Source organism: Novosphingobium pentaromativorans US6-1, from assembly GCF_000767465.1.
GTDB classification, from domain to species: Bacteria; Pseudomonadota; Alphaproteobacteria; order Sphingomonadales; family Sphingomonadaceae; genus Novosphingobium; species Novosphingobium pentaromativorans.
Window position 1 is genome coordinate 1 of sequence record NZ_CP009291.1, and the last position, 115,343, is coordinate 115,343.

Annotated in this window: 98 protein-coding genes, 3 tRNA genes and 2 pseudogenes (1 of these 103 running past the window's edge); 49 read left to right on the forward strand and 54 right to left on the reverse strand. The window is 61.7% G+C overall.

Annotated features, from left to right (window positions below; all coding sequences use genetic code 11):
* The 12 genes and pseudogenes from JI59_RS00005 to JI59_RS00060 all read left to right on the forward strand — a co-directional run bounded on the left by JI59_RS00005 (nt 1) and on the right by JI59_RS00060 (nt 13,990).
* A complete protein-coding gene (locus JI59_RS00005) occupies nt 1-909 on the forward strand; it encodes a DUF7146 domain-containing protein (protein WP_007011067.1) in 909 nt (302 codons plus the stop codon).
* A gap of 103 nt (nt 910-1,012) precedes the next feature.
* Nucleotides 1,013-3,226 (forward strand): strawberry notch-like NTP hydrolase domain-containing protein, encoded by a 2,214-nt coding sequence (locus JI59_RS00010; protein ID WP_038575207.1) that lies wholly within the window; start codon nt 1,013-1,015, stop codon nt 3,224-3,226.
* Between the two features lie 90 nt (nt 3,227-3,316).
* A complete protein-coding gene (locus JI59_RS00015) occupies nt 3,317-4,549 on the forward strand; it encodes a site-specific integrase (RefSeq protein WP_007015824.1) in 1,233 nt (410 codons plus the stop codon).
* Nucleotides 4,546-5,901 carry a tyrosine-type recombinase/integrase gene (locus JI59_RS00020; protein WP_038575211.1) on the forward strand — a complete coding sequence of 452 codons (1,356 nt, stop codon included), beginning with the start codon at nt 4,546-4,548 and terminating at the stop codon, nt 5,899-5,901. The genes JI59_RS00015 and JI59_RS00020 overlap by 4 nt, the downstream gene beginning before the upstream one ends.
* Nucleotides 5,898-6,902, forward strand: a complete 1,005-nt coding sequence (locus JI59_RS00025; RefSeq protein WP_009823939.1) for a site-specific integrase — start codon at nt 5,898-5,900, stop codon at nt 6,900-6,902. The genes JI59_RS00020 and JI59_RS00025 overlap by 4 nt, the downstream gene beginning before the upstream one ends.
* A gap of 84 nt (nt 6,903-6,986) precedes the next feature.
* Nucleotides 6,987-7,313 (forward strand): annotated as a pseudogene (locus tag JI59_RS00030) (strawberry notch-like NTP hydrolase domain-containing protein); the annotation flags it as partial.
* A gap of 535 nt (nt 7,314-7,848) precedes the next feature.
* Nucleotides 7,849-9,003, forward strand: a complete 1,155-nt coding sequence (locus JI59_RS00035) for a tyrosine-type recombinase/integrase (RefSeq protein WP_337999266.1) — start codon at nt 7,849-7,851, stop codon at nt 9,001-9,003.
* Nucleotides 9,000-9,914: a tyrosine-type recombinase/integrase gene (locus JI59_RS00040; protein ID WP_006832488.1), complete on the forward strand. Its 915-nt coding sequence runs from the start codon at nt 9,000-9,002 to the stop codon at nt 9,912-9,914. The genes JI59_RS00035 and JI59_RS00040 overlap by 4 nt, the downstream gene beginning before the upstream one ends.
* Nucleotides 9,911-10,915, forward strand: a complete 1,005-nt coding sequence (locus JI59_RS00045; RefSeq protein WP_007015829.1) for a tyrosine-type recombinase/integrase — start codon at nt 9,911-9,913, stop codon at nt 10,913-10,915. The genes JI59_RS00040 and JI59_RS00045 overlap by 4 nt, the downstream gene beginning before the upstream one ends.
* A gap of 199 nt (nt 10,916-11,114) precedes the next feature.
* A complete protein-coding gene (locus tag JI59_RS00050) occupies nt 11,115-12,800 on the forward strand; it encodes a strawberry notch C-terminal domain-containing protein (RefSeq protein WP_239000616.1) in 1,686 nt (561 codons plus the stop codon).
* A gap of 60 nt (nt 12,801-12,860) precedes the next feature.
* The gene (locus JI59_RS00055) at nt 12,861-13,274 is read left to right on the forward strand and encodes an MbcA/ParS/Xre antitoxin family protein (RefSeq protein WP_007011065.1); all 414 of its coding nucleotides are present in this window, start codon (nt 12,861-12,863) and stop codon (nt 13,272-13,274) included.
* Nucleotides 13,271-13,990 carry an RES family NAD+ phosphorylase gene (locus JI59_RS00060; RefSeq protein WP_007011064.1) on the forward strand — a complete coding sequence of 240 codons (720 nt, stop codon included), beginning with the start codon at nt 13,271-13,273 and terminating at the stop codon, nt 13,988-13,990. The genes JI59_RS00055 and JI59_RS00060 overlap by 4 nt, the downstream gene beginning before the upstream one ends.
* A 39-nt stretch (nt 13,991-14,029) precedes the next feature.
* Here the strand turns inward: JI59_RS00060 and JI59_RS00065 are convergent, their stop codons facing one another.
* Nucleotides 14,030-14,515 carry a hypothetical protein gene (locus JI59_RS00065; RefSeq protein WP_007011063.1) on the reverse strand — a complete coding sequence of 162 codons (486 nt, stop codon included), beginning with the start codon at nt 14,513-14,515 and terminating at the stop codon, nt 14,030-14,032.
* Between the two features lie 238 nt (nt 14,516-14,753).
* Here JI59_RS00065 and JI59_RS00075 point away from each other — a divergent pair.
* A protein-coding gene (locus tag JI59_RS00075; protein WP_085997490.1) for an IS3 family transposase occupies nt 14,754-15,886 on the forward strand; the annotation gives its coding sequence in 2 pieces (ribosomal slippage) (nt 14,754-15,015 and nt 15,015-15,886; 1,134 coding nt in all).
* A gap of 394 nt (nt 15,887-16,280) precedes the next feature.
* Here JI59_RS00075 and istB read toward each other — a convergent pair.
* The 3 genes from istB to JI59_RS00090 form a co-directional block, all read right to left on the reverse strand.
* Entirely contained in the window at nt 16,281-17,048 is a 768-nt protein-coding gene (istB, locus tag JI59_RS00080; protein ID WP_007011060.1) for an IS21-like element ISSsp5 family helper ATPase IstB, read from the reverse strand.
* Entirely contained in the window at nt 17,045-18,538 is a 1,494-nt protein-coding gene (gene istA / locus JI59_RS00085; protein ID WP_011608156.1) for an IS21-like element ISSsp5 family transposase, read from the reverse strand. Before istA ends, istB begins: the two co-directional genes overlap by 4 nt.
* Nucleotides 18,539-18,822: 284 nt before the next feature.
* Nucleotides 18,823-19,107: a DUF6437 family protein gene (locus JI59_RS00090; RefSeq protein ID WP_239000575.1), complete on the reverse strand. Its 285-nt coding sequence runs from the start codon at nt 19,105-19,107 to the stop codon at nt 18,823-18,825.
* Between the two features lie 272 nt (nt 19,108-19,379).
* Here JI59_RS00090 and JI59_RS00095 point away from each other — a divergent pair, with 272 nt between their 5' ends.
* The gene (locus tag JI59_RS00095) at nt 19,380-19,616 is read left to right on the forward strand and encodes a hypothetical protein (protein ID WP_007011056.1); all 237 of its coding nucleotides are present in this window, start codon (nt 19,380-19,382) and stop codon (nt 19,614-19,616) included.
* Nucleotides 19,617-19,718: 102 nt separating this feature from the next.
* Here JI59_RS00095 and JI59_RS00100 read toward each other — a convergent pair whose 3' ends face one another.
* Complete coding sequence (locus JI59_RS00100; RefSeq protein ID WP_038576635.1) at nt 19,719-19,913, reverse strand: hypothetical protein; 195 nt, start codon at nt 19,911-19,913, stop codon at nt 19,719-19,721.
* Nucleotides 19,914-20,354: 441 nt separating this feature from the next.
* On the opposite strand from JI59_RS00100, the gene JI59_RS00105 reads away from it, so the two are divergent.
* The 4 genes from JI59_RS00105 to JI59_RS00120 all read left to right on the forward strand — a co-directional run bounded on the left by JI59_RS00105 (nt 20,355) and on the right by JI59_RS00120 (nt 26,347).
* Nucleotides 20,355-20,687, forward strand: a complete 333-nt coding sequence (locus tag JI59_RS00105) for a ribbon-helix-helix protein, CopG family (protein WP_007011054.1) — start codon at nt 20,355-20,357, stop codon at nt 20,685-20,687.
* Nucleotides 20,677-23,061 (forward strand): type IV secretion system DNA-binding domain-containing protein, encoded by a 2,385-nt coding sequence (locus JI59_RS00110; protein ID WP_007011053.1) that lies wholly within the window; start codon nt 20,677-20,679, stop codon nt 23,059-23,061. Before JI59_RS00105 ends, JI59_RS00110 begins: the two co-directional genes overlap by 11 nt.
* 37 nt (nt 23,062-23,098) lie before the next feature.
* Complete coding sequence (gene mobF, locus JI59_RS00115; protein WP_007011052.1) at nt 23,099-26,035, forward strand: MobF family relaxase; 2,937 nt, start codon at nt 23,099-23,101, stop codon at nt 26,033-26,035.
* Nucleotides 26,036-26,107: 72 nt separating this feature from the next.
* Entirely contained in the window at nt 26,108-26,347 is a 240-nt protein-coding gene (locus tag JI59_RS00120; RefSeq protein WP_038576638.1) for a hypothetical protein, read from the forward strand.
* 33 nt (nt 26,348-26,380) lie between these two features.
* Here the strand turns inward: JI59_RS00120 and JI59_RS00125 are convergent, their stop codons facing one another.
* The 6 genes from JI59_RS00125 to JI59_RS00150 all read right to left on the reverse strand — a co-directional run bounded on the left by JI59_RS00125 (nt 26,381) and on the right by JI59_RS00150 (nt 29,943).
* Nucleotides 26,381-26,578, reverse strand: a complete 198-nt coding sequence (locus tag JI59_RS00125) for a DUF6961 family protein (RefSeq protein ID WP_007011050.1) — start codon at nt 26,576-26,578, stop codon at nt 26,381-26,383.
* Nucleotides 26,578-26,886 (reverse strand): DUF5818 domain-containing protein, encoded by a 309-nt coding sequence (locus JI59_RS00130; protein WP_038575234.1) that lies wholly within the window; start codon nt 26,884-26,886, stop codon nt 26,578-26,580. Before JI59_RS00130 ends, JI59_RS00125 begins: the two co-directional genes overlap by 1 nt.
* Entirely contained in the window at nt 26,877-27,302 is a 426-nt protein-coding gene (locus JI59_RS00135; protein WP_007011048.1) for a thermonuclease family protein, read from the reverse strand. The genes JI59_RS00130 and JI59_RS00135 overlap by 10 nt, the downstream gene beginning before the upstream one ends.
* An 11-nt stretch (nt 27,303-27,313) precedes the next feature.
* On the reverse strand, nt 27,314-27,958 hold the full coding sequence (locus tag JI59_RS00140; protein ID WP_007011047.1) for a S24 family peptidase: 645 nt from the start codon (nt 27,956-27,958) through the stop codon (nt 27,314-27,316).
* Nucleotides 27,959-28,383: 425 nt separating this feature from the next.
* Nucleotides 28,384-28,875, reverse strand: coding sequence for a PIN domain-containing protein (locus tag JI59_RS00145; protein ID WP_038575236.1), 492 nt, complete (start codon nt 28,873-28,875; stop codon nt 28,384-28,386).
* A 3-nt stretch (nt 28,876-28,878) separates the two neighbouring features.
* Nucleotides 28,879-29,943 (reverse strand): helix-turn-helix domain-containing protein, encoded by a 1,065-nt coding sequence (locus JI59_RS00150; RefSeq protein ID WP_007011045.1) that lies wholly within the window; start codon nt 29,941-29,943, stop codon nt 28,879-28,881.
* A gap of 215 nt (nt 29,944-30,158) precedes the next feature.
* Here JI59_RS00150 and JI59_RS00155 point away from each other — a divergent pair, with 215 nt between their 5' ends.
* The 14 genes from JI59_RS00155 to JI59_RS00220 all read left to right on the forward strand — a co-directional run bounded on the left by JI59_RS00155 (nt 30,159) and on the right by JI59_RS00220 (nt 43,898).
* A complete protein-coding gene (locus tag JI59_RS00155; RefSeq protein ID WP_007011044.1) occupies nt 30,159-31,103 on the forward strand; it encodes a CBASS oligonucleotide cyclase in 945 nt (314 codons plus the stop codon).
* A 3-nt stretch (nt 31,104-31,106) separates the two neighbouring features.
* On the forward strand, nt 31,107-31,601 hold the full coding sequence (locus JI59_RS00160) for an HORMA-1 domain-containing protein (protein ID WP_007011043.1): 495 nt from the start codon (nt 31,107-31,109) through the stop codon (nt 31,599-31,601).
* On the forward strand, nt 31,598-32,494 hold the full coding sequence (locus JI59_RS00165) for an AAA family ATPase (protein WP_007011042.1): 897 nt from the start codon (nt 31,598-31,600) through the stop codon (nt 32,492-32,494). Before JI59_RS00160 ends, JI59_RS00165 begins: the two co-directional genes overlap by 4 nt.
* On the forward strand, nt 32,494-33,657 hold the full coding sequence (locus JI59_RS00170) for a hypothetical protein (protein ID WP_038575238.1): 1,164 nt from the start codon (nt 32,494-32,496) through the stop codon (nt 33,655-33,657). Before JI59_RS00165 ends, JI59_RS00170 begins: the two co-directional genes overlap by 1 nt.
* Complete coding sequence (locus tag JI59_RS00175) at nt 33,657-34,199, forward strand: 3'-5' exonuclease (protein WP_038575240.1); 543 nt, start codon at nt 33,657-33,659, stop codon at nt 34,197-34,199. The genes JI59_RS00170 and JI59_RS00175 overlap by 1 nt, the downstream gene beginning before the upstream one ends.
* A gap of 106 nt (nt 34,200-34,305) precedes the next feature.
* Nucleotides 34,306-34,641 carry a hypothetical protein gene (locus JI59_RS00180; RefSeq protein ID WP_038575242.1) on the forward strand — a complete coding sequence of 112 codons (336 nt, stop codon included), beginning with the start codon at nt 34,306-34,308 and terminating at the stop codon, nt 34,639-34,641.
* A 47-nt stretch (nt 34,642-34,688) separates the two neighbouring features.
* Nucleotides 34,689-35,054, forward strand: coding sequence for an IS66-like element accessory protein TnpA (gene tnpA, locus JI59_RS00185; protein ID WP_007011039.1), 366 nt, complete (start codon nt 34,689-34,691; stop codon nt 35,052-35,054).
* The gene (gene tnpB / locus JI59_RS00190) at nt 35,051-35,392 is read left to right on the forward strand and encodes an IS66 family insertion sequence element accessory protein TnpB (protein WP_038575245.1); all 342 of its coding nucleotides are present in this window, start codon (nt 35,051-35,053) and stop codon (nt 35,390-35,392) included. The genes tnpA and tnpB overlap by 4 nt, the downstream gene beginning before the upstream one ends.
* A 73-nt stretch (nt 35,393-35,465) precedes the next feature.
* Nucleotides 35,466-37,115: an IS66 family transposase gene (tnpC, locus tag JI59_RS00195; protein ID WP_007011037.1), complete on the forward strand. Its 1,650-nt coding sequence runs from the start codon at nt 35,466-35,468 to the stop codon at nt 37,113-37,115.
* On the forward strand, nt 37,112-37,741 hold the full coding sequence (locus JI59_RS00200) for a plasmid pRiA4b ORF-3 family protein (protein WP_238532442.1): 630 nt from the start codon (nt 37,112-37,114) through the stop codon (nt 37,739-37,741). Before tnpC ends, JI59_RS00200 begins: the two co-directional genes overlap by 4 nt.
* A 33-nt stretch (nt 37,742-37,774) precedes the next feature.
* Nucleotides 37,775-40,021 carry a tellurite resistance TerB family protein gene (locus tag JI59_RS00205; protein WP_007011035.1) on the forward strand — a complete coding sequence of 749 codons (2,247 nt, stop codon included), beginning with the start codon at nt 37,775-37,777 and terminating at the stop codon, nt 40,019-40,021.
* A gap of 3 nt (nt 40,022-40,024) precedes the next feature.
* Nucleotides 40,025-41,329 (forward strand): ATP-binding protein, encoded by a 1,305-nt coding sequence (locus JI59_RS00210; RefSeq protein WP_007011034.1) that lies wholly within the window; start codon nt 40,025-40,027, stop codon nt 41,327-41,329.
* Nucleotides 41,326-43,500 (forward strand): DEAD/DEAH box helicase, encoded by a 2,175-nt coding sequence (locus JI59_RS00215; protein WP_007011033.1) that lies wholly within the window; start codon nt 41,326-41,328, stop codon nt 43,498-43,500. The genes JI59_RS00210 and JI59_RS00215 overlap by 4 nt, the downstream gene beginning before the upstream one ends.
* Before the next feature lie 167 nt (nt 43,501-43,667).
* Complete coding sequence (locus JI59_RS00220; protein WP_007011032.1) at nt 43,668-43,898, forward strand: hypothetical protein; 231 nt, start codon at nt 43,668-43,670, stop codon at nt 43,896-43,898.
* Between the two features lie 9 nt (nt 43,899-43,907).
* Here the strand turns inward: JI59_RS00220 and JI59_RS00225 are convergent, their stop codons facing one another.
* The 20 genes from JI59_RS00225 to JI59_RS27250 form a co-directional block, all read right to left on the reverse strand.
* Nucleotides 43,908-46,610 (reverse strand): conjugal transfer protein TraG N-terminal domain-containing protein, encoded by a 2,703-nt coding sequence (locus tag JI59_RS00225; RefSeq protein ID WP_007011031.1) that lies wholly within the window; start codon nt 46,608-46,610, stop codon nt 43,908-43,910.
* Between the two features lie 39 nt (nt 46,611-46,649).
* Nucleotides 46,650-48,074 (reverse strand): conjugal transfer protein TraH, encoded by a 1,425-nt coding sequence (locus JI59_RS00230; RefSeq protein WP_007011030.1) that lies wholly within the window; start codon nt 48,072-48,074, stop codon nt 46,650-46,652.
* 1 nt (nt 48,075) lies between these two features.
* Complete coding sequence (locus JI59_RS00235) at nt 48,076-48,912, reverse strand: conjugal transfer protein TraF (RefSeq protein WP_007011029.1); 837 nt, start codon at nt 48,910-48,912, stop codon at nt 48,076-48,078.
* Nucleotides 48,893-50,614, reverse strand: coding sequence for a conjugal transfer protein TraN (locus tag JI59_RS00240; protein ID WP_038575249.1), 1,722 nt, complete (start codon nt 50,612-50,614; stop codon nt 48,893-48,895). The genes JI59_RS00235 and JI59_RS00240 overlap by 20 nt, the downstream gene beginning before the upstream one ends.
* A complete protein-coding gene (gene trbC, locus JI59_RS00245) occupies nt 50,611-51,321 on the reverse strand; it encodes a type-F conjugative transfer system pilin assembly protein TrbC (RefSeq protein WP_007011027.1) in 711 nt (236 codons plus the stop codon). The genes JI59_RS00240 and trbC overlap by 4 nt, the downstream gene beginning before the upstream one ends.
* 50 nt (nt 51,322-51,371) lie before the next feature.
* The gene (gene ltrA, locus JI59_RS00250) at nt 51,372-52,976 is read right to left on the reverse strand and encodes a group II intron reverse transcriptase/maturase (RefSeq protein ID WP_138921578.1); all 1,605 of its coding nucleotides are present in this window, start codon (nt 52,974-52,976) and stop codon (nt 51,372-51,374) included.
* A gap of 621 nt (nt 52,977-53,597) precedes the next feature.
* Nucleotides 53,598-54,623 (reverse strand): conjugal transfer pilus assembly protein TraU, encoded by a 1,026-nt coding sequence (traU, locus tag JI59_RS00255; RefSeq protein WP_038575254.1) that lies wholly within the window; start codon nt 54,621-54,623, stop codon nt 53,598-53,600.
* Nucleotides 54,620-55,264, reverse strand: a complete 645-nt coding sequence (gene traW, locus JI59_RS00260; protein WP_081473887.1) for a type-F conjugative transfer system protein TraW — start codon at nt 55,262-55,264, stop codon at nt 54,620-54,622. Before traW ends, traU begins: the two co-directional genes overlap by 4 nt.
* Nucleotides 55,261-55,785 (reverse strand): S26 family signal peptidase, encoded by a 525-nt coding sequence (locus JI59_RS00265; RefSeq protein WP_052117799.1) that lies wholly within the window; start codon nt 55,783-55,785, stop codon nt 55,261-55,263. The genes traW and JI59_RS00265 overlap by 4 nt, the downstream gene beginning before the upstream one ends.
* The gene (locus JI59_RS00270; protein ID WP_013832771.1) at nt 55,772-56,179 is read right to left on the reverse strand and encodes a type-F conjugative transfer system protein TrbI; all 408 of its coding nucleotides are present in this window, start codon (nt 56,177-56,179) and stop codon (nt 55,772-55,774) included. The genes JI59_RS00265 and JI59_RS00270 overlap by 14 nt, the downstream gene beginning before the upstream one ends.
* Nucleotides 56,176-56,571, reverse strand: a complete 396-nt coding sequence (locus tag JI59_RS00275; protein ID WP_038575259.1) for a hypothetical protein — start codon at nt 56,569-56,571, stop codon at nt 56,176-56,178. Before JI59_RS00275 ends, JI59_RS00270 begins: the two co-directional genes overlap by 4 nt.
* 32 nt (nt 56,572-56,603) lie before the next feature.
* Complete coding sequence (gene traC, locus JI59_RS00280) at nt 56,604-59,150, reverse strand: type IV secretion system protein TraC (RefSeq protein WP_038575262.1); 2,547 nt, start codon at nt 59,148-59,150, stop codon at nt 56,604-56,606.
* Nucleotides 59,150-59,893, reverse strand: a complete 744-nt coding sequence (locus JI59_RS00285) for a hypothetical protein (RefSeq protein WP_007011023.1) — start codon at nt 59,891-59,893, stop codon at nt 59,150-59,152. Before JI59_RS00285 ends, traC begins: the two co-directional genes overlap by 1 nt.
* A 5-nt stretch (nt 59,894-59,898) precedes the next feature.
* Complete coding sequence (locus JI59_RS00290; RefSeq protein WP_007011022.1) at nt 59,899-60,789, reverse strand: DsbC family protein; 891 nt, start codon at nt 60,787-60,789, stop codon at nt 59,899-59,901.
* A complete protein-coding gene (locus JI59_RS00295; RefSeq protein WP_007011021.1) occupies nt 60,786-62,120 on the reverse strand; it encodes a TraB/TrbI/VirB10 family type IV secretion system protein in 1,335 nt (444 codons plus the stop codon). The genes JI59_RS00290 and JI59_RS00295 overlap by 4 nt, the downstream gene beginning before the upstream one ends.
* A complete protein-coding gene (locus tag JI59_RS00300; protein WP_038575266.1) occupies nt 62,113-62,871 on the reverse strand; it encodes a type-F conjugative transfer system secretin TraK in 759 nt (252 codons plus the stop codon). The genes JI59_RS00295 and JI59_RS00300 overlap by 8 nt, the downstream gene beginning before the upstream one ends.
* Nucleotides 62,871-63,443 (reverse strand): type IV conjugative transfer system protein TraE, encoded by a 573-nt coding sequence (locus JI59_RS00305; RefSeq protein WP_007011019.1) that lies wholly within the window; start codon nt 63,441-63,443, stop codon nt 62,871-62,873. The genes JI59_RS00300 and JI59_RS00305 overlap by 1 nt, the downstream gene beginning before the upstream one ends.
* A 12-nt stretch (nt 63,444-63,455) precedes the next feature.
* Nucleotides 63,456-63,743, reverse strand: coding sequence for a type IV conjugative transfer system protein TraL (traL, locus tag JI59_RS00310; protein ID WP_007011018.1), 288 nt, complete (start codon nt 63,741-63,743; stop codon nt 63,456-63,458).
* 26 nt (nt 63,744-63,769) lie between these two features.
* Nucleotides 63,770-64,114: a TrbC/VirB2 family protein gene (locus tag JI59_RS00315; protein WP_038576652.1), complete on the reverse strand. Its 345-nt coding sequence runs from the start codon at nt 64,112-64,114 to the stop codon at nt 63,770-63,772.
* 327 nt (nt 64,115-64,441) lie between these two features.
* Nucleotides 64,442-64,876, reverse strand: a complete 435-nt coding sequence (locus JI59_RS27250; RefSeq protein ID WP_203226072.1) for a hypothetical protein — start codon at nt 64,874-64,876, stop codon at nt 64,442-64,444.
* Nucleotides 64,877-64,973: 97 nt separating this feature from the next.
* Between JI59_RS27250 and JI59_RS00325 the strand changes: the two genes are divergently transcribed.
* Entirely contained in the window at nt 64,974-65,216 is a 243-nt protein-coding gene (locus JI59_RS00325) for an AlpA family transcriptional regulator (protein ID WP_052117800.1), read from the forward strand.
* A gap of 229 nt (nt 65,217-65,445) precedes the next feature.
* On the opposite strand, the gene JI59_RS00330 is transcribed toward JI59_RS00325, so the two are convergent.
* A complete protein-coding gene (locus JI59_RS00330; RefSeq protein WP_007011014.1) occupies nt 65,446-67,740 on the reverse strand; it encodes a cation:proton antiporter family protein in 2,295 nt (764 codons plus the stop codon).
* Between the two features lie 219 nt (nt 67,741-67,959).
* On the opposite strand from JI59_RS00330, the gene JI59_RS00335 reads away from it, so the two are divergent.
* Nucleotides 67,960-68,832: a universal stress protein gene (locus JI59_RS00335; protein ID WP_052117926.1), complete on the forward strand. Its 873-nt coding sequence runs from the start codon at nt 67,960-67,962 to the stop codon at nt 68,830-68,832.
* Between the two features lie 256 nt (nt 68,833-69,088).
* On the opposite strand, the gene JI59_RS00340 is transcribed toward JI59_RS00335, so the two are convergent.
* Nucleotides 69,089-70,684, reverse strand: coding sequence for an MBL fold metallo-hydrolase (locus tag JI59_RS00340; RefSeq protein WP_038575273.1), 1,596 nt, complete (start codon nt 70,682-70,684; stop codon nt 69,089-69,091).
* Nucleotides 70,685-70,778: 94 nt separating this feature from the next.
* On the opposite strand from JI59_RS00340, the gene JI59_RS00345 reads away from it, so the two are divergent.
* From JI59_RS00345 to JI59_RS00355, 3 genes and pseudogenes are all read left to right on the forward strand, one after another.
* Entirely contained in the window at nt 70,779-71,735 is a 957-nt protein-coding gene (locus JI59_RS00345; protein WP_007011011.1) for a 1-phosphofructokinase family hexose kinase, read from the forward strand.
* Nucleotides 71,732-72,741, forward strand: a pseudogene (locus tag JI59_RS00350) (2-hydroxyacid dehydrogenase). The gene JI59_RS00345 and the pseudogene JI59_RS00350 overlap by 4 nt, the downstream one beginning before the upstream one ends.
* 3 nt (nt 72,742-72,744) lie before the next feature.
* Nucleotides 72,745-74,229, forward strand: a complete 1,485-nt coding sequence (locus JI59_RS00355; protein ID WP_007011009.1) for an L-lactate permease — start codon at nt 72,745-72,747, stop codon at nt 74,227-74,229.
* A 4-nt stretch (nt 74,230-74,233) separates the two neighbouring features.
* On the opposite strand, the gene ppsA is transcribed toward JI59_RS00355, so the two are convergent.
* The 4 genes from ppsA to JI59_RS00375 form a co-directional block, all read right to left on the reverse strand.
* Nucleotides 74,234-76,627 (reverse strand): phosphoenolpyruvate synthase, encoded by a 2,394-nt coding sequence (gene ppsA / locus JI59_RS00360; RefSeq protein WP_007011008.1) that lies wholly within the window; start codon nt 76,625-76,627, stop codon nt 74,234-74,236.
* Entirely contained in the window at nt 76,608-77,189 is a 582-nt protein-coding gene (locus tag JI59_RS00365; RefSeq protein ID WP_007011007.1) for a hypothetical protein, read from the reverse strand. Before JI59_RS00365 ends, ppsA begins: the two co-directional genes overlap by 20 nt.
* 64 nt (nt 77,190-77,253) lie before the next feature.
* A complete protein-coding gene (locus JI59_RS00370; protein ID WP_007011006.1) occupies nt 77,254-78,021 on the reverse strand; it encodes a slipin family protein in 768 nt (255 codons plus the stop codon).
* Between the two features lie 23 nt (nt 78,022-78,044).
* Nucleotides 78,045-79,427: an NfeD family protein gene (locus tag JI59_RS00375; RefSeq protein WP_052117801.1), complete on the reverse strand. Its 1,383-nt coding sequence runs from the start codon at nt 79,425-79,427 to the stop codon at nt 78,045-78,047.
* 482 nt (nt 79,428-79,909) lie between these two features.
* Between JI59_RS00375 and JI59_RS00380 the strand changes: the two genes are divergently transcribed.
* Nucleotides 79,910-80,755: a universal stress protein gene (locus JI59_RS00380; protein WP_007011004.1), complete on the forward strand. Its 846-nt coding sequence runs from the start codon at nt 79,910-79,912 to the stop codon at nt 80,753-80,755.
* A 72-nt stretch (nt 80,756-80,827) separates the two neighbouring features.
* A complete protein-coding gene (locus JI59_RS00385; RefSeq protein WP_007011002.1) occupies nt 80,828-83,566 on the forward strand; it encodes a cation-transporting P-type ATPase in 2,739 nt (912 codons plus the stop codon).
* Here the strand turns inward: JI59_RS00385 and JI59_RS00390 are convergent.
* From JI59_RS00390 to JI59_RS00410, 5 genes are all read right to left on the reverse strand, one after another.
* The gene (locus tag JI59_RS00390) at nt 83,546-84,850 is read right to left on the reverse strand and encodes an acetyl-CoA hydrolase/transferase family protein (RefSeq protein WP_007011001.1); all 1,305 of its coding nucleotides are present in this window, start codon (nt 84,848-84,850) and stop codon (nt 83,546-83,548) included. The two genes, JI59_RS00385 and JI59_RS00390, sit on opposite strands and share 21 nt — an antisense overlap.
* A gap of 82 nt (nt 84,851-84,932) precedes the next feature.
* Nucleotides 84,933-85,760, reverse strand: coding sequence for a universal stress protein (locus JI59_RS00395; protein WP_007011000.1), 828 nt, complete (start codon nt 85,758-85,760; stop codon nt 84,933-84,935).
* A 28-nt stretch (nt 85,761-85,788) separates the two neighbouring features.
* Nucleotides 85,789-86,625 carry a universal stress protein gene (locus JI59_RS00400; protein WP_007010999.1) on the reverse strand — a complete coding sequence of 279 codons (837 nt, stop codon included), beginning with the start codon at nt 86,623-86,625 and terminating at the stop codon, nt 85,789-85,791.
* Between the two features lie 129 nt (nt 86,626-86,754).
* On the reverse strand, nt 86,755-87,831 hold the full coding sequence (locus JI59_RS00405; protein WP_007010998.1) for an NAD(P)-dependent alcohol dehydrogenase: 1,077 nt from the start codon (nt 87,829-87,831) through the stop codon (nt 86,755-86,757).
* Between the two features lie 9 nt (nt 87,832-87,840).
* Nucleotides 87,841-88,053 (reverse strand): helix-turn-helix domain-containing protein, encoded by a 213-nt coding sequence (locus JI59_RS00410; RefSeq protein WP_007010997.1) that lies wholly within the window; start codon nt 88,051-88,053, stop codon nt 87,841-87,843.
* Between the two features lie 117 nt (nt 88,054-88,170).
* On the opposite strand from JI59_RS00410, the gene JI59_RS25470 reads away from it, so the two are divergent.
* From JI59_RS25470 to JI59_RS27255, 8 genes are all read left to right on the forward strand, one after another.
* Nucleotides 88,171-89,496 (forward strand): universal stress protein, encoded by a 1,326-nt coding sequence (locus JI59_RS25470; protein ID WP_081473886.1) that lies wholly within the window; start codon nt 88,171-88,173, stop codon nt 89,494-89,496.
* Nucleotides 89,497-89,516: 20 nt separating this feature from the next.
* On the forward strand, nt 89,517-91,949 hold the full coding sequence (locus JI59_RS27510; RefSeq protein ID WP_239000576.1) for a glycosyltransferase family 2 protein: 2,433 nt from the start codon (nt 89,517-89,519) through the stop codon (nt 91,947-91,949).
* 248 nt (nt 91,950-92,197) lie between these two features.
* On the forward strand, nt 92,198-97,747 hold the full coding sequence (locus tag JI59_RS00420) for a glycoside hydrolase family 94 protein (protein WP_239000577.1): 5,550 nt from the start codon (nt 92,198-92,200) through the stop codon (nt 97,745-97,747).
* Nucleotides 97,744-99,540, forward strand: a complete 1,797-nt coding sequence (acsA, locus tag JI59_RS00425; RefSeq protein WP_052117803.1) for an acetate--CoA ligase — start codon at nt 97,744-97,746, stop codon at nt 99,538-99,540. Before JI59_RS00420 ends, acsA begins: the two co-directional genes overlap by 4 nt.
* Complete coding sequence (pdhA, locus tag JI59_RS00430; protein WP_007010991.1) at nt 99,537-100,523, forward strand: pyruvate dehydrogenase (acetyl-transferring) E1 component subunit alpha; 987 nt, start codon at nt 99,537-99,539, stop codon at nt 100,521-100,523. The genes acsA and pdhA overlap by 4 nt, the downstream gene beginning before the upstream one ends.
* The gene (locus JI59_RS00435) at nt 100,520-101,515 is read left to right on the forward strand and encodes an alpha-ketoacid dehydrogenase subunit beta (protein ID WP_007010990.1); all 996 of its coding nucleotides are present in this window, start codon (nt 100,520-100,522) and stop codon (nt 101,513-101,515) included. The genes pdhA and JI59_RS00435 overlap by 4 nt, the downstream gene beginning before the upstream one ends.
* Nucleotides 101,512-102,693 (forward strand): dihydrolipoamide acetyltransferase family protein, encoded by a 1,182-nt coding sequence (locus tag JI59_RS00440; protein ID WP_007010989.1) that lies wholly within the window; start codon nt 101,512-101,514, stop codon nt 102,691-102,693. The genes JI59_RS00435 and JI59_RS00440 overlap by 4 nt, the downstream gene beginning before the upstream one ends.
* Nucleotides 102,690-102,926 (forward strand): acyl carrier protein, encoded by a 237-nt coding sequence (locus JI59_RS27255; protein ID WP_007010988.1) that lies wholly within the window; start codon nt 102,690-102,692, stop codon nt 102,924-102,926. Before JI59_RS00440 ends, JI59_RS27255 begins: the two co-directional genes overlap by 4 nt.
* A gap of 242 nt (nt 102,927-103,168) precedes the next feature.
* Here JI59_RS27255 and JI59_RS00450 read toward each other — a convergent pair whose 3' ends face one another.
* From JI59_RS00450 to recJ, 5 genes are all read right to left on the reverse strand, one after another.
* On the reverse strand, nt 103,169-103,612 hold the full coding sequence (locus JI59_RS00450) for a universal stress protein (protein WP_038576675.1): 444 nt from the start codon (nt 103,610-103,612) through the stop codon (nt 103,169-103,171).
* A gap of 695 nt (nt 103,613-104,307) precedes the next feature.
* Nucleotides 104,308-104,443: transfer RNA gene (locus JI59_RS26995), tRNA-OTHER, on the reverse strand.
* Between the two features lie 75 nt (nt 104,444-104,518).
* Nucleotides 104,519-104,594: transfer RNA gene (locus tag JI59_RS00455), tRNA-Glu, on the reverse strand.
* Between the two features lie 38 nt (nt 104,595-104,632).
* A tRNA-Glu gene (locus tag JI59_RS00460) sits at nt 104,633-104,708 on the reverse strand.
* A 116-nt stretch (nt 104,709-104,824) separates the two neighbouring features.
* Nucleotides 104,825-106,612: a single-stranded-DNA-specific exonuclease RecJ gene (gene recJ, locus JI59_RS00465; RefSeq protein WP_038576678.1), complete on the reverse strand. Its 1,788-nt coding sequence runs from the start codon at nt 106,610-106,612 to the stop codon at nt 104,825-104,827.
* Nucleotides 106,613-106,779: 167 nt separating this feature from the next.
* Here recJ and JI59_RS00470 point away from each other — a divergent pair, with 167 nt between their 5' ends.
* The gene (locus JI59_RS00470) at nt 106,780-107,265 is read left to right on the forward strand and encodes a flavodoxin family protein (RefSeq protein WP_007010986.1); all 486 of its coding nucleotides are present in this window, start codon (nt 106,780-106,782) and stop codon (nt 107,263-107,265) included.
* 241 nt (nt 107,266-107,506) lie between these two features.
* Entirely contained in the window at nt 107,507-108,124 is a 618-nt protein-coding gene (locus tag JI59_RS00475) for a hypothetical protein (protein ID WP_239000578.1), read from the forward strand.
* A gap of 10 nt (nt 108,125-108,134) precedes the next feature.
* Here JI59_RS00475 and JI59_RS00480 read toward each other — a convergent pair whose 3' ends face one another.
* From JI59_RS00480 to ilvB, 7 genes are all read right to left on the reverse strand, one after another.
* Nucleotides 108,135-109,085, reverse strand: a complete 951-nt coding sequence (locus JI59_RS00480) for an NAD(P)H-dependent flavin oxidoreductase (RefSeq protein ID WP_007010984.1) — start codon at nt 109,083-109,085, stop codon at nt 108,135-108,137.
* Nucleotides 109,086-109,248: 163 nt separating this feature from the next.
* Entirely contained in the window at nt 109,249-110,928 is a 1,680-nt protein-coding gene (leuA, locus tag JI59_RS00485) for a 2-isopropylmalate synthase (RefSeq protein ID WP_007010983.1), read from the reverse strand.
* Between the two features lie 261 nt (nt 110,929-111,189).
* Entirely contained in the window at nt 111,190-111,510 is a 321-nt protein-coding gene (locus JI59_RS00490) for an I78 family peptidase inhibitor (protein ID WP_238532440.1), read from the reverse strand.
* A 95-nt stretch (nt 111,511-111,605) separates the two neighbouring features.
* On the reverse strand, nt 111,606-112,322 hold the full coding sequence (locus tag JI59_RS00495) for a YceI family protein (RefSeq protein WP_007010980.1): 717 nt from the start codon (nt 112,320-112,322) through the stop codon (nt 111,606-111,608).
* A gap of 105 nt (nt 112,323-112,427) precedes the next feature.
* Nucleotides 112,428-113,447: a ketol-acid reductoisomerase gene (gene ilvC, locus JI59_RS00500; protein WP_007010979.1), complete on the reverse strand. Its 1,020-nt coding sequence runs from the start codon at nt 113,445-113,447 to the stop codon at nt 112,428-112,430.
* Between the two features lie 141 nt (nt 113,448-113,588).
* A complete protein-coding gene (gene ilvN / locus JI59_RS00505; protein WP_038576682.1) occupies nt 113,589-114,107 on the reverse strand; it encodes an acetolactate synthase small subunit in 519 nt (172 codons plus the stop codon).
* Nucleotides 114,108-114,129: 22 nt separating this feature from the next.
* Nucleotides 114,130-115,343, reverse strand: partial view of a biosynthetic-type acetolactate synthase large subunit gene (ilvB, locus tag JI59_RS00510; protein ID WP_007010977.1) — the 3' portion only. The gene runs 529 nt beyond the window's last position; only the last 1,214 of its 1,743 coding nucleotides appear in the window; the start codon falls outside the window, past its right edge — the gene reads right to left on this strand; its stop codon occupies nt 114,130-114,132.

Here is a 115,343-nt window from a genome sequence, read left to right on the forward strand (position 1 = left end):
ATGCACCAATACCGATCAACCCAATTCCAAGGTCTGCAACTGGAAAACCGCGCGCGCAAGATAGTCGAGCAGTTGGGCGGTGCCTGGTCGCGTTCGCGCGGAATGTGCTGCTGCCCGGCCCACGACGATCGCACTCCTTCGCTAAGCATCACACTCGGAAAGCGCGCAATTCTTGTTCATTGCTTTGCCGGCTGCACGAACGAGGCGGTGATAGAAGCCATGGCCGGGCTCGGAATACGAATTGCGGACCTGTTCGATGGCACGAGTGGTCCGATCGTGGCCGAGCCGCGCGAGGAAGTCGCCAATCGCAATGCGCTGAGGCTCTGGCGTGAGGCGTCGACCATCGCGGGCAGCCCCGCCGAGAAGTACCTCGTGTCCAGAGGCATCACGATTTCTTCGCCGGAGCTGCGTTTCCACCCGCATATGCCGCTGGGGCCAAAGGGTGCTGTCCGGTTTCTACCCGCGATGGTGGCGGCCGTGCGCAATGATGCCGGAATTCTGGCGCTGCACCGCTCCTTCCTTGACCTCGACAAAACCAGCTTGGCTTCTTTCGATCAGCCCAGGCGTGCGTTAGGCAGCCCCGGTTCCGGGGCGGTGCGTTTCGCGTACCCGAATGGGGGACGCCTTGGCCTCGCAGAGGGAAACGAAACGGCCCTCTCAGCGATGCAAATGTTCAAGGTTCCCTGCTGGGCGACGCTAGGAAACGAACGCTTCGGCTTGGCCACTATCCCGGAATCGGTGCACCAGCTGTATCTCTTTGTCGACAATGATGCGGGCGGGCACCTTGCTGAAGAGCGTGCGCGAGAGGCCTACGCTTGCGAAGGGCGGCTGATTGTCACCAGGCGTCCGGAGCTAACCGGCGACGACTGGAATGATGTGCTCATGCGCTCAGTCCGAGCTACGGTCTGAATGCCGGTGAGAGGAAAGCGGGCTTGGGGCCTTGTGAGGCCCCAGGGCGGATCCATCCGAACGGACACCCGGACAAACCCAGGGCCTCTTCAGGAGGTCTCTCATGTCACACGCAAATAACGCTTTCGCATTCTCCGATCCCGCCGAGCCGCAAGTGCTGGCAGCGGCGAGGGCGCTGGCCGCACGGCTCGCTGCAGATCAAGCAATTTCACGGCTCACTGTGAATGCAACAATGGCCGATCACTTCGGCGGTAGCGACGCCGAAGGACGCTGGTCCGTACGCGATGCCCATGCCGCACTTGAATTGGCGCAGGTGCTGTTCCTGGCGCAGGCAACTGAATTCTCACCTGCAATGTCATCCAGCTTTGCCGATGAGGCTTTCACGCGCCTTGAAGGTCTGGTCCCGACCCAGTCCAACCGGAGCGACGAGCAGATCGAGTGGCAACAATTCGCGACGCCGCCCCGTCTGGCCTGGATGGCTGCAAAGGCATGCGCGATTTCTGCCGCTGAACTGGTTCTCGAACCGTCGGCCGGGACCGGGATGCTGGGCGTATGGGCAGCAAAGGCAACTGCGCGTCTTGCTCTCAACGAGATATCGCCGCTGCGCCGCGAATGCCTGGGCGTCGTGTTTCCGGAGGCGACAGTCACGGGATTTGACGGGGAACTGATCGACGAACTTCTGACGCCCGACGTGGGTCCGAGCGTGGTGCTGATGAACCCGCCATATTCACACGGTATCGAGAGGGGCCACGATAGCCGCACTGGCGACCGGCACTTACGTTCTGCCTGGAAGCGCCTTCTGCCCGGTGGCCGTCTGGTCGCAGTGATGCCCGAATGGTTCGAGCTTCCGAAATTCCTCGCCGGGATCGCAGGTCCCCTCTCGTTGCGCCTCAACGCGACGATCGAGCGCGGTTTCATCAAGCAGGGCACCTCAATCTCAACCCGGCTCCTGATTCTCGACAAGGCTGAGGATGGTACCAGCCCGATCATCGCCCAGCCGGCAAACTTTGCCGAGCTTCATCTGCTGATCGATATGCTCCCTGACCGGGTAAGCCTGCCCGCGGGACCCAGCATCGGCATCAAGCCAGCATTGCCGCTTCGGCTGGTTGCGAACAAGACGAAACCAGTTCCACTTAAGGTCCATCCAACCAATGCGGCGCCGTCGATCCTGCCGCTTGATTTTACTCCGCTCGAAGCACCTGCGCCGATCGAAAGCCAGGTTGGGCATTATTTGCCCTACCGGCCGAGCCGGATCTCAATTGCAGATGCTGTCCCGCATCCGACCCCCCTGGTCGAATCCGTTGCGATGGGTTCGATAACCGCACCCGTGCCCGAAGTGGTGCCTCAGCTTCCGTCGAGCCTCATTGCTGGAGGCGCCTTATCCGCAGCGCAGGCCGAGACCCTGATCTATGCCGCAAGCGCGCATGCCCGCGATCTGCCGGGACGGTTTGAGCCCGACGACAAGGGCTGCGCCTTGAAGGCGAGCGCCGAGGGGCACGCCTACCGCATGGGCTACTTTCTTGGTGACGGAACTGGCGCAGGTAAAGGCAGACAAGTCGCATCTGTCATCCTCGACCGGTGGGTGAGGGGTGAACGGCGCCACATCTGGATTTCCAAGAACGAAGCTTTGCTCGAAGATGCCCGCCGCGACTGGAGCGCGCTCGGCGGCCTTCCCATCGACGTCCAGCCCCTTGGCCAATGGAAGCTCGGTGTCCCGATCGGGATGCGCGAGGGCATACTCTTCGTGACTTATCCGACACTGCGTTCGGGTCGAAGCGACGCGACCCGGCTCGATCAGATTCTCGAATGGGCAGGGGAGGACTTCGACGGGCTCATCGTCTTTGACGAAGCCCATGCGATGGCCAACGCCGCTGGCGGGGAGGGCTCACGTGGGAAGGTCAAAGGATCGGAGCAGGGCATTGCCGGTGTTCGCATCCAGAATCTGCTGCCGCGCGCCCGCGTGCTCTACGCTTCGGCGACCGGGGCATCCGACGTCAATAATCTCGCCTATGCCACCCGTCTTGGCCTGTGGGGTCCCGAGACGGCTTTTGCCAATCGCGAAGCCTTCGTCGCAGATATCCGCGATGGCGGTATCGCTGCAATGGAACTGGTCGCGCGCGATCTGAAGTCACTGGGGCTGTATGCGGCGAGGGCCCTTTCATTCGCCGGAGTTGAGTACGAGATTCTGGAGCATTGCCTGACCCCCGACCAAGTAGCGGTTTATGACGCCTATGCAGACGCCTGGACGATCTTATGGCGAGCTGCGCATAAGATCGTTTATCGCGAGGAAGCGGTAATGCGGAGGAGCGCGGCGTAACCGGCGAATTCCCATGATAGTGTGCGCAGTTGCTGCGCATTATATTGGTTGCGAACCTCGGCGGTCCCTGGACCAGCTGAGGAGGCAATCATGTTGAAGTTGCATGACGAGTTGATCACCGAACTCTCGAATTCGCTCACCACACAGAATTACAATCCCGTGGTCGTGGCGAACCACCGTCTCTACGCCCGCGCGTTTCTCGATTATCTGGCCGAGTGCGATATACAGGTCGAGACTGTGACGCCGCAGCAGGTCGATCAGTATTTTGGCTATGCGGTTCAGGATTTTGAGATCCAGTACGGTCGGCCTCCCAGTGCGCGTTGGCACATGTTGCCCCGCACCGCGATCGCCAAGCTCCTCCGGCTTGCTCAAGGCAATTGGCCCCCGGACGCAGAAATGATCGGTCCCGATGACGAGCATCGACATGAAATTTGCCGCGAATACGAGGCATGGCTGCGCGAGGAGCGCGGTTTGGCAAGCGCGTCCATTGCGGCGCTGATGTGGGAGGCGCGAAACTTCCTGCGATGGCAGTTCGACCGGGCCGGTGCCGCCAGCCTCGAAACGTTGAGCATCGTGGACATCGATCTCTACATGGACATGCGCGCGCCTGGTTTACGGCGCAAATCATTGGCCGATGTCGCTGAGCGTCTCCGTTCGGTGGTTCGCCATCTGCATCGGACGGGTCGCATCCCGACCGATCTGACGCCACACATCATCGGCCCCATGCTCTATGCCTACGAAGATGTGCCGTCGACGCTGGAAAGGAGCCAAATCGCCGCGGTTCTGGCGACAACGCAGGAGGACAGATCGCCACGCGGACTACGCGATTATGCGATACTTCAGCTGCTTGCCACGTATGGGCTGCGCGAAGGTGAGATATGCCGCCTTCGGCTCGATGACGTGGACTGGCGCGCAGAATCCCTCCGGATCTGCCACACCAAGACCAACGCGTACTCGTACATGCCGCTAATGGTGACTGTTGGTGAAGCGCTGCTGGATTATCTGCGCCTTGGGCGGCCCCAGGTTGAAGTGCGGGAAATCTTCGTCCGATCCTGCGCACCCTATATCGCAATGACGAACCTGTACGGCATGATCCGCGGTCGGTTGGCCGCCGCAGGCGTAGTGCCAGCAGGAAAGCGGGGGCCGCATGTCTTCCGCCACGCACGTGCGGTCGAAATGCTGCGGGCATCGGTCCCGCAAAAGATCATCGGCGACGTGCTCGGGCATCGATCCACCGAATCCACCAATACTTATCTCAAACTGGCAACAGATGATCTCCGAGCCGTGGCACTCGAGGTGCCTGGAATGGAGGTGCTGTCATGAGCGCCTGGCACGATCCCGATCGCACCGTCGTCGACGCCTTCCTGGTAAAATCGCAGTTCCGGCCGGGAAGCGTACCGACATATCGCTGGTTCCTTTGCACCTTCGAAGATGTTGCCCGCCGGCATCCGGCGGTGGACCGGCAGATGCTCGACGCCTGGCTGAAGGAGATGCAAAAACGTTGGCGATTGTCGACTCTGCTCAATCAGGTCTGCATTGTCGACCGCTTCCTCGACCACCTCGTCGAAATCGGGCTGATCGCCGACAACCCTGTTGCTGCACTTCGCCGTCGGTACAACGTCAAGCAAAGCAAGCCGATCTGGCGGGCCTTGGCTTCCCCGAATTCCGACGAAGCCTTGGCCGCGTTACGACGGCCTGCGCCCTTCGGCAGCGTGCTGGGTGACTTCATGCAAGACCATGTCATGCTGATGCGCAGCCGGGGATATCAATATGAAGCGCAGGCTCACTGGCTGCTGCGGTTCGATCGGTTCCTTCAGGCCCGTCCCGACCTCGCGGAGCAACCACTTGAGGCAATGATTGCGAGCTGGGCGGCTGCCAAGCCGACCCGCAACCACGCGGCTGAATGCCAGAAGCTGGCGCGCATCCTGACCAAGGCGCGGTTCCGCCTCGATCCGACTATCCCGCCAAAGCGCTTCAATCCCCGGCCAGAGCGGGAAGTAGCGCGGGAGCATCGGCGACCGCATATCTTCAGCCCGGCTGACGTTCGGCGTATGCTCGATACCGCCCGGACTTATCCGTCGCCGGACGCTCCGCTGCGGCCGTTGACCCTCTACACCATGATCATGCTGGCCTATTGTGCCGGGCTACGGCGAAGCGAGCTGGCATGGCTCGATCTTGGTGACGTGGACCTGCAATCGGGCACGATCACGATCCGGGAAACGAAGTTCTACAAGACCAGGATCTTGCCGCTATCCGACAGTGTCGCGGTCGAACTGCGCGCGTACATCGATGCGAGGCGGCGCGCTGGCGGCCCACAGAACCCGAAATCAGGGCTGTTCTGGCATGCCCACTTAAATGACCGCTACAGGCCCGAGGCGGTTACGACAATGATTACCAACGTCATGCGCCGTGCTGGGCTCAAGCCCGCTTCGGGCCGGACCGGGCCGCGGGTCCATGACCTTCGTCACTCGATGGTGGTGAACCGCATCCTCCAGTGGTACCGGTCCGGCATTAACCCTCAGGAAAAACTGCACTTCCTCTCGACCTACATGGGGCACCGGGATCTCCACTCCACGCTGGTCTACATCACCGTCACGCAGGATCTGTTGCAGGAAGCCAGTGAACGGTTCCGCGCGCTCGGCGCCCCGTGCCTTGTCACGGAGGCGCGGCCATGAGGAAAGGCAATCCATTGCCCGCGTTGTTGCGGGCGTTCTTCCAGGAGTGGCTGGCCGAGCAGCGCAGCGCGTCAATCCACACGATCCGCTCTTATCGCGACACCTGGCGGCTGCTGCTTCGGTTCGTCGCGGAGCGAAAAGGCTGCGGGGTCGCGCGGCTGACGCTCACCGACGTCTCGGCCGGCGAGGTGCGCGCGTTCCTTCATCATACCGAGCATGGCCGCAAGACCACGATCGGCACGCGGAACTGCCGACTGGCCGCCATCCGCAGCTTCTTCAGCTTCGTGGCGGACAAGAATCCGGAATACATCGCGCAGTGCTCAGAGGTCCTGGCTGTTCCGTTGAAGCGGGAGCCCACCTCCGCGCCGTGCTACCTCGAGCCCGAGGAGGTCGAGGCCATCCTCGCCCAGCCCAACCGATCGACACTCGAAGGGCTGCGCGACCATGTACTGCTCTCGTTCCTCTATAACAGTGGCGCGCGAATCCAAGAGGCGCTTGACCTCTGTCCCGAAGCAATCCGGTTCGATGCACCGAACTTCGTGCGTCTTTACGGCAAGGGGCGCAAGGAACGCATCTGCCCGCTCTGGCCAGAAACCGTGGCATTGCTCAGGAAGCTACTGGAGCGACAGCCGCGTGCGCCCGATGAGCGGATCTTCGTCAATCGATACGGTGAACCGCTAGGGGCGTCAGGGGTGCGGTTCAAGCTCAACGCCTACGTGGAACAAGCCGCGAAATCGACGCTGACCCTCCAGTCAAAACACGTTACGCCTCACAGCTTCCGGCACGCGACAGCCGTCCACCTCGTTGCCGCCGGGGTCGATATCACCGTCATCCGCAGTTGGCTCGGGCACGTCAGTCTCGATACGACCAATCACTATGCTCAGGCCAATCTGGAGACCAAACGAAAGGCGCTGGAACAGGTTGGCGCCCCGGCGGCGAGCAACGTGCCACCTTCGTGGAAGCGAGATGCCAATCTGATGGGATGGCTCGACACCCTATAGAATAATGTGAAGGACGTGGCGAAATGTTCCGCAGCTTTGCAGGACTACGCCGCGTTCCTCCGCATTACCGCTTCCTCGCGATAAGCAATCATTCATGCCAACCTGCGTGAGGCACTTGAGGCAACCCGGATCGTCGACACTGACAGTGGCGATACCCTGAATTCAGGTGCCAAATCGGCTGCGCTTTCGGTGTTTGAAGGCACCAAGCAGCGCTTCTTCGCGCAGCTCCTTCTATCGATGAAGCTGCCGAGCTTGCTGCCTGCGATTGATACGGCACTTGCCGACGGCAACGCTGTTGTAGTGCAACTCGTCTCGACCGCCGAAGCCATGCTCAACCGCCGCCTCGCCGATCTCTCCGATGCGGAACGTGAAGCACTCGAAATCGATCTCTCCCCCCGCGAATACGTGTAATGCTGAGCTCAACATTACACGTATTCTTTGCAGTCGCAGTTTATGTCGAGCGTCGCAGCCGGAGGCGCGGGATTGCGTCGGTTCGTCATGATTTTACTCCAGATAATTACCGGTCCTTCGACCTCAACATGTCGAAGGAACCACCATGCCAACAAGATCATTTGTGTCGTTTCAGCCTGCACCAAGCAGGGTTGGAGAGCCGCCCAGTACTAACGCCCTATTCAGTGCATTCCTCTCCTCTCTGTCGGTTGAAGAGGGAACAGCCTGTGCGGTCCTGTACAGCGCAGCGATCCGCCATTTTCTGTGTTGGCTGGGACTACGCGGGATTGCGCTCGGGACGGTTGATGATCGCATCGTGCGCCGTTTTGAGCAGCATCGATGCCGGTGCCCAAGGTATTCAGCGCAAGCGACAGCCTACAAGGCCGATCTTGCGGCGCGTGTCAGGCGCTTTGTCCGGTTTCTCGAAGACCAGGGTTACATCGACGTAGCCGATGGGATTTACGATCTCGGGCGTCATCTTGCTGACTATTCGCATATGATCGATGGCCTCCAACTCGCGAAGGGGGTGGCGCAAGCCTACCGTTCAGAGGCGGAGCACTTCGCGGCCTGGCTGCGGGTATCGCGATGTCCATGGACCGATGTCGATGACACGGTCACCAAACAGTATGCCGATCACGATTGTCGGTGCCCGGTTTTCCGCAAGCGCGGCAAGCTGACCACTTCCGGCAGGAAGCGACGGCGGCGTTGCACACGGCACTTCGTTGAGTTTCTTCGTGATCGGCGCGCCATCGCTCCGGTCGCGGTGAAGGTGGTCGAAGATCCGCAGGTCGCGGCATATGTCGGTTGGCTCAGGCAGGATCGAGGCGTGACCGACGAGACGATCCGGCGATACCGGGCAGAGATTGAGCGGCTGATGCCCATGCTCGGCGCGCCGGCACAATGGGATGCTGCCACTCTGCGAGATGCGTTCGAGCGTCGCAGCAAGGAGATCCCGGGATCGGCTTCGCTGCTCGCCACGATCATGAGGAGCTATCTTCGGTTTCTTATTGGCCGAGGCCAATGCCGCCCAGCGCTGCTGCACGCAATGCCTTCCGTACGGAGATACCGGCTTTCGGCATTGCCGCGCTACATCGACCCGGCAACGATCGAGAGGATCATTGCAGCCTGCCCGACAGGTCGGCCGGTGGAAGTTCGGGATAAGGCGATCATTCTCCTGCTTGCCAGACTTGGCCTGCGAGCAGGAGATATTCGGGATATGCGTCTCGACGATATCGATTGGCGATCCGGCCATCTGAAGGTCAAGGGCAAGACGCGTCGACCGGATCGTTTGCCATTGCCACAGGGTGTTGGCGACGCGATCTTGGCATATCTTGCTGCGGCCCGCCCGACGGCCATCGAAGCGCACCTGTTCTTGCGTTCGCAAGCCCCGTTCCGGCCATTCAGTTCGTCAGCCGAGATCGCCGGCATCGTTGCACGCACACTCGAGCGCGGCGGGATCGAAGGTCTGCCGACCGGATCGCACATATTCCGGCATTCGCTTGCAACCAACATGCTGCGCTCTGGTGCAGGCCTGGAGTCCATCGGGACCATCCTGCGCCACAGCTCGCCCGAGACCACCGCCATTTACGCCAAGACCGATCTGCCGATGCTCTTGAAGATCGCACAACCCTGGCCCGGAGACCTGTCATGATAAACGCACAGATTTCGCGGTACGTCGCTTTGCATCGCAGCCTCGGTCGCAAATTTTTCGAGCAGGAGCGCCTGCTTCGCAAGTTCGGCACCTACGCGACTGGCTTCGGAGACAGCCACACCCGTATCGACCGCATCTACGACTGGTGCCGAGCGACGACTTCGCAGAACACCGCGCGGACCGGCTTCACTTTCGTGCGCAACTTCTGCTTGTTTGCCCATGCCGAGGATCCAGCCAACCAGGTTCCGCCCGCCGGTGTGTTTGGCCGGGGGAAGCGTCCGCGACCAACGCCGCACATCATCCAACCGGAACAGGTCCGGGCGATCATGAAGGCGGCGCTCGATCTTCCGCCCAAGGGCATGATCAGTCCCTTCACCTATCATTACCTGTTCGGTCTGCTGGCGGCGACCGGTCTGAGGATTTCCGAAGCTCTAGCACTACAGTGCGACGATCTGGTCGAAGACGGTCTGATCGTCCGCGACGGCAAGTTCGGCAAGCAGCGCCTAATCGCCTTGCAGCCATCAATCCGTCAGGCTCTCGAGGCCTATCTCGCAACCCGGGCAAGGCTCGGTGCCACGGGCAACGATCTGTTCGTGACGATCCGGGGAAGAGCACCCCATAAGGTCCGCGCCCACGTCGTGTTCGTCAGGCTGGCGCGACAGCTCGGATATCGTGGACCAACCGGGACTGCAGGTATGCGGCTTCACGATTTGCGGCATACCTTCGCCGTACGCTCGCTCGAGTCCTGCTCGCCGGACCGGGACGCCGTGACGCATCACATGGCCGCGCTCAGTGTCTATCTCGGTCACACCTCGGTCGCCAACACCTACTGGTATCTCGAAGCCACGCCAGTGCTGCTGCGCGACATCGCTGCCGCGAGCGAGGATCTGTATCTGGGAGAAGCGGCATGACGGCGCTTGCTCCCCATCTCACAGCCTTCCTGCGCGAACATCTGCCGCGGGAACGCGCCGTAAGCCCGCATACGGTGAAGACCTATGCCAACTGCTTCGTCCTGCTGGTCCGGTTCGCATCCGATCGGCTGAAGCGTCGACCGACCGATCTCGAGATCGAGGATTTCGGCACCGACATGATCATGGCCTTTCTCGGCCATGTCGAGGTCGAGCGCGGCAGCTGTGTGCGGACCCGCAATGGCAGGCTCGCTGCGATCAGATCCTTCTTCCGGTACATCGAGTATCGGGTTCCGGCGTGTCTTGACCAGGCGCTTCGGGTTCGATCGATCCCCAGCAAGAAGGCAGACAAGACGCTGATCGATTATCTCGACCGGGCCGAGATCAAGGCATTACTCGACGCGCCCGATCCTCGGACACGGCTCGGTACGCGCGATCGCGCTATGCTGCACTTGACCTATGCAGCGGGGCTTCGGGTATCGGAACTCGTGTCGCTGCAACTGCGCGATTTCCCGGATCGATCGCTCTCGACGGTCCACATCATGGGTAAAGGCCGTCGCGAGCGGGTCTTGCCGCTATGGAAAGAGACCCAGTCCGCACTCCGCGCATGGCTTGTCATCCGTCCTGAGACTGAGGTCGCCGAGGTATTTCTCAACGCGAACGGGCAGCCCATCACCCGCGATGGCTTCGCATTCCGTCTCGCCAAACATGTCAACGCGGCAGCAAAGAAGCAGCCGTCGTTGCTGCGCAAACGAGTCACGCCGCATGTATTGCGTCATTCCTGCGCGATGCACACGCTCGCAGCGACAGGCGATATTCGCAAGGTCGCACTATGGCTTGGACATGCCAGCATCCAGAGCACCGAAACATATCTGCGCGCCGATTCAGAGGAGAAGCTGCGGATTTTGGCTGCGCATGGCGGGCCGGAAATCAGCCCTGGACGCTTCAAGCCGCCGTCAGACACTCTGATCGCCATGCTCAACGACGTCCGCAAGCGGGCATAGCCTTCGGCCACGCTGCCCCAACCGCACAATTATCTGGAGTAAAATCATGACGAACCGACGCAATCCCGCGCCTCCGGCTGCGACGCTCGACATAAACTGCGACTGCAAAGAATACGTGGTCGATTACCTCACCAAAAGCTTTCCGGTGCGGTTGATGTCCGTGTTTACGGACGAGAACGGCAATGCCCGGTCCGAACCGATGAGCGATGAGAACGGTGCCCCTGTTCTCTGTCGTTCGGCGCTTGCCGCGCGCGATCGCATGATCGAGCAGCTCTGTGCCTTGCCGCCGATCGCGACGGCGCTCGATGCGATCATCGGACGGTTCGGTGTCGATCAGGTCGCCGAAGTCACCGGCCGTACCCGCCGCCTGATCGTCGGGCGCGATGGACGCCAGGTGCTCCAGTCGCGCTCTCCGCGGGCCAATGTCGCCGAGACGCGAGATTTTATGGACGGGACCAAGCGAATTCTGGTTTTCTCCGATGCCGGTGGCACCGGCCGCAGTTATCATGCCGACCTCGCGGCAAAGAACCAGATGCGCCGGGTCCACTTTCTGCTTGAGCCGGGCTGGCGGGCAGATGCCGCAATTCAAGGGCTTGGCCGTACCAACCGCACCAATCAGGCATCTGCCCCGCTGTTCCGCCCCGTGACCACCGATGTGCGTGGCGAACGTCGGTTTATATCGACCATCGCACGGCGGCTCGACAGCCTCGGGGCACTGACCCGAGGGCAGCGCCAGACAGGTGGGCAGAACCTCTTCGATCCTGCCGACAATCTCGAGAGCACCTACGCCAAGGAGGCGCTTCATCGCTGGTTCGGCCTGTTGTTCACAGGCAAGCTGGAAGCCGTTACGCTTTCTCGGTTTGAGGAATTGAGCGGGCTCAGGGTCGAAGGGCCCGACGGCGGGATGGTCGATGACCTGCCGACAATCCAGCGCTGGCTCAATCGCATTCTCGCGCTACCGATTGCTCTGCAAAACGGGATATTTGACGAGTTTCTCGGCCTCGTCGAAGCGCGGATCGATGCCGCACGCCAGGCCGGCAGGCTCGACATTGGGGTCGAGACCATTGCGGTGGAGCATTACGAGGTGCTGACCGACACTCTACTGCGCACCGATGCGCTGTCGGGCGCGACTACGCATCTCCTGGAACTCGAGATTGCCCGCGCGCTCAAGCCTTTGCGTCTCGAACGGCTCGAGGAGCTCTACGGCTTTTCAGGTTCGCGTCAGCAACTTCTGCGTAATGCGCGCTCAGGCCGGATCGGGCTGCTTGTCCCGGCGCGTAGTCTGCTCACTGACGAAGGTATGCGTGTGGCCCGCTTCGAGCTTGTCCGTCCCTTGAAGCATGGGCACATCACCGCCGATCAACTCGAGGAGAGCAACTGGGAAACGGTGGATCCAACCGAATTTCGCCGCCTGTGGCAGGCGGAGGTCGATGACGCCGCCTCAAATCTCAAGCGCGAGCGACTGCACATTGCAACCGGCCTGCTGCTTCCGGTGTGGGACAAACTCCCTTCCGACTATGTTCGCGTCAGCCGGATTTCGGCGCGAGACGGACGCTCGCTGTTAGGCCGAGAGGTTCCGCTCCATTGCGTGCCCGAACTATGCCAAGCGCTTGGGCTCGAAGACGAACATGCCTTTTCAGTAGAGCAAATCGTCGATGCGGTGCTCGGGACGGGGCGACCGATGCAAATCAAAAGCCGCGAAGCGCTTACGCTCAAGCGCAGCCTCGTCAATGGCGCGCAGCGGCTCGAACTGGCTGGTTGGTCGGCGTCGCGCCTCGACTGGTACAAGGCACATGGGTGCTTCACCGAGATCATACGCTATCAGACGCGACTTTTCGTCCCGACGACGAGCGCAGTAGCGGTCTTGGCGCGACTTGTGGGATGAGAATCGTTATCTTGCCAAATGGCATTCAATGTGCTATATACTGCCATATGGAGAATACTCATGTTGGCACTGCAACCCGTTGATACCGTCCCCCATGCCTTCCGGCCCGATCCTGTAACCCAGGAGGAAGCAGCGGCGATGTTCCGCGCCGTGCTGAACCTGTTTGGGAAATGGGAACTAACTGACGAACAGGCAGCGACTTTGCTCGACATGCCGGTTCGCTCCTATCGGCGGTGGAAGGCTGAGGGTGCGGGCCGTGTCTCGCGCGATGGCGCGGCGCGCCTTTCCAACCTGATGGGTATCCACAAGGCGCTGAGGATCATCTTTTCAGAAGCCCAGCGTGGCTACGCCTGGATCAAGGCAGGTAACGCCGCTTTTGCCGGAGCGAGTGCGCTCGACGTCATGCTTGGCGGTGAGCTGACTGATATCATGCGGGTGCGTCGCTATCTTGATGCCGAACGTGGTGCCTGGTGATTGATCCCAAGGCAATTCCGGTTGCCCAGGTCGAGTGGAAAGGTGCTGTGCGGATTATCCGCAGTGCCTTTCCACCGATCGACCTATTCGAAGATATCGCAGACCCCGCAGATTGGCCGCTGCTGATCTCTGCCGAGCAAAAAACCAATCCCCGCATCATGGCGACGATCGGCAATCTCGATCTGGTACCTGCTGACCGCCGGGTAGGGGGCAACGGCGCATCCTATCTGATGGCCCCGTTCACGCATGTCAGCACTGACCGACCAAGTCGCTTCACCGATGGGACTTACGGCGTCCTATACGCGGGGGATTCATTCGAAACTGCGCTGTTCGAGACAATCCATCATCATGCCCGCTTCATGGCTCGCACCGTAGAAGCGCCAGGCTGGACCTCACAGTTCCGTGAGATCATCCTTTCGGTAAGCGCCGATCTTCACGACCTCAGGAGCCTTGTCGCAGGCAATCCCGCGCTAGATCCCGACAACTATGCTGCATCGCAAGCCCTCGCTGTTGAACTCAAAGGGGGCGGGGGCGAAGGTCTTGTCTATCCGAGCATCCGGCATCCGGGTGGTGAATGTGTCGGCTTGTTCTACCCGGATTGTGCATCCGACCCCACTCAGGGACGTCACCTCGATTACCACTGGGACGGAATGGGTGTCGATCTTGTTCGAGACGCTGGTACAGGGGCGGTGTTTCGGGTGGTGGGTTCTGCTTGAGCGAAAGATCCACGGCGAGCAGGCCAAAAGGCAATCTAGTTATGAAACGACATCCGCCCAACTTAATTTCAACGAATTGCCCTTCACCTTAGGCAGGGTTTTGCGGTCGATCAGCTTGCCCTGCACCTCAAAGTCAGAATCAATCTTCACGATCAGGACCTTGCTAAAGTTGCGCTTGAGATTGAGCGTAATTGTATCGTTGCTCTTGAAAGGCGTAATTGTCTTCACTTCAACGAAGTGATTGCCAATTTTGCCGTCCGAGCCTTGTGCATAATTCCGGTGCAGTTTGAGCCCGTGAGTGATGGCCCCATAGAGTTCACCGAGATCGCCATACACCTGAAGGTGGCTGCCCGTGAGCTCGTAATAGTTCTGCGCAACAGCGAGCAAGTCTTGAAATATCGGAACCAGATCGACGTCGAGGTTCGGGAACCGGGCTTCGAACTCCAAACGCGCCAGATGTGAGTTGATCTCGGTCCAGGTAATCCATTCACCATCGTCGTAAATGGCGTTGTCTTCGTTCCACATGTCTGTTGGGCCGTGCATCATATTAGCGTGACATGCCATCTTACCAGTAAATGACTGGTTTCCCTATCAACGACTGCGCCCATAGAAGAGGAAAGGAAGCTTGCTTCTGACTGAGCCGAAGGAGCGTCGATGGTCGATGCTTGAGCTCGCAAAGAGGTGGCCTGGAGAATCTGCACACTGAGATAATTGGATTTTCTGCCTGAAGGCAGCCAGGAAGGCTGCGAGACAGGAGCAGAGAATGAGCAGACGACCCCGGCGCAACCACAGCCCGGCATTTAAGGCGAAGGTGGCGCTTGCCGCGATCAAGGGCGAGAAGACGTTGGCGGAACTGGCGCACGACTATGATCTACATCCTAACCAGATCACGACGTGGCGCACGCAGTTGCTTGAAGGGGCAGCCGGAGTGTTCGGCTCGGAGAAGTCTTCCGACGAACCGGCTGTCGACGTGAAGACGCTGCATGCCAAGATTGGCGAACTGACGTTGGCCAACGATTTTTTGGAAGGCGCGCTCGGCAAGGCAGGACTGTTGCCGAGCGCAAAGCGATGATCGATCGAACGCACACCTTGCCGGTGAAGCGGCAGGCGAAGGAACTGGGGATCAGCCGGGGCAGTGTCTATTATCTGCCCCGGCCGGTTTCGTCCGAAGATCTCGCGATCATGCGTCGCATCGACGCGCTGCATCTGGAGTTTCCGTTCGCAGGCAGCCGGATGATGCGCGACTTTCTTCGTCAGGAGGGCATCACGATCGGCCGCTGCCATGTCGCGAGCCTGATGAAGAAGATGGCCATCGAGGCGGTCTATCGCCGCCCCAGCACCTCCAAGCCGGCGCCAGGGCACAAGATCTACCCCTATCTCCTGCGCAAGCTTGCGATCGTGAAGCCTAATCAGGTCTGGGCGACAGACATCAGCTACATCCCCATGGCCAAGGGCTTCGTCTATCTCGTCGCCATCGTCGACTGGTTCAGCCGCAAGGTCCTCAGCCACCGGATCTCGATCACGCTGGAGGCCGACTTTTGCGTTGAAGCGCTCGAGGAAGCCCTGGCGCGCTATGGCAAACCGGAGATTTTCAATACGGATCAAGGCAGCCAATTCACCAGCCAGGCCTTCACCAGCGTGCTGATGCGAGAAAAGATTGCCATCAGCATGGACGGCCGCGGCGCCTGGCGCGACAATGTCGTGGTCGAGCGGCTGTGGCGCTCGGTGAAGTACGAGGAAGTCTACCTGCACGCCTACGCTTGCGTCAGCGAAGCGCGCAGTTCGATCGGCCGATATCTGGGCTTCTACAATGCCCGGAGACCGCATTCGAGCCTCGGCGGACGTACGCCCGATCAAACCTACTTTGACAATCTGCCTCAGGCCGTGGCAGCGTGAATTGGCCGCGACTTGCGGGGCGTCACTCCGGCCGGGCTACGTCCGACCTCCATGACCCCCCGCAGGCGCCAGCTTGAACAACCAAACCGCAGACGATCCACTTATCAAACATCAAAGGCTGTTCAGACAAACCGAGCCACCTCTCAATCAGGAGTAAGTCCCATGATCAAGTCGATCCCGCTGACCAAATTGGTCCAGTCCCCTCGCAATGTGCGCCGTCACGGTGACCCAGCCGCAGATTCCGAACTGAAGGCGAGCATTGCAGCCCACGTGTCAACGGCGGAGCAAAAGTCGGCCATGCGGCGGCGTAAAACCAGGCCACGGTGTTACATGCCGGGGGGAGTGGCGTGAGGGCGTAGCCCGAAGGCCACTCCCCCCGGCATTGGCTTGATTTTCAGGGTCTGGTTTTGGCCTTTCGGGCCCGGCTGTGAGCGAGGCGATAGCTTTCGCCGTTCATCTCGAGGATGCTGACGTGATGGGTCAGACGATCGAGGAGCGCGCCTGTGAGGCGCTCGGATCCGAAGGTTTCGGTCCATTCGTCGAAGGGCAGGTTGCTGGTGATCAAGGTGGAGCCGCGCTCATAGCGCTGGGAGATCAGCTCGAACAACAGTTCGGCACCGGTCTTGGAGAGCGGTACGAAGCCCAGTTCGTCAATGATGAGCAGCTTGTATCCGGCCATCTGCTTCTGGAAGCGCAGGAGACGCCGCTCGTCGCGCGCCTCCATCATCTCGCTGACCAGCGCCGCCGCAGTGGTGAAGCCCACCGACAGTCCTTTCTGGCATGCTGCCAGTCCGAGCCCCAAAGCTACGTGCGTCTTCCCGGTGCCCGATGGCCCCAGAGCGATGGCGTTCTCACGCCGCTCGATCCACTCGCAGCGCGCCATCTCGAGCACCTGCATCTTGTTGAGCCTGGGGATGACGGCGAAGTCGAAGCTATCGAGGCTTTTGACGGCGGGGAAGCGCGCGGCCTTGATGCGCCGCTCGACCATACGACGCTCCCTGTCGATCATCTCCATCTCGACGAGACGGGCGAGGAAGCGGATATGATCGACGCCTTCAGCGGCACATTGCCGGGCGAGCTTGTGATGCTCTCGCAGGCACGTAGGCAGCTTGAGGGCCTTGAGATGGTGAGCGAGAAGAATCTCCGGTGCCTGATCGCTCATGCGGCCTCCTGCCTGTCGCAGAGCAGGCTCAGATAGGCTCTGGCAACGGTCTTCTCGACCGTGGTGCGAGGCAGGAAGGGATAGATGTCCAGGTCCAGTCTGGGCGGTACGCGTTCGACCCGGCACAGGACGAGGTGCTTGACGGCATCGAAGCCGATGGCGCCAAGGGCGATGGCCTGTTCCACCGCCGCCTGGAGATCGGCGAGGGTGAACGTTTCCAGCAGGCGCAGCACCTGCACATATTCGCGCCTGCCATGTTTGTGCATGCGCCCTTCCATCAACCGCTGCAGCGTCCCGAACGCTTCGGGCAAATCCCAGCCCTGCAAAGGGGCGGCCTGGTCGAATGCGTTGATCTTCTGCTCGACCAGCGGGAGATAGTGGAGCGGGGCGAAGATAACCTCCTCGCGGGCATAGCAACGAGGATGACGGGCGATAACTTCGCTGCGGCATCCGATCACCACTTCATCGACATAGGCCCTGATCCAGACCTCCTGATGGCCCCAGACTACCGGAACCGAATAATCGTTGGTCTTGTAGCGCACCAGAGATTGCGAGGAGACCCGCCCGCTCGTCTGATCGCAGGCCTCGAAGGGTGTAGCGGGCAGAGGCTGCATGGCCGCCAGATCGCGCTGCAAGCGCTCACCGATCGTCTCGCTCTCCCCGCGCACCTTGTCCTGCTGGCGCTTGCGGCATTGCTCCTCCAGCCACAGGTTGAAGGCCTCCCAGGTCGGGAACTTCGGGATCGGCACCATGAAATTGCGGCGGCAGTAACCTACCAGCCCTTCCACATTGCCTTTCTCGTTCCCCTTGCCCGGGCGGGCATAGCGGTCGCGGATCACGTAATGCGACAGGAAAGCGCTGAACAGCGTGGCACGCTTGCGCGTGCCGTCTGGCAGGATTTTCGCCACAAGGCAGCGATCGTTGTCATAGACGATCGAGCGCGGCACCGCGCCGAAGAACGCGAAGGCATGGACATGTCCGTCCACCCAGGCCTCCGCCACCGCCGCCGGATAGGCTCGCACATAGCAGGCATCACTGTGCGGCAGATCGAGCGCGAAGAAGTAGGCTTTTTGCTCCACCCCGCCGATCTCCACCAGAGCTTCCCCGAAATCGGCCTGTGCATCTCCCGCCGGGTGCGCCAGCGGCACGAACATCTCCCGGCTGCGCTGCTCGCGCTCCCGGATGTAATCCTTGATGATCGTATAGCCGCCGGTGAAACCATGCTCGGTGCGCAAACGGTCGAATACCCGCTTCGCCGTATGGCGCTGCTTGCGCGGGACACCGCGATCCCCCTCAAGCCATCCATCGATGATCCCCACAAACCCGTCCAGCTTCGGGCGCTGCGGTGCAGACTGACGCCGGTAACCCGGCGGCGATGAAAACGACAGCATCTTGCGCACCGTATCGCGCGACACATTGAAACGCTTCGCCGCCGCCCGCTGGCTCATGCCATCCGCGCAAGCCAAACGGACCTGAAGATAAAGTTCCACGCTGTAGATCCCCACACCTCCCTGACTTGGCAGAAAGGCTTCAAGGTGGACGACTTTTACGCCGCCCGCAGCAGGACTATCCCGCCGCTAGCGTGGCCGAATATTGCTCCGCCGTTCTCAGCCGGGCGTCGAACAATGAGGGTGCGCCCGACATCGACGAGGACTGAGTTCCTTCCGCATATGACAAGGCTCCGATGGTTCGCGCCGTCGGGGCCTTTTTTTGTGCTCGCTGGCGTGAACGGCGGGGCGGGGCATCGAGCCCACACCCCGCCGCGGTTGAAGTGTCAGGCGGGGGAGAGCCGCTTGAGAGCATCGTCGATTCCGATGGTGACCGATGCGCGGATGAGCTGCTTCAGTTGCGCAGGTTCGATCGTCTCGGCTCCGCATTCGAGAAGAACCTTGCCCAGTTCGGCGGCAGCTTCATCACGGAGCTTGGCCTCCTGTGCATCGAGTTCTTCGCGCTGTTCACGCAGTTTCTTGAGCGCATTGCGCGCCCTCGGTTTGGACCTGGCCATGAGATTGTCCTTTCGCTGGCCGTTGGTCCCCTCCACGCGTGACAGTGCCAGCATGGGGCCATGTAGGAAAACGGTTTTTGCCGCGATGCCAGTGCTTTTCATGCTGACGTTGGAGAGGTCTCTCTCGCAGAAAGTCCAAGTGTGATGCGGGCTTTGGGGCCGCGTCAAGGACGACGGGGCCCCACCATTTTTACCGGGCAAGCCCGGCAAAAATCGTTTCCCCCATCGCCGCTTCGCGGCCGCGCTATGCGCGGTCCCTGACCCGGCCCGTCACCCACATCCTCGCAGCTCCTGATGCGACGCATCGAACATCAGGAGGAAAGATCATGTACGCTTCACTGAATATCGCGCAGGGTTCATTCCAGGCAGATCAGGCAGCTTTCGTTGCTGCACTCGACAAGGCTCATGCCCGGTCCCTTCACAGCTACTTCACCCAATATGTCCTGACCGATGGTGAGACAGGTTACATCGCGGTCGATGAGGGCGATTACGGCGCACTGCCCAAGTCCATGCTGGACCGGGTCATCGACACTGTGCCCGGAAAGCTGAGCGATGAATTCTGAGGCTACACACAAGGAGGAAGTCCGTCAGGGCTTCCTCCTTTCTTTTTGCTCGGGTCCCGTATTGTCGCTCCCGTAGGTTTCGCGCGAGCATTCCCTGCAGCATCAGCCCTCGGCGTCCGACGCATCGAATATCTCGAGCCGATCGGGCATGTCGAGTACCTTCATGGCCGCTGCTGAAATGGCTTCTGCCTTCGTCGGAAAGGCTTCTGCCGAACTGATCGACACGCCGCTCGAATAGGTCACGGTTGCCTGGAAACCATTGCCTTTGGGTGTCGCGCTCAGTGTTACGTCCGCCATATCCATGCTCCCGGTGGGATGCCCGCGACACCATTCTTCCTGCCGGCGGACTCGATCGATCTTTAACACAATCGGCAATCGAGCGGCATCGTCTTCATCCCTTGGTCTTGGGACTTCAAAACCGCCGATCCCGTGCTGGTCATAACACTGGAACCTACCCTCTAAGCTGGGGACGGAAGAGCACACCGTACGCGACAAATCGCAGGCGGTAGGCAGTAAAAAAGATAGTAAAGACAGTGTGTTGATGGATTTTTGCAAAAATGGCTGCTTCTCAACCAGAAATGAATGGTCGCCAATTCGCCAATCGGATTTGATTGAAGGCAGCCAGAAATGGCGTATTCCTGCGCATCTCGCATGTTCTTGACATGTTCTCGTTTCTGATTTAGACAATAACCGCCTTTCGCAGTGCGTTCCGGGCTCCTGACCACAAGGAGTCCGTGCATGACACGGCCAAAATCTCTCCAGGTACATGTCACCGTCGAGCTCGCTGAGCGGGTTCGTGCTGCAGCCAAGCGGCGCGATATCAGCGTCAGCGAATGGATCCGGTCGCTGCTTTCGCAGGCATGCGAAAACGACGATCTTGCATCGAAGCTCGAGACATCGGTCGACCGTGTCAGCCGCCAATCGGTGTTCACGATGGTCGGCGTCGATGCCCTTCTCGCAGGGCATGCCGATCACGGTCTGCGTGAGCGAGCCCATCAAGCCTACGCGCGCAAATGCAAGGAACTGGGGCTCACCGCAAATGCCGGCGAGGGAGGTTCCGATGAAGCGTAACCTCGTCAACTTCACGCGCGGAAGTCAGCTGCTCGGACACTTCAGCTTCATGTTTGCAGCAGGTCTCAAGGGGCCGCTGATCATCGCCGCCATCGGCATTTCCTGGACTAGCTGGTGGACCATTTCGGCAGGGCTGAGCGATCACGAAGCCTACCTCGTCTGGATGCGAATTTATGCTGCCATCTACGGCTTCATGGAGTTCGATCCGGCCAAACAGGTCGCACTCGAAACGGGGTTCGGAGGAACCGTCCAGATCCCCATCATTATGCTCGATGCCTATCCGCCGGTGATCCGTGCGTGGGATCATCTGCTCGACTTGCTGGGCGATGCTCTGGTGCGTTCGGCCTTGCTTCTCGTGCCGGCGTTCGTGCTGTTCTACTGGTTCGCAGCGCGCTTCGGCAGCCGTTCAAAAGAGCGCAAGCATGAGCGCGGGGCCATGCTCGTGACACTACCGGAACTGGTCGATGAGCTGCGCGGGCACAACCAGCGCGAGCGCGCCCGAGAGCTTTCGAGCGCCATGGGTTGGAAATGGCATCTGTGTTCGCCCAAGGAACTGTCTGCGGCATTTCCATACCGGCCCTCGCATCTTGCGACGGTTGTCTATCCCTGGCGGCTTGAACAGAGTCACGCCATGCTCATCGGGACCACCGGCATGGGCAAGACAGTCGCCATGTCGGACATGATTGCCGAAGCCCGCGCCAAGGGACAGCGCTGCGTCGTATTCGACCTAACCGGCGCTTTCATCGAACACTTCTACCAGGCCGACCGGGACATCATTCTGAACCCGCTCGACGCGCGCTGTCCGCAATGGTGCCTCTTCGACGAATGCCGCACCGAAGGTGAATTCTGGGCGGCAGCGGAAGCCCTCGTACCCCATGATGGGGGCGGGGAGGCGCAGTTCTGGGTTATCGCGGCGCGTGCCCTATTCGTCGAGTTCTGCCTCAAGCTGGTGGCCGAAGGGCGGGGCACCAATGCTGCGCTTGCCCGCGAACTGATGACCGCTGATCTCTCGCGGGTCCACGCAATGATGCGAGGCACGATCGCTGATCCCCTGACTGCTCCTGAAGCCGCGCGCATGGCGGAATCGATCCGGGCAGTGTTCAACGTGAACGCCAAGGCGCTGAAGCTCCTGCCCACTTCCGGGCGCCGCTTTTCGGTCCGCGACTGGATCGAGGAGGGCGCCCATGACGACGAAGGCACTAACGCCAAAAGAAGTGGCTCGATGGTCTTCATCTCCGCGCGCTACGTCGACATGAGCGTGTGCGCGCAGTTGCTCACGCTGTGGCTCGATACGGCGATGAACACGCTGATGACGATGCCGCGCACCAAGGACCTCAAATGCTGGTTCTTCATCGACGAGCTTGGCGCGCTTCACCGGCTCCCCGCTCTCGAGAAAGGCCTGCAGACAGCGCGCAATTTCGGCGGCGCAATCGTCACCGGCATCCATGCCTACGCCAAGCTCAAGGAGGTCTACGGTGAGAACATGGCGATGACGCTTGCATCGCTTGCCCGGACCAAATTGATCCTCGGTACGGCAGACCGCGAGACAGCTACCTGGTGTTCCGACTTCATCGGTCATCGCCAGGTTCGCGACATGGAAGAGGGCTACACCTATGGCTACAACAACGCTCGCGACGCCGTCAGCCTGACGCCGCGCAAGCATGTCGAGCCTTTGCTGCTGCCCGACCAGTTGATGAACCTGCCGCGCCTGTCAGGCTTCATCAAATTCCCGGACGGCTTTCCTGCAGCGCCGGTCCGTCTGAAGCCCATAGACCGGGAAAGAATCGCACATCTCTTCGTCGGCCGGGCCAAGGACCGACAGCCGATCCGACAAGTCGAAGGCAAGAGTGATGGCGGCGAGACAGCTGCCAATCCCCCAGCAAACCAGAGCGAACATCCTTCGTCGAACGATGACGGGGCAGGCAAGCCTGTCGTCCCAAAGCAAGGTAATCTTCCGCTAGAGCCGGTAGTCGAGGCGGATGCCGAGCAATTGCGCCAGCAGGCGGCGAAACAGGATGAGAAGGACATTCCCGACGGCCCCAGGAAGCCGTCAGGCAAGTCCGGTCAGCCACGAAAATCGTCGCCCAAAGCGCACGAGACAACGCCGCGTACTTCCCGTTCGCTGCTGCCGACGAATGCGGCGCTCCGCAAAGGCGATCATGCCGATGAGAAGCAGCCATCGAATAGCGTGAAGGAGGGACGCCGAAGCGACTTGCCGCGGGCCAATCCGCCCTCGGATAAGCCGCAAGCCGTCGATCGGACAGCCCAGCGCCAGCGAGAGGCAGAAGCCCGCAAGCTCATGCTCGAAGACGGCGTTCCCGAGCAGGATCAGCCTTCGCACGAGGGTCCCGATCTCGGCGATTTCGAACTGTGACGCACGAGGCAGACGCCGCCGGGCGGAGTGACGCCTGATGCTCTCTGTAGCCAATGTCCGCACTGCTGGCGGCGCTGCCAACTATTTTGCCGCTGACAATTACTATACCCGCGCCGATGCCGAGAGATCTGGTCAATGGCTTGGTAGAGGCGCGGAGACGCTTGGATTGCGAGGCGTTATCGAAGCCTCGCAGTTCGAGGCCGTGCTCAAGGGCATGCTGCCCGATGGCAGCCGTGTCGGGAGCGACAACAGGGCGCATCGCGCCGGCACCGACCTCACATTCTCGATGCCCAAGAGCTGGTCCATCCTTGCCCTTGTCGGCGGCGACAGGCGTATCCTCGATGCCTATGGCGCTGCCGTCCGCGAGACTCTGGCCTGGGCTGAGAAGAATCTCGCCGAAACCCGCATGGAGGTCCGAGGCAAGGAACGGGTGGTCGCGACGCGTAATCTCGTGATCGGGCTTTTCCAGCACGATACGAACCGCAATCAGGAGCCCAACGCGCACTTTCACGCCGTGGTTGCCAATGTAACCCAGGGGCCCGATGGCAAATGGCGAGCGCTGAGAAATGACAAGATTTGGGAGCACAACACGCTGCTCAATGCCATGACCATGGCGCGCTTCCGCTTGGCCGTAGAAAAGCTCGGCTACCAGGTTGGGGAATACGGCAAGCATGGCAATTTCGAAGCGGTGGGCGTTCCCAAACCCGTGCGTGATGCCTTCAGTTCGCGCCGCGCCGAGATCCTCGACAAGCTTTCGACGATGGAAGGCAAGGGCCTCGCGGCGCGCAATGCGGCCAATCTGATGACCCGGGCGGACAAAGGGCCGGTGGCAGACCGCCAGGCTCTCGTGGACCAATGGCGCGAGGCAGCAGCACAGTTGGGCGTTGATCCGAGGCTTGTCATTTCAAAGGCCAATGCACGGGCCACCACCGACATTGGCTCCGTCTCCGGAATTGGAAATTCGGTCCGATCGATCGGTCAGCGGGCGCGCCTTTTGGCTGCGACCTTCGCGGAGCATCTGGGGCTACGTCAGGGCGACCCGCTTGTGCCTCGCGACATGGAGCGCCGGACGCCCGAACAGATCGCCGCCGTTCATGCGGTCGCATCGGCAATCCGGCATTTGGGCGAGCGCGAGGCGGCGTTCTCGCGGACTGAGATATATCGCTCAGCGCTAGGCTTTGCCTTGCCCACCACGCTCCCCGACATCGAACACCGCGTCGACCAGTTGCTGCGCCAGGGCCACCTGCAAAAAGGCAAGGGTGCAGATCGCAATCTTGTCACGACCCGCGATGCGATCGGGCTCGAACAGCGCATCATCGCCGCCGTCGAAACCGGACGTGGCCATGGGTCTGCCGTGGTCGAAGCTGATGTGGCCGGAGAGCGGCTACAGGCGCTCTCTCAGCTCAAATATGGCCTGACCTTGAACCCTGGCCAGGAAGGGGCAGGGCGCCTGCTTCTCGCCTCGCACAACCGGATTGTCGCCATTCAGGGTGTGGCGGGCGCCGGCAAGAGTACCGTCCTCAAACCTGTGGCGGACATCTTGCGCGAGGAAGGCAGGTCCGTGCTCGGGCTCGCAGTCCAAAACACGCTCGTGCAGATGCTTGAACGTGACACCGGCATTCCCTCGATGACGGTCGCGCGCTTTCTACGCCAACATCAGGGCCTTCTGGAAGGAGCAGACCAGGCGAGGCTTGCCGAAGCTCGCGCGTCTCTCCGCGGTACCACGGTGCTACTCGACGAAGCCTCGATGGTCGGCAATGCCGACAAGGAAAAGCTGGTGCGCCTCGCCAACCTGCTTCAGCTCGACCGCTTCGCCAGCATAGGGGACAGGAAGCAATTGGGCGCTGTCGATGCGGGCAAACCCTTCGACGTCATGCAGAAGGCAGGCGTCGAAACCGCCACCATGAACACCAATCTCCGGGCCCGCGATAAGGCGTTGCGCGACGCTCAATATGCAGCGCAGGGCGGAAATATCGACGAGGCCTTGCGACATCTTGGCCCGCATGTTGTCGCGTCGGGCAATACAGCTGCCGTTGACGCCGCGGCGGCCTGGCTATCGCTTTCGCCTGCAGAGCGGGAGGTGACCGCGATTTATGCTTCGGGTCGCAACTTGCGCGGACAGGTGAATGAAGCAGTCCAAATCGGGCTCAAGGCCAATGGCGAATTGGGACCGGGTTCGTTGGGTCTCACTGTGCTGTCGCGCGTCAACCTTACGCGTGAGGAAATGCGCTATTCGCGCAGCTATGCAGCCGGCATGGTGCTCGAAGTCGACCGCCGGCAAAGGGGGCAGGGGCTACAGAAAGGCCGCTATGAAGTGGTCGAAACCGATCCAACCCGCGAACACGTGATGCTACAGAACGAGCGGGGCAAGCGCTTTGAATTCCGGCCGGGCCAGATGCGACCGCAAGGTGAGCAGGATCCGCTACGTCTGTTTGAGGTTCGCCCACTAGAAATCCACGATGGTGACCGCATTCGCTGGACGGCGACGGATCACAAGCGCGGACTGCTCAACGCCGATCAGGCGCGCATCGTGGCGGTTGATGCCAAGGGCGTCACGGTGAAGACCTCGCTTGGCGCCGAACACCGGCTGGGGCTGAGCGACCCCATGCTCGAGCGTCTTGATCTCGCTTACGCGCTCAACGCGCACATGGCGCAGGGCCTGACCTCCAACCGCGGGATTGCCGTCATGGACAGCCGCGAACGCAATCTTGCCAACCAGCAGACATTTCTCGTGACGATAACCCGCCTGCGCGATGGTCTGACCCTGTTTGTCGACAATGCGGGCAAGCTCGAAGCAGCTGTTGAGCGCAATCCGGGAATGAAACGCTCGGCTCTCGAGACAGTCAATCAGCTGCGCGATGCGGCAGCAATGGGCCAGGCGAAGGGCAAGGCGTCTGATCGTTCGCAAGAACCGGCTCGCGAGCCGCCCGAACTCGATCGCTCGATCACCAAGCCCTTCGAAATCGGGATCTGACACAGCGCCTATCCGCATGGGTGCATATGGCACCGGTTGACTGTTAGTTCTGTTTTTGTTCTCATGGTGACCATGTCCCGAATCGCCGATGAAATCCTGTTCACGCATATCGAAGTCGCGCTTGCGGTTGCGTCTGAAGCAACGCTTGTCGGGCTCGGCGCTGACGATCCGCGAACCCAGCGCAATGCTCGTCTCGATCTCGCGCGCCATCTGGTCGAACGCATGCAGGGCTTGGAGATTGAAGGTGGGACGAATGCAGGCAGGAGCTCTCAGCGCACTCTCTTTCCGGGCGATCTATCGCCGATAGGCTAACCGTTGTTGAAACTTGGCTGAGGCCGTTCTGGTTTATTGAAGCTGGTTCGGGCCATCCTTGCCCATCAGCTCCGCTACGCGTTGGGCGATGGCTTTCCAAGTGGCGATGCCCGCCTCGTCCCGTGCCAGTGCGAGCACGCCGATCTGCTCGGCAACATGAAGCGGTGCATTTTCACCGTGGGTCTTCAGGACCTGGTCGGCACAAGCCCAGAGTTCCCAATCGCTCAGCATCAGCCGAGACGTCCAACAAGGCCGAGGAAAAACGCGATCAAACCATAGCCCACGACACTACTGGCGAGGAGCAGTTCAATATTGAAATTGGAGCGAGGAGGGCGGAGTTGTCCTGCTGGCCAGATCTGATCGCAGATGAGCTCGTTGAACCCGGCGCGGCGTCCGCAGACTTCCACTTCGCATCCGAGCAACCGGCGTGCTCCACGCCCGGTGTCGAGCTCCCACACTCCGCCGCCCGAATGCAGTTCAAGTCCGAAGGGGCCTTCGGCAAGAAGGCCTGTCAGACAGAGTTCCGGGCCTAGCGGCATGCGGGCCCTTTCCAGTAGCGATCCCAACGCAGCACTGTGCGTGTCTGGATCATCGAGCAGGAGAGATCGGCTCCGTTCGGCAGTCGGCACCAGGCAGCCGTCCGGTTGCCTCCTGCCGAACCTTCCGACCGGCATGTCAATCTCGCTCCACGAACCACGACGTGCCCTGTCGAGATTGTCCCTCGAGGGCCGCCAAGAAGATCGACGAGCGCGTCGCGCGTTTCGATAGCCGACGCGTCGGGGCAGGGCTGGTTGGTCCGGCATGTTCCGTCCATTTCGCGCGCGGCGATCCCGGCGATGCGGACATGGGGGCCTTCGGCGCACCATATGGGCCCGTCGCCATCCCAGACATGCGTGGGTGTGCAGGTAAAGGTCTGGCCGGCAGCGACGATCGAGGCAGCGAGGATGGCAAGCATTGGCGAGCTACCTAGCGAAGCGCGCGGCCGAACCAAAGCACGCGGCCGACAATATTGATCGTCCGCTTCTCCAGTCCGCGCCAACTGGGATAGGCCGGATTGTCGCTGAGCACCGAGACCCGCTTGCCTTGCGGCTCGATTGCGACCCGCTTGACGCTGAGCATGTCATCCATGCGCAGCACATAGATCCCGTCGCGCAGCCGCGACTGTCCATCATTGAGATCGACCATGACTTCATCGCCGTCATGTAAGGTCGGCTCCATCGAATCCCCGTGCACGGCGATGATCGAAAGGCTCGTCGCCTTGCTTGCGGTCAGACGGCGCAGCCACTTCTCGTCGAACCCGAACTGGGCGCATTTGGATTCCATTTCGGCCAAAGCGCCGTGCCCCGCCGAGGCTTCGACATCGAGAACCGGTACATGGACCAGTTCGACGACCGGGCCGGATCGCCGCTCGGGCGCACCGAGGATCTTCTCGTCCACGCCGAAGAAACGGGCGAGCACGGAGCGGTCCTGCTCGTCCAGTTGGCGGGGACTGCCGCGGCGGATGTATTGCTGGATGTAGGCCGCGTTGCGCCCAAGAAGGCGGGAGATCGAGGAGTAATTACAGCCTCGTTGCTGGATCAGATCGTCCAGGGCTTTGCGTGCATCTTCCATCGCGGCAGGTCCTATCGCATCCGTCTAGGAAATTCGATCCTAGACTCTAGGAAGCCTTCCTAATAAGAACATACCAAGAACACAAGCGGAAAGCGAGTCGAAGGCGATGGAGCTCCTGGACCAGATCGAGGGTTATTTGGCGCGAACCGGTACGAAGGCCAGCATGTTTGGTAGGCTGGCCGTCGGGGACCCCCGGTTTGTTCAGGATCTTCGCGAAGGTCGCCGGCCGAGACGTAAGACGCAGGAGCGGGTGAGGCAATTTCTGGCGGAAAGGGGCTGAGCTCCTACTGTCTGCTCTCGCCAACAAAACGGTCGTTGATCTGCCCAGATTGCACTGTTCGGAACCGTCAATCATTCAGGAGTTACGGACAATGGCAACGGAGCCGATTGCCATCCGGCTGCCCTGGGGCGTCACGACAGCATCGTCAGACTGAGTAACGATTGAGGCGCACACGTACTTCGGCTGCCGGCAATCGGCAGCGCGGATGCGTCGAGATCGTCGTCAGCCCTGCATGCAACTGCGTATAGCCAAGCACTTCATGTTCCTCGAAGCGGTCGCATAGCCAGAGCAGGCCATGCGTTTCAACTCCGCTATCGGCCGCAAGGCGCCTCAGAGCACCATCGCCGGTCAGCAGCGCCCAACGCCGCTGCTCGGCAATCGCAAAGGCAAAGGTGTCGGGCGCGGATAGAACTGTGCGCTCCCGGCGTACGGCAATGGCACGCGTTAGTTCGGCAGGGTCAAGTTCTTGGATAATCAGACCGAGTGCAACCAATCGATCGCCTAGCTCCCCTCGCAGTTCTCGGTGAAACAGCAGATCGGGAACCGCGAATGCATAGGGCAGGCGAAAGAGGTCTTCGAGAAACCCGCCTCGTTCCAGATCGATAATCACAGAAGTATCCGAAACGAGGACGGGCAAAGGCTACACCATGTTCTGATCCAGTCGCGCATCGAGCTCGCGCACGGAAATGCCGAGCAGTTCCGCTGCCCGAGCCTCTCCAATTACTTGCTCTGCCAATGCTCTATAGCACAGCCGTTCGAACCGGCGAGGCTCCTCTTCTTCAGGTTCCATCCGCGCTGGTTCCTCATAAGGCGGCGAGCGCCAGCCCCGTTCGGCGAATATGCGGAACAGTTTTCCCAGTGACGCCTGGCTCAAGATGCCCACGTCCTTGCAGCGATAAGCCAGCGCCTGGATGCTCACGCCAAATCGTTCCTTGAGCGCAACCAATTCGCCAATGCTGATTGACGATCGATGAACGCCGACCTCTGAACGCAGCACATCGGCCGGCATCAGAAAGGCACCGGCAAAGCGATGCGCTGCCTTCTCTTCGTCGACACCGCCTTCGGGTGCCAGAACCATATGGCCAAGTTCATGTGCAAGATTGAATCTCTTGCGCTCGGACCACGAACTCTTTTTGATGACGATCACTCGTGAGGCAGCCCGGTCTTTGCGTCTAACCTTGGCGGCCAGCCCGTCGATCTCGTCGAGATCGAGCGACATCACCTTTATCCCGCGCTCTTCCAGCAGTTCCGACAGCTTGGGAATGGGATCATTGCCCAGCCCCCAGTCCTCGCGCACCGAGCGCGCCGCGTCTTCCGCATCCCGCAAATCTGCAACCGGATGCGGCGCGCTGCGCGGCTGCTCCCAATCGACGCTGCGCAGGTTGAGCATGTCCTCAACTGCCAGATAGCGTTCGAGCATATGGATCGTGCGCGCTTCGAGCTGGGCTTCCTCGCGCGCCGAAGCGATCGCCTTCTTGCGAAAGTCGACCCCTTCGAGCTCGAGTTCCTCTGCGCTCAGCAGATAATCGACCGACACGCCCAATGCATCGGCAAGCGCAATCAGCACACCCGAACCCGGCATGGCCTCGTCGCGCTCATATTTGCCGATGGCCTGGGCGGACACGCGGTTGTCGATCGCCTCAGCGAGCCCGCGCAGCGACAGGCCGGCGGCCGAGCGCGCCACCTTGAGCTTGCGTCCTATCATATCGACCTCCTGCGATGCAGTTTACAAAATGCCATATAGAAATATTTTTGTAAACCGAAACCCCTTGAAATGGGTTAATGCTATCCTACATGCGCAATTATGAGGCCCGAAAATATCGGGTTTGTAAACCGAAGCGCGATGAAACGCCCCGCAGCCGGGACCCGATACCGGCGCAACCGGCGAGCCAGCGCGCGAATGTTCAGGGAGTGCCCACAATGGCATTGAGCAATACCGCGCTGCGCTATTACGACAGCAATGTGCTTCGCCTGCCGGCGGACAAGCGCAAGGAATATCACGAGCAAGTCGACCGTCTGGTCACGGAATTGTGCAAGTCGCTGCGCAACCGGACCGAGGTCAAGATCACCAAGGTCGTCAAGGCCGGTTCCTTCGCCAAATACACCATCCTGCGCAAGACTTCGGTCGACCCGGTTGATGTCGATGTAGTGGTTTATATCGCCGACAGGGATGCGGACCACGAAACTCTGCAAAGCCTCAACGACACGATCTACGAACTGCTGATCAAGCAATATCCGACCAAGTCGGTTGAAGACTTCGAAATCCAGCGCAAGGCCGCAACCGTCACCTTCGCTGGCACCGGCCTCAGCGTCGACATCGTGCCGGTGATCGAAGATCCCGACCGGCCCGGCTATGGCTGGCAGTTCGACCTTCAAACCGGCGATCCGGTCGAGACCTGCGCACCTGGCCAGATCAAGTTCGTGCGCGACCGCAAGGATGTGGACGGCGACTTTCGCACGCTCGTGCGCATGGCCAAGAAATGGCGCAACCACCATAGCATTACCAAGCTCAAATCCTTCACCATCGAACTGATCATGGCCCATGTGCTCGATACGCAGGGCACTGGCGGCAGCATCGAACAGCGCTTCCGCAATTTCCTGCTCTATATCGCCCAGTCGGGTCTCCTGGACGAGATCAGCTTTCCTGAAAACACCCTCCCGCTCGGCGAGTTCAACGACGCGGTGGTGATCCTCGATCCAGTGTCCAGCCAGAACAATGTGGCCAGCCGCCTGTCCGAGCAGGAACGGCGCGACATCGTCGCGGCCGCGAACGAGGCTTGGGAAACTGCCAGCTTCGCCTCTGCGGAAAACGACAATGAGGTCTGGAAAGAGATTTTCGGCCCGCGCTTCAAGACGGAGGACTGAGCAATGAGCCAGACCGCAACCAGGACCAGCACTTACACCACGGCCGATATCGAGAAGGTCGTCACCCGTGTGCGTGCCGACCTGATGATGATCGGTGACAGTACGGGCGCATGGACCCCCGAAAAGGCGCGCCAATATGCGCACGACATCGAACTGCTCGCCAAGGAAGGCTATCTCAAATCCGTCGATGTCACCCTCTTCAGCGGCGACACCGAAATCTGCGCCACGCGCTTCGAGGTCAATACAGACGCATCAAGCTGGACGTCGAGCCGCCCCGGCGGGGTTTTGTGGCCCCGTATCGCCAATTCCTACCTTCGCATCATCCTCTCCTATACGAGTGACTACGACGACGAAGCGCGGGCCAGAATGAAATCCAAGCTCGACATCAACTGGGTTAAGTCGACAGACGATACCAGCCACTGGATGCTGACCAACAAGGGTGGGCGAGACTATGCCAGCAACAGCTATGGCGTGCAGCGCAAGGACTGGGCAGCATGAGCGAACCAAGCCCCTTCGAGAAAGAGACGGCGCTCCCCGACGAACTGCTGTTCGCGCGGGAGAAGACCCTGCTGGGCTTCAAGCCCCGCTTCGATAAAATTCATGACCAGCTGCGCCTGTTGCTCAATAGCGGCGAACTGCAGGCGTGGAACAATAAGCACCACAAGGGCAAGCTTGCGGTGACCGAGCTTGTCGCCGAACAATATCCGCTCGTGATATTTCATGGCGATATCGGGACCGGCAAGACCGCTATGGCTGAATGTATCGCCAATCGCCTTGTTGCCGAATCCCGCAGCGAGGATTCGATCCTCTTCAAGCTCAGCAACCGCGTTCGTGGCGGCGGCCTCGTCGGTGAAATGGGCACGCTCTTGGCCGATGCCTTCCATAAGGTAGCGCAATCGGCTGGCAAGCATCGCCGCGCCATTCTGATCATCGACGAGGGCGACAGTCTCGGTGCCTCCCGCGTGCAGGAGCACAGCCACCATGAAGACAAGGTAGCGGTTAATACGCTCATCCAAGGCGTTGATCGACTGCGTGACTATGGCGGCCGCGTCGTTGTTTTCCTCTGCACCAACCGCCTCTCGGTCCTCGACCCGGCCCTGCGGCGCCGCGCAGCGATCATCGAGGAATTCCGTCGACCGGACGCAGAGCAGCGCAAGGCGCTGTTCGAAATGGACCTCGGCGCGCTCGAACTCGACGCGATACAACTTGAGGCACTTGTCAAGGCGACGGGCGAGCAGAACGATAACCCCGCCTGGACCTATTCGGACATTCGCACCCGCCTCTATCCCCGCGCCTTGTCCATGGCCTTTCCGGCGCAGGCGTTGAACTACGATCACCTGATCGAGGCAGCGCAGACCCTCAAGGCCTCGCCGGTTATGGAGGATCGGTGATGGCTCGCTTGCCGCTCGCCGGACGTCGCATCCACATTGCAGGCAGCATCAGCCCCGATCCGAAGATCGCAACCAAGGTCGATGTCGAAGCCGCGCGGCAGCTGGTCGAAGGCCTTGTCAGGACGCTGATCAAGCGCGGTGCCAACTTTGTCATTCCAATAGACGTCGACAAGCGCCGCGATGCCGACGCCATGCCGATCTGTTTCGACTGGCTTGTCTGGCAGACGCTACATGCCAATCTCGTTCGGCGCCCCGGCGACATTGCCGGCCCGCTCGCCATCGCGGTCCAGCACTACAAGACCGAAGACCAGATCCCCGAGGATCAGGCGCAGCTATGGGATCGGTTGCGCGATAGCCCGCTGGTCGAGGTCGAAAACGCCGCGCAATGGAACATGAACAGCAAGCGGATGGAAATCCAGGCGCGATCAGGCGATATCTTGATCACGCTCGGTGGCGGTGAAGGAGTGCTCTATCTCGCCAATCTCTATCATGCCGCGGGCAAGCCAGTGATACCGCTCGATCTGCCTCTCACCACAGACCATGAAGGGGCACGCCAGCTCTATCGGTTCGGGCTGCAGCCCGCTCAAGCCGAACGTCTGTTCCGCACAAATGACGACCAAAATTCGCATGCCTGGCTCAATCGCATCCGCTTCCCGGCAAGGCAGAAAGTCGACGAGCGAGTTAATCAATTCATCGAACTGCTCGAAGCATTGGAGCCGCCGCGGGCCTTCGCTGTCCGGCTGCTCAATAACAAGCACCCGGACTATCGCCCGGTCGAAGACCATTTTGAGACCGTCGTTCGCCCGATCATCGAGGGCGAATTGGGCTATCGTCTTGTCGTGATCGATGGCGAACAGGCCTTCGACTATCCTCGCGTCGACCAGGAGATTTTCGAAAAGCTTCATCGTAGCAGAGTGGTACTGGCCGACATCACCGGCGGGCGCCCCAATTGCTTTCTTGAACTCGGCTATGCTTTCGGGCGCGCGCTACCGACGATGGTAATGGGACGTGCTGGCACGGACTTGCCTTTCGACATTACGACCTTTTCTGGCCTCCTTTGGGATGACAGTTTATCGCTGAAGGAGCGTCGGGATGCGTTTCGAACCCACTGGCAGGCGATCCGCAATCGTCCGCCCCTGGTCTCCCCGGAGCCTTTGATCTGATGACTGTGTCCGAGGAGATATTCATATCGGTCGATGTTGAGACATCGGGGCCGATCCCCGGTGAATTCAGTCTGCTCTCGATTGGCGCCTGCGCCGTCGATAGGCCCGAACAACGTTTCGAATGCCTACTGAAGCCGATCACAGACCAAGCCGATCCCAAGGCGCTTGAGGTCAGCGGCTTATCGCTCGAGATCCTGCAACACACCGGGCTAGAGCCCGTCCAAGCCATGGAGCGCTTCGAGAGCTGGGTTGGCCAGATGGCCGGAGAGACTGGCACCCCCGTATTTGTCGGCTTCAACGCGCCTTTCGACTGGTCCTTCGTGAACTACTATTTTCACCGTTTTCTTCGCCACAATCCGTTCGGCTTCACCGCCCTCGACATCAAGGCCTACTACATGGGATCTGCCGGAACGAGCTGGGAGGCGACCCGCTCAAGCAAGATGCGCGAGCAGTTGGGTGCAGCCCTGGAAGGCGATCACGATCCGCTCAACGATGCGCTCGCGCAGGCGGAACTCTTTCGTCTGGCACGCGCGAAGAGGTGACACAACGAGATGTCATTGCGGGTGATACCAACGTGCGTGGTCAGAAGTAGCTCTGAGAACAGAAAATCAGCGTGACCTCTCATTCGCAAAATGGCAGGCAGTGCATATGTCGATTGTCTGGAAAATCATCCGCATTATCGGGCTTTACGCCGTCTCTTTCTTTGTTTGCATAATAATCGCGGCAATCGCATTGGACAGTCTGCCCGATGCGATCGAAGCGCTGTTCGCTCTTCTCGCGCCGATTGCTTTTGTCTGGTGGTACGAAAAGCGTCGCGCGACCAAGATCTCAGAGCGGGAGAATCTCGCAAATAGCCCTGTCCCGCTGGGGAAAGAAGACAAACAACCGAGCGAACCTGGAGCATACCAACCACGACAGAATAATGCCGAGCTTATTCGAGCTGGTCGTACCCATCCGGTGAGCCCCGCCTTGTCCGGCGGGTGAACGACCGGTCTTAAGAGCGCTCGTATGAGCGAGCTTAGGAGCGGAGCATGGGTCAGATCACGGTGATGACGGGGCCGGAGCGTCGGCGGCGTTGGAGCGAGGAAGAGCGGCTTGAGATCCTCGCCGAGGCCTTTGCGCCGGGTGCCTGCGTTGCTGACGTATCCCGGCGGCGCGACGTTTCGACCAGCCTGATCTATACATGGCGTCGCAAATTGCGGGAACAGTCGGCAGCTGCGTCATTGCCGGTACCGGAGATGACCTTCGCCCAGGCCGTGCTCGCCGATGATGAGCAGCCTGCCGATCATGATCCGTGCGCCGCGATCACGGTCGAACTGGGCGAAGGTTGCTGCGTGCGTATTTCGTCGTCTGCATCGGCTACGCTGGTTTCGGCGACATTGAAGGCGCTGCGATGATCCCATCGGGCGCGAGAGTCTGGATCGCGATGGGCCACACGGACATGCGCAAGGGCATGCAGGGGCTGGCCTTGCAGGTTCAGCAGGGCCTGAAGCGCGATCCGCATGGCGGCGACCTGTTCGTGTTTCGCGGACGGACCGGATCGCTGATCAAGATCATCTGGCACGACGGCATCGGCATGTCGCTCTATGCCAAACGGCTCGAGAAGGGGCGCTTCGTCTGGCCCTCGGCTCGGGAAGGCATGGTCTCGCTGACCAATGCGCAATTGTCCTGCCTGCTGGAGGGGATCGACTGGCGTAATCCCCAGTATTCGTGGCGTCCGCAGAGCGCCGGATAGGTGCGGCATTTTCTTCGTTGGCTAGCGCATTTTTGGCTTTGACCGGAGGCCGATCTGTGATTCCATGCCCCTCATGGACAAGGCCGTATCGCCCCTTCCGGACGACGTCGAAGCGCTCAAGGCGCTACTGGCCGCCGCGGTCTTGCGCGCCGATGATGCCGAGGCCCGCCTTGCCAAGGCCAAGGCCCGCGAGAGTGCGATCGAGGCGCTGATCGCCCACCTCAAACTGCAGATCGCCAGGCTGCGACGCGAGCAATATGGCGCCAGCGCCGAACGCAGCCGCCATCTGCTCGATCAGCTGGAATTGCAGCTTGAAGATCTCGAGGCCGATGCCTGCGAGAATGATTGCGCTGCCGAAGCCGCTGCGGCGAAGACGAGCGAGGTCGCCGCCTTCGACCGCAAGCGCCCGAGCCGCAAGCCGTTCCCCGAACATCTGCCGCGCGAACGCGTCGTCATCCCCGCGCCCTGTTTGTGCCCGTCCTGCGGCGGCGCGCGCCTGTCGAAGCTGGGCGAGGATATCACCGAGACTCTGGAAGTGATCCCGCGCCAGTGGAAGGTGATCCAGACGGTGCGCGAGAAGTTCTCCTGCCGGGACTGCGAGATGATTATGCAGCCCCCGGCGCCGTTCCATGTCGTGCCACGCGGATGGGCGGGCCCCAGCTTTCTCGCCATGCTATTGTTCGAGAAGTACGGCCAGCACCAGCCCCTCAACCGGCAGGCCGAGCGCTTTGCCCGCGAAGGCGTTGCGCTCAGCACCTCGACATTGGCCGACCAGGTCGGTGCCGCCGCCTTCGCACTCATGCCGCTCTACCGGCGGATCGAGACCCATGTGCTGGATGCAACCCGGATCCACGGCGACGATACCACCGTGCCGGTCATGGCGAAGGGCAAGACCGATACGGCGCGCCTGTGGGTCTATGTGCGCGATGACCGACCCTTCGCCGGCTGCGATCCGCCAGCGGCCCTGTTCCACTATTCGCGCGACCGGCGCGGCGAGCATCCTCGGGCGCATCTGGCATCCTGGGCAGGGATTCTGCAGGCCGATGCCTATGGCGGCTACAACGAGCTTTACGCGCCCGGTCGTCAGCCAGCACCCGTGATCGAGGCGGGCTGCTTCGCGCATGCACGCCGCAAATTCTTCGAGCTGGCCGATGTCGAGGGAGCCGCGCGCAGGAGAAGCCGCGGCGAGCACACCGGCATGATCTACCCGATTGCGCTGGAGGCCGTGCAGCGCCTCGATGCCCTGTTCGAGATCGAGCGCGGCATCAATGGCAAGACGGCAGCCGAGCGCGTTGCACTCCGGCAGGAACGCAGCGCGCCGCTGATGGCGGATTTGCACGCCTGGCTCACCGCGCAGCTCGCGAAGCTGTCGCGCAGCCATGATCTGGCGAAGGCGATAGGCTACATGCTCCGGCGCTGGGATGCCTTTACCCGGTTCCTCGTCGATGGCCGTATCTGCATCACGAACAACGCCGCCGAACGGGCGCTGCGCTGTGTACCACTCGGACGCAAGGCATGGCTGTTCTGCGGTTCGGATCGCGGCGGCCAGCGCGCGGCTGTGCTCTACACGCTGATCCAGACGGCCCGGCTTAACGACGTGGATCCGCAGGCGTGGCTGGCCGATGTCCTCGCGCGCATCGCCGGACATCCCGCGCACCGGATCGATGAACTGCTGCCCTGGAACTGGCGTGCGAACGCAGGAGTGCTATCGCAGGCGGCATGACCGCTCGATCCATGCAGAGGCCCACGGCCATCGACAGCTTCACGCAAATCGCAACGCTGCGCATCGACCTCAAGGACAGCGATCCGCCGATCTGGCGGCAGGTCGAAGTGCCGACCTCGATCACCCTCAAGGTCCTGCATGACATCGTCCAGGCCGCGATGGGCTGGTTCGACTATCATCTCTGGGAGATGGTCATCGACGGCCAGGCATACGGCATCCCGATGGATGACGGCTGGGGCACTCCGCTGCCCAAAAATGCCTCGAGGGTTCGTCTGCGTGATATCCTGACCCCGGGCACCATCAGGATCGCCTATTCCTACGACTTTGGTGACAATTGGCAGCACACGCTGACCCTGAGTGATGTTCGCCAGGGCGACCCGGCCATAGCCTACCCGCGCTTCATCGCCGGCGAGCGTAATTGCCCGCCCGAAGATTGCGGAGGGATTAGCGGCTTCTACGAAATGCTCGATGCGAGGTCCGATCCCGCGCACGAGGAACATGCTGACATCTGCCGCTGGCTCGACGACTATGACCCAGAGGAACTGGATATCTTCCCCATCCAGGTCGCGCTCGGCCGTATCGCCGCCAAACGCAACGCCGCCGCAAAGCGCATCATCACAAAATAGGGCGTGTAGCTATCGCGCCGCGGTCCTCACCGGATGGATACAGCTGGTCGGCAAGCACGAGCCGAACTTGCAGCGGCGGCGGAACGAAGAGCTGCTGAAAAGCAGGTGCGGCGAAGCCCGCCAGACCAATTTCTGAATCAGCATTCGCAGCCAAAAAAGCCGAAGGAAAAGCCGTCGGCAAGGTCGCAAGGTTGGGTGCGCAAAGGGCAATCCGTCACCATTGCAGATCGCACGATCGATGGGATGGTCTACGTCGGCACCCCTCCGCGAATTGGCTCTTCCTACTATGGTGAGAGTTGTCGAGCGTATATCGACCCTTCGCTTTCCGTTGCCCGCTTTGGGTCGGACAAGAATGGCGATAGCATGTCATATTGGCCAGGGTATTCGAGCATTCCTGCCGTTTGCAGGGCCACCTATCTCGACTGGCTGGCCGATGGTCGCCAAGATGGGACGATCAACCCCGGCTACATGTTCCTGTTCTTCTATGGTCTGGAGCGCAGGTTTCTGGTCGACCAACCACCCGACGATGAGAAGCAAGAAATAGTTGCTGAGGTGGAACGCCTGAAGGTTCTTTTCGCAGATAACTACTCCGCCCAACGGTATCTCGGCGAGTTCCTCGACATCGCGCGTATCATGGCGATGGGCGGCATCTCCTTGGACGATGCGACACTTAAGCAGACGATCCTTGAGAACCGTAGCTGGGATTTGCCATTTTCGCTGAAGTTCGCACTCGGCGGCATGATCGCCGAAGGCAAAGCCTTTGATGCCGAGTGGCTGCATCTCTGGCTGCATTGCCACCCAGAGCGACGCCTTCGCACTCCAGCTGAGCGTTGCGGTGACGAATTCAAGGCACTTTTCAAATTGAAGTTCGACGCGCTGTACCCTGATGGCTTAAAGGTTCGAACACCTCGTAAACTGTTGAAAATGGACTATCGTGCGGCATCCAGCGAGTTCAATTGCTCCGTTAATCTCACGGCGGGAGATGGCGGAGATGTAGCAATCCCTGATGTGTCCGATTTGCGATCCCCAGTGCAGAAAGCACAAAAGATCGCAGATGAGGCAATGGATGAACTGGATAAATTCAGCCGATACCTTGGGCGAAATCCTAATGGCCGGGGGACTATCGAAGCGCAGGCGCTGCTACCTGCTGAGCTTTGGAGCCTTTTCCCTTCAGGTGAATTGGAAGAACTAAAAACCTGGGCTCACGAGCAAGTTACAGCGGGTGGGTTGATTCCGGCGGTTGATGTGATCTCGCGGCTGGAAGGAGTAACACCAGAGAAGCTCGGCAAACGGAACTTGACTGGCGCAGCGGACGCACTCGCACGGATCGGTTTCGGCATGGCTCCTGACCCGAGATTTTCGCTGCGTGGGCCGAAGATTGACGAACCGGTCGTGATCTTCGAGCTGGGCGTGACGGTCGAGCAACTGGAGGATGTCTCCCCGGCATATCGATCAGAGTTGTTCGAATTGGCACTAGCGACCTTCGTGGCACATGCCGATAGTAAGATCGTGGGAGCAGAGCGCCGAGCCCTCCGCAACAAGGTCGAGGCAACTAAAGGGCTGACAGAGCTAGAACGAAAGCGACTTCACGCCAACCTCGAATGGTATCTCGATGTTCCACCGGACATGTCATGGCTGCGCAGTAAGCTGAAAGATGCAGATGCAGAGCATCATCTCGCTTTGCGCGCGGCAGTTGTCGCGATTGCCCATGCTGATGGCGTTATTCAGTCCGATGAAGTCGCCAGTATTGAGAAAATTTACAAGGCATTAGGAATCGATGCTGGTCTCGTCTACGCTGACCTTCATGCCGGAGACGTTGCCGATGGCCCTGTCCGGGTCAAGGCCGCCGAAGCGGAGGTCCCCGGCGAACAAATCCCTGATGAACCAAAGGCAAAGGCGGCCTCCCTCGATGCGGCGCGTATTGCCGCCATCCGAAATGACACCGAGCGCGTTTCAAGCGTTCTGGGCGAGATTTTCTCGACCGATGAAGACGTGAGCGACGAGGCCACCGCAGCACATGCACTTCCATCGTCAATGACTGGCCTCGATGCAAAGCACGCATTGCTTGTGGGGCAGATAATCCAGCGCGAACATTGGACCGACGAAGAGTTTGACGAGCTTGCTGGAAAGCAGGGTCTGATGCCTTCTGGCGCGCTGGAAGCAATCAACGAATGGGCTTTCGAAAAATTCGATGAAGCATTGCTCGATGAATATGACGGATATGACGTATCGCCGGACATAGCCGATACGTTGAGGGCCGAGATGGCAAAGGGGGATTAATTCATGTCGAGACTGAAGCCGCGCGAACGCGACGCGATTGTGCAAGCGCTACGCGCAGGGGTTGTTCCCAAACTGGGGCTTCGGCACATCCAGGTCGGACGCGCGAGAGAGATCGAGGAACTCGTCAAGGACATGGACCGGATCGCCGAGGGCGGCTCTGCAATTCGCTTTATCATCGGCGAGTATGGCTCCGGCAAGACCTTCTTCATGAACCTCATCCGGCTTGTCGCGCTCGAAAAGGGATTGGTCGTCATGTTTGCCGACCTTGCCCCGGATCGACGCATCCACGCGACCGGCGGGCAAGCACGAGGCCTCTACGCGGAGATGGCGCGAAATCTTGCCACCCGTACCAAGCCAGATGGCGGTGCATTGTCGAATGTTGTTGAGCGATTTGTCAGCCAGGCCCACCACGACGCCGAAGCGCAAGAACAATCGACAGACGAGGTCATTCGCCAGCGCCTTACTCATTTCGAGGAGCTGACAGGTGGCTTCGACTTCGCGCAGGTGATCCGCCGGTATTGGGAGGGACACGAAACCGGCGATGAAGAGCTCAAATCGGCAGCGATCCGATGGCTACGCGGCGAATTTGCGACCAAAACCGATGCCCGTAAGGCCCTTGGTGTTCGCACCATCGTCAATGACGCCAGCGTCTACGACCACCTCAAACTGATGTCCGCATTCGTCTGTGTGGCGGGCTACAAGGGCTTGCTCGTTGGCCTCGACGAGATGGTAAACCTCTACAAGCTGACTTCATCGCAAGCCCGCAATGCCAACTATGAGCAAATCCTGCGCATCCTGAACGACGTTCTACAAGGGAGCGCGGAGAACCTTGGGTTCCTCATGGGAGGAACGCCGGAATTCCTCATGAATACGCGGCGCGGCCTCTACAGCTATGAGGCCCTCCAATCTCGCCTCGCAGAGAACACCTTTGTGCGCGACGGACTGGTCGACTTCTCCGGACCGGTCATTCGACTAGCCAGCCTTACGCCCGAAGACCTGTTCGTGCTCCTGGCCAACATTCGCGCCGTCATGCAGGGCGATGAAGCAATCCTGCCAGACAACGCCTTGGAAGCGTTCATGGCACACTGCTCGGACAGGATCGGGGAGGCCTATTTCAGAACCCCCCGGAACACAGTCACGGCTTTCGTGAATCTCTTGGCGGTGCTCGAACAAAACCCAGGCGTCGAATGGTCGGACCTCATCGAAGAGCTAGAAGTGGCGGAGGATTCCGGTGACGACATGAGCGACGTGGATGAGAGCGCTGGCGCTGTTCCCGAGAGTGACGAGCTAGCCAGCTTCCGACTGTGAGCACGGCGTTCGACAAGCTAGCTCGACCGATCCAGAAATGGATTCGTCAGCAAGGCTGGAAGGAACTGCGCGATATTCAGGCGCGCGCAACGCACGTGCTTGTGGACGGCAATCGCGACCTGATTGTCGCTGCCAGCACCGCCGGAGGCAAGACTGAAGCCGCATTTCTCCCGCTACTGTCCCAGGTGCTCGATGAACCCAGTGAGAACTCCGGATTTGATGTTCTGTATGTCGCACCGCTGAAGGCGCTTATCACCGACCAAGCGCGGCGACTTGAAGACATCTGTCGCGATACAGACTTGCCTATTACGCCGTGGCATGGCGACGTTTCGTCATCGGTGAAGGCTAAGGCAACCAAACGACCGAAGGGCGTGCTGCTAATCACCCCGGAGTCACTTGAAGCGCTATTCATTCGACGCGGATTGGAGATTCCGAGGCTATTTGGCGCGACGCGCGCAGTCATTCTCGATGAATTGCATTCGGTCCTCGACAGTGAGCGCGGTATCCAGATGCGTTCGCTTCTCACGCGTCTCGAAATTGCTCTCAAGAGACCTATTCGCCGGGTCGGTTTGTCGGCCACACTCGGAGATATGGAGCTGGCAAAGGCCTATCTTCGTCCTGACAGCCCTGGCGAAGTCGAGCAGGTCATTGCCGAAGGCGGATCAGCCGAATTGCAGCTTCAGCTCCGTGGATACGTTGCTGGCGACAAGTACGACGATGGCCCTTCAGCGACGGATGCCATTGCTCAGCATCTATTCGAACACCTGAGAGGCAGCGACAATCTTGTCTTTGGCGGAGCGCGTCAGGCAGTTGAAATCTACTCAGATCGATTACGCGCACTTTGCGAAAAGGAACACCTGCCGCAGGAGTTTTACCCTCACCACGCCAGTCTATCGCGCGAGCATCGAGACTTCGTCGAACGCCGTCTGAAAGATGGTACTGCGCCGACGACTGCCATCTGCACTTCCACGCTGGAATTAGGAATTGATATTGGCGATGTAACTTGTGTCGGCCAGATTGGCGCACCGTTCAGCGTCGCATCGCTCAGGCAAAGGCTTGGCCGATCAGGGCGGCGACCGGGCAGGCCAGCCATCCTTCGGCAATACGCAGTCGAGGCGAAGCTCACGCCAACCAGCAATTTTTCGGACCGTCTTCGCCTTGGGATGGTGCGGGCCATTGCGATGATCGAATTGCTTTTGGAAGGCTGGTGTGAACCGCCGCAACGCGAGGCCCTTCACCTTTCGACCCTCGTTCACCAAATCCTCTCGGTGATCGCCGAGCGAGGCGGAATACGTGCGCAGCAACTCTACGGGATTCTCTGCCAGATCGGGCCATTCCGTCAGGTCGATACACAGCTGTTCCTGGGTGTTTTGCGAGCACTCGGGCAAGCTGAGGTCGCGCTTATTGAGCAAACCAGTGATGGACTTTTGCTGCTCGGTGCCAATGGCGAAAAGCTGGTTGAGCACTATAGCTTCTATGCCGTGTTCCAGACACCTGAGGAATACCGGCTGATTTCCGGCGGTAAGGAGCTTGGAACGCTTCCCATCGACAACATGATTGCGCCCGGAATGCTTCTCATTTTTTCGGGCAGGCGCTGGCTGGTGCAGGAAGTGCTCGACCGGGATCGTGTCATCCTGGTTGCACCGGCGAAAGCCGGAGTGCCGCCCATCTTTGGGGGCGACCCTGGCAACATCCATGACCGGGTGATCCAGCGTATGTTCGATGTTCTGGAGGGACAAAAGCGCCCGATCTACCTTGATGCGACTGCGCTGGAGCTACTCGACGAGGCACGCAGCAATTACGGCCAACTGCTATTTGACCCCGGAACGATTGCCCAGCTCAGCGACAACGCTGCTGTCATAGCGACGAAAACGGGTTCCGTTCGGACAACGACCTTGGCACTCGCTCTTCGGGCGAGCGGCTTTACAGTGCAGACACACGATGGGTTTCTCGAAGTGTTCGGGAAGGATGAAAGCCCGCAGTTGATCGACGCACTTTCGACCCTGGCAGATGGCAAAGAGGTGGACCTATTTGCGCATTCGCCGAACCTGTTGTTTGAGAAATTCCATCCCTACTTGACCGAGGATTTGCTGCAAAAAGATGCGCTATCAGCACGCTTGGACGCGAATGGCTTAACCGACCTTTGTCGTTCGATCAAAGGGAACGGATAGCTACAGTATTGCCTTATACCTTTTCCCTTTTGTCTAAGCGGGATCCCGGACATCGTAGCAAATGACGTTGAAGGGAGTGGAGGCTGCGAAAATGGTCATCGCAAGACGGTACGACGATTTTTCTGTCTTTGATCACTTGTTTCCGATATGTTCTGAGGAGAAGTGAGATGAATGCGATCATGGCCAAATTCGATATCGACGCAACCAAGCAACAGCGCTCCCAAAGTTGGGAGGGCTTCTCGGAACTCGATCAGGCGATCCGCGATAATCGGCTGATGGAGTATCGGATCAAGAAGTCCTGGGCCGATCCTTGGGGCCGGAAGCTCACGATCACAGTCCTGCTCGTGATTGCCGCAGGTTTTGCGTACTTGGCTGGAGCATCAGCCGGGCTCTGGTGAGCCCATCCGTCACCATTCCTTCACCTCATCGGCCGACTCCGCGCTCGCACCCTGTGCGCCCTTGGTAACTGCATCGAGACGCCCTCTGGATCCGCGGATCCGTTGGCGACCGGCATCCTGAGCGCGCAGCACTTCGTCGTGAACAGTGCCTGGGTCCACCTTCGGCACGTTTCCTGCGCGCCCTCCGCCGATTTGGGCACGACCGCGGACAGATCCCGGTCCTGTGACCGAGGGGTGCGAGATTGGCTGTCCTGGCGTCAGTACGAGCCTGTCCTCGATTCCGTCGCGCAACTGTTCCGCGTAGCTTTCGATGAATTTGCCCTGCAGCGCCTGGCCTTCCGGGCTGAGCTGGAATGTCACGTCGTCAAAGCGGACATTGCCGTAGAAGTCGCGATTGCGCTCGATCTCGACCAATCCCCACTCGCGGTAGGCCTGTGACAGGTTTAGGCTGCCTGCGGCACTGTTGCCTTCGAAGAACGATGCTTGGCTTTCAAGGCGATTTGCCAGTTCCTCAGCCCGCCGCGCTTCGCGGCTGTAACTCTGTGCCTCGGTTAGGGAAGCATTCATGCCGCTCGCGGTCGACGAAATCGAGGAACTCGACGACGTGCTGACGCTACGAACAAATCCATCGCGTGTGGTCGACCAGTTCCGACTGTCCGACATCTGCGCGAGGCTGCCGAAGATTCGAGAGCGATCCTCAGATGCGATGCCGATGTCGCTATCGGTCCAAGTGCGGGTACCGCCTCCTTTCAATCCGACATTGGCAGACGCCACGCCGTTCGTGACACCAGCGTTGGCGCCGGCTTCGCCCCCAAGGAACCAAGCGGTCGAAATGTCGTCAGCAGCCCTTCGTGAGAGGCCGAACTGGCGCTGTAGGTTGGTGGATGCCTGGTCGACCTCGTTAAAGGCGGTCTGGACGCTATCGGAGTTGGATGTGCCGGTCGCGCTCTCGAAAGCCAATCCGCGGCTGAATTGGCTGCGCAGCTCGCGGAACTTCGTGACCGCGCTGGTGGTCGATTCCGTCGCAATGTTCGCATAGCTCTCGCTGTTCGAGCGGGCCTGCGATGCCATCGTCGACAGGCGTGAAGTGAACTCCTGTCCGAGACTGGGCGTGAAGGGATAGCTCGAGTTGGGAAGCTGATCGTAGCTGGCTTCAGGGAAACTCGTCGTCATCGAGCCCGTATCGCTGAACGTCCGCGTCTGCGCCGCGCCATAGGTGAAGCTTGGCGCGATCGTCCCTTGTGCGAACTGGCGCGTCAGAACGCTCGAATTCTCGAAGCTGGTATTGCCCAGCGAGACGTTGCCCGTACTCGCCTCGCGCGCCGCTTCCTCGGCCGCGTTCTGGCTTGGATTGAGATAGCTTGTCGCATGGTGCGAAATCGCCATGGCACCCTTGGCGACGCCGCCGGCCAGAAACGGCACCGACGCGATGAGATAGCCTGCAAGCAGCCCGATATCGCTGTTCACATCGGCCATGCCGGTGAAGCTTGCAAGACTGAGACCATTGCCACCGGCAACCGCGCTCATGTCCGCGGCGCCTTTGTACATCAGCATCATGTGCAGGATCACGAACAGCGGTCCCCATGCTGCCAGGTAGAAGAAGCCCGTCACATAGCCTTTGAGTGCCAGCGGTCCGGTCTTGGGCAGCAGGAACAGGGGGAAGAGGACAGGAAACAGGGCGTAGAAAAGCACGGTCAGCACGACATTGAGGAGCGGCACCCATTTCATCGCGTTGCTGGCTATCGAGCCATAGGTTCGCTCGGTCTGAATATCGGCGCGCGTCTGGGCGTAAACGTCGACATTGCCCGCGCCGCTCGTTGCCGCCATCGAATGCATGGCCTGGCTCATGGCGTTGATCGTCAGCGTCTGCTTGAAGATCTCGGTCGCATTGGCCGAGACCCCGGTGAGGTACTGGTAAGCCACCGGCAGGTCAGCAAAAAGCTTGGCCTTGGCGAGGGCGGCGGTCTGGTTGGGATAAAGCTGGCGTCCGAAGACCGTCCCCATGCCGTCGATCAGTCCGGCCCACTGCGCGTTCAGCGCATCATAGGCTTCGCGGCAGGTGATGATATTCGAAGTCACCTGACCGGTTCCGGTGTCGCGGGTGAGGAAGCGCTGGGCCCGCGCCTGACTGCCGGGCGCGATGGTCATCCAGATGTCGCTGGTCTCGGCGAGCTCCTTCATCGAATATCGGCCAAGCAGCACGTCGTAGAACACGCATTGCCGGAAATGCTCGTCGAGATTGGCGGCAAATTCCGGGTCGGAAATACGCAAGGAGCGCGTAGCATCGTAGAGCCGCGCGCCGTAGATCATGCCGTTCTTCGAGTAGTTGAGATCGCCCGGCAGCCCGAACACCACCTCGGCCGAGCCAGTCAGATAGTCGCCGACCTGGCTCGTAAAGCTCGCCATCAGTGCAAGCCCCAGCGGCACATTGCTGACATTGGCCGGAGCAAGACTAGGGTTGAGCCGGTCGGTCACATGGACGTCGAGCCGCGGCACCATCAGGCACGAATAGATCAGCGTCGCGCCGAGGAACCAGTTGATCCAGGCCCGCCAGTCCTGATTGAACGCCAGCGTGATGGCGGAGAGGCCAAGCCCCATGACCATGACGACTTGCAGGAGGCTCTTGTAGCCCCCATTGCCTGTCCAGGCGGCGACCGCCTGAAAGACATTGACCAGGTAGTCGCCGCCGCCAACCGTGAAAATCTCGACCATGATGCTGGGCTCCCGCCGCTTTCGGCGCGCTGAAAGGGATCAGTGGGTAAGGGCGCGCGACTGCACGCCGCGCGACCAGTCGAGCGAGGCGGCCATGCCGGGCGACATCGAGGCAGCGAGCACGTTCTCGATGAACGCCGTCTTATCGATGATCTGCATGATGGCGTTGACCTTCAGATGCGTGTTCGCCTGCCTGTCGGCGAGTGCCTGCCGGACGACATTCACCTGGCCCTGCCACATCGCGATCTTGGCTTCGTCCGCGCCGATGAAGCTCGACATCGAGCGGCCCGCTTCGCTGACGATCCGGTCGAGGACCGCGAAGAGCAGGTCGACGCTGGCGATCTCCGCCAGCGTTTCGCGATCATCGGTTGGCATCCCGCGGCCATAGGCCGCCTGGACAGTCAGGATCTTGTAGAGCGGGATCGAGGCAACCTGGAGCAGCTCCTTCTGCGCGTCGGTAATCGCGGTGTCGTCATGGATTGCCTGAATCATACCGGCAATCAGGGCCGCAACGCGCGGGCGCAGTGCCTTGGATGCGGGAAGGCTGAGCGACTTGAAACCGGGATCAAGGCACTTGTCCGGCTCGTCACAGTCGAAAATCAGGACGTTCCCGTTGCTCGTCCCATCGAGCAATGAGGTGACCAGCGTCGAGGACGCTTCCCCGACAATCGGCACGAACTTGCCCGGCTCATCATCCTTGGGCGGGACATAGATGATCGTGCCCAGGAGCGTCATTGCATATTCGGCGAGTTCTTCGTCGAAGGTACCATTCGGCGAGAAGAACGCGGACTTCTTGAGGATCGTCCAGGTGTAGTTCCTTGCCACGGCGGGATTGACGTCATCATATTTTCCCGAGCCCTGCGCCGTCGTGCTCGACCGCTGGCCCTTGGTGCCGCACCCGTGCTTGGCGGCTGCATAGTCGGTGAAGATGCCTTCCGAATTGCCGATCGCCTCGCAGATCGCCTTGTCGGCCAGATCGCCCTTGGGCCAGATGCCGCCCACCAGCCCCTGCGCCATTTCGCAGGAGTTGATGTTGAGGTTGTTCATGAGCTGAGCCTTCTGGCTGAACTCCTGCATGATCTTCGAGCATTCCGGGCAAACCGTGTCGATCGCCAGGCTGAAAGCGAAGCCGACCGCATTGTTGGCGACAGCCTTCAGCATTGCGACGATCTCGCTCGCATTGATGAAGCTGAAGGATCCGGCAAAGATGTCGATGCCGCCGCAGCCCGCACGGGCGCGCGGCAGTTGCAGATTGGCGATGTTGGTCGTCTTCTGAGGGAAGCGCGTCCAGACGTTGCCGAGGCTGTAATAGCCTGCCGACTGGCCCTCGAACGCGGTCGGCCCGTTAACGTTGGCGGCGCCGCCAACATCGTTGAGGAACGAGTCCATTGAACTGCCGACATCGGCCGATGCGCTGGTAAGGGGGAGGGCAGCCGCGAGGATCGCGGCGACGGCACGTTTCATCCTAGTAGTCACGTCCGGCTTCCTTCGATGTGAGGAGGTAAATGCGATCCTGAAGCTCGTCGGCACTCATCACGCCGTAACCGATCGGGATGGGCTGGCCCTTGGCGGCATCCCAGAGCACCACCGCCGGCGTGACCTTGGGCTCGAGCCCCATGCGGCTGCGCTGGTTCGTCTCGACGGTGTAGTTCGGGAATTGGCGCGAGGGACCGCCGTCGGTCGAAATCGCGCGCACCGTGATGTGCCAGGTCGAAGCAACGCTCTGGACGATCGGCGACATGACTTCGCAGGCGCCGCAGCTCTGGGCAAAGAAGTAGAACAGCCCGTAGCGTTCAGAGAGCTGCGCCATCACCGCATTGCGCTCGGCGTTGCGCGAGTCCTGCCACTGGCGCTTGCCAAGCGTCGAGACCGGACGCTGGAGCGTATAGTCGAGGTCAGGATCCTGCCAGATTGCCCGCTGCCATACATCGCTGAACAGCGATGCCCGGTCGAGCTGGGCGCGCTGGAAGCGGATATAGGCCGTCACATTGGCCGGCGTCGGCTCGAGAATCGCCTTGGCTTTCAGTTCGCGCAGATTTGCCGTGATGGCATCGAGCTGGCTCGTCGCACTCGGAGCGGGCTCAGATGCCTCCTCCCGCACTTCGGGCGGCTTGGGCCTGGCGCAATAGAACCAGTACCCAAGGCGGCGCTCCTCGCAGTAGAAGCTGTCCTGGCTGTCGCTGGTCGTGACCAGCGGCGGTTCCTGGCTGTGGGCCGGAGCACTGAGCGCAGGCGCAACGGCGGTGAGCGAGAGGCAGGCGGCAAGCAGCCGCCGGGCGGCCTTATTGGCTGGCGCGGGCATAATAGTCCTCGATTTTCTGCTGGATTTCGGTGGCGGCCTGGAGCTCGTCGGGCAGGCGCGCGGCGTCGGTGAATTCGGCGTAGACCTCGCTAAAATCCATCTTCGAGAGATCGAGCCGCGAAAACTCGTCGATGGTAAAGCCAAGGCACTGCTCGGTCTTGGGCTTGCCCCAGGGCTTGTTCAGCTGCTGGCGGCCCTGTTCCTGCAGGATCCGCGAAAGCTTGGATTCAAAGCAGCAATAAACCTTCTTCTTGGTGAGGCAGACGCCCAGGAAACTGTCCGAGCAATAGGTCCCGACATAGGCGCACAGGCCTTGCGCATCGCGCTGGTGAAGCAGCATTTCCTCGCGGCTGCAGCCAAGCGCGACAAGCAGCTGGATACCCGGAATGAGCGGGAAACCCTTGCCCTTGCAGCAATTGAGCACGCCGAAAACCTTGGACGAGCAGGTGTTGCGCGTGCCCTTGAACAGGGTGAGCGTGTCGGGATCGAACTCGCGCCGCGCCTGGTCCATCGCGTTGAGCGCGACAACCGCGTCCTTGAACTCGTCATTGGCCTCGCGCTCGATCGTTTCGCACGAGCCATCGATGCAATAGACGTCGCCGTCGCAGATGAACTGGCTGGTATCGGCAGGCTGGTCCGGGACCGGGCAGTCGTAAACCCGCTCCCAGGTCCGACAGGGCTCACCCGAAAGGCAGTCTTCGCGCACCAGCGAGCAGCCGGGCGTGCTTTCCAGCGTCTGGCAGTCCTGGGCTTGCGTAAATTGGGCGCAGGTATAGCTGCGTGACCATGCCCAGCAGGGCTGGGTGACCGCGATGCCATCGACGATCCGGGTGACAGGATCGCTGTCGGTGCAGGTCTCGGTGTCCTGCTGGCATGAATTGTCTGCGGCAAGGCCCGCGCACTGGCTTTCATCGCGGCTTGTCGTGACGACATTCTCGCCGGTCACGCTGTAGGGTGTCGCGCCATCGACCGGCGCGGTGCAGCTCACGAGATCGACGCGCAGGTCGCCCGAGTTGCAGCCCCAGTAGATACCGAGATAGGGATCGCACAGATTGATCGGATAGGACTGCGTAACCGTGCACTGCGGTGCCGGGTAGCGATTGCAATTATAGATCGATGCCGGATCGACGCCGCTCCCGCCGACGCAGTAGTAGCCATAGACCTGCCGCTGCTCGATCGTGGCATTCAGTGTCACCGGGCAGGTGCTGGTCTCCTGGGTCGCGGTATAGCCGACGTTGCAGGTCGCCATGTAGCGCGCTGCAGTGCCAGTTCCCGGAGGCAGGGGGACGCAGCGCCCCTGGCTCCCGCTGATGCTCATGCCGCTCGTGTAGGAGAGCGGATCGTCGTTGATGACATTGCTGCGCGCGACAACAGCGTCGAGGTCCTGGGGCGCGAACTGCGCACGGCGATCCATGGAATCGCGCATGGTCCGGTATCCGGTGTTTGCCGTTGCCTGGCTTGCGGCCTCACGCGCCATCCGGTCAGGATCATCGAAATAGCCCGACTGGTTCGGTACACCCCCGAAATTGGGAATGCGGTTTGCATCCGGGTCGGTTGTCGCCGCGCCCTGCGCTGCGGCCGCCTGGTCGCGCCCGAACGCCTTGCCATCCGCCTTGGCGGCATCGGTCGTGGTCTGGGCCGAGACGCTTGTCGGCAAACAGGCGCAGGCGAGGCAGAAAAGGGGGAGGAGAAGCCGCTTCATGGGTCACTCCGTTGCAGGCGGGCAAGATGCTGGGATGCAAGCAGGGCGCCGGGACCACCGCCTTGCGCGAAGGTTTCGAGCGCGTAGGACACGCTGACATTACCGCTCATCCGGTCGTGGGGCGGAACCTGGGTCCGGCAATTGAAGCCATCGCAGAGATCAAAGTCGCTGCTGGTCACCACATAGGTGGGGACCGCCTCGATCCCGAAGGCGCGAAACAGGCGCGGATCGATGCCGACCGCGTCGAGCTTGCCGCCGTCCGCTGCGACTTTCGCGAGCGCCGCAGTCAGGGTCTTGGCGCTGCCTCCTGGCAGCCCGCGAAGCACGACCACACCGCCTGCGCGGGCGACGTCGTCCGCCATGGCGCGCAAGGCTGCCGGCGGCATCGAGAGCGAAGCGAAGGCGATGAAGCGGGGTGCTTCACCCAAGCCCTCGCTGGCCATGGTGCCCGCGTCGGCCACCATCTTGTCGAAGTCGAAGACGTCCTCACTTTCTGGCCGCGCAGATATTGTCGCCTGCTCGGTGTAGCGCTTGCCGTGCGCCTGGGCTTCGGCGGCGCTGGCATTGGCTTGGCTAAGGACCGCTTCGGCGCGCGCGCGGGCACTGGCGGCAAGCGCATCGGCTTCGCTCGCCTCGACCTTGGCGCGGGCGCGTATCGCTTCGAGATCGAGCTCCGGCTCGCTCGTCTGCGCTGCGGCTCCCGCCATGGCGGCGGCGCCAGTGATCGACGCGATTACAAGGAGATGAGGGAGTATTTTCATAGTAGAGTAAGACGTGGGCGCTGCGGCGTGTCTCCACGCCCAGTTTCCCACGCCTTCTCTCCGAACCGGACGTGCACCTTTCGTTGTGCATCCGGCTCTCCAGAAGCCTTGGCGTACTCGGGTTTCTTCATCCATTTGAGATCGAACCTCCGAACTGGCACGTAGCTCATCAAGAATTGCTCCGTGCTGCCTTCAGCCCAGACCTTGCTGCCCGGATGGGCGATGCCCGGCCTGCGCCACGATGCGATTTTCCTCCCGGGGACACGTTTGTGCTTGGCCCGCAGCCACAGCCAGAGACGTTGCCGCACATGCCAGTCGAGACTGGCGAAGATCGACTTCGCCCCCACGCAGTAGCGGTAGTAGGCAGACCACCCGCGAAGGTATGGATTGAGTTCCTGAAGCATGGCCTTGAGCGAACGCCGAAGCGTCTGCCGTCGGGCCAGTTGATTTACCCGTATCCTGAATCCGTTGATCGGCTCGCGCGGGATTTCGATGCGGGCGTGCAGCCCGAACCGCTTGTCCCATTTGAGCCTCACGCGGCATCCAAGGAATCGACAGCCCTCGGTCAGCGCGGTGATGCGCGTCTTCTCGGGCGAGAGCGTCAGACCCATCGCTTCGTGCAGGTAGGTTGCCAGCGCCTGCTTTTCGGCAAGAGCGTCAGCTTCCGTTCCCGACACGAAGATCAGGAAGTCATCGGCATAGCGGACGGGATAGAAGACCGGTCGCCCGGCCTTGCGATCCTTGTCGCGCCTGATTGCCGCCAGCCTTATCCCATCGGATTTCAGCTGTGGGTCCTCGGGGCGTTTTACCCAGTCCCGATACCGTTCCTCGATCACGCCAAGCGCGATGTTGGCCAGCAGCGGTGAGAGCACTCCACCTTGCGGCGTGCCGGTGTCTGTCGGGCTGTACGAAACATCCTCGAGAACCCCGGCCTTGAGGAACTGCACGAGCAACCGGTTCACCTTGCGGTCCGCGACGCCGTGGCGCACGCGTTCCATCAGCGGGTGATGTCCGATATTGTCGAAGCAGCCCTCAATGTCGCCTTCGATTACCCATTGGTACGGCGCTTTGTGTCGGCGACCGTCAGCCGCAGGTCTGCCCCGCGACTGGATGGTCACACGGATATGTTCAAGGCAGGCCTGACTGCCCCGTCCGGGCCGGAACCCGTAAGAGACTGGCCAGAACCGGGCCTCGAAGATCGGCTCCAGTACTTGCTTGACCGCGCACTGCACCACGCGATCCTTGACTGTAGGGATACCGAGGGGTCGGAACTTCCCCGGTTTGCCCGGCTTGGCGATCCATTTCCTGCGTGCAGGGGACGGGCGGTAGCCGCCCGACCGAAGCTCCTCGCGAAGCTTCCGCAGAAATTCCATGGCACCAATACCGGATGCAATTCTCGCTACGGTCTCCCCGTCGACTCCCGGAGTGCGCTTGCCGCGATTACCGGCAATCGTTTTCCAGGCCATCTGCAGATTGCGGGGATCGGTTACCCAATTCCACAAGTCGCAGTATGGTTCTTCGGGGTGTTCCCGACTCCACTGGTAGAGCTTTCGCTGAACGCCGAGGAGCCAGACCTGTGCGGCCTGATTACCAGAGTCCACTGGTAGTTCCTCCGTCATGACAGCCCACCGGCTTCCTGCCTGCCTTCGCCATGTGGACGGCTTTCCCGCCCTCGGACTACTACGCAGGCTCCGCCCCACCAGCGCCCATCCCCGGTCTCCGCGGATAGCCTGCTCCGAAGCAGGCGGGCGATGATGGTTCCCGTGTTCCGACGATCAACCTTGGACCCGTAGGTGCGACGCTTAACCCCTTGCGGCTCGGGCGTGCGGACAAGAAAGGACGACCCGCACACGAGTGCTCTGCGAGCACCCACCAGAAGGCAGCGCAACACGCCAACCGGTTCACACCGCGATTTCCCCACCCCGTCAGGTGATCGGGAGTTCAACTGTAAATAAAGAGGCTTCAGACACGTCATTCGCTTGTATCTCACCATAGATCCTGTGGTAGCCCGGCCTGCGGCTGACGGGCCGCATCCGGTACAGTTCAGGTCTCCTGCTCTGAGGCCGACCGCCGGAACGCGGCAAACCTTGGAGACCCCCTTCCGCCCCGACTCCTTCCGCCGGGTGGGGTGGCATCGCAGCCACCGGTCATTCGTCAGCAAGACGATGAAAGGATATGTTGTTGTATTACATACATATTTCCTTTCTGCGCCGTCACGGCGCTCACGCGCAGCAGTTCCGTTTGCGCCAGACCAGATAGCCCATGTCCTCGCCGATGGCGGGATAGACCTGGCCTGCCGACATGAAGGTGGTGGATGCGCCAATGGGCGCGCAGGCGTAGCGGCCCTTGGTCTGCGGATTGGGATTGGTGGCCTGGAAGCGGTATTGCTGCTTCCTCATCACTGGCATCAGATACTTGCCGCAGAGCCCCTTGCTGCCCATCGTGCCCCAGGCGACGAGTTCGCGGTGGAGCTTATAGGAGAAGCGGGCGAGGGCGAGCCGCGATGCCTGGACGTGCCCAATCGTCGCCGAGACATTGCCATTCAAGGGATACATGCTGCCCTGGCATCCCGCACACCAGAAGAGCTCGTCGGTCGGGAGCTTGGCCGTCGCAGCAACGCAGTCAGCCGCACAGGCCGCAAGCGCGAGCGGATTGGCGAAGAGAACCGCCTCGGGATTGATGATCGCGGTGAGCTCGCTGTCCTGCCAGAGCGGATCGATCTCGGTGATGTAGAGAATGTCGACCGAGCCCTGTTCGAGGCACAGGAAATCGGCAACGATCTCCATCCAGTAGATCAGCGGATAGGCATACCAGTGGACATGCCACTGCGAATTGTATTGCGTCGCGCCGCCCACGGCCGAAGGACCCGCCATCGACTTGAACCCGATGTCGAAACCGGGATCGAGTTTCATCCCGCCGAGATTGACGAAACACCAGGGCTTCATGCTGACGTCGGCAAGCCGGACCGGCTCCCAGAAGCCCATGGCGATGCCCGGCCGCAAACCGCAGAGGCAAACGGGAAGCGCCGGGTTGCTCGTATCGGGACGGCTCGACGGCCAGATCTTCAGACCGCCAACCGAAATCGGAAACAGGCACGACCAGCAGATGTCGGTGATCGGATTGACGAACTTGCCCGTGCAGCGGCCCGGACCGGCAGATGCCTGCGCTGGCGAAGCCGCAGCAAGGCTGAGACTGAAGGCAAGGAGCGCGCAGCATACCCATGTGAGAAGACGATTTTTTCTGCTCATGACGATGCGCGCTCCTTGGGTCGAACCGGCTGCTCGGTGATGATGAGCACGCGGCCCTGCTGCTCGACGGTTGCGGGCACGGCTCGGATGCCGAAATGCTTCACGAGGCTGCCGCCCTGGTCGAAATAGAAACGGCGCTGGCGGGCCTTCATCAGTTCAAGCGGCGCGCCGCGTACGAGGATGAGTTTGGCCTTGGTGCTGGCATAGCGCCGGGTTGCCCAGGCAAGCTGCTCGGGATCATCGCCGTCGAGGAACACCAGCGGCACACGCAGCGGTACGGTGTCGAGCGGATTGACTTGTGTTCCGGCCGCCACGATCACCCGGCCCTTGTCGTCGGCAATGTCGCGCTCGACGCTGATCGTCGGATCGAAACGCCAGCTGCGCGCCGCCGCCGCGGCATTGATCCCCGCGACCGGCTCAGGGCGGTTGACGCGCGCTATCGTTCGCCGCTTCAGCTCCTCGTTGAGCTTGGCCGTCTCGCCGGTCTTCTCGAGATGGGTGAGACGCGCATGGATTTGCTCGAGCAGGTCAGGCTCGATCACGGACCAGACCGTGCCTTGCTGGCCGTAGTCGCGGGCGCTTGCCGGCGCGGCCATCAGAAGACCGGCTACGAGGAAAGGGGCGGCGCGAAGCGGTGTCACAGGATCGGCCTCCCGACCCCGAGAATGCGCCTGGCGCAGATCCACCCGATCGCCGCATAGCGGCTGTCGAAACCGTCCTTGTGCGCGGTGGTGACGAAATAGCAGCCTTGAGGCACCACGCCTGTCGGACCGAGCGCCAGCGGCTCGCCGAAACGGCTTGCCCGCTTGGCTACCGCAACCTTGCGGCCATTGACGAAGAAGCTGCGCTCCTTCTCGGTCACGATGTCGCCGGGCATTCCGCTCACCTTCTTGCCGAACGGCTTGGGCTTCTTGCCGAAGTGCCTTTCGAGCAGCGGCGAGGCGGGCGGATCGAACAGGATGATCTCGCCGCGCTGTGGCAGCGCGCCGCGATCGAGCCAGATCGCCCAGTAAGGCAGGCTCGGACTGGCGTTGATCATCAGCGCGTGGTCCTTCGAGAAGGCGGCGAGCGAGGTGAGCGCAAGCGCTGCCGCGCCAAGCCCTGCCCACAGCGCGAGGCGCCGCCCGGTTGGCGAGTGGAGGACAAGATCAGCGGCGCGCATCGGGAATGGCCCCCACGCGGCGCGCGACATCGGCGCGCACGGCTTCGGTGAGATCGGGCGTGCTGCCGGCCACCACCGCTTCGGCGACAAGGACCGTGCGGCCCTCGCGGCCCAGATGTTCGACCGAGGCTTCGACCGCCTGGAGATAGGCCTGGACGCGCATCTTGGTTTCTTCAGGCGGTCTTCCCGCGCGCGCCTCGGCTTCGATGAAGTCGCCCATGATGCGGCTCAGCTGCACCGTCACCACTTCGCGCTTGTCGAGCGCGAGCAGCTTGTCGGTAGCCCAGACGCCCCAGAGCGCTGAGCCGACCATGCTCAAACCGAGCGCGACGGCGGTCCAGTTCACCGCACCCATGCGGCCGCGCAGGGAATGTGTTGCCAATATGTTCTTCACAGCTTTTCTCCCGAAAGCTCGCGCTCGAGATCGTTGATGAAGCGCGGCAGGCGCCAGACCACGACGAGCGTTGCGACACCGATGAGGACGAACTTGAACTCGTCGAGGAAGCCGATCTGGCGGCCTTGCTCGGCGCCGAGAAAACGGTCCGAAATATTGGCGAGATGGGCGAAGAAGACCCCGGCATCTCCGCCGGAAATCAGAAGGAAGAAGAGAAGCGGAAGTCCGAGCGCCATGAGGTAGCTCGAGGCGAGGAAGGTGCTGCCGCGAAGCACGATGTAGCAAAGGTCGGCGGCATGGGAGCGCCAGCACTTGGCCGGCAGATCGAGGCTTTCGCCGTCGGCACGGGCATCCTGGGCCCGGTCGATCGGCGTGACGAGATGGAGTGGCATCGGTTTTGGGTGTCCTTGGATGGAGGGAGAAGTCAGGTTCGATTGGCAAAGGCGATCCGTTCGATCGCGTCGGCAAGCTGGTGGCCGCGCGCGATTTCGGCATCGATCGCGGCAAAGGTCTGGGGCGAGCTTGAGAACAGCGTCGCCGAATAGTCGTCGAGGACGAGCCGGCCGATGGCTTCGGTCTCCGGGCCCTTGATGAAGACTTCCGAATAATCGCTGCCCGAACGCTTAAGGCTGCGGATCAGGGTCTCGGTGCGGTCGTCCATGTCGAGGCGCTTCGACGCCTTGAAATCGGCGATCGTCTCGGGCTTCTGCTGGAGGATCAGCATCCAGTCGCTGTTTTCCAGCGCAGCGGTCGCCCCATCGGACTTGTAATAGTCGTTGAGTGACTGCGTCGCGGTTGCCAGCGCCCCGCCATATTTGCGGCAGGTGCGGGCATAGGTTTCGACGAACTCGCCCATCGAGCCGCCCTTGAGCATCGACCACGCCTCATCGATCAGCAGCAGCTTCCTCACCGAGCGCGGGCTGCGGGTCATGGCCTGGCTGGTCATGAACATGATCGCCGAGAGAACGACGCTGCGCAGTTCCTCGCGGGTGGCAAGGTCCGACATCTCGAAGACGGTGAAATCGGTGTCGAGATCGAGGCTCGCCTGGCCTTCGAAGAAGGCGCCATAGGTGCCGCCGGACATGTATGGCGCAAGCGCGGTGGCGAGATCGCTTGCGGCTTCATTGCCGAGCCCTGTCAGTGCTTCGCCGACGCCGGTGATCGAGGCATCGACGCCCCGTTCGCTCCAGACCATGTTGACCGCCCGATCGATCAGGCCGCGCTCGGTGTCGTTGAGCTTTGCGCTGTGCCGCGCCATCTGGCCGACAATGGCCTTAACCATGCCGAAGCAGTCGAGCCGGTAATCCTCGTCTTCGGCCGCGCGCTCGCCATCGATCATCGAGAACGGATTGAGGCAGAAGCCCGCCTTCATCGTGAACTCGACGAACCGGCCGCCTTGCAGCTTCACCGAATGCTCGAAGCTGCGCCCGTCGTCGATGACCACGACCTGAGCGCCAGCGCCGCGCAGCGCCGCGCACATTTCCTGCAGCAGCACAGACTTCCCCGAGCCGGATTTGCCGCAGATCGCGACATTGTGGTTGCCAGCATCGTTCTCGAATGGCGACCAGAAGAAGGGCTGGCCGCGCCGGCCCACGAACAGCAGGTGCGGATGGACGCTGCCGAGATACTCGCCCTGCATGGGAGCGATATTGGCCGCTGTCGTCGAGAGCACGGTCTTGAAGCGCTTGAGGCGCTCCATGTCCGCGCCAAGCCCATCGGCCAGCGTCATCGGCATGGCCGCGAGCAGCCCCTGGATCTGCAGGTATCGCTCATCGGCAAGATCCCAGCCCGCCGCCTTGTAGATCGACTTGATCGCGCGTTCGTCGCGGTCCCCGCGGCCGAGCGGGGAGTAGGTCGTCAGACCATAGAAGACCCGCACCAAACGTCGGCCTTCCTGCAGCTCGGATTGCACATGCTGCCACTCGGCCGCCTGCTCGCCGATGCGGGGCAGGAAGCGCGCACTGCGCGTTCCGGCAAGGCTCGTCGTGCGCATGAACTTGAAGCCGGCCTTGGCCGAAGCAGCTTCCTGGTCGGGATAGACGAGGCACAGCATCGTCGCGGCAGGGCAGGGGAAGCGCAGCTTGTCGGTGAACATGTCGCCGATAAGCCGCGCGCATTCCCACGGCGCCCAGCGCTGGGGCATGTTGCGCGAGGAAAAATGCCGCACGTCGAAGGCATCGGGGTAGACCGTGCCGATCTCGGGAACGCCGTCCTCGATCTTGCCCGTCGCACGAAACCGCTCGGTGACGAGCCGCATACGGTCTTCGTGGATGACGAGCTCGATATCGTGCCGGATCGCCTGGGCCGCGATCGCGTCGTTCGGATTATAGGGCACGGCATCGTCTTGCGGCGCGGTGGTCGGCGAGGTCAGGTCGTCGATGATCGCGATCAGTTGCTGGGGCTCGACTTCGGCAACGCCCAGATTGAGCGATTTCAGCATGGCAATAAGGCCGTCGCGGGTCTGCTTGAGATCTTCGTTGCTGACCGCCTTGGCCGCAGGCACGCCGACCGAAACGATGACCTGATGGTGCCGGGCGTGGAAGGGCGCATCCTGCGAGCCCGATTCCCAGACAAGGCTGTAGAGCCGCCGTGCGCGGTGACGGGCAATCGCCTCGTAGACGCCGCCCTGGACATAGCGCGGCGCAAACCAGGGTGCGACGATCCGGCTGATGCGCGGGGATGCGAGATGCAGGACCTGGAGACAGGCGCCTGCCGGAAGCCCTTCGGAGAAGAATGACCCGAGGATCTCGCCAGTGCGTTCGTCCGCCCCGATCAGAGGAGTGACCGAGAGCACGAAGCCTTTGGAGCGCGCGTTGAAATAGAGCCGGCTCGTCGGATCATAGACCCGGTAGGGGAGCCAGTCCGACAGCAGATCGAGCATCAGGGCAGGCCGGTCATGTTCAGCGTGCTCGGCATCGCCCAGAAGGCCGGTGAGGAGCCTGTCAACGATCGTCTTGAGTTTCTCGGCCATCACTTGGGCTCCTTTTGTGCCTTGGCGGCGTTCTTGGCGGCTTCGATCGCCTCGATGGTCGGGAAGATCAGCGGGGCCTTGTCGGCAGAGGGCCGAGGGGTTCGATCATGCGGGGGCTGCGTCATGTCGAACCCCTCGACCGCCGGTGCGCTCGCACCGGCAACCGCCTCGCGCGCCGTGGAGGGGAGGACCAGCGGCGAGGCAGAGGGGATGTCCTCGATCGAGGACGAAGGCTGAAAGGGCTGTCCGAGATCGAACGTCTCGGCTTCGGGCCGTTCGGCCGCGGGAAGGGTGGCGGTTTCCTTCAGGAGATCGCTCTTGGCCTGTGCGGCCTTCAACTGGCGCCTGAGCTGCCGCATCAGCAGCGGGGCGGTATCCTCGCCTGCCTTGCGGCGCAGTTCTGCGGCCCAGCGCGGATTTTCGACCACCGCCCAGGCGACCGCATCGTCGTGCAGAGTCCCGGTCTCATCGATATGGGCCGGAAAGACGATCCTGAGCGTACGCTCGGATGTACGGGCCTGATCGCCGGATGCGACGGAAACAGGGGGACGCAGACCGTCATGGACCGGTCCGCTCGCGGACAAATCCTTGGTGGCGCGGGCATCGATCACTTGGCTGGGTGCGCAGTCGCCCTTGGGGGCACGGCAGGTGAAATCGCCTTCGATATTGGTGCCGAAGGTGGCGCAGCCGCTGGTCAGCACGGCAAGGCAGGCAGAGGCGAGAATACGGTGGGAAAATCCCATGACGGTTATCCTTTCTTGGCCGGAGCGAGGGCGGCCGCTTTTGCGGGCTTGAGGAATTCACGGAGCACGGAAGCCGGGCGATACCCTTCAAGGATCGCGCCGTCGGACGGGCGTACGATCACCGGCGTTCCGTTGAAGCCATGGGCCTTGGCAAAGGCCTCGTTGGCATCGAGCCCGCTCGTGTCACACGGCTTCGGGTTGGCGAGGGCGAGACCCGAATAGGCCATATGCAGGGACACCTCAGGGCGCGGCGAGCACAGCACCCGTTCGGCATCGCGGCGGCTGTCGGCCCCGAAGATCGAAATAGGCCGCTCCTCGACGCGCGCGCCGATCGCCTTCAGTTCGGCTTCGAGCTTCTTGCAGTAGCCGCAGTGGAAATCGGAGAAGACGACGACCTTGGGGCCGTTCACTGGTCCCCAGGTGATCGCGCCGTTCGCGGGCAGGCCGGCGAGCGATACCTTCTGCGGGGTGGCGCGCGGGGCGGGCTGACTTTCTTCGTTGGCATTGCTCCGCCGTGCAGCACCAGCAGCCAGCAAGTCTGGGTTGAGTGCGAGGAGACGGGCTGCCGTCAGGTCTTGCCGCGCCTCCATGTCGTAGATGCGCCCGATCACCAGATATTTGGCCGCGCGATCGACGTAGAACAGCGTCGATTTCGAGGCGACTTCGCACAGGCCGCCAAGGCCATCGCAGGTGATGGCGTCTATCGGCGTCTTCGGGAGGCGCAGCTTGAGCGCGGCGCGCACCTTTGCCGTGTCGGGAGCCTGAGCCGGGGAGGCGAGGCTGGCCACGCCCCAACCCGTTGCGGCTGACAGGGCGACGACGGCAGCAACGGTCGCCACCGGTCGCAGCCAGCGCCGCGGCTTGGTGGGGGTTGGATCGTTTGCGGCAGGGGTCATTGAGAGTTCCTCACGTAGACGCCGTCGAGGAAGACGATCTCGACATCGATGCCGGTCGGCATCTCGACGACGGGTTGGTATTGTTCGGCGCGCTCGATCAGATATTTGCTGACCGTATCGGCGGCATCGGCAGCGCCCTGGCCGAGCCCACCGCCGAGGATGTCGCCGGCAGAGAGCTTCGAGCGGGTGCCATCGGCATTGGTCGTGACGCCGGAGAAGACGCTGTTGGCGTTCGCCGAAAAGCCGCGCCCGAACCCGCCGACAATTCCGGCGAGCAGGGCCTGACTGACAAGGCTGCCCTCGCGACTGACGACACGGCCACGCACGCCCGATTTTCCGGCAAAGCTGATGAAGCCCTTGACCTCGCTCACCGCGACGCGCCCGCCGGGCTGGTCGCAGGTCATCCGCGCCAGCTTCACGTAAACCTTCTCGGACGAGAGATCGCCGCGCGCTGCGCCATTGACGATGCAGCCCTGAAGCCGCGTGGTCAGAACCTTGCCGTTCTGCATGACCGATCGCGCCGGACCGGTAATGCGCAGCACCACGGGAAGCGGATCGGTCTGGCTCGCGACCCCCGCCGACGCATCGACGCCGACGATGACCTTGGCAGGAGCATAGGAATTGGGCGGGAGATAGTCCGGCGAGTCCTCGACCACCACCGGCGGCGCTTCCGGGCGAGCCGCCCGCAGTCCGCTGGTTCCTGCCTTGTCGGCGGTGAAGCTCATGAGTTTGACTTCACCGGGACCGGGAAGGCCTGTTTCGCTCGCGCCAAGCGCGGCACCCGCAGGGGCAGACTGAAGCGGTCGACCGCGCGCATCGTAGCCACCCGCCTGCGGGCCATAGGCCGGTGGCGGCAGGCTTGCGGCTGCCGGGGCGGCCTGGCTGGCGAGGCGCGACTTGAGATCCGCATTCTCAGCCGATATCGCATCGATCGCGGCTTGGCCGTCGACCCGCATGGCCTGGTTCTCGGCCTTGAGCGCGGCAAGCTGGGATTCGATTTCCTCGCGCGGGAGGCTCGCGTCCTTCATGGCCTTCTGCTCGCGGGTCACGGCATCGAGACGGTTGCCGTAAGTCGCGACGAACTCGCGCTGTGAAAGGTCGCGATTGATGAGCCCTGCGGTGTCGATAGTCTGCGCGGCGGTGGGATCATCGCTCTTCGCGCTGTCGCCGCCGCCCAGGATGAACCAGCTGCCGCCGACAAGCGCGAGTGCGCCCAGGGACCCAAGCAGAAGCTTCTGCCGCCGTGCGGTCTTCGCGTTGAGGCTGGTTACTGGCGACGGCGATGCCGGATCGGCCTGTACCGGGGATGAGATCGAGGGAGCATCAGTCATGGCCCAACCCTCCGTTCGAACCGACAATGAAGGCGACCGTGCTTTCTCCCGATTTGAGAGTGGGCTGGGCGATGGAGATTGCGAGTGTCTGGGAGGACGCGAGATCAGCTTCGGCAAGCGTCAGCGGCTTGCGGCCACGGTTCGCCAGGCGGATGACCTTTCCGGCAAGCGCGCTGCCGCGGTAATCGGCGATGAGCTGGATTTCGAGATCGCCGACCCGTGCCGGAAGGGCGGAGGACTGCCTGACTTCGAAGCCATCGACCGTCCGGTCATTGGCCATGGCCTGGATGAGCCGCACTGCGCTCGTCTCCAGCGGCGTTTCGCTTTCCCAGGCAGATGCCTTGTTTGTCGCGATCGCCGGGTTGGTGATGAAGACCTGCACTGCCGGGACAGGCTCGACCTGGCAGGAAACCTTGTAGACGAAGCCCTTCTTGGTCGTGGCGAAGAAGCTGATCGACCGCGCCGCATAGGTCTCGGGCACCGACACGTAGATGTCGCCGCGCAGCGGTTCGTTGGTGACCGCAAAATCGTTGTAGGGCGTGCCGGTCGAGATCTTCGAGACGCTGGCAAACTGGTCGTCGATAAGCGCGAAGCGCGTCAGCTCGCGGGCCGACACGGCGCATTCGATGCTTGCTCCATCTGCAGCCTGTTTGAACTGATCGGCGGCCTGAGCGCCGCTTCCTGAAAATGCGAGCATGATGCTGGCGCAAAGAGCCAGGCTCCACGCGCGCGTCTTGCGTCGGTAAGCCATCACTGGGCCTCCTTCGTTGGGTCTTTGGGTGGCAACTGGCTGAAGCCTGACAGCGCGAGACGCAGGCCCCGGTAGGTCCAGTTGAAGCGGAAACGGCGTTCGTCGCTCGCGATGACCTGGGCGCCGACAAATGTCTTGAGCGTGCCCGTCACATCGGAAGTCAGCCCCTTGGGGTCGACGGTCATCGACCGGATGACGAAGGCCTGGGTGACATCCGAACCCCGCTGCTCTTCGACAATCCGGACGAGATCGGCCTTGAGGCGCCCGTAGCTTGCCGGATCGGCGAGCTTCAGGATCTCGTCCATCCAGTAGTCGAGGCCTTCGGGGCTGCGATTGAGGAGAACAAGCGCGGCATCGCGGGTCACGAGTTCGAGATAGTCGGCCTCGACCCCCGCGCTGCTGACGGTGAGCTGCTTGGGGAGCGTTGGCAGGAGCACGACTTCGCGGTCGCGGGTGGCAGCAAGGCTGACGGCGACGACAAGCGCAATGCCGAGCCCGGCGCTGGTGAGCGCAAAGAGGTTGCGCTGGCGCAGCAGCGACTGCTGACGCTCGTGTGAAATGTCGGCAAACATGGATATCTCCCCTCAACCGGCAAGCAGGCGGCAGTGGGAAGGCGGCGTCGATTTCAGGCCCAACAATCCGGCCGGCAGATACCAATAGGCGGCATGGGCTACCCAGGAGCTGGCGCGTCCTGCTTTTGCCTTTCGCAGCGCGAACCAGGCGCCGAAGGCAACGATGATGCCGACAAAGATATGCTGGCTGAGGATTCCCCAGGTGAAGGGGATGAGCATCCCGGCGAACTCGTCGATGGTCCAGAAGCCGATGAGCTCCGGATCGTCGAGCCGACGCGGGATGATGTATGGGTCTGCCATGGCGACGCGCCTTCCCGTCCGACGCGTCAGATGACCGCGGTGACGACCGAGGTGACGATCGGAACACCCGTGCCGACGCCGATGCCGACACCGACCGGAACAGCGACCTGTCCGAGCGAGAACCGGCCCGAGGCGAGACCGATGAGGCCGCCTGCAAGGCTGAGGACCGTGATGATCTTGCCGCCCGAGCCTTCGAGGAAATCGGTGAATTTCGTGAGGGCAGGGGTGAAGGTCGTGTCGGCGCCCGCGTAGGCGGCGCTTGCGGCCAGTGCTGCGACCGCAAGCGGTACCGCAAAGGTCATGGCCCGCCCGAACTTCGAGGGGTTGTGATCAACGGCGCCGGAACGCCGGGAGAGGGTGAGAGACTGCATATGGAGCTCCATCTGGAGGGGTGAACCCAGCGTTCTTTCGTTCGCTGTGTGTTCCACATGCATCTAGGAAATCGATGTAGGAAAGTTGGATCGCCGCTGGGGCTGAAGTGGCGGACGGATATGGACGCATCAATTGGCCGGCGTCGGCGATAATACGCAGAAACAGCGGCTTATCTGGTAATGAACGTCGACGAATCCCGACAAGCGTCGCGGTGATTGTCGGCGACTCGGGCCTAGGGGATGATTCGCCTAGAAACGAGATGTTCCGTAAATGTTCTTTTCATTTTCCTACATCGATCGCGCGCGATATGGCTACGACTCAGTTCCTCATCGTTGGAGTTTTTGTCGATGCATCAGCCCGCGCCATTCCGAGGCGAAGCCAACACCAGCCTCGCGCACATTCTTGCCCATGCAATCGAGTCGTCTGACAAGCCCAAGCACCAGATCGCTCGAGAAGTCGGGATCCACCGCGAGACGTTGCTTCGTGTCATGCGCGGCGATCGGCCGATCGGCCTTGATGAAGCCGCGCGCGTTCTCGATGTCTGCGGCGCCTTTCCCCGCGCCAGCATGATCCTCGCCTTGGCAGGTCAGGAGGATCTCGCCTGCGAATGGATGCGCAGCGAAATGGGAGAGTTTCTCGAGGACTTCTTTACGGCCTTGCCAGGCCAGCTCGAACGAACGCTTGGGCGACGCGTCGAAGATTTGCGACCGCGGTGGGCGAATGGCACTTCGCAGCTCGTCGCCCGCATGCTTGCCAAGCACATCGATGATTTTGTGGGCCGCGACATTTCGATGGCGCTGCCGCGCTGATCCAATTCACCTCGGAGGGGACCGAGCTTCACCAAGACAGGAAAGACGAATGACTGCTGTCTCCTCCAACGATGCCGTCTCTCTGCACGCTGGCGAGCCGGCGCCTCTGCCCACCCGACTTCTGCGCTTGCCAGATGTCATGGCTCGAGTGGGAATGAAGCGTTCCGCGATCTATCAGCGGATGAGCGAAGGCAGGTTTCCGAAATCGCGATCGCTGGGCCCGAAATGCGCTGTGTGGGTCGAAGCGGAAATCGACGATTGGATCGCAGCTGTTGCCCGTTCTCCAGATTAAGAGCGGAGCGAAGCGCAGCCCACGACAGGTCAGCGGGCCGCACAGCCGCCGCGAGGGAGCAAAGCGCCACGTGCCGAATTGCTCACTTGCAGTAAAGCAACCTGCTGGGTAGTCGCAGCCGGGCAGCTGCGAGTTGTGGGCGGCAGATCAGAAAATTGCCAGGACAACGTGGTTGGGCCCTCAGATGCGGACGACAACTCGCAGGCGCTCATTGTTCCGAACGCTGTTGTCACTCGTGCCTGCGATCGGGACGAACTTCGTGTTCGGTTTGCGTGGAGGAGGTGCGGATCGCTCGGCGCGTGCGGCCATTCTTGTCAGGTCCCTGAAGAGCTTTGCGGAATTCGTCCCTTTTTCCGTGGATGGAGGCAATCACCCGCCCCATAGGAATGCCGATATTGACCAGGATAGCTTCTGACAGCTGGAGGCTTGCCTCGATCGCCTCAGGCACGGCATCAGTGACGTCCAGATCATAGAGCCGGACCGCGGGCTCGGCATCTCGGGCGCGTGCAACTATGACGAGATCGGGCTGTTCGGCGCGCGCGGCCGTGACCACCGACTCCACCACGGGTGGGCTGGCCATGGTCACGACCAGAGCTTTGGCCGAAGCGATACCGAGGCGCCCCAACACCTCCGGACTGGCAGCGTCACCGTAGAGGATTGGTGTGCCCTTCCGCCGCTCACGCGCGACCAGAGTCGAATCGTTATCCAAGGCGATGTAGGGCACCTCATGCCGGGTGAGCATGTCACTCACGAGGCTGCCGACACGGCCATATCCCGCGATGATCACCTGGGGCTGACTTTCAGAAGCAGCGGTGGCGAGTGCTCCCGGCTCCAACTTTGTCGCAGCCTCCTGCGTTATGCAATCTTCGTCGAGGTCGGTAATTTGTCTGGCTGCAGATGTTGCCGCATCGTCGAAGGGGTTGAGGACTAGGTCCACACCGCCGGCTTCCCGAAGGTGCCTGCCTTCCTGGTCGCTGCGCGCGGCCATGGCAACGCGTCCGCCAAACTTGTGGCTTCGGATGGCGGCGAGCAGGCCGCTGCGCGGATCCGTTTCCGTCAGCAGGATCGTGTCGTAAGGGACCGAGAGGACAACCCACCGTGCCTGCCTGAGCGGAAGTTCGGCCCAGAACTCCTGCTCGGTCACGTCGCCGAAGCGCACCTGATAGCCTTTGTCCGAGTAGCGCTTGACCGTTTGCGGGTCTAGGTCGACGCCAAGGACGCTGTAGCCGGCGTCCTCAAGGCGCCTCAGGAGCTCGCTGCCGAAGCGGCCAAGGCCGAACACGATGACATCAACGGTGGGACCGTCTTCATCGTTTTCGGCCGCTTTTTCCCTCCAGAACCCGAAGTCAAGCGGGCGCAGCAGGGGACGACACCTGACGTAGAGCTGCTGGGAGTAGGTGATCATGTAGACCGAGAGGGCTATCGTGACGAGCCCGACAAGCGTGACGAGTCCGACTGCGGACTGGTCGACATGTCCGAGGTTCAGTCCCATGGCCATGAAGACCAGCGAAAATTCCGAAATCTGCGCGACCGTGAGACCAGCCAGGAAGCCTGTGCGCGCGCGATATCCCATCCATGCCATGATGAGGATGACGATGAGCGGATTACCGATGAGCACGAACAGCGAAAAGACAAAAGCGCGCGGGATGTCCTGCCCCAGCGTCGACAGGTCCAGCGTCGCACCGATCGACAGGAAGAAAAACAGCAGGAGGAAGTCCCGCAGCGCGCTCAACCGCGCCGCGACCATGTCGCGATAGGCCGTCGAGCCGATCGAGATTCCCGCCGCAAGCCCGCCGAGCTCCTTGCCGAGCCCAACCATATCGCCGATGGCGGCCGCAGTCGCAGCCCAACCGATGGAGGCGATGACCAGCAGCTCAGGGGTACGGGCGAGCCGCGCCATCAGCGGATCGGCTAAATAGCGAACGAATAGCACTAGAGCCGCCACTACCCCGAGCAGCGATCCGCCGATAGTAAAGATTTCGACGGGACCGCTGCCGACCTGCGTGGATCCAACCCCAATCGTCGACAGCACGACCATGGCGATCACGACCACAATGTCCTGGACGATCAGGAAGCCAAGGGCGATGCGCCCGTGCAGCGTCTCCAGCTCACGCTTGTCGCTCAGCAGCTTTACAATGATAATTGTCGAGGAAAAAGTCAGCGCGACGGCGACATAGAGGCTGGTCAACCAGTCGAGCCCAAGCGCAAGCCCTATCGGGAAGCCGATACCCGCCGTGAAGGCTACCTGTCCGAGCCCAGTAGCAAGCGCCACAGGACCGAGAGTTTTGATCAGGCGCACATCGAGCTTCAGGCCGACCAAGAAAAGCAAGAGTGCGATCCCTAGTTCGGCGAGAAAGCGTATCTGGGTCGCAGTCTCTGGACTGCTGTCAATAAAGGCAGCAGCTCCAATCCCTACCGCGATAAAGCTCACGATCACAGGTTGACGCAGGACAGTGCCCAACAACCCGACGGCAGCAGCGCCGAGCAGCAGCCATGCGATCTCATGAAAGACGACGTCGGTCATGCACCTCCTATAAGCCCGCTGAGCCGAAGGCTGGGATGCCAAGGCTAACCCGAACCGTGCTTTTCAGCATCGACTTCGTTCTCCACTGTACAGAAAAATCGCGGGCATTTGTGCTATACTTGCAACCCTGCCACCCGCGGTTGCGTAGCGTCCAGCGCGAAGGCTATGTGTGTACAGGACAATCGAACCGCCGCGCACACTTGAATGAGGAGCGAGAGGGTGCAACGGATAGCTTTGGCCACCGACTTTTCGACCCGCTCAGATCGCGCTCTGCGCCGGTCGATCCTTTTGGCACGGCAATTCTCTGCGGAGATCGTTCTGGTCCACGCCGTGGATGACGATCAACCCCCGCGGCTTGTCGCGGCTGAGCAGGGGGCCGCGGACGTCCTGCTCAGCGAGCTCGCCGCTACCCTGCGCTCAGTTGACGGCGTGGATTGCGAGACGCGCGTGGTTCTTGGAGAGCCGTTTCAGGCGATTGCCGAAGCGGCGGAGCGCGTCAACTCGGATATTCTTGTCATGGGACCCCACCGGCGACAAGCTCTGCGGGATGTGTTCATCGGCACCACGGTCGAGCGGACAATAAGGGAAAGCCGGCGGCCCGTAATCATGGCCAATGCTCTTCCAGCAGGGCGCTACGATCGGGTGCTCATCGCGACCGACCTATCGGAATGCTCTGAACGCGCACTAATGGAGGCCGGCAGGTTGGGCCTTCTCGATTGCGTCGAGACTCTCGTTTTCCATGCCTACGATGCCCCGGCCCGGAGCATGATGGGCCGCGCGGCTATGACAGCCGATGAGTTGAACGACTACATCGCAGATGAAGAGGATCGCGCCGGCAACGAACTGTCCGAGTTCCTGCAGAGGGTCGACCTGCTGCCTAGCCAGAGGTTCATCGAACTCATCGAAGCACCTGTCTACGAGATGGTCCGCGAGTGCGTCCGAAAGCAGAAGGTGGATCTCATCGTGATGGGAACCCACGGCAGGACAGGGGCCAGCAAGTTCTTTCTGGGAAGCGTGGCAGAAGAAGTACTTCGCTACTCGGACGTCGATGTGTTGATTGTCCCGTCGGACAGTGGCGCGATACCCGAGTAGGCCAATGATGCTGTTGGACAAACGCTGCTCGGTTTCCGCCTTTTTTACCCCATCCAAGTAGACCGGAATTGTGATCGTTCCATATAGTGCGGCATTCCTGCTAGAAATGTTAGCGCTTAACACGATTGCTTCCCACGCGCTTAGACGTTCTTTGACTTTTGATGGTCCTAGGTGTCGGATGCAGATCCCTATGGAATAGAAGTCCGGTTAACGTGTCAAAGCGATTTGGTCGCGAGTAGTCCGAAATCGGTTAGCCTCATCCTTCTTGCTTCCGCTGAAATCGATGATCGCTGTACGATCTCAGGATCGAATTCATTTTGGCAAGAGCTTCTCGTCGGGCCGAGGCGCTATCGATGCTGTTCAGTGCGCTCTTGAGGCGTGTCGCAAACTCAGCATAGTCATTCTGCCAATCCCGGCTGACTGCGTCGTGGAGTTCAGGCTTGCCTGTTTTCAAGCGACGGGCCGCAGAGGCGCTGGGCAGAGCGTAGCATTCCCCTATCTGCGGCAGGACAATCGTGTGATTGGTGCAAACTGGTTGGGCCATACGCCGCAAAGTCTCGGTCGCTCCAGTCTCTCCGTGCGAAAGGAACAGGCTGCCCGCGATCGGTTGGCGCGCTTCAATCCAGCGTAGCAGATCGTCCTGGTCGGCATGAGCCGAATAGCCTTCCAGCCGGCGGATTTGTGCTCGTACGGATACATCATGACCTGAAATGCGGACCCGGTCGGCCCCGTCGAGTATCGTCCGGCCAAGCGAACCGGCTGCTTGAAAGCCTACGAACAGGACGGTTGACTGACGCCGGCTGAGATTGTGCCTGAGATGGTGGCGAATCCGCCCCGCCTCGCACATCCCGGAAGCGGCCATGATAATCGCCCCCGACATCTGATTAAGACGCATCGATTCAGTCGCGCTGGCGACATAATGGAATGATGGATGCTGGAAGACCTCGCCATCGCCCATGTCTTCCAAATCATTGGCGTGTCTTGCGAATACCTCGGTGGCGCGGCTCGCCAGTGGAGAGTCTATGAAGACGCGAGGGTGAGGCAATCGACCGCTGTTGATCAAGCTGGCGATGTCCAGCAATAGCTCCTGGGTCCGCTCCAGAGCAAACACCGGAATGACCAGGTTGCCTCCTCGCGTCAGCGCAGCTTTGATTTCCGCTTCAAGTAGGGTCCGACGCTGCTCGATAGTTACCTCTTCCCTCACGCGGTCGCCGTACGTACTTTCGCAGATGACGTGGTCGAAGCCCGCAGGCGCTTCCGGATCAGGGTGAAATGCCTTGTGGTTCGGGCCCAGATCGCCCGAGAAGAGCAGGCGTGAGCCGCCGACTTCCAGTTCTACCGAAGCCGATCCGAGAATATGTCCGGCATTCCAGAAGCGGGCCTTAAATCCTGGGGCCGGCTCAAACCATTGCTTGAAGCCCAGCGGGTGCGCCTGATTGAAAGCTGCAAGCGCGTCAGCCTCGGTGTAAACTGGCTCGATTTCCCCTGCGTCAGCGCGATCGGCGCGGCGGTTGCGTCTCTCCGCTTCATATTCCTGTATCCGACCGGCATCAGGGAGCATGTGGTAAAGCAAGTCCCGTGTCGCGGCAGTGCAGAAAATCGGTCCGGAGTATCCCGCGGCAACGAGCTTGGGCAGCAAGCCACTATGATCGATATGGGCATGGGTTAAAATCACCGCGGAGATGCCGTCGACTTCGAACGAGAACGGCTCGTAGTTCAGCTTCTCGAGAGTACGTGTTCCCTGGAACAATCCGCAATCCACCAACACCCTGCTGGTACCATGCCGGACTTCCATGCAAGACCCCGTAACAGTCCCTGCCGCCCCGTGAAAGGTGATGCTTGGGTTTTTCATTCTATTCTTTCTGCAGCGGCGTGTGATTACTCGTAGCCTCGCTTGTCAACACCATCCCGGGATGGGAAGCTAGCGGAGCTGACAGGAGCGTTTCATGACCCGCATCGCGACCCTTACCCTCAACCCGACAATCGATGGCTCCAGCGACGCCGAGACAGTGCAGCATACCCGTAAAATCCGGACGGCCAATGAGAGATTTGATCCTGGCGGAGGCGGGATCAATGTAGCGCGCGTGTTGGCGCGGCTCGGGGGCGATACGGAAGCTGTTTACCTGGCTGGGGGTGTTACGGGGCCAGTCCTCAGTGGGCTGCTCGAACGGTTAGGGCTATCTCACCGGGCCATTCCGATCGAGGGGGATACCCGGATCAGCTTGGCCGTGCATGAGCGGCAAAGCGGCAAGGAATTTCGCTTTGTGCCACAGGGGCCAACCGTCAGCGAGGAGGAATGCCAGCAATGCCTCGGCATGATCAGAAGTCTGGAATGTTCATGGCTGGTGCTGAGCGGTTCGTTGCCGCCCGGCGTGCCCGATGATTTCTACTGCCGGATTGTCGAGATCGCGCGCGCTCAGAACGTGCCGGTCGTGCTGGATACGTCGGGAGGAGCGCTGAAAGCCACGTTGGCAAGTGGCGGCGTGCGATTGGTCAAGCCCAGTCTTGGCGAGATGGAGCAGATTGCCGGCCGCCCCTTGCGAGATGGCGAGCAGATCATCGAAGCCGCAAAAAGCCTGGTGGCATCAAGTGGAGCCGAGACAGTTGCTGTCAGCATGGGGCACGGGGGGGCGCTGCTGGTCGAAGCTGCGCAGGTTGTCGCATCGCCTGCCATTCCGGTGGATGCGCGAAGCGCCGTAGGAGCCGGGGACAGCTTTGTTGCCGCAATGACCTTTGGGCTGGCTCATGGATGGGAGAGCCGCCGTGCTTTCCACCTGGGCATAGCGGCCGGAACGGCAGCCGTGCTGACGCCTGGAACGGACCTGTGTCATCGTGCTGATGTCGAGCGCCTCGCGGCGCCCCTTGGCATCGGCAATCTAAGTGAAGGAGGGCAGACAAAGTGAAAGTCGCCGTGTTCAGCACCAAGCCCTACGATCGCGAGTTCCTTACGCAGGCAAACCAGATCAAGCGTGCGGATCATGAACTCCGGTTTCTTGAGCCGCGGCTGAGCATCGAAACCGCTGCACTCGTGCATGACGCTACGGCGGTCTGCGGGTTCGTCAACGACGTGTTGGACAGGCCAGTGCTGAGGATGCTTGCCGCCGGAGGCATCAGGCTGGTGGCTTTGCGCTGTGCTGGCTTCAACAATGTGGACCTTGTTGCCGCACGGGAACTGGGCATCACCGTGGCGCGGGTACCGGCCTATTCGCCAGAGGCGGTGGCAGAGCATACCGTTGCCCTGATGCTTTCCCTCAATCGCAACATCCACCGCGCCTATGCGCGCGTCCGGGAGGGCAATTTCGCGCTCGATGGCCTGCTCGGCTTCGATCTCAAAGGCCGCACGATCGGCATCGTCGGCACAGGCAGGATCGGCATCTGTGTGGCGCGAATCATGACTGGCTTCGGTTGCAAGGTACTTGGGCCGATCCGCGGCACGCCGCCGAATTCACGGGCCTTGGTGGGCGCTACACGCATATGGACGAACTGTTGTCGCGATCCGACATCATCACGTTGCACTGTCCGCTGACGCCTGAAACCCGCCACCTCATCGATGCAGAAGCGATTGGGGCGATGAAGCAGGGTGTGATGATCATCAATACCGGTCGCGGCGCGCTCGTCGAGACACGGGCGCTGATCAGGGGTCTGAAGAGCGGAAAGATCGGCCATGTCGGTCTCGACGTCTACGAAGAGGAAAGCGATCTGTTCTTCGAAAACCTATCCGAACAGATCATCCAGGACGATATCTTCGCGCGCCTGCTAACCTTTCCCAATGTCTTGATAACCGGGCATCAGGCATTCTTCACCCGCGAGGCGCTGACGGCGATCGCCGAGACAACGATCGGGAACATCACGCAGTTCGAGCGCGCAGGCCAGCCCACCCATCCAGTCTCGGTAGAAATGCTGGCCTGACGTATGGCGCCCTGGCTCGCACTTCTTCCGATCCTCCTGCTGTTGCTCAGCATGGTGGTCATCGGCTGGTCTGCTGCCAGATCTGGTGTGGTCGGGGCGGCGGCTGCCACCACGCTGGCCATCTTTGCCTTCGATTACGGAACTGACGGCGTCAGTCTTATCGGCCCCGTGCTTGAGGCGGGCTTCACGACCGCGACGATCCTGTGGATCGTGTTTCCGGCCCTCGCGCTGCACGAGGTGCAGACCCGATCAGGCGCATCGAAACGCATAGGCACCTGGCTAACCTCGGTTTCAGACAAGCCCGCAATCCTCGTTCTGATCCTCGCCTGGTTTTTCGCCTTATTGCTGGAGGGTGCCGCCGGGTTCGGCACACCGGTCGCTTTGGTTGCGCCCATGCTGGTGGCGCTCGGCTTCTCGCCCCGCCGTTCGTTGGTGCTTGCGTTGATCGGACATGCTGCCGGTGTATCGTTCGGAGCGGTGGGCACCCCGATTCTACCACTTGTGGAGGTGCTGCCTGTCGATACCAGGGATCTCTCGTTCACCATCATGCTACTGCATGCAATGCTGGGTTGGACGCTTGCATCAATGGTGTTTCGGCTTGCCGTGAGCGAGTGGCGTACTGGGAACTGGGTGCTGGTACCCCTGGCAGCCTTCCTGTTCCTGCTCCCCGCGCTGGGGCTGGCCTGGCTGAGCGGACCAGAACTGCCCACGCTGGGCGGTGCCCTGATCGGCGGAGCGGTTTTCATTGCTATCGTCAAATGGAGGCACCCCGCATCACAGCCTGAAATAAACCGTACCGGCGAGGGCGTGATCCTTGCAGTGCTGCCCTATGCGCTGGTTCTCGTGGCGATCCTCGCCACGCGCATGGCTCCGCCGCTGACTTCGGCGATGAAGGCATTCGTGCTGGAATGGGATGTGGCAGGCCGTTTCGGCGGTTCAGCCATGCCGCTCTACCATCCGGGGACGCTGCTGCTCCTGGCTCTTGCGGGCTCGGTCATCGTTCGGCCAGACAGCCGGACCGTCGTTAGCCCGTCAGTCGCCGCTGCCGCTCGCCGTCTGCCTTCGGTGGCTATCGCGCTCGTCTCGGTCCTGGCGCTTTCCCGGATCATGGTTCACAGCGGCATGATCGACACTCTGGCCAGCGCTGCGGCAGCACTTCTCGGGCCGGCCTGGCCGGTGGCCGTTCCGATGGTTGGAGCCCTGGGGTCCTTCATCACCGGATCCGCCACGGCTTCCAACATCCTTTTCGGAAAGTTTCAGGTTGCCGCAGCGGAGGCATCGGGGCTGGCACCCCTGCTTGGCCTGGCGGGGCAGGGCTTCGGCGCGGCAATCGGCAATGTCATCGCGCCTCACAACATCGTTGCCGGAGCGGCGACGGTCGGGCTGGTAGGCAGGGAAGGCGCCATACTGAAAACGACGCTGCCGGTTTGCATGGCTTATGCGGCGGTTGGGGGCCTGTTGCTGATGGCCATGGCGGTGGTTCCGTGATTTCTCACGCGGCAGAAGCTTCCGCGGCCGCTATGACGGAACAGGTTTTCACGAAACTGTCGGGATTGAGCGAGATGGAGTCGATTCCCTCGCGCACCAGAAATTCGGCAAAATCGGGATAGTTGCTGGGCGCCTGACCGCAAATGCCGATCTTGATGCCGGCGCCGTGCGCCTTGCGGATAGCTTCGGCAATCGCCTGCGTCACCGCCGGATCGCGTTCGTCGAACATGGCAGCAAGCAGTTCGGAATCGCGATCGACCCCGAGCAGCAGCTGCGTGAGGTCGTTCGACCCGATCGAGAAACCATCGAAGCGCCGGGCGAACTCCTCCGCCAGGATGACGTTCGACGGGATCTCGCACATCATGTAGACTTGCAGGCCGTTTTCGCCCCGGCGCAGGCCGTTCTCGGCCATCGCGGCAAGTACGCGATCGGCCTCCGCCGGTGTCCGGCAGAAAGGTACCATCACGACGACGTTGGCAAAACCCATGTCCTCACGTACCGAGCGAAGCGCCCGGCATTCCAGCGCGAAGCCATCGCGATAGCGTTCGTCGTAATACCGCGAGGCCCCCCGGAAGCCGAGCATCGGATTCTCTTCGCTTGGCTCGAAGGCATCGCCGCCAACCAGATGGGCATACTCGTTGGTCTTGAAATCGCTGAGCCGCACGATGGCGGGGTGGGGGAAAAACGGTGCCGCCAGACGCCCGACGCCGCGCGCCAGCGTCTCGACGAAATAGTCCGCCGGGCTGGCGTGCCCCTTGACGAGTTGACGGATATGGCGGTTGTCGGACGCGGAGACGCGGTCCAGGTGCAACAGCGCCATGGGATGGACCTTGATCAGGTTGTTGATGATGAATTCCATCCGCGCGAGGCCCACGCCCTTCGCGGGCAGCCGCCACCACTGGAACGCCGCGGCCGGATCGGCGATGTTCAGCATCACTTCTGTGCGGGTTTCGGGAATAGCGGAAAGATCGATGTCCTCGACGACATAATCGAGCAGGCCTTTGAAGATCAGCCCCTTGTCACCGCTGGCGCAGGACAGCGTAATGTCCTGGCCATCGTGCAGGGTTGATGTCGCCATGCTGGTCCCGACCACAGCCGGAACCCCCAGCTCCCGGCTGACGATGGCAGCGTGGCTGGTGCTGCCACCGCGGTCCGTGACGATGCCGGCGGCGCGCTTCATGATCGGCACCCAGTCAGGATCGGTGTTGCCGGTAACCAGGATCGCGCCGTCCTGAAAATGGGCAATGTCGGCAGCGTCGCGGATCAGGCAGACCTTGCCGCTGGCTATGGCGCTGCCGATGGCAACGCCGGACAGGACAGGATCGGCTTTGGTCCTGATGCTGTAATGTCGGAAGCCGGAGTGGCTGGCATCGCCATGAATGGTCTCGGGACGGGCCTGCACCAGATAGAGCAGTCCGTTGCTGCCGTCCTTCGCCCATTCCAGGTCCATGGGCCGCCCGTAATGCCGCTCCACCGCAACCGCCCAGCGTCCGAGTTCGAGGATCTCGTCATCGTTGAGGACGAATGACTGGCGTTCGGTCGGTTTCGCCGGGATGATCCGGGTCTGTCTGCCGCCTTCTTCGGCGTAGATCATGCGTATCGCCTTGTCGCCCAGCGCCTTTTCGATAATCGGTCGCGCACCCGGAGTGCCGAGCAGAGGCTTGAAGACCACATACCGGTCGGGGTTCACCGTACCTTGCACGATCGTCTCGCCCAGGCCCCATGCCGCGCTGATGGTGGCAATGCCGGGAAAGCCGGATTCCGTGTCGATCGTGAACATCACGCCCGAGCCAGCAAGGTCCGAGCGAACCATCTGCTGGACGCCAACGGAAAGCGCGACGGCGAAATGATCGAAACCCTTTGCTTCCCGGTAACTGATGGCACGGTCTGTAAAGAGCGAGGCGAAACAGCGCAGGCAAGCATCGAGGAGGGCCTGTTCGCCGCGGACGTTCAGGTAAGTCTCGTGCTGTCCGGCAAAGCTTGCGTCAGGCAGGTCTTCAGCGGTCGCACTGCTTCGAACTGCTACCGGTGGATCTACGGTCTCCGTCGTCTCCGCAAGCTTGCGATAGGCGGCGCGGATCTGATCGGCGAAAGCGGTAGGAAGCTGGCTGGCAAGCACAAGCTCCCGGATCGTATGGCCAGCATCCTGAAGCGTCTCGTCTCCCGCCCGGTAACGCCTGATGTGTTCGCGCATCTTGGGCTCGATAGCGCTGACATCTATGAAATCGCGAAAGGCCCTCGCGGTCGTGGCAAAGCCGTTCGGCACGCGAACGCCGGCTTTGCCGAGCTCGCGGAGCAACTCGCCCAACGAGGCATTCTTGCCGCCAACGGAGGGAATATCGCCGATCGCGATCTCGTCGTACCACAGGATCTGCTGATCAGTTGATTTTGTTGCCATGACGAACTGCTTTCTGATGCTGATTGCTCAATAGATCGGCCGACGACTCATCAATCGCGTCGCGCGGGAAATTGCCGCTCCGCTGGTCTGTACGGAAATGGATGTCCATGATCGCGAGCTTGTCGAGTATTTCGCGCTGGCGCTTCATGGGCCGCCAATCGTAGAGAAAGATTTCTGCCGGACGCCAGTTAGCCACCCAGCCAATGATCAACAGGCCCTCGCTCAGGAACTCGCCGAAGGGGGGAGGCACCGACTCGGTGGCCAGAAACCCGAGCCCCCAGCACAGCGCAAGGAAGCCCAGACCCATGGCCAGCGCCTGTCGCCCCTCGCGCAGCAACAATCTGAGTCTCCGGGCCTGGACTTCGCTTCGGTACGCAAAATAGGAGCGTACGGCTGCGGCAATGGTTTCCTTGCTGTCCCTCTCAATGTTCGGCTCAGCGACATGAATCACCAGCCGGTAGGCCCGTTCGGGAAGTTCAAGCGCACTTTCCACGATGTAGGCTTCCACGTCATTATCAAGGTCCCGGCCGACCATCGGCGACGGGTCGAAGGCATGGAACATGTCGCCAGGCGTCCTGACCCGGAGATCAATGATGCCGCGGTGCCTCTCGGGGACTGGCATCTGCTCAAACCCGCGGCTTTGAGCTCTTCACGAGGTCCATGAGATCAAGCGGGAAGGGAAAGACGATGGTGGAGCTACGCTCGTTGGCAATGACGTTGAGAGTCGAAAGGTAACGCAACTGCATGGCTTCCGGCCGCTGACCGAGGATCTCGGCAGCTTCCAGCAGCTTCTGCGCCGCCTGCTGCTCACCTTCGGCGTTGATGACTTTGGCACGACGCTCGCGCTCTGCCTCTGCCTGCTTGGCGATGGCCCGGACCATCGATTCATCGATGTCGACATGCTTGATCTCGACGTTGGCAACCTTGATGCCCCAGGCATCGGTCTGGGCATCAAGGATTTCCTGAATGTCGGAATTGAGCTTGTCACGCTCCGACAGCATTTCATCGAGTTCATGTTTGCCGAGCACCGAACGCAGCGTCGTTTGGGCAAGTTCGCTGGTGGCCTGCATGAAATTCTCGACCTGGATGGTGGCGAGGTCCGGCGCGATTACCCGGAAATAGAGCACGGCGTTGACTTTGACCGATACGTTGTCGCGCGAGATTACGTCTTGGGTCGGCACGTCGAGGACGATAGTGCGCAGATCGATCCGAACCATCTGCTGGACGAAGGGGATCAGGATGATCAGCCCCGGACCCTTGACTCCGGTGAAGCGGCCCAGCGTGAAGACAACGCCCCGCTCGTATTCACGCAGAATCTTGATAGCCGCCATCAAAAAGATGAGAGCGATGAGTACCAGAGGTATGTAGAAGCCGAAGTCGCCGAGAAGTTCCATGGCTTGTCTCTCCTGTTACGGCTTCATGCCGCTGGTTCTAATGTCAACGTAAGGCCGTCGATTGCGACCACGCGGACAAGCTGGCCAATGTGAAACGCTGCCCCGCCAGTCGCACGCCAGCGTTCGCCGTGAATGTGGACGTGACCGCTTGATCCATTCCAGTCGACGATCCTGCCCGTGGCTCCGACCATCTGCTCGCGTCCGCTGACGACCTTGGCCTGACGCGATTTCAGTGCCAGCCGCATGGTCAGCAATGTCGCTCCGAGGCTGGCAACTGCGACCGCCCCCAGCACCGGGACGGCTATGCGAAATTCCGGAATGTCGGTGTCGAACATGATCGTGGCGCCCAGGCCAAAGGCAACCACCCCGCCAATCCCCAAAATTCCGAATGACGGTGAAAAGGCTTCGGCCGCCATAAGAGCCATGCCGAGCACGATGAGGGCGATCCCGGCATAGTTCACGGGCAGGGCGGACAGCGCGTAGAGGCCGATGAGAAGGCAGATGGCGCCGATGGTTCCTGGATACAGGTCGCCGGGATTCATGAATTCGAACAAGAGCCCATAAGCTCCGATCATCATCAGGATCAGCGCAATGTTGGGGTCGGTGATGGCAGCGAGGAGCCGGGTGCGCCAATCGGGCTCGACCTCCGCTAGCACCATGCCTGTCGTGTCGAGCCGGATCTCGGCCGCGCCAACCTGGATGGTTCGTCCGTTAAGCTGCGCCAGCAGATCCGCGCTGTCGCGGGCAACGATATCGATTACGTCTTGCGCCAGCGCCGCCTGCGCCGAAAGACTGTCCGCATCGCGCACCGCCGCTTCCGCCCAGTCCGCGTTGCGTCCCCGCATCTCCGCCAGCGACCGGATGTAGGCGATAGCGTCGTTGAGCGCCTTACGTTCACTTGCGCTTCCCGATTTCGATCCGTTGGCCTTGTCAGACCCAGGCTCGTCTTTAGCCTCGCCTTCTGGCTCGGCCCCCGGAGCAGCAGGCGCACCCATTTGCACCGGGGTGGCGGCACCGACGTTGGTGCCCGGCGCCATGGCCGCGACATGGCTGGCCAGCAGGATGAATGCGCCGGCACTGGCCGCCCGCCCGCCGCTGGGGCTGACGTAGGTGGCGACCGGTATCGGTGAATTGACAATCGCACGGATGATCTCGCGCATCGAGGTGTCCAGGCCTCCGGGGGTATCCATGCGGATCAACACCAACGGCGCGCCCGCTTCTCCAGCTGATGTAATTCCCTTGGTGATGTAGTCGGCCGTGGCAGGCCCGACGGCCCCGTTTATCAAGAGCACTGGGACTTCGCGCGCCGGGAGCTGCGGTTCAGCAAGAGCGGCCTGCCACAGTCCGAACAGCAGGCAAAGCAGGAGCAGCCATCGCAAAGGTGCAATGCAGTGTGATCTGTCCATGGGAAACGTCCTTTCCCTATGGCCGCGCATCGTCGAGCGAACCAGCTTTGCCGTCGTTCACGGTTCGTCATATCATCAATGACGATGCGAGAGACGAATCATTAGATAATGATCTACCCGTTCAGCTCTCGTGCGCATTGACTCCAGTCAAAGACAGATTCGGTCGATCCTGCATTTTCGCAGATGATGCCCGTCTACTGGCTGAGACATTGTGCATGCTGCTCAGTATGTCACTTTCAGCGGGTATCATTGTCAACGGCAGGATCGGCCTCCCACTGCTGGCTAACGTCGTGCCAATCCAAAAAGGCTTGAAGTCGTGAAATGCGCAATTAACATGAATTGTTGCGGGCCGGGCCCCTCTGGCGATCCAATATGGTCGCGATGCCGGACCGCATCGGGTATGCCCGATGCCGGTGCTGCTGATTTCTCACAATACCGAGCGGGCTATTCGATTCCTTCAGTTGGAACGAGGTACATAGCCGATGACACGTGAAGCCTTGGCAAAGACTGTCATGCTCTACGCTACGGTCGATACTTTCGATATCGAGCGCGGACCCGCTGCTTTTTCCATGCGGTTCTGCGAGACGGCGAATGCCGGCCTGACAGCATTCTTACTGAATCTGGACGCCAATGCCCCACCCAGTCGGGAAAGCCGCAGTCTAGAGCAGCTCCGCGCGGAATCCGACCTTCGCGAGGTGCGTAACGCAACCAATGTCGAAGTGCTACTCGGCCGGGCCGCTCAATCCGGTATTGATGCCGTTGCCATGACCGCGATTGACCATTCGCGTGGCATGATAGGTTGCGTTGCCGACCATGCGCGTTTGCATGACCTAGTGATCATCGGCACTGACAGCCGTGGCATGTTGAGCGACCGGATTATCGCGGAAAACCTGCTGTTTGAGATAGGGCGCCCCTTGATTGTCGTTCCGCCCAACTACTTGGCCGAATTCGCTTGCCACCGGATCGCGGCCGCATGGGACAATAGCAGGGTGGCAGCACGCGCACTGGGTGATGCCCTTGCGCTGCTCCCGGGTATTGAGGAGATCGTTCTGCTGACGGTCGGCGGCGAAAAGGCGATCCTGTCGAGCATTGATCACGATGCCATGGTGCGCATGCTTGAACGCCGCGGGGTCTCTGCTCGGGTCGAGCGGCGTGATCTGAATGGAAGGTCGATTGGCGAGGCGATCCAGGACGATGCGCTCGATGTCGGCGCGAACCTGCTGGTGATGGGCGGGTACGGACATTCGCGGCTCCGCGAGTTCATACTTGGCGGAGCAACGCTGTCCGTCTTCGCGAATCCACAGTTGCCAATACTAATGTCGCATTGAGCAAGTAACGTGCTGATGGGCACAGGCGCTGCCCGTGGGAGCCAAGTCCCAAGGAGGAAAAGCAAAACGGCCATGAGCGAACATCAAACTCATGACTTTCACGCCCGTTCGGTTGCTGACGTCGTGAATGCGCTGCATGCAGAGCCGCAGGGGCTGGATCCCGCCGAGGCGGCTGCGCGGCTGACGACGTACGGGGCGAACCGGTTGCCAGAGCCGCGACGGCGCGGACCCGTCAGCCGCTTCCTTCGACATTTTCACAACATATTGATCTATGTACTGCTGGCGTCGGCGGCGGTCACGGCCGCGCTCGGCCACATGATCGACACCGGGGTGATCTTGGCGGTCGTGGTGGCGAACGCGATCATCGGGTTTATCCAGGAAGGCCGCGCGGAAAACGCGATGGCCGCGATCCGCGGCATGCTCGCTCCCCATTCGGCGGTGCTTCGCGGGGGACAGCGCCAGACCATCGACGCCGTCGAGCTTGTACCGGGGGACATCGTTCTGCTCGAAGCGGGCGATCGCGTACCCGCAGACGTGCGGCTGATCGAAGCCCGCGGCGTTAAGGTCGAGGAAGCAGTCCTGACCGGAGAGTCGGTTCCGGTGGACAAGGACCCTGCGCCGGTGCGACCGGATGCATCGCTTGGCGATCGAGCATCGATGGCTTTCAGCGGCACCCTGCTGGTGTCCGGCACTGCGCGCGGCCTTGTCGTTGCGACAGGAGGCGAGACAGAAATCGGCCGGATCAGCGGGATGCTGTCCCGTGTCGAAACGCTGACGACGCCGCTTGTGAGGCAGATGGACCTGTTCGCTCGCTGGCTCACGCTTTTCATTCTGCTCGTCAGTGCGGGTCTGCTCGTCTTCGGCATCTTCGTCCGTCACCTGCCGTTCGATGAGATGTTCATGATCGTCGTCGGCCTGGCGGTAGCGGCGATACCAGAGGGCCTCCCGGCGGTTCTCACCATAACGCTTGCCGTGGGCGTACAGGCCATGGCCAGGCGCAATGCCATCGTGCGTCGTCTGCCGGCTATCGAGACCCTGGGCTCCGTTTCGGTGATCTGTACTGACAAGACCGGAACCCTGACTCGCAACGAGATGATGGTGACTTCCCTGGTCTCCGCCGATGATACGTTCACCGTCGAAGGCAGCGGCTATGCTCCGCTGGGCTTGCTCAGAAGCGGCGTCGGAACAGCCGATCTTGCCAGCCATGCTGTACTTACCGAGTTCGCTCGCGCAGCGGCCGTGTGCAATGATGCCGCGCTCATCGAATCCGGAGGGTGCTGGCGCGTGGAGGGCGACCCCATGGAAGGGGCGCTGCTGACCCTCGCCGGCAAGATCATGGACGGCGCATCAGCGCCTTTCGCGCATCTCACACGTACCGATGCAATCCCGTTCGACGCGGAATGGCGCTACATGGCCGTGCTGAGCCATGACCACGAGGGGCACGGCTTCGTGCACGTCAAGGGAGCCCCCGAAGCCGTGCTAGCCATGTGCCGCGATGTGCGCAAGAGCGACGGCGGCACGATGCCGCTCGATCATTCATATTGGCTTGGCCGGATCGAGGAACTGGCAGGTCAAGGCCAACGAGTCATCGCTCTCGCGGGACGTACAATGCGGCAGGATGACACAGTCCTCAACACCGTCGACCTTCACGACAAACTCACGCTGGTTGGTCTCGTCGGGTTGATCGATCCTCCTCGGCCTGAAGCGGTCGAGGCCGTTGCCGAGTGCCATGATGCGGGGATCAGAGTGAAGATGATCACCGGCGATCATGGCGCCACCGCACGGGCGATTGCCGAACAGATCGGCCTGCGCAATTGCTCGCGTGTCCTGACCGGGGCGGACATCGGTATGATGTCCGACAGCGAGCTGGCCGATGCCGCGTCCGAGACGGATGTCTTCGCCCGGACGTCTCCCGCCGACAAGCTGCGGCTGGTTACCGCCCTGCAATCGCGGGGACTGATCGTGGCGATGACGGGTGACGGCGTTAACGATGCACCGGCGCTCAAGCGAGCCGACGCGGGCACGGCGATGGGGATCAAGGGCAGCGAAGCCGCCAAGGAAGCCTCGGAGCTGGTTCTTGCCGACGACAACTTCGCGTCGATCGCCGCTGCCGTCCGGGAGGGTCGAACTGTCTACGACAACATCAAGAAAGTAATCAGCTGGACCCTGCCAACGAATGCGGGCGAAGCCCTGACGATCATGGTCGCGTTGTTCGCCGGGATGGCGCTGCCCGTCACGGCCGTTCAGATCCTGTGGATCAATCTAATTACTGCCACGACGCTTGGCATTGCGCTAGCTTTCGAGCCCAGCGAGAAAGGCACGATGAAGCGGCCGCCGCGCCCGCGTGACGCCCCGTTGCTGTCCGGCGAACTCCTCTGGCACATCCTGCTCGTATCGACCTTGTTCGTCATCGCCGTGTTCGGTGTCTTCGCCTATGGCGTCGATAAGGGATACCCGGTTGCGCTCGCCCAGACCATGGCGGTCAACACACTGGTCGTGCTGGAAATCTTCCATCTCTTCTTCATCCGCAACATCTACGGAACCTCGTTGACCTGGAGCGCGGTGCGAGGAACGCCGATGGTCTGGTTTGCGGTCGTTACCGTCACGGTCGCACAGTTCGCGATAACCTATGCATCGCCGCTTCAGGCCGTGTTCGGCACGCAGGCAGTGCCGTTCCTAGACGGCGTCATGATCGTCGGGGTGGGGGCGACATTCTTTGCCCTGATCGAGGTGGAAAAGCAGATGCGCCTTGCATTCCATCGCCCCGCGCGTCCGAAGGGGAACAGGCAGTCAGCGCACGCTGTTGGCTAGCTCGTCCCGGAAGCGCGGGTGGGCAAGGCCTATCAACGCGTCGGCCCGCTGGTGCATCGATTTGCCCCTGAGGTCTGCCCAGCCATATTCGGTGACGACGATGTGCGTATCGTTGCGCGGTGTCGTTACCGGACCGTCGAGAACTGGAACGATGCGGGACACGGCGCCGTCACGTGCGGTCGACTGGCAGGCAATGATCGATTTACCCCCTTTCGATGCGGTTGCACCCCTGACAAAGTCCAATTGCCCGCCCGAACCGCTGTACTGCCGGCCCAGGCGGTGTTCCGAATTGCAGGCCCCGCCAAGATCGATCTGCAGTGTGCCGTTGACCGAAACGACATTGTCGTTCTTCGAGATATGCCGGGGATCGTTGACGAGGTTCACCGGCAGCGAATGGAACGCGGGATTGTCGTCAAGGAAATCGTAGAACGCCGCATCGCCCATCGCGAAGGTGAACACGCTGCGTCCGCGGTAGGTCGCCTTCGCCATGTTGGTGACCGCGCCGCACTCGATGAGCCGCGCTAGCGCCGGAGTCATCAGTTCGGTATGGATGCCGAGGTCCTTGCGGTCCTCGAGCAGGCCGCATACAGCAGCGGGAAGCGTCCCGATGCCCATCTGCAAGCAGGCGCGATCATCGATCATGCCGGCAATGATGCTGGCGATCACCTGTTCCTCAGCGCTCGGCGTACAGCAGACGATTTCGGGCAGGGGACAATGATTTTCGACGATTGCATCGATTTCGGACACGTGAAGCAGGGAGTCCCCGAAGACCCTCGGCATGGCCGGGTTGACTTCAACTATGAGCCGGCGGGCGCTGCGTGCGGCCGCGGAGGTGTAGTCGTTGCTCGTGCCGAAGGTAAACCAGCCGTGGCGGTCCATCGCCGAGACCGTGGTGATGCAGGCGTCAAGTTGCAACCGCTCTGAAAGCAGTTGGGGTGAACCGCTGAAAGCCACCGGCACGAACTCGATCGGACCATAGGCGGATCCGGATGGATCGCCCTTGATCAATGTCCTTTCGATGTGGCTCAGGAACATGCAGTGGGGGCGCACCCGATCAAGCAGATCTTCACGCAATACCGTCTTCCCGGCGGCTTCCAGAGAATGGAAGTACCACAAGCACAGATCGCTGAAGTCGGAGTTCTCTATCCGGCGACCAAGCGCTTCCAGCAGGGCAGGCGGCTCTGCGGTTGCCATCCCCATCGAAACGTTCATTCCCGACCCGATCTGCGCTACCGCGTCATCCGCGGTGGTCAGTTTGGCGCGATAGAGGTCTTGTGGGCTCATCGAAGGGCCTCGGCGCGTCGGGACAGGCGGTACTGTAACCAGTAAACCTTGGCAGCATGCAGCCCTGCACCGGGTCCGCAGTTCACGACGGTTCCCGAACCATCAGGGTATCGCATGGAACGCACCGGAGGAGTGACTCAGCCATGCTGCCGATTACAGCAGGTACGAAGCCGGTGCGACCGTGAGTGCCTAATACGACGAGGTCTGCTCCAACTTTCTCGACCTCGTTCCAGACCACGGTATGGGTTTCACCATAGCCGATGCTGGAAGAAAGGCGGACCCGCAAACTTTCAGGGATGGCGGCGTCTTGGACGAAGGCATCGAGTTCCGCCTGCGCTTCGCGTGTCACCTCGTCCTTCACTTCCTGTGATCGCAGCCAGCCTTCATAAGGGACGTGATAGGCGTTCACCAAATGGATAGCGGCATCCGGGAATAGCCTCGCAGCGGTGAGGAGCGCGTGTCGCGAACAACTCGAATGATCCGTGGCGACCAGAATGGTTGTGTAAGGCCCGTGCGGACGTTGCTTGACGACCAGTACGGGTGCAGTGGCGTGGCGCACAACGTGATCGACTGCCGTGCCGATGAAGTGATCGCCCAAGTGATTGAAACGCGCTACGCCCATTACGATCAACCCGCAATCAAGTGACGCTGCCGTCTGGACGATCGTGCTCGGCGCTGATCCATTCCCGGGGACTATGTCTACGTCCGCCAGTGGGTTGGGTAGAACAGTCCGGATTACTTGCTCGGCAGCCTTTGAATCACTCTCAAGCTTGGATCCATGTTCGAGCACATGAATGACTATCAGCCGTGTATCCCATTGCTTGGCGAGCATTGTCGCTCGGTCTACCGCACGATCCGAGCGGGCGCTGAGATCGGTGGCGACGAGGATTGACTTTGCCATGCTTGCCATCAATCGAGTTCCTTCTCTTGGCCAATGTTCAGTGTGATAAGAGCACGGGCATGCGGAGATTTTCTATGATCCCGCGCGTGGCTCCTCCGAGTACGAAGTCCCGCATCCGTGAATGACCGAAGCCACCCATCACGAGTAATCCTCCCCCGATCTTGAGGGATTCATTCTGTAGGGTTTCTGCAATAGGTTGTTGGCCGCTGCTGAATTCGACGAGCCCGACATTCGCTCCTTGAGTCGTAAGAAACTCTGCCAACTTCGACCCGCTAGCATTTTCCGGCAACGCCTTTTCATCCGTAACGACTGCGATTGTCACTCTTTCAGCGCGTTCAATAAACAGACGCGCATCGCTGACTGCTCGCGCTGCGACGCGGCTGCCATCCCAGGCGATTACTACCTGGTCCAGCTGGTCGATTGTGTGTGCTTCGGGAAGCAAGACAACGGGCCTGCCTGACCCGAAGATGAGGGATTCCGCCAATGACTGCATAAGCGCATCACCGGGCAAGAGCCCGACCAGTACGAGATCGGAAAACCGGGCCGCCACGGCCGCTTCGTCGCCAAATGCCGATGGGAAGCACTCGAGTTCGCTTGAGTGGACTTCTACGCCAACCGCCTTGGCCTCACGGTCCAGCGCCTCCAGCAACCGCGCACCCTTCTTGCGACAGTTTTCTCTTGCACCTGCCATGAGGGAAGGGACGTCGAGCACGAGATTGCCCAGCGCGCTTGAAACCTTGGGGAATTTGGCTGCCAGCACAAGCGCATGGATACGGCCATGCACGTGGTTCGTTACAGCCACCGCCTGAGACAGGAGCGCTTCGCTGTTGCCATCCGGATAGGTTTGTAGGGGCAGGAAAACTTGAACGGACATGTCGCTTCGCCTCGCTTTGACACCTTATCGGTTGCCACTAGGGATCCGAAGGTTTCTCACCTTATGGGTTGGGTGCCCTCAAGCACACTTGATGCGGTCCGGCATCACGGTTGCCTCTGCGGTAAGGTCTCACGGTGTGATTGCTACCTTGAGGACGCCGTCTCGCTGGTTGGCGAAGAGATCATATGCCTCCTCAATCTGGTCGAGGTTGAAGCGGTGTGTCACCAGCGGGCGCGTGTCGAGACGACCGGACGCGATCACCTCCATCAGTCGCCGCATGCGCTCCTTACCGCCGGGGCAGAGTGTCGTGACGATCGTGTGATCGCCTAGTCCCGCAAGGAAGGGGGCGAACGGAATTTTCAGGTCGCCGGAATAAACACCCAGCGAGGATAGCGTTCCGCCGGGGCGCAGGACACGCAGCGCCGCCTCGAACGTCTCCTGCCGCCCCAACGCCTCGATCGCAACATCACCGCCGCGACCATCAGTGAGACGCATGATCTCGTCGACTGGATCGACTTTAGTGAAGTCAACAACCTGGTCAGCGCCCATGCCGCGTGCAATGTCGACACGTGCGGGAACCGCCTCGACGCCTATGATCGTCGTCGCGCCCATCAGGCGTGCGCCCGCCGTGGCGCACAAGCCGATCGGCCCTTGCGCGAAGACGGCCACGGTGTCGCCGATCGTCACTCTGCCGCGCTCGGCTCCCGAAAATCCCGTCGACATGATGTCGGGACACATCAGGACCTGCTCGTCACTTAGACTGTCCGGAATAGGCGCGAGATTGGTCATGGCGTCGGGCACGAGCAGATACTCAGCCTGCGCGCCATCGATCGTGTTCCCGAAACGCCAGCCACCCATTGGCTTGAAACCGTGCCTGCTGCCCGCGCCGTCCTGCGAGTGGCAGCCGCACAGACATGCGGCACTATGTCCGCTCGGCGTGATAGCCCCGGCGATGACACGCTGCCCTTCATGATAGCCTTGAACAGCTGATCCGAGCTTCTCGATGACTCCGACCGGTTCGTGACCGATCGTAAGGCCCGGCGTGACTGGATACTCGCCCTTCAGGATATGGATGTCGGTTCCGCAGATCGTCGTCGTCGTGATGCGAATCAAGGCATCCAGCGGACCTACGTCCGGAATGGTTTTTTCGTCGAGGACGATCCGACCAGGTTCGACGAAGATCGCCGCTTTCATCTTCTGCGCCATGGTTCACTCCTAATCTTGGCCGGCCTGGGAAGCCACTTCGTAGGGAGGACGGTTGGCATGCCGCAGCAGAAACTGCTCGAGATCGGCAGGTGCGATCCGCCATTCGCGCCGCAAATCGACGGCGCGCAGATCGCCCGACTTGATCCAGGAGCGCACGGCAATTTCCCCGACCTTCAAGAGGTCGGCGATATCCTTCACGGACAAAAACTGGCGGCTCAGCATTTGACTGCCTCTGAGTTGCGATCAACGCATTTCATCATAGCTGATGCTGCTTTTGGGATATTTGACCGAGATCAACGCTTCTGATGATCTGAATGTTCATAATGTTCGTTAGGGAGCATGGTCGACCAAGCATCTGGTCGGCACAAGCAACCGATAGTATCGTTTTTTGGCAAAGTTTCGGTTCGACTCGGAAGGGTTCTTGTGCGGAACCGATGGGCAACCGAAGCTCAGGTGCCCCTGAACCCGCTCGAGCAGAAAGCTGTTGCTCAGCGCAGGCCACACCGCCGAAAGCCCACTTCGGTGATGTTGCGTATATTCGATAGTGGCGTGATCGCCGATCCTGATTTGGTTGGCGTCATGTGGAACCGGTCGAAGGAGGCGATTATGAACTGCCAGTCCAACGAAATGGACGAACCTGCCACCAGGTCAGCCTTCTTCAACGATGATCGAACGTGCGCCGTCCTGGACCGATCCGTCGAAAAAGCCCGGAGCGGCATTCGAATTCTCGTGTGTGTCGATGACAGTCCAGCAAGCAGTTCGGTTGTTCTTCACGCGATCGCGGCGGGTGAAGGACTGAGTCTACCCTTGACGCTCGCCCGAGTGGTCGAGACCGTGCCGGGATCCGGTCGACCGCCCGATCCCATCGAGTGGCAGATCCGGCGCGACGAGCATCGTCTGCAATTGCGAAAGATAGCCGCATTTCCGTCGGACAATCCTGCACAGATAGACACTGTCCTGTTGACCGGGTCTGCAGCCGACCGGCTGAATGATTGGGCAATCGAACATCGAGCGCCACTCCTCGCGCTCGCAACTCACGGGCGTGTGTCGAAGCATGTCGGGCTTGGCGCGACCGTCCAGAATATCCTTGCGCGGGGTTCGACTTCCTTGTTGCTGGTTCCGCCGGAGCCCATTCCAGCGCGCGAGAAGATCATCTATCGCAAACTGCTTGTGCCGCTCGACGGATCGTGTCGGGCAGAAAGCGTTCTACCGTTGGCTTCGCGCATTGCCCGCAAGCACGGCGCGGAGATTGTGCTTGCCCATGTGGTGCCGAAGGCAACGCTCGTCGCCGGCCGAGCAGAACTGGAATCCGAGCTTTGCGGCAAACTTGAGGCCTACAACCAGCGCCGCGCGCGCGAATATCTAGATGACCTGCGCGCCAAGTTGCGCGCCGACGGCGTTCGCGCGAGTACGATCGTAGCGCCGAACGGGGATGCCCGGACGGAACTGCGGCTCTTGGCGAAGCGGCAGCAGATCGATCTCATTGTCCTTTCGTCACACGGTCAGAGCGGATTGATGGACATGCCCTGCGGTAGCGTCACCGAATATCTGGCGGCTCATGCGCCCGCGCCGATGCTGATCGTGCGCCCGGGCTTCATACATGGGTTCAGCGCTCTGGAAGCTCGGCCGATGCCCGTGCTCCAGGTTCAGCCGCTCGCAAACTAGTGGCCGAACACGATCCAAATTTGGGCTGGTTTCTGGAACAGTCCGCGCGAGAATTAGGTTCCCGTCATCGCCTCTCGGATCAGGCGGCCCTGCCGATCCCGGCGTGGGCCGGTCTCGGCGCGGGGTTTGATTGGCTGCACGATGTTCGCTGCGCCTGTTCCGCAGCCCCGCCCGAGGCAAGCAAGGCCGCCGAATGGCTTCTCGACAACGACTATCAGATTCACCGGGCATTGCGCCAGATACGTGAGGACCTGCCCAAGAGCTTCTATGCGCGCCTGCCTGCGCTCGCTTCCGAACCGGGAGAACGCCTGCCTCGCGTCTTCGTGCTGGCTCACGCAATGCTGCATACCACCAAGCTGCAGGTGTCGCTCGCCAATGCGGTACGGTTCGTTGCGGCCTATCAAGACGAATCCGCCCTGACGATCGCCGAACTCTGGGCGTTTCCTACCATGCTGCGGATCGCCAGTTTCGAAATCCTCGTCTCCGCCTTGTCACCATTGGTTTGCGGCGAGCGCAAGCTGCCCTTCCGGATCACCGATTGGGCGCTCGATCCGGAATCGCTCGACCCGACAGAGCGTGTGGCGCGCTCGGTCTCGAACCTCGCCGCGATCACCGCAATTCCCTGGGAGCAGTTCTTCGACCGGACAAATCGTGTCGAGGAGATACTCACCAAAGACCCTTCCGGTTTCTACAGCCAGATGGATTTCGAGAGCCGCGATCGATACCGACGCCGCGTCGAAGATCTGGCTCGCTACAGTTCGACCAGCGAGTCCGACGTCGCTGCCGAAGCTGTCGAATGCGCGGCTGCTCACCAGTCTGACCGGGCCCCGGGGCATGTCGGCCATTGGCTCGTGGGACCCGGTGCGCCTGAGCTCGAGACCCGCACCGGCGCGCGCTTTCCTTTCAAGCAAAAGCTGAAGCGGCTGGTTCTCCGAAATCCGGGAAAGTTCTATGCAGCTGCGCTTCTGCTGGCGGGCCTCGGCGCGTTCATCATTCCGGGAGCCTATCTCGCCTCGGTCGGGGCGGACCTGTCCGGCTGGATCGCCGGACTGCTGCTGTCCTTCATCCCCGCATCGATCCTCGCAATCGCGGTGGTTCACTGGATGATCACACGCTGGCTGCCGCCGCGTGCGCTCTACAAGCTGGATTTCAGCAATGGCCTGGGCGAAGGCTGCCGCACGATCGTCGCCGTCCCCGTGATCGTGGCGAAGGCTTCCGATGCAGCGCGGCTTGCCGAGCAGATGGAGTCGCACTGGCTGGCCAATGCCGATCCGCTGCTTCAGGTGGCGTTGCTGGCCGATCTGCCGGATGCGGTAGAAGAACGTCTTCCGGGCGACGAGGAAGTCGTGGCCGAGCTGGTCAGCCAGGTCCGCAGACTGAACGAGCGTCACCAGATGGATGGCCGGGGGCCGTTCCATCTGTTGGTCCGGCCAAGGCTCTACAATCCTGTCCAGGGCTGCTGGCTTGGCTGGGAGAGAAAGCGCGGAAAGCTCGAGCAATTCAACCGCCTCCTGATCGAGGGGGAACGCTCCGCCTTCAGCATGCATGTCGGAGATGGTGCGGCACTTGAAGGCGCCCGGTTTGTCGTGACCGTCGATGCGGACACGATGCTCCCGCCGGAAGCCGTCGCCAGGCTGGCCGGCGTGCTGGCCCACCCGCTCAACCGGCCGGTGGTGGACCATGCCACGGGCAGGATCGTCTCGGGCTATTCAATCATCCAGCCGCGGGTCGAGATCTCTCCCCAATGCGGCGTTCGGACATTGTTCACCCGGCTTTTCACCGGCGATACGGCGATCGATATATACAGCCGCGCGGTATCGGACGTCTATCAGGACCTGTTCGGTGCGGGCATCTTCGTCGGCAAGGGAATCTACGATCTCGCGGCGTTCCATGAAAGCGTCGACGGCCGGGTGCCCGAAAACAGAATTCTCAGCCATGACCTTTTCGAAGGGATTCACGGGCGGGCAGCGCTCGCGACAGACATCGTCCTGTATGAAGGATTTCCGGCGAGCTATCCGGAGTATGCCTCGCGGATGCACCGCTGGATCCGGGGGGACTGGCAACTCCTGCCCTGGCTGGGACGGAAGGTGCCCGCGGCCGACGGGTCGCGTTTCGCCAACAGGCTCAGCGGGGTCGACCGCTGGAAAATGATCGACAACCTCCGCCGTAGCCTGGCGGCACCAGCGCTCCTGCTGCTCGCGCTTGGTGACTGGTTCTTCCTGCCCGGCTCCCCGTGGTTCTGGACCCTGCTGGTCGTGTTCGCGCCCGGTTTCCAGCTGTTTACCGAGATTGTCAGCGGTCTCGCTCGCGGCCGCCGGCGGGGGCGGCGCTGGGTCTGCTGCCCCGCCTGTCCGATCAGACCGGCCGCTGGCTGCTCGCCATCGTCTATCTTCTCTACGAAGCAGTGCTCTCGCTCCATGCGATCGGCATCACCCTCTGGCGCCTACTCGTGAGCCGCCGCCGGATGCTGCAGTGGACGACTGCCGCCCAGGTGGCCGCAAAAATGAGAGGGCGAGACACCCGTACTGCTGCCTGGCGGGAGATGTGGTGGGTTCCTGTCATTTCGCTCGCGATTGCGGTTGGTCTGGCTTTCGTCCGGCCTCATGCGATGCCGGCCGCACTGCCATTACTCCTGCTGTGGATCGCATCGCCTGAGATCACCTTCCGGATCGGAAGACCCCGCAGGTCGGAGAGCGAGCCTTTGACTGCGGACCAGCGTCATTTTCTGCGACTGCTCGCGCGCAAGACGTGGTTCTTCTTCGAAACCTTTGCCGGTCCCGACGACAACTGGCTCCCGCCCGACAACTACCAGGGCGAACCCCATGAGGAGACTGCGCACCGCACCTCTCCCACTAATATCGGAATGTTGCTGCTTTCGACCGCCGCGGCCTGGGATCTCGGTTATATCGGACGCAAGGAGCTGGCGACCCGCACGCGTAATATCCTCGACAGTCTCAACCAGTTGGAACGGTACCGCGGTCACTTCTACAACTGGTACGACACGATGAGCCTGAGGCCACTCGAGCCGCGGTATGTATCGACGGTTGACAGCGGCAATCTCGCCCTGAGCCTGATCGGCTATGCCGAAGCGCTGCGCCAGGCGGCTGACGTCAAGCAGTTGGAGCCGCAAAGATGGGACGGTCTGAACGACGTGCTCGCACTGCTCGACTCTGCACTGGCGGTCGTGGATGCAACCGAGGCTCGCGAGGACATCGCCGAAATCTGCGACCGATTGATGATTCTGAGGAGCAATCCGGATTCGCGCCGTGCGCAGCTTGAGTCGATGCTACAGTCCGACGTTCCCCGACTGGAGGCGCATGTAGCCGCTGCGGTGGCGCCGCCGAATGCCGTGCCCGTCGAAACCCTTCGCGAACTGCACGCCTGGATCGATCGCTTTCGGCAGCAAGTCAGAACCATGATGCGGGACCTCGATGCACCGGGGCAGGGGGAAGAGGATTTCGAAGCCATGGCCGCAGAAACGGCAGCTCTGGCATACGGGATGGATTTCGCGCCGCTTTACTGTGCCGAGCGCGGCCTGTTCCACATCGGCTACAATGCCAGTTCCGGCAAAATCGACCAGCACTACTACGACCTGCTCGCCTCCGAGGCGCGGATCGCCAGCTTCTTCGCGATCGCCAAGGGAGATGTGCCGGTCGAACACTGGTTTCATCTCGGCCGACCGATCACGCGCAGCGGTCGCCGCATCGGGCTGATCTCCTGGAACGGCTCGATGTTCGAATATTTGATGCCGCGCCTGTTCCTGCGCGGCGAGCCGGAAACGCTTCTTTTTGAGAGCGAGCGCACGGCCGTCCGCATCCAGCGAACCTATGGCGACCGGCATGGCGTTCCCTGGGGCATATCGGAATCCGCCTACGCTTCCCGCGATCCCGATCATCGCTATCGTTACCAGGCATTCGGTGTTCCCGGACTCGGCCTGAGACGTGGTCTGGCCCGCGATATGGTCGTGGCACCCTACGCATCGGCTCTGGCGCTTGCGGTGTCACCGGCCGAGGCCGCAGGCAACCTGGCCGAGTTGTCGCGGCACGGGGCCGGGGGACGGTTCGGGTTGTTCGAAGCGGCGGACTTTACCCCGGCACGGCGAGCATCCGGCGAGCGCTTCGCGCCTGTCGCCGCCTATATGGCGCACCACCAGGGAATGATCCTTTGCGCGATTGCCAATGTACTGGGCGACGATGTCCTGGTGCATCGCCTTTTGCGGGACTCTCGCCTGAACCTCGTTTCATTGTTGCTGAGCGAGCGTCTTCCGACCGAACTGCCCGCCGAGATCGAGCGGCTGGAAGAACTTGAACGGCCAAGCGAGGAAGAGAGGAGCGCTCAGCCGATCGGTTCGTGGGAGCCGCCCACGTCTGCGCTGTTCCCGCAAGTCCTGCTGCTTGGCAACGGGCGGCTTTCGAGCTGGATATCGGAAGGCGGTGGAGGAGGACTGCGCTGGCACGGCCAGGCGCTGACACGGTTCGCGCCAGATGTGACGCGCGACGCGGATGGCTTCTGGATATATGTCGCCGATGACGAGACCGGCGCCCTGTGGTCGGCGACGCGGCAACCGACCCGGGCAAAGCCGGATGAATACCGAGCGGTCTTCCATCCTCACATGGCCGAGTTTCATCGCCGTGACAACGGAGTGGAATTGCGCATGGAGACCGGCGTGGCCGCCGGCGACGATATTGAAATACGCCGTATCGTCATTGCCGACGAGAGCGGCAGGCCGCGTTCGCTGCGTCTCACGAGTTATGCAGAAGTCGTGCTTGCGCCGCCGCTCGAGGATGAGCGGCACCCAGCCTTCAGCAAGCTCTTTGTGACGAGCGATCGCATCCCGCATCTGGGCGGGCTCATGCTTTCCCGGCGGCCGCGCAGTCCGCGCGAAGCCCCGCCCGTGTTGTTGCACTTTGCGCTCGGGCCTGACGGGCCGATCCAGGGCGCGGGGTTCGAGTCCGACCGGCGCATATTTGTCGGACGTGGAAACGATCCGCAACGGCCGGCGGGGGCTACGGCCGATCTCGGCGGCGGCAGCGGTTGCACGCTCGACCCGGTCGCCGCGCTGCAGGTCAAACTGGATCTCGCCCCTTACGAGCGCCGTGAAATATACTTTCTCACGGTCGCGGCGGCGAGCCCGGAATCCGCGACGGAGATCGCGGAGCGCCATCTAACCCCGGTGTCAGTCGATTGGGCCTTGCGGGACGCCGCACTGGAGACGGGACGGGCGGTTCGGCATCTGCGCCTGGGACCGCGCAGCCTGCGCCGTGCCCAGACGCTCGGATCGCTGCTGATCCACTCCAACGGCGCGCTTCGGGCAAATTCGCCAGGCGCTCGCGCCAATCGGCTGGGTCAACCATCCCTGTGGGGAATGGCGCTATCCGGCGATCTTCCGATCGTTCTGCTGCAAACCGTGCAAAGCAGCGGCGAGATGCTCGAGGAGCTTGTGGGCGCCCACCAGTTTTGGTGCCGCATGGGCCTCGAAACCGACCTCGTCGTCCTGCAGTCCGGCGGGTCGGCCTACATCGAACCCCTGCGCGACGAAGTGCTCGAGTCACTGCGCAATATCGGCGCGATCGAAATGCTCGGACGCAAGGGCGGCATCCACCTGTTGTTCTCCGACCAGATCGGCTCCGATCAGGTCCACTTGCTCGAGGCCGTCGCGGCCGTCGCGCTCGACGAGGCGCAAGGCAGCCTGGCGGAGCAACTGGATCTGGCCAGTGTGAGGCCCAGTCCATTGCCGCTCTTTATTCCCTCCATGCCGGAATATGACACGGCGGACCGGGCCGGAGAGAGACCGGTCGATCTGCTGTTCGACAACGGCATCGGCGGATTTTCCGCAGATGGCAGGAACTATGTGATTCATCTCGAAGCGGGGGAATCCACGCCTGCGCCGTGGTCCAACATTCTTGCCAATGACGATTTCGGCTGTCTGGTCACCGAAGCCGGCGGCGGTTTTTCCTGGGCGATAAACAGCGGCGAAAACAGGCTCACACCGTGGACGAACGACCCGGTTACGGACAGACCGACCGAGATAGTCTATCTCCGCGACGAGGAAACTGCGGCAGTCTGGAGCGTGACACCCGCACCTGCGGGTCATGACACGGCAACCCGGATCCGCCATGGCGCGGGCTACAGCGAATGGCGCAAATGCTCGCACGGGCTGGATCAGGAACTGCTCGTCTTCGTGCCCACCGACGCTCCGGTGAAGATCATGCGCCTGCGCATACGCAATCAATTATACCATCATCGGCGCCTGACCGCGACCAGCTATGTCGAATGGTTGCTCGGATCACTGCCCAGCATGGCCCGTCCCCATGTGCGGTGCGGTTATGACGCCGGCACCGAGGCGCTCCTGGCTTACAATCGGTGGAATCCGGACTTCGCCGATCGGGTCGCCTTCCTCACCGCAAGCAGGAAATCTCACGGCTTCACGACGGACCGGCAGGAATTTCTGGGCTTCGAGGCCGATCTGGCCCGCCCTGCCGGTCTCGGTCGCTGGGGCCTGAGCGGCGACATCTCGGGCGGGCTTGATCCCTGCGCCGCCTATCAGGTCCACCTAGACCTCGCTCCGGGCGAGACCGAGGATGTCGTCTTCGTTCTTGGGCAGGGCAGGGACGAGTCCGAGGCCCTGGCGCTGGCCGGACGCTGGCGCGATCCCGAACAGGTGGAACGGGCGCTGCACCAGCTTCACGAGCATTGGGACATCTTGCTCGGCGCAGTCGAGGTGCGCACACCCGATCCGGCGTTCGATCTCATGGTCAATCGCTGGCTTCCCTATCAGAGCCTCTCGTCGCGAATTCTTGCCCGCACCGGCTTCTACCAGGCGAGCGGTGCAATTGGTTTTCGCGACCAGCTGCAGGATGTCCTCGCCTTCTTGCACAGCGATCCGCGGCGCGTTCGCGACCATATCCTGCTTTGCGCGGCCCACCAGTTCGAAGAAGGCGACGTGCTCCACTGGTGGCATCCTCCCTCCGATCGCGGCGTTCGAACTCGTTGCAGCGACGACATGCTATGGCTTCCCTATGCCGTCGGGACCTATGTCTCGGCGACCGGCGACCTATCCATTCTTCACGAACGGTTGCCCTTCCTTGACGCACCGCCTCTCGCCGCAGGAGAAGAGGATAGATACGCATCTTTCGAACGCACCGTTACCCGCGAGCCGCTCATCGATCATTGCGAGCGGGCTCTGGAACGCGCTCTGGTCGAAGGGGTCCATGGACTGCCTCTGATCGGCGGGGGCGACTGGAACGACGGCATGAACAGGATCGGACAGGCCGGCCGAGGCGAGAGTGTCTGGCTGGCTTGGTTCGCCTCGGTCACGGCCGAAGCCATGGCGGACCTCAATTCGCGCGTCGGCCGCGGAGGCGAGGCCGAACGGTGGCGCAAGCGTTCGCGGGAACTCTGCCGGAGCGCGGAAGAAGCCGGATGGGACGGTTCTTGGTATCGCCGCGCCTACGATGACAGCGGTCACCCGTGGGGTTCGGCGCAGAGCGAGGAATGCAGGATCGATTCGATCTCGCAGTCATGGGCCGCTTTCGCCGGCGCCGATCCGGCGCGAGTGGACATGGCCCTTGCTTCGGCATTCACTGAACTCGTCGATGAGAAGCATCGAATTGCGAGACTGCTGTGGCCTCCATTCGATCGCGCGCTGCACGATCCGGGCTATATCAAGGCCTATCCGCCCGGAATTCGGGAGAATGGTGGGCAATACACGCATGCGGCCGCATGGCTCGGTCTTGCCCTTGCCAGAACCGGCAAGCCGGATGCGGCGATGGACATATTCCAGATGCTCAGCCCGATTGGGCGCACCGCCAGCCGCGCCAGCGCCGAGCATTACCGCGGGGAGCCCTATGTCGTGGCCGGTGACATTTCGGCCGGAGAACAGCACGGCGGGCGCAGCGGCTGGACCTGGTATACCGGTTCCGCCGCGTGGACATGGCGTTTCGCCGTCGAAGGCATGCTCGGCCTGAGCCTGGTCGATGGGCGGATTCGCTTCGACCCCTGCATTCCATCGGGCTGGCCCGGTTACGAGGCGAGGATCAGGCGCCCGCACGGAACATTGAAGGTGCGCGTCGAGAGGGTGGATGGTGGCTTGGACGAGCGGCTGGACTTGAATGTCGGCGGCGAAAGCCATCCCCGGTCCGAGATCGATTTCCCCGATGACGGTAGCGAAAGAAACGTGACAGTGCGGGTGAGAGGCGGCACGACGGGGACGGAAAAGTATTCCAGCCCGTTCGCCGGAGTAGTCGAATGAGGGAAGGGCACTCGAGTGATTCCGGCCAGCCCGCCAGCGCCTTGATCGCAAAGAATCCCGCAAGTCTGACCCCGCCTCCTCATCTGCTCGACTATGATCGCGAGTGCGCGGAATTCTCATGGGAAAAGGCCCGCGCCCTGCTCGATGGTCTGCCCCAGGGCAGGGGGCTCAACATCGCCCATGAAGCCGTCGATCGGCATGCCGCTGGCCCCAAAGCAGACAGAGTGGCCTTGCGCTGGATCGGAAAGGCGGGCGCTCGACGGAACCTCACCTATCGCGAACTTCACGAGGCGACGAATCGCTTCGCCAATGCCCTGAAGGCAATGGACGTGGAGCGGGGAGAGCGTGTATTCGTGCTGATGGGCCGGCTGCCCGAACTCTATGTGGCGGTGCTGGGCGCGCTCAAGGCGGGTTGCGTGGCATCTCCCCTGTTCTCGGCGTTCGGGCCCGAGCCGATTGCCCTTCGCCTGGAAATTGGCGATGGGCGCGTACTGGTCACAACTCCTGGTCTCTTTAACCGCAAGGTGGCCGCCATCCGCGACCAGCTCCCCGGTCTCAGGCATGTCATTCTGGTCGGCGAGGAGCAGGCCAAAGGCGACGGCTTGCACGACTGGGCGGAGGTGGTCGAAACCGCAGACAACGACTTTGTCATCGCCCCCACGGACCCCGAGGACATGGCGCTGCTGCATTTCACCAGCGGCACCACCGGCCGGCCGAAGGGGGCCATTCACGTCCATGAGGCAATCGTCGCCCATCACGTGACCGGACGCTATGCCCTGGACCTGCACGACGACGATGTCTTCTGGTGCACCGCAGATCCGGGCTGGGTCACCGGAACGAGCTATGGCATCCTTGCTCCACTGACCAACGGCGTGACTAGCATCGTCCTCGAGGCGGAATTCGATGCGGCGATGTGGCTCGACATCCTGGAGCAGGAGCGCGTCAGCATCTGGTATACTGCGCCCACCGCAATCCGGATGATGATGCGACAGGGAACGGAACTGGCCCGGGGGCGCGACCTTTCTGCGTTGCGTTTCATGGCCAGCGTCGGTGAGCCGCTCAACCCCGAGGCGGTCATCTGGGGCCAGCAGGCCTTCGGTATCCCCTTTCACGACAACTGGTGGCAGACGGAAACCGGCGGCATCATGATCTCCAACTTCGCTGCGCTGGACATCAAGCCCGGCTCGATGGGGCGGCCGATGCCCGGGATCGAGGCAGCGATCGTCCGGCGGCTTGAGGATGGCGACGTTTCGATGATCGAAGAAGCGATGGTTGACGGTGAGCTGGCGTTGCGGAAAGGCTGGCCGTCGATGATGCGCGGCTATCTCCATGAGGAGGAGCGCTACCGCAAATGCTTCGCCGGCGACTGGTACCTCACCGGCGATCTCGTCCGGCGCGACAGCGATGACTATTTCTGGTTCGTCGGCCGGGCGGACGACGTGATCAAGTCGGCCGGCCACCTGATCGGTCCGTTCGAAGTCGAAAGCGCACTCATGGAGCATCCCGCCGTGGCCGAGGCCGCGGTAATCGGAAAGCCCGACCCCACCATCGGCGAAATGGTCAAGGCTTTCGTGAGCCTGCGTCCCGGACACCTGCCGGACGAAGCCATGCGGCGCGAACTGCTGGGCCATGCCCGCAAGTGCCTGGGCGCCGCCGTCGCGCCCAAGGAGATCGACTTCCGCGAGAACCTGCCCAAGACCCGTTCGGGCAAGATCATGCGCCGACTGCTCAGGGCTCGCGAACTGGGCCTGCCCGAAGGCGACCTCTCGACGCTCGAAAGCGACGAGAGATGAGCGCGAAGCTGATGATCGACCGCAGTCACGGTCAGCATCTCTTTCGCGAGATGCTGCGCATCCGCCGCTTCGAGGCGAAATGCATGGAACTCTACCAGGCGCAAACGATCAGGGGCTTCCTTCACCTTTACGACGGGCAGGAGGCCGTCGCGGTCGGGATCATGCAGGCGCTGGACGAGCGGGACGCCGTGGTCGCCACCTACCGCGATCACGGCCATGCGATCGCCCGCGGGCTGGGGATGGGGCCGATCATGGCCGAAATGTACGGCAAGCTTGAGGGGTGCAGCCGGGGCCGGGGCGGATCCATGCACCTGTTCGACCGCGCTTCGCGCTTCCTCGGCGGCAACGCCATCGTCGGCGGCGGGCTCCCGCTGGCGGTCGGCACCGCCATGGCCGACCAGCAGTTGCACCCCGGCGCCGCGACGGTGTGTTTCTTCGGAGAGGGCGCTGCCGGAGAGGGCGAATTCCACGAAAGCATGAACCTGGCTGCCCTGTGGAAGCTGCCTGTCCTGTTCGTGTGCGAGAACAATCTCTATGCCATGGGCGTGCCGCTGGAAGTGGCCGAGGCCGACACCGAGATCATCCACAAGGCCAAGGGTTACAACATGCCTGGCGAGCAGGTCGACGGCATGAACCCTGTGGCGGTCGAGGTCGCGGCGCGCCGAGCCGTGGAATCGATCCGGGCGGGCAACGGTCCCTGGTTCCTCGAATGCCGCACCTACCGTTTCCGCGCCCATTCCATGTTCGATGCCCAGCAGTATCGCACCAAGGAGGAAGTGGCGCACTGGAAGGAGCGCGATCCGATCGTGCGGATGCAGGCCTGGCTGCTGGAGGCGCACCTGATGACACCGGCGGAATTGGATGAGATCGAGGCGGCGGTCGATACCGAAGTCGCGGCCGCCGTCGCCTTTGCCGAAGCCGGGACCTGGGAGAGCGTGGACGAACTTGAGCGCTTCGTAACTATGGACGAGGTTCCATCGTGAACGAACAGGCACCTGATCGCATGACCTATCGGGAGGCTTGCCGACAGGCGATCCGCGACGCGCTCATCCGCGATCCTCGTTGCTTCGTCATGGGCGAGGATGTCGGTCTCTACGGCGGCTGCTATGCCGTGACCAAAGGTTTGCTCGAGGAATTCGGGCCGGAACGCATTCGTGACACACCCCTTGCCGAAAGCGTTATCACGGGAGCCGGGATTGGCGCCGCCATCGGCGGATTGCGTCCTGTCGTCGAGATCATGACCTGCAATTTCAGCCTGCTGGCGCTCGACCAGATCGTGAACAATGCCGCCACTATTGCGCACATGTCTGGCGGGCAGTTCGCGGTGCCGCTGGTCATCCGGATGGCAACCGGCGGCGGCAGGCAACTCGCTGCGCAGCATTCGCACAGCCTGGAAGGCTGGTATGCGCATATTCCGGGCATCACGGTGCTGGCTCCCGGCACGATCGAGGATGCGCGCCTTATGCTTGCCGCAGCACTCGCTGACCCTAACCCTGTTTTGATCTTCGAGCACGTCGTGCTCTACAATGCCGAAGGCGAACTCGATCCCGCCATCACGTCAGTCGATATCCGCAAGGCCAGGATACGCCGGGAAGGCAGGGACCTGACGATCCTGACCTACGGCGGCAGTCTGCCCAAGGCGCTGGCCGCCGCAGGAGAACTGGCGGCAGCGGGCATAGAGGCGGAGATCGTCGATCTGCGCGTCCTGCGTCCTCTCGACAATGAGACCATCTATGCTTCGGTCGGCCGCACCCGGCGCTGCGTGATCGTCGACGAGGGCTGGCGCAGCGGCTCGCTGTCTGCCGAACTTGCCGCCCGTCTTGCAGAAGACCTGTTCTTCGAGCTCGACGCGCCGATCCGCCGGGTCTGCACCCGCGAAGTGCCGATTCCCTACGCAGCGCACATGGAGGACGCGGCCCTGCCGCAGGTGGCGGACATCGTCGAGGCCGCGCGGGGCTTGGTAAGGCCGGAATGAGCGATTTCGTGATGCCCTCGCTCGGCGCCGACATGGAAAGCGGCAAGCTGGTCGAATGGCTCGTGAAGCCGGGGGATGCCGTCCACAGTGGCGATGTCGTGGCGGTGGTCGAGACCCACAAGGGTGCGATCGACGTGGAGATATTTGAGAACGGTACCATCGCCGAACTCGTTGCGAGGGAAGGGGAAACCGTCCCGGTCGGTGGCGTGTTGGCGCAACTGCGGTCTTCGGCGGAAGCCGCAGTCACGGCCCCGGGGCGGCCTGCTCCGCCGCCTGCGCTAGGACCTGCGCAGAAAGCAGGCGTGCCGCCCGTTCCGGACCGGTCTGCGCCGGCCGGACGCATCAAGGTCTCACCCGCGGCAAGGCGCCTGGCGGCCGAATTGGGGATCGACCCGGAAGCGCTCTCTGGCACCGGGGTCGATGGTTCGGTTTCCCTCGCCGACGTCGAACTCGCGCGGGCCCGAGGCGCGACGGCGCCGGCGCCCTTGCCGTCTGCCCGCAAGCGTGGTTTTGATCCCGCCGAGATGCGCCGCGCCATCGCCGCGGCTGTGAGCCGTTCCAAGCGGGAAATACCCCATTATTATCTGTCGAGTACGATCGACATGGCAGCCTCGCTCGCTTGGCTAGCCGGCTACAACGAAGCCCGTCCTCCCGGCGAGCGCATGCTGGCCGGCGCACTTCTCCTGAAGGCCACGGCGCTCGCCTTGAGCAAACATCCTCAGCTCAACGGATTCTGGCGGGATGACGCATTCGTGCAGGCCGAGGACATTAATATCGGCTGGGCAATCTCTCTGCGTGGAGGTGGCCTAGTCGCGCCGGCGATCCATGCGGTGGACCGGATACCCCTGCCGGAATTGATGGCCAGGCTGCGCGATCTCGTTGCTCGCGCCCGCTCCGGAGGTCTGCGTAGCTCGGAACTGATGGACTCGACCGTAACCGTCACCAGCCTCGGCGAACGGGGCGCCGACAGCGTGACCGGAGTGATCTATCCGCCGCAGGTCGCCATATTGGGATTTGGCAGGATTTCCGAGCGTCCATGGATATCCGATGGTCAGATCGTGTCGCGCCCCTTGGTCGAGGTGTCGATTGCCGCGGATCATCGCGCCAGCGACGGCCACGTTGGCGGCCTGCTGCTGTTCGCCATCGAACAATTGTTGCAGGAGCCCGAGAAGCTGTGACCCAGGCTGAAATCCGCAAGCTCATACTGACCGAGCTTTCAGGCATCGCGCCCGAGGCCGATCTTTCCTCCCTTGCCGACGATGAGGAACTGCGCGAAGTTCTTGATCTCGATTCCATGGATTTCCTCAATTTCTTAACCGCGCTGCATGAGGCGACGGGCGTGGATATTCCGGAAGCCGACTACGGAAAGCTTGCCACTCTGGGCGATGCGATCGACTATCTGGGCAAATGAGGCCCCTGATCGCGCTCCTGTCCGAAAGGGCGCCGCCAGATAAAGGCTCGAAGGCAGCAGGCTTCGCCGAGACAAGCTCCGCTCCCCGGCCCACAGGTAGTAGGTCACGAAATCTCACGAACCATGAGGGTGTCTTACGACATGCAGCAAGGAATCTGCCAACACGCACGCGGATTGGGCGACGTTCGATTTCCCGCCAAGTTTAAAGCCACAGGATCCGGTAGGGAATAGCAGATCAGGTTCTATCGCACTACGAGGACTGGGACGTGGCCATGTGCCACGACTTCCCAGGTTTTGCTGCCGAGCATGAGACGACCTATTCCCCGACGTCCATGTGATCCCATTACAATGAGGTCGCAGTTGCGTGACTTCGCCGCTTCCAGAATAGCCTCCGCTGGTGGTGCATCAGGCACATGCACTGTGTCCGCATCAACCCCAGTGCTTTTTGCGGTCTGGCTAGCCGCTGCCAAGATGGCGTTCGCTGCATCTTGTTGGCCGGACCCATAACTGGACACCATTGTTTCACTCACCATCCCAAAACCATTGCCAGCATAAAGCGGAAGTGCTTCGGTGACGGTGATAATCGTGACTCGAGAACTCAGGTTTCGCGCGAGCGAGAGTCCGTGATCAACCCCCTTCTGCCCTACCTCGGATCCATCCGTCGCGATGAGGATATGCTTGTACATGGGCCTCTCCTGATCAATCGTACACAATCTGTAACCTTTAGGTACCGCAATCCATACAGCTACACACCTCGATTCTGAACGACAAAGTGCCTGTGGGTGGACCGCTCCCCCGCCGAGGTAATGTCGATGATGCAGTGGCGGGAAGCAATGTGCCTTGCGTTTTGTCGTCCAGCGGAACTGTCGATTGTCACTGTCTAGCATAGGCCCTTGTGCGAATTCGCCACGGACTGCGCTGGACCAAGGGCGTTCGACCAGAACGGTTCAACTGCTAACAAGTCGCCAGCGAGAGCTGCTGACCTCGGCTCTCCACGCCGCAACCGAATGGGAGGCGGTCCACGAACGGCGATCTTACAGTTCGAGGTTGACAGTCGGCGTGCCGCGTCTGGTTGCATTCGTATCAGCGGCGGCGAATGCCGGGATGAGAAGTTCGGCCGGCTTCACGGATGCAATGGCAACCGGCGCCTCCGAACTTGCACTTGGCACGGCGCGTCTGTCATCGCCGCCCACCGAACGCTCGTTAGCACTGAACTTTCGCCTGCCTAGGGTAGCTGATTCTTGTTTGACGCCGTTCCGAGCTGCCGAATAGAGCCTTGAGCGGAATATTTCTCAGCTACCTAGAGAGCTACCTAGCGGAGAATCCGGTAGATAACGGCACCTTTCAAATCTAGGCAACGCCCTGAATAATTAGGAAAATTTGGTGGACGCACTAGGGCTCGAACCTAGGACCCGCTGATTAAGAGGAGGATTTGCTCCCCTAGGAGGGGGCGTCTCTCTCGATCTCGTGCTGGAGGCAAACACTGTTCTAACGCAAACTGGATGCGCTTCGCGTCCGCGTGCGTGCGCATGGATATATTTGACGCATATTTGACGAAGAGGAGGATATTTCCTCCAAGTCATTGATTTTTATGGTGACCCCTACGGGAATCGAACCCGTGTTTCAGCCGTGAGAGGGCCGCGTCCTAGACCGCTAGACGAAGGGGCCATATAGCCATTTGAAAGCCTGCCTGGCGCAGCACCGGATGGTGACCCCTACGGGACTCGAACCCGTGTTTCAGCCGTGAAAGGGCCGCGTCCTAGACCGCTAGACGAAGGGGCCATTCCGAGCTGCGCCGGAGGCAGGACCGGCCCTCTAGCGGTGGCTTGCGGGGGGGTCAACCCCCTGATCGCAGATAAATTGCACTCTTTTTGGCACGCTATTGAGGCAGGCTGGTTTCAGTCCGCAAATGCGGCATCGTCGATATGCAATTCGGCCTGTGGGCGGCTGCCCCAGTCGTCGATCTTTGCCCGTCCGGCAAGCCAGAGGCGGCGCCCCTGCGAGGCATGGAGGAGGGCCTGGCCCATCTCGGTTTCGGCCGAACGGAAGGCCATGGCCTTGAAACGGCCCCCATCCGTTCCGCCGACGATCAGCCGGACGTGGTCTGCGCCCACGATGTCGGCCTTGACGATCCGCACCGGGCCGACTGCGACGCGCGGCCCCGGCCAGCCCATGCCGTAGGGACCAGCGCTTTCCAGCGTTTCGACCAGCGTAGGCGTCAATCCGCCCGGTGCGAGTGCGAGGTCGAGCAACATCGCCTGGTTCGCGCTGGCATGCGACACATCGGTGGCAAGACGCGAATCGAGCCATTCGGACAGGGCTTCGAGCTTGTCGGGAGCGATAGTCAGTCCTGCGGCCATGGCATGGCCTCCGCCCGCGACGAGCAGGCCAGCCTCGCGCGCGGCAATGATCGCGGCGCCAAGGTCGACCCCGGTAATCGAGCGTCCCGATCCCTTGCCGTTGCCTGCCTCGTCCGCGTCCAGCGCGATGACGAGCGTGGGCTTGCCGGTCTTTTCCTTGATCCGCCCGGCCACGATGCCGATGACCCCCGGGTGCCATCCGGCTCCGGCGAGCACGAGCACCGCGCGGTTGTGCTGGCGATCGATCTGCGCTTCGGCCGCTTCCTGAACCGCCTGCTCGATCGCGCGCCTCTCTTCGTTGAGGCGTGAGAGCTGGGCAGCGATGTCACGCGCTTCGTCGGGATCGGTGGTGGTCAGCAGGCGCACGCCCAGCGTCGATTCGCCCACGCGGCCTCCGGCATTGATGCGCGGGCCGAGGGCAAAGCCCAGGTCGCTGCACGTGGGTGCGCGGTTCAGGCGGCTTGCGTCGATGAGGGCCGACATGCCGATGTTGTCGCGCCGGGCCATGACCTTGAGGCCTTGGGCGACGAGGGCGCGGTTGAGGCCGTGGAGCGCGGCAACGTCGGCCACGGTGCCCAGCGCCACGAGGTCGAGAAGGGCGAAAAGATCTGGCTCGCGGCGCTCGGCGAAGAAGCCCTGACGGCGCAAGGTGCGCACAGTGGCGACGGCAAGCAGGAAGGCGACGCCGACAGCGGCCAGGTGGCCGTGATTGGCGCCGATGGTGCTTTCGTCGAGGCGGTTGGGATTGACCAGAGCCGCCGCGCGCGGCAGTTCCGGCGAGCACTTGTGATGATCGACGACGATCACGTCGACGCCCGCGCCGTGGGCCATTTCCAGCGCTTCATGCGCCATCGCGCCGCAGTCGACGGTGACGATCAGGCTGGAGCCTTCCCCGGCAATGCGCACGAGCGCCTCTCCCGAGGGCCCGTAGCCCTCGAGCAGGCGGTCGGGAATGTAGTAGCGGGCATCGTGACCCAGTGAGCGCATCAGCAGGATAAGCAGGGCTGCGCTCGTCGCGCCGTCGACGTCGTAGTCGCCATAAACCGTCACGGCCTCGCCGGTCATGATCGCCTGCGCCAGCCTTTCGGCGGCGGCGTCCATGTCGCGGAATTCGGACGGATCGGGCAGGAAAGCCCGCAGCGAGGGGGTGCGATGGCGGTCCAGCTCCTCACGCGGGACGCCTCGCGAAAGCAGGAGCTGGGTGACGATGTCGTTTTCCAGCCCGCCCGGGCCGTCCGAGAGGTCCATGTTGCCGCCGCGCCAGCGCCAGGCCTTGCCGGTGAGGGATTTGTCGATGCCGAAGAGCGAAGCAGATCGAGAAGCCATGCCTTCCCGATTATACGAGCGCGTCATCAGCGGGAAGGCTCCAGCCCACAGGTTCATGCCCTTTCAACAAGACAAGGCGTGACAGGTTGGCGCGATCGCGCCTAGTTTTGTCGGATGGATGCGTTCCAATTCTCGTCTGCAAGGCGCCCGGCGCGCCCGGAATGCCCGTGAGCGATCCCGTTCTCGCCGTCATCTGGCACAGCCGTACCGGCGCGTCGCAGGCCATGGCGATGCAGGTCGCCCAAGGGGCGGGCGACCGGGCGCGCCTGATTGCCGCCGCCAACGTCGTGCCGCAGGATCTTCTGGACGCCGCCGCCTACGTTTTCGTCTGCCCTGAAAATCTCGCGACGATGTCGGGGATGATGAAGGAGATGTTCGATCGCTGCTACTACCCGGTTCTCGGCCGGATCGAGGGAAGGGCCTATGCGACGGTCATTGCCGCGGGATCGGACGGGGCGGGCGCGCAGGCGCAGATCGATCGGATTGCCACGGGCTGGCGCCTCAAGCGCGTGGCCGAACCGATCATCGTCAATCTTCAGGCACAGACGCCGGAGGAGATCCTTGCCGAAAAGACGGTGCCGCGAGACCGATTGCAAGAATGCCGCGATCTGGGTGTCGCCATGGGCGAGGGACTGTCGCTCGGCATTTTCTGACAGGTGCGCATAGCCGCGGCGTGGGCGAACGGGTTCAGCCGATTAAGTTTCGGAAACCGTCTCGACGGTACCCGGGGGTAGCAGGCAAACCGACCATACTAGCCCCAAGTCCCTGAAAGTATGTCTCATGTCTCCTTCAGGCAGCCCTCGTGAAGACAACGGCCTCGGTGCGTCGCTGATTTTCGGCAAGGGAACACGGCCCTCGGCTTGCGCCGTCGTCTCCCTGCTCGAATCCCCGGCCATGTTCGGAATCGCCTCGATCATCGCCAATAGACCCGATCAAGCTGGCGATGCGATCGAGGTGCTTTCCGCCGGCCTGGCTTTCGAACTGCGCCTGCCTGATGTGCCAGCGCCCAGGGGGCATCCAGGCACTGGCGTCCCGGCGGAAGAGGTGATCCGGATCGTGCCGGGCGGACATGTGGCTGCCGGGCTCGGCTTGCTCCCGGTCGTGAAGGCACTGGCCGGCCTGACCGCAAACCTGGCGCTCCACTCGCCGGTCGCTGCGATTTCCTGGGACCTGGCAGGCACGAGGGTTCCCCCGCGCGAGTTTTCCAGCTCCGTACTCAACTGGCTGGCCGGCGGTCCATTCCCGGCACGGAGCCTGACGGCGCTATCGATCCGGCCGGACGGCAGTGTCGTCAGCGAAGGGCTGGTGCAATTTAGTGGGCAGGAAATGCACCTCGTCGGTTCGCAGGGCGAGGGCGAGGAAGCGACCATGCGCCTTGCGGTCGGCGTGGTCGACCAACTGGTGCGTCAAGGCCGCCTCCAGCTTCCGCAGGAACTGACCGTCGCCGGGACCGGGCTACTGGCCGAGCCTTCGCAGTTCGAGGATCGCGTCTGGATCTGGCGCAAGCGCTAGGGGGCGTCCGTCACGCCTCCCCCATGCGTGCGCGCAGGTCCGCCTTCGCCGCCTCATACTGTTCCTGAAGCCTGGCGACGCGTTCGGCAACCGGCTCGATGGCCTTGATTGCGCCAATCCCTTGTCCGGCGCCCCAGATATCCTTCCAGGCCTTGGCTTCCATCGCGCCGCCCGAGCCGAAATCCATCTGGCTCTTGTCTCCTTCGGGGAGATTGTCGGGGTCCATGCCTGCCGCTTCGATCGAGGGGCGAAGGTAATTGCCGTGAACGCCGGTAAACAGGCTGGAATTGACGATGTCGGCGGCGTGGCTATCGACGATCGCTTGTTTGTAACCGTCGGCGGCATTGGCTTCGGGGGTCGCGATCCACGGCGAGCCGATATAGGCAAAGTCCGCGCCGAGCGCCTGTGCGGAAAGGATCGAGCGGCCGTTGGCGATGGCGCCGGAGAGTGCGAGCGGGCCATCGAACCACTCGCGGATTTCCTGCACCAGCGCGAAGGGCGATTGCGCTCCGGCGTGGCCGCCGGCCCCTGCCGCCACGGCGATCAGGCCGTTGGCGCCCTTTTCCACGGCCTTGCGGGCAAAGCGATCATCGATGACGTCATGAAAGACGAGACCGCCCCAGTTGTGGACCGCGGCATTCACGTCCTCGCGTGCGCCGAGCGAGGTGATGATGAGCGGGACCTTCCACTTGGCACAAGTCGCCAGATCCTCATCGAGCCGGGTGTTTGAGCGGTGGACGATGAGATTCACCGCAAACGGCACGCCGCAATCGGCGGTTTCCTCATTGATCCGGTGCAGCCACTCGTCGAGCTGGCTCGCGGGGCGGGCATTGAGGGCCGGAAAGCTGCCGACAATTCCTGAGCGCACTTGCGCAATAACGAGTTCCGGGCTGGAAACGATGAACATCGGCGAGCCGATGACCGGGAGGCGCAAATTGTCGAAGATTGAAGGCAGGGCCATGTCTGTTCCGTTTAACCGTACGATTAAACGGCACGACTAATGCCGTCGGTCACCGCTGTCGAGAGGCTGCGTGAATCCCTCAGACGAAGGACTGACGGGATGCCTGAAGAAAGCGAATGGGGCCCGCCATTCCGGCAAGGCCCCATTTCCGTTTTCCATGCGATCAGGCGCCGTTGCTGGCGGCATTCGCCGCGCTGAGCACGGCCCTTACGCTCGCCGTTGCGACATCCTCGTCTATGCCGACGCCCCAAATCGTGCGCCCGTCGGTCGTCAGGCATTCCACGTAAGCGGCCGCGCGGGCGTCCGAACTCGAGCCCATCGAGTGCTCGGCGTAGTCGCGCACTTCGAGGGTTACGCCAAAGCTCTCGGCCAGAGTGGCGGTGACGGAGGATATCAGGCCATTGCCACGGCCCGAAACGGTCTGTTCCCTGCCGTCGACACCGATCTTGCCGGCGAAGATGCGGGTGCCGTCCGAGGCGCGCCTTTCGTCCCAGTCGATCAACTGGAAGTGCTGCGGTTCATCGATGCGATAGACCTTGCGGAACACTTCCCAGATATCGCCGGCCTGCAGTTCGCGGCCCAGCTCGTCGGCCAGGTCCTGCACGTGGCCGGAGAAGTGCGCCTGCATGCGCTTGGGCAGCTTGAGGCCCTGGTCCTGCTCGATCACCCAGGCAAAGCCGCCCTTGCCGGACTGCGAGTTGACGCGGATGACCGCCTCATAGTTGCGGCCCAGGTCCGCCGGGTCGATCGGCAGGTAGGGCACCGCCCAGGTCTCGTCGTTGCGCTTCTCGCGCGCGGCGAAGCCTTTCTTGATCGCGTCCTGGTGCGATCCGGAGAAGGCCGTGAAGACCAGTTCCCCGCCATAGGGATGGCGTTCGGGGACCTTGAGCTGGTTGCAGTACTCGACGGTCTGGATGACTTCGTCGATGTCCGAGAAATCCAGCCCGGGATCAACGCCTTGCGTGTACATGTTGAGAGCGACTGTCACCAGGCAGCAGTTGCCGGTGCGCTCACCGTTGCCGAACAGGCAGCCCTCGACGCGGTCGGCGCCGGCCATCAGCCCCAGCTCCGCTGCAGCCACGCCTGTGCCCCGGTCGTTGTGGGTATGCAGGCTGATCACCGCGCTTTCGCGGTTGGGCAGGTTGCGGCAGAAGTACTCGATCTGGTCGGCGTAGATGTTCGGCGTCGCTGCCTCGACGGTCGCCGGCAGGTTGAGGATGATCGGATGTTCCGGCGTGGGCTGGAGCACTTCCATTACCGCTTCGCAGCATTCGATCGAGAAATCGAGTTCGGCGGTCGAGAAGGTCTCGGGCGAATACTCGAAGTGCCACTTTGTCTGCGGATACTTCGCGGCCTGATCGCGCATGACCTTCGCGCCGTTAACTGCAATCTGGCGGACTTCGGACTGGTCCATGCCGAAGACGACCTGACGCCACAGCGGCGAGACGGCGTTGTAGAGGTGGACGATGGCGGCATGAACGCCTGCCAGGCTCTCGAACGACTTCTCGATCAGGTCCTGGCGCGACTGGGTCAGCACCTGAACCAGCACGTCCTCGGGGATGCGTCCACCATCGACCAGGCCGCGGATGAAATCATAGTCGGTTGCGCCCGAACTGGGGAATCCGACTTCAATCTCCTTCAGGCCGACCTTGACGAGCAGGTCGAAGAAACGGGTCTTCTTTTCCGAGCTCATCGGATCGATCAGCGCCTGGTTGCCGTCACGCAGGTCGGTGGAGAGCCAGCGCGGCGCCTTGGTGATGACCTGCGAGGGCCACTGGCGATCCTGCAGCTGGATCTGCGGGAAAGGGCGGTATTTGACCGAAGGGTCTTTCAGCATTGTCATGGGTAATGTCTCGCTCGGGAAAGTCTGCGCTTTTCGTGTCGTCTTGTCAGGTCCCTTGAGCGCCGAGCGCGCCGACCGGACGACGCGTCACCTCACGCCCAAGGGCGGGTAAGTCGCAGAAGAAGGCCAAGCCGGAGAGTCATGACTGTGCCTATGGGGACAGGCGGATGAGATGTAAAGGGTTAAACGCGGCCGATCCCGTGCGCCGCGGATCGCAGCGCAGCGGGATGGCCGCGGCGGTGCGGGCCTGCTGTCAGCGGGTCAATTGCACTCGAACTTCTCGATCATGCCCTTGTCGTCGAGGAACACGTTGAGACGGTTAGGGCGGTAATCCATCGTCATGGCCGAACCGGGCTTGAGCACGCGGATCGGATTGTCGCCGCGCCATTGCCGGATGAGGCCGAGCACTTCGTCGCTCGCAGGCTGGCCGACATAGGAACCGAGCTGCTCGGCTCCGCAGCTCTGGGCGACAGGCGCGGGCGGCGCGGTCTCCGGCGCGGCCTGGTCGGCGGTGCATGCGCTCAATGCGAGGAGGCTGCCGCCCAGGGCGGCGGCAAGCATGAGCGGACGGTTTGCAGGCATCTTTTCGTACTCCATTTCAGGAAGTTACCCATAATGACTTGGGGCGCTGCCGCAATGCGCATGTATCGCCGGTGGCCCGGCGCATCGGCCTGCATTCAGGGCGCCGCCTTGGCTGCGTCCTTCATGAAAGCGGCTGCGATCTTGAGTTCGACCTGGTCTGATACCATCGGAATCCCGAAATCGAGCCCGAAGTCGCTGCGCTTGAGCGTACCCGTCGCATCGAATCCAAGTCCTTCGCCGCCGCCCATCTGCGGCGGCACCGTCCCGGCGCCGTGGAAGAGAACCTGCAGGGTGACGGGCTTCGTGATGCCGTTGAGCGTGAGATTGCCGGTCATCTCCGCCTGCTGGTCCCCGGTGATCCTGACCAAGGTGGAGACGAAACGCGCGTCTTCCGGCTTGGGGCCGAAGAAGTCGGGCTTCCCGCCTTCACTGGCGGGCGGTTTCATCAGGTGTGCCTTCAGGTCTGCACTGGCGACCGTGATGCTTGTGACCGGAATGGTCATCGCGATGCGGGCCTGCTCGGGCCGTTTCGGGTCGAGGTCCAGCGTTCCCGAGATGTCGGAGAACAGTCCGAAATAGGGCGTGAAGCCAAGGTGATCGACGCTCCACTCAACGAGCGTATGGTGCGGATCAGCCTTGTAGTGGCCGCCTGTAACCAGCGAGGGATCGGGTTGGCCGAATGTGGACGCCGGGGCGGCCGGTGTGGCTTCTGCCTCCGCTTCCTGCGCCGGGAGCGGCGAGGACAGCGCGAATGCAGCGGCGAAGGCGAGGGCGGGCGGCAGGGCGCAGGCTGCGCCGAGCAGTCGGTTCATCAGGAAACTCTCCCGGTCGTGACGTTCTGTTGCGAACGGCCCGGCCGGGAGTTTGTTCCGAAAAGACGAACGACGCAAGCCGTTCGTCTTTCAGCAGGTTTTGACTTAGTTCTTGGTCTTGTCGACCAGGGCGTTGGCGCCGATCCAGGGCATCATCGCGCGCAGCTTGGCGCCAGTTTCCTCGATCGGGTGACGCAGGGCAGCCTTGCGCGAAGCCTTCAGCTCGGGCTGGCCGGCGCGGTTGTCCATCACGAAGTCCTTCACGAAACGGCCCGACTGGATGTCTTCCAGAACGCGCTTCATTTCCTTCTTGGTCTCATCGGTGATGATGCGCGGACCGGTCTTGATGTCGCCATATTCGGCGGTGTTCGAGATCGAGTAGCGCATGTTGGCGATGCCGCCTTCATACATCAGGTCGACGATCAGCTTCAGCTCGTGAAGGCACTCGAAGTAGGCCATCTCGGGAGCGTAACCGGCTTCGACGAGCGTTTCGAAACCAGCCTGGACAAGGGCGGTCGCGCCGCCGCACAGAACGGCCTGCTCACCGAAGAGGTCGGTTTCGCACTCTTCGCGGAAGTTGGTTTCGATGATGCCCGAGCGGCCGCCGCCGACGCCCGAAGCATAGGCAAGGGCGATGTCGTGGGCGTTGCCGGTGGTGTCCTGGTGAATGGCAACGAGGCAGGGCACGCCGCCGCCGCGCTGGAATTCGGAGCGCACGGTGTGGCCCGGACCCTTGGGGGCGACCATGATGACGTCGATGTCGGCGCGCGGCTCGATGAGGCCGAAGTGCACGTTGAGGCCGTGGGCGAAGGCGAGCGCAGCGCCGGGCTTCATGTTTTCATGAATGTCGGCAGCGTAGATCTCGGCCTGGTGTTCGTCGGGCGCGAGGATCATGAGGATGTCGGCCCATGCCGCGGCTTCCTTGTTCGTAAGGACCTTGAAGCCGGCTGCTTCGGCCTTCTTGGCAGTTGCCGAACCTTCGCGCAGCGCGATGGCCACGTCCTTGACGCCACTGTCGCGCAGGTTCTGCGCGTGGGCATGGCCCTGGCTGCCGTAGCCCAGCACGGCGATCTTCTTGCCGGTGATCAGGTTGATGTCGCAATCGGCGTCGTAATAGACTTTCATTGTATTCTTCCTTGCCTTGTCTCGTCATGCCGAACTTGTTTCAGCGACCATTTCGAGGCCCGGTGCAGTGCGATCCGGAAAAATGGACCCTGAAACAAGTCCAGGGTGACGAAGTTCATAGTTGCTCAATTCGAATTGTGATCAGGCTTCTTCCGCTCCGCGGATCATCGCCACGATGCCGGTACGTCCGACCTCGACGAGGCCGAGTTCACGCATCAAGGTGACGAAGGTATCGATCTTGTCCGGTGCGCCGGTCAGCTCGAAGATGAAGCTGCCGGTCGTGGTGTCGACAGGCTTGGCGCGGAAAACGTCGGCGATGCGCAGCGCTTCGACGCGCTTCTCTCCAACGCCTGCCACTTTCACCAGCGCCAGTTCGCGCTGCACGTAAGGGCCGACTTCGGTGAGGTCGACGACCTTGTGGACCGGCACCAGGCGCTCCAGCTGCGCGTGGATCTGGTCGATCTGGCTCGGCGGGCCGTGGGTGACGATCGTGATCCGGCTTACCGAGTGGTTCTCGGTGATGTCGGCCACGGTCAGGCTGTCGATGTTGTAGCCGCGCGCGGTGAACAGGCCGGCGATCTTGGCCAGGATACCGGCCTCGTTGTCGACCGTGACGGTCAGGACGTGCCGTTCTTCGGCCTCGTGCTTGATATGCATCATCATGTTTTCCTTCGGGGCCGGCTCAGACGAGCGCCTTGGCTTCGTCGTCCATGGTACCGGCCACGGTGTCTCCGTAGAGGATCATCTCGGTGTGCGAAGCGCCCGAGGGGATCATCGGAAAGCAGTTCGATTCCTTGGCGACCAGGCAATCGACGATGACCGGGCCATCATGCTCGATCATGGCCTTGATGCCCGCGTCGAGCTGGCTTTCGTTCTCGATGCGAATGCCCTTCCAGCCATAGGCCTCTGCCAGCTTCACGAAGTCTGGCAGGCTGTCCGAATAGGAGTTCGAATAGCGGCTCTCATACGTGAGTTCCTGCCACTGGCGGACCATGCCCATCCACTCGTTGTTGAGGATGAAGACCTTGACCGGCAGGCGATACTGCGTGGCGGTGCCCATCTCCTGGATGTTCATCTGGATCGAGGCGTCGCCAGCGATGTCGATGACCAGGCTGTCCGGATTTCCGCACTGGGCGCCGATCGCGGCGGGCAGGCCGTAGCCCATGGTGCCGAGGCCGCCCGAGGTCAGCCACTTGTTCGGACCGAAGAAGTGGAAGTGCTGCGCCGCCCACATCTGGTGCTGGCCGACTTCGGTGGAGATCACCGGATCCTTGTCCTTGGTCAGCTCGAACAGCCGCTGGATCGCCAGCTGAGGCATGATTGCCTCCTTGCTGAGCGGGAACGACAGGCTCTTCCTTTCGCGCCAGCTTTCGATGCGGCCCTTCCACGCGGTCAGGTCCTGCGGCTTGCGACTGCCCCAGCCATCGAGGATCTGCTCGATCACCGAAGCGCAGTCGCCGACGATGGGCAGGTCGACCTGGACCGTCTTGTTGATCGACGAACGGTCGATGTCGACGTGGATTTTCTTCGAGTTCGGCGCAAAGGCGTCGAGGCGGCCGGTCACGCGGTCGTCGAAGCGGGCGCCGAGGCAGACGATCAGGTCCGATTGGTTCATCGCCATGTTGGCTTCGTAGGTGCCGTGCATGCCCAGCATGCCCAGCCAGTCCGCGTGGTCGGCCGGGAAGGCGCCCAGGCCCATCAGCGTCGAGGTGACGGGAGCGCCGGTCTTCGCCTGCAGTTCGCGCAGGAGCTGCGTCGCGCGCGGACCCGAGTTGATGATGCCGCCGCCGGTGTAGAGGACAGGAGCCTTGGCCGCGGCAATCATGTCGATGGCCTGCGCGATCTCGTCAGCGCCGCCCTGCGTCGGGGGCGAGTAGCGGTTGCGGCGCTGCGCGG

Coding starts and splice junctions, on each gene's coding strand:
- JI59_RS00355 (WP_007011009.1), top strand. CDS start 72,745: ATGGCGCCCTGGCTCGCACTTCTTCCGATCCTCCTGCTGTTGCTCAGC.
- JI59_RS00495 (WP_007010980.1), bottom strand. CDS start 112,322: ATGAACCGACTGCTCGGCGCAGCCTGCGCCCTGCCGCCCGCCCTCGCC.
- JI59_RS00230 (WP_007011030.1), bottom strand. CDS start 48,074: ATGAAACGTGCCGTCGCCGCGATCCTCGCGGCTGCCCTCCCCCTTACC.
- JI59_RS00325 (WP_052117800.1), top strand. CDS start 64,974: ATGACTGCTGTCTCCTCCAACGATGCCGTCTCTCTGCACGCTGGCGAG.
- JI59_RS00065 (WP_007011063.1), bottom strand. CDS start 14,515: ATGTGGAACGAAGACAACGCCATTTACGACGATGGTGAATGGATTACC.
- leuA (WP_007010983.1), bottom strand. CDS start 110,928: ATGACAATGCTGAAAGACCCTTCGGTCAAATACCGCCCTTTCCCGCAG.
- JI59_RS00395 (WP_007011000.1), bottom strand. CDS start 85,760: ATGGCAAGCATGGCAAAGTCAATCCTCGTCGCCACCGATCTCAGCGCC.
- JI59_RS00490 (WP_238532440.1), bottom strand. CDS start 111,510: ATGCCTGCAAACCGTCCGCTCATGCTTGCCGCCGCCCTGGGCGGCAGC.
- JI59_RS00370 (WP_007011006.1), bottom strand. CDS start 78,021: ATGGAACTTCTCGGCGACTTCGGCTTCTACATACCTCTGGTACTCATC.
- JI59_RS00105 (WP_007011054.1), top strand. CDS start 20,355: ATGACACGGCCAAAATCTCTCCAGGTACATGTCACCGTCGAGCTCGCT.
- JI59_RS00235 (WP_007011029.1), bottom strand. CDS start 48,912: ATGCCCGCGCCAGCCAATAAGGCCGCCCGGCGGCTGCTTGCCGCCTGC.
- tnpC (WP_007011037.1), top strand. CDS start 35,466: ATGGACAAGGCCGTATCGCCCCTTCCGGACGACGTCGAAGCGCTCAAG.
- JI59_RS00285 (WP_007011023.1), bottom strand. CDS start 59,893: ATGGGATTTTCCCACCGTATTCTCGCCTCTGCCTGCCTTGCCGTGCTG.
- JI59_RS00040 (WP_006832488.1), top strand. CDS start 9,000: ATGATAAACGCACAGATTTCGCGGTACGTCGCTTTGCATCGCAGCCTC.
- mobF (WP_007011052.1), top strand. CDS start 23,099: ATGCTCTCTGTAGCCAATGTCCGCACTGCTGGCGGCGCTGCCAACTAT.
- JI59_RS00385 (WP_007011002.1), top strand. CDS start 80,828: ATGAGCGAACATCAAACTCATGACTTTCACGCCCGTTCGGTTGCTGAC.
- JI59_RS00340 (WP_038575273.1), bottom strand. CDS start 70,684: ATGAAAAACCCAAGCATCACCTTTCACGGGGCGGCAGGGACTGTTACG.
- JI59_RS00175 (WP_038575240.1), top strand. CDS start 33,657: ATGACTGTGTCCGAGGAGATATTCATATCGGTCGATGTTGAGACATCG.
- JI59_RS00475 (WP_239000578.1), top strand. CDS start 107,507: ATGTTCGGAATCGCCTCGATCATCGCCAATAGACCCGATCAAGCTGGC.
- JI59_RS00275 (WP_038575259.1), bottom strand. CDS start 56,571: ATGCCACTCCATCTCGTCACGCCGATCGACCGGGCCCAGGATGCCCGT.
- ppsA (WP_007011008.1), bottom strand. CDS start 76,627: ATGGCAACAAAATCAACTGATCAGCAGATCCTGTGGTACGACGAGATC.
- JI59_RS00295 (WP_007011021.1), bottom strand. CDS start 62,120: ATGACTGATGCTCCCTCGATCTCATCCCCGGTACAGGCCGATCCGGCA.
- JI59_RS00095 (WP_007011056.1), top strand. CDS start 19,380: ATGTACGCTTCACTGAATATCGCGCAGGGTTCATTCCAGGCAGATCAG.
- JI59_RS00330 (WP_007011014.1), bottom strand. CDS start 67,740: ATGACCGACGTCGTCTTTCATGAGATCGCATGGCTGCTGCTCGGCGCT.
- JI59_RS00170 (WP_038575238.1), top strand. CDS start 32,494: ATGGCTCGCTTGCCGCTCGCCGGACGTCGCATCCACATTGCAGGCAGC.
- JI59_RS00125 (WP_007011050.1), bottom strand. CDS start 26,578: ATGCTGAGCGATTGGGAACTCTGGGCTTGTGCCGACCAGGTCCTGAAG.
- JI59_RS00380 (WP_007011004.1), top strand. CDS start 79,910: ATGACACGTGAAGCCTTGGCAAAGACTGTCATGCTCTACGCTACGGTC.
- JI59_RS00225 (WP_007011031.1), bottom strand. CDS start 46,610: ATGGTCGAGATTTTCACGGTTGGCGGCGGCGACTACCTGGTCAATGTC.
- JI59_RS00480 (WP_007010984.1), bottom strand. CDS start 109,085: ATGGCCCTGCCTTCAATCTTCGACAATTTGCGCCTCCCGGTCATCGGC.
- JI59_RS00010 (WP_038575207.1), top strand. CDS start 1,013: ATGTCACACGCAAATAACGCTTTCGCATTCTCCGATCCCGCCGAGCCG.
- JI59_RS00180 (WP_038575242.1), top strand. CDS start 34,306: ATGTCGATTGTCTGGAAAATCATCCGCATTATCGGGCTTTACGCCGTC.
- JI59_RS00005 (WP_007011067.1), top strand. CDS start 1: ATGCACCAATACCGATCAACCCAATTCCAAGGTCTGCAACTGGAAAAC.
- JI59_RS00150 (WP_007011045.1), bottom strand. CDS start 29,943: ATGATAGGACGCAAGCTCAAGGTGGCGCGCTCGGCCGCCGGCCTGTCG.
- JI59_RS00165 (WP_007011042.1), top strand. CDS start 31,598: ATGAGCGAACCAAGCCCCTTCGAGAAAGAGACGGCGCTCCCCGACGAA.
- JI59_RS00265 (WP_052117799.1), bottom strand. CDS start 55,785: ATGCGCGCCGCTGATCTTGTCCTCCACTCGCCAACCGGGCGGCGCCTC.
- tnpB (WP_038575245.1), top strand. CDS start 35,051: ATGATCCCATCGGGCGCGAGAGTCTGGATCGCGATGGGCCACACGGAC.
- istB (WP_007011060.1), bottom strand. CDS start 17,048: ATGAGCGATCAGGCACCGGAGATTCTTCTCGCTCACCATCTCAAGGCC.
- ilvC (WP_007010979.1), bottom strand. CDS start 113,447: ATGAAAGTCTATTACGACGCCGATTGCGACATCAACCTGATCACCGGC.
- JI59_RS00440 (WP_007010989.1), top strand. CDS start 101,512: ATGAGCGATTTCGTGATGCCCTCGCTCGGCGCCGACATGGAAAGCGGC.
- JI59_RS00025 (WP_009823939.1), top strand. CDS start 5,898: ATGAGGAAAGGCAATCCATTGCCCGCGTTGTTGCGGGCGTTCTTCCAG.
- JI59_RS00345 (WP_007011011.1), top strand. CDS start 70,779: ATGACCCGCATCGCGACCCTTACCCTCAACCCGACAATCGATGGCTCC.
- JI59_RS00450 (WP_038576675.1), bottom strand. CDS start 103,612: ATGTACAAGCATATCCTCATCGCGACGGATGGATCCGAGGTAGGGCAG.
- JI59_RS00375 (WP_052117801.1), bottom strand. CDS start 79,427: ATGGACAGATCACACTGCATTGCACCTTTGCGATGGCTGCTCCTGCTT.
- traC (WP_038575262.1), bottom strand. CDS start 59,150: ATGGCCGAGAAACTCAAGACGATCGTTGACAGGCTCCTCACCGGCCTT.
- JI59_RS00120 (WP_038576638.1), top strand. CDS start 26,108: ATGTCCCGAATCGCCGATGAAATCCTGTTCACGCATATCGAAGTCGCG.
- JI59_RS00045 (WP_007015829.1), top strand. CDS start 9,911: ATGACGGCGCTTGCTCCCCATCTCACAGCCTTCCTGCGCGAACATCTG.
- traL (WP_007011018.1), bottom strand. CDS start 63,743: ATGGCAGACCCATACATCATCCCGCGTCGGCTCGACGATCCGGAGCTC.
- JI59_RS00035 (WP_337999266.1), top strand. CDS start 7,849: ATGATCGATGGCCTCCAACTCGCGAAGGGGGTGGCGCAAGCCTACCGT.
- JI59_RS25470 (WP_081473886.1), top strand. CDS start 88,171: ATGGTCGACCAAGCATCTGGTCGGCACAAGCAACCGATAGTATCGTTT.
- pdhA (WP_007010991.1), top strand. CDS start 99,537: ATGAGCGCGAAGCTGATGATCGACCGCAGTCACGGTCAGCATCTCTTT.
- JI59_RS00090 (WP_239000575.1), bottom strand. CDS start 19,107: ATGCTGGCACTGTCACGCGTGGAGGGGACCAACGGCCAGCGAAAGGAC.
- ilvN (WP_038576682.1), bottom strand. CDS start 114,107: ATGATGCATATCAAGCACGAGGCCGAAGAACGGCACGTCCTGACCGTC.
- JI59_RS00365 (WP_007011007.1), bottom strand. CDS start 77,189: ATGTTCCATGCCTTCGACCCGTCGCCGATGGTCGGCCGGGACCTTGAT.
- JI59_RS00210 (WP_007011034.1), top strand. CDS start 40,025: ATGTCGAGACTGAAGCCGCGCGAACGCGACGCGATTGTGCAAGCGCTA.
- trbC (WP_007011027.1), bottom strand. CDS start 51,321: ATGGCGGGAGCCGCAGCGCAGACGAGCGAGCCGGAGCTCGATCTCGAA.
- JI59_RS00050 (WP_239000616.1), top strand. CDS start 11,115: ATGAGCGATGAGAACGGTGCCCCTGTTCTCTGTCGTTCGGCGCTTGCC.
- JI59_RS00220 (WP_007011032.1), top strand. CDS start 43,668: ATGAATGCGATCATGGCCAAATTCGATATCGACGCAACCAAGCAACAG.
- JI59_RS00300 (WP_038575266.1), bottom strand. CDS start 62,871: ATGGCTTACCGACGCAAGACGCGCGCGTGGAGCCTGGCTCTTTGCGCC.
- JI59_RS00405 (WP_007010998.1), bottom strand. CDS start 87,831: ATGGCGCAGAAGATGAAAGCGGCGATCTTCGTCGAACCTGGTCGGATC.
- recJ (WP_038576678.1), bottom strand. CDS start 106,612: ATGGCTTCTCGATCTGCTTCGCTCTTCGGCATCGACAAATCCCTCACC.
- JI59_RS00240 (WP_038575249.1), bottom strand. CDS start 50,614: ATGAAGCGGCTTCTCCTCCCCCTTTTCTGCCTCGCCTGCGCCTGTTTG.
- JI59_RS00055 (WP_007011065.1), top strand. CDS start 12,861: ATGTTGGCACTGCAACCCGTTGATACCGTCCCCCATGCCTTCCGGCCC.
- JI59_RS00130 (WP_038575234.1), bottom strand. CDS start 26,886: ATGCCGCTAGGCCCGGAACTCTGTCTGACAGGCCTTCTTGCCGAAGGC.
- JI59_RS00020 (WP_038575211.1), top strand. CDS start 4,546: ATGAGCGCCTGGCACGATCCCGATCGCACCGTCGTCGACGCCTTCCTG.
- traU (WP_038575254.1), bottom strand. CDS start 54,623: ATGAGCAGAAAAAATCGTCTTCTCACATGGGTATGCTGCGCGCTCCTT.
- JI59_RS00305 (WP_007011019.1), bottom strand. CDS start 63,443: ATGTTTGCCGACATTTCACACGAGCGTCAGCAGTCGCTGCTGCGCCAG.
- JI59_RS00015 (WP_007015824.1), top strand. CDS start 3,317: ATGTTGAAGTTGCATGACGAGTTGATCACCGAACTCTCGAATTCGCTC.
- tnpA (WP_007011039.1), top strand. CDS start 34,689: ATGGGTCAGATCACGGTGATGACGGGGCCGGAGCGTCGGCGGCGTTGG.
- JI59_RS00410 (WP_007010997.1), bottom strand. CDS start 88,053: ATGCTGAGCCGCCAGTTTTTGTCCGTGAAGGATATCGCCGACCTCTTG.
- JI59_RS00100 (WP_038576635.1), bottom strand. CDS start 19,913: ATGGCGGACGTAACACTGAGCGCGACACCCAAAGGCAATGGTTTCCAG.
- JI59_RS00390 (WP_007011001.1), bottom strand. CDS start 84,850: ATGAGCCCACAAGACCTCTATCGCGCCAAACTGACCACCGCGGATGAC.
- JI59_RS00140 (WP_007011047.1), bottom strand. CDS start 27,958: ATGGAAGATGCACGCAAAGCCCTGGACGATCTGATCCAGCAACGAGGC.
- JI59_RS00315 (WP_038576652.1), bottom strand. CDS start 64,114: ATGCAGTCTCTCACCCTCTCCCGGCGTTCCGGCGCCGTTGATCACAAC.
- JI59_RS00135 (WP_007011048.1), bottom strand. CDS start 27,302: ATGCTTGCCATCCTCGCTGCCTCGATCGTCGCTGCCGGCCAGACCTTT.
- JI59_RS00290 (WP_007011022.1), bottom strand. CDS start 60,789: ATGACCCCTGCCGCAAACGATCCAACCCCCACCAAGCCGCGGCGCTGG.
- JI59_RS00200 (WP_238532442.1), top strand. CDS start 37,112: ATGACCGCTCGATCCATGCAGAGGCCCACGGCCATCGACAGCTTCACG.
- acsA (WP_052117803.1), top strand. CDS start 97,744: ATGAGGGAAGGGCACTCGAGTGATTCCGGCCAGCCCGCCAGCGCCTTG.
- JI59_RS00155 (WP_007011044.1), top strand. CDS start 30,159: ATGGCATTGAGCAATACCGCGCTGCGCTATTACGACAGCAATGTGCTT.
- JI59_RS00160 (WP_007011043.1), top strand. CDS start 31,107: ATGAGCCAGACCGCAACCAGGACCAGCACTTACACCACGGCCGATATC.
- JI59_RS00110 (WP_007011053.1), top strand. CDS start 20,677: ATGAAGCGTAACCTCGTCAACTTCACGCGCGGAAGTCAGCTGCTCGGA.
- JI59_RS00205 (WP_007011035.1), top strand. CDS start 37,775: ATGGATACAGCTGGTCGGCAAGCACGAGCCGAACTTGCAGCGGCGGCG.
- JI59_RS00400 (WP_007010999.1), bottom strand. CDS start 86,625: ATGTCCGTTCAAGTTTTCCTGCCCCTACAAACCTATCCGGATGGCAAC.